Source organism: Tardiphaga sp. 42S5 (genome assembly GCF_034044155.1).
GTDB lineage: Bacteria > Pseudomonadota > Alphaproteobacteria > Rhizobiales > Xanthobacteraceae > Tardiphaga > Tardiphaga robiniae.
In genome coordinates this window covers 5,928,378-6,043,720 of the sequence record NZ_CP139027.1, presented here as the reverse complement: position 1 = coordinate 6,043,720, position 115,343 = coordinate 5,928,378, and the positions used below count along the sequence as shown (strand labels likewise).

107 protein-coding genes and 1 pseudogene (2 of these 108 cut by a window edge) are annotated in these 115,343 nt (G+C 61.1%); 62 read left to right on the top strand and 46 right to left on the bottom strand.

What is annotated here, in order from left to right:
* The 6 genes in view from SFY93_RS28200 to SFY93_RS28175 are tightly spaced (at most 28 nt apart) and all read left to right on the top strand, a layout consistent with a single transcriptional unit that may run on beyond the window.
* Positions 1-570 carry the 3' portion of an ABC transporter permease gene (locus tag SFY93_RS28200; protein ID WP_089265970.1) on the top strand. It extends 384 nt beyond the left edge of the window, so only the last 570 of its 954 coding nucleotides appear in the window; the start codon falls outside the window, past its left edge; it ends in the stop codon at positions 568-570.
* A gap of 28 nt (positions 571-598) precedes the next feature.
* Entirely contained in the window at positions 599-1,477 is an 879-nt protein-coding gene (locus SFY93_RS28195; RefSeq protein ID WP_170849596.1) for an ABC transporter permease, read from the top strand.
* A 4-nt stretch (positions 1,478-1,481) separates the two neighbouring features.
* Positions 1,482-2,543 carry an ABC transporter ATP-binding protein gene (locus SFY93_RS28190; RefSeq protein ID WP_320445422.1) on the top strand — a complete coding sequence of 354 codons (1,062 nt, stop codon included), beginning with the start codon at positions 1,482-1,484 and terminating at the stop codon, positions 2,541-2,543.
* A 1-nt stretch (position 2,544) separates the two neighbouring features.
* On the top strand, positions 2,545-2,742 hold the full coding sequence (locus SFY93_RS28185; protein ID WP_320445421.1) for a hypothetical protein: 198 nt from the start codon (positions 2,545-2,547) through the stop codon (positions 2,740-2,742).
* Positions 2,739-4,154, top strand: coding sequence for an amidase (locus SFY93_RS28180; protein ID WP_320445420.1), 1,416 nt, complete (start codon positions 2,739-2,741; stop codon positions 4,152-4,154). The genes SFY93_RS28185 and SFY93_RS28180 overlap by 4 nt, the downstream gene beginning before the upstream one ends.
* Positions 4,151-5,134, top strand: a complete 984-nt coding sequence (locus tag SFY93_RS28175; protein WP_320445419.1) for an ABC transporter ATP-binding protein — start codon at positions 4,151-4,153, stop codon at positions 5,132-5,134. The genes SFY93_RS28180 and SFY93_RS28175 overlap by 4 nt, the downstream gene beginning before the upstream one ends.
* Positions 5,135-5,141: 7 nt before the next feature.
* Here the strand turns inward: SFY93_RS28175 and SFY93_RS28170 are convergent, their stop codons facing one another.
* The 3 genes from SFY93_RS28170 to SFY93_RS28160 form a co-directional block, all read right to left on the bottom strand.
* Entirely contained in the window at positions 5,142-5,624 is a 483-nt protein-coding gene (locus tag SFY93_RS28170) for a CinA family protein (RefSeq protein WP_320445418.1), read from the bottom strand.
* On the bottom strand, positions 5,621-6,592 hold the full coding sequence (locus SFY93_RS28165) for an MBL fold metallo-hydrolase (RefSeq protein ID WP_320445417.1): 972 nt from the start codon (positions 6,590-6,592) through the stop codon (positions 5,621-5,623). Before SFY93_RS28165 ends, SFY93_RS28170 begins: the two co-directional genes overlap by 4 nt.
* A gap of 86 nt (positions 6,593-6,678) precedes the next feature.
* Entirely contained in the window at positions 6,679-7,593 is a 915-nt protein-coding gene (locus tag SFY93_RS28160; protein WP_320445416.1) for a transcriptional regulator GcvA, read from the bottom strand.
* 133 nt (positions 7,594-7,726) lie between these two features.
* Here SFY93_RS28160 and SFY93_RS28155 point away from each other — a divergent pair, with 133 nt between their 5' ends.
* A complete protein-coding gene (locus SFY93_RS28155) occupies positions 7,727-7,930 on the top strand; it encodes a DUF1127 domain-containing protein (RefSeq protein ID WP_320445415.1) in 204 nt (67 codons plus the stop codon).
* 30 nt (positions 7,931-7,960) lie between these two features.
* The gene (locus tag SFY93_RS28150; protein ID WP_320445414.1) at positions 7,961-8,572 is read left to right on the top strand and encodes a GNAT family N-acetyltransferase; all 612 of its coding nucleotides are present in this window, start codon (positions 7,961-7,963) and stop codon (positions 8,570-8,572) included.
* A 108-nt stretch (positions 8,573-8,680) separates the two neighbouring features.
* On the opposite strand, the gene SFY93_RS28145 is transcribed toward SFY93_RS28150, so the two are convergent.
* Positions 8,681-9,520 carry an oxidoreductase gene (locus tag SFY93_RS28145; protein ID WP_320445413.1) on the bottom strand — a complete coding sequence of 280 codons (840 nt, stop codon included), beginning with the start codon at positions 9,518-9,520 and terminating at the stop codon, positions 8,681-8,683.
* 118 nt (positions 9,521-9,638) lie between these two features.
* Here SFY93_RS28145 and SFY93_RS28140 point away from each other — a divergent pair, with 118 nt between their 5' ends.
* Entirely contained in the window at positions 9,639-10,529 is an 891-nt protein-coding gene (locus SFY93_RS28140) for a LysR family transcriptional regulator (RefSeq protein ID WP_320445412.1), read from the top strand.
* 130 nt (positions 10,530-10,659) lie between these two features.
* On the opposite strand, the gene SFY93_RS28135 is transcribed toward SFY93_RS28140, so the two are convergent.
* Together SFY93_RS28135 and SFY93_RS28130 are read right to left on the bottom strand one after the other, a co-directional pair.
* The gene (locus SFY93_RS28135; protein WP_320445411.1) at positions 10,660-11,493 is read right to left on the bottom strand and encodes an enoyl-CoA hydratase-related protein; all 834 of its coding nucleotides are present in this window, start codon (positions 11,491-11,493) and stop codon (positions 10,660-10,662) included.
* 21 nt (positions 11,494-11,514) lie between these two features.
* Positions 11,515-12,216 carry an SDR family NAD(P)-dependent oxidoreductase gene (locus tag SFY93_RS28130; protein WP_320445410.1) on the bottom strand — a complete coding sequence of 234 codons (702 nt, stop codon included), beginning with the start codon at positions 12,214-12,216 and terminating at the stop codon, positions 11,515-11,517.
* A gap of 91 nt (positions 12,217-12,307) precedes the next feature.
* Here SFY93_RS28130 and SFY93_RS28125 point away from each other — a divergent pair, with 91 nt between their 5' ends.
* Positions 12,308-14,065, top strand: a complete 1,758-nt coding sequence (locus SFY93_RS28125; RefSeq protein WP_320445409.1) for an acyl-CoA dehydrogenase family protein — start codon at positions 12,308-12,310, stop codon at positions 14,063-14,065.
* 14 nt (positions 14,066-14,079) lie between these two features.
* Here SFY93_RS28125 and SFY93_RS28120 read toward each other — a convergent pair whose 3' ends face one another.
* The 8 genes from SFY93_RS28120 to SFY93_RS28085 all read right to left on the bottom strand — a co-directional run bounded on the left by SFY93_RS28120 (position 14,080) and on the right by SFY93_RS28085 (position 22,925).
* On the bottom strand, positions 14,080-15,225 hold the full coding sequence (locus tag SFY93_RS28120) for an alpha/beta hydrolase (protein WP_320447873.1): 1,146 nt from the start codon (positions 15,223-15,225) through the stop codon (positions 14,080-14,082).
* Positions 15,226-15,301: 76 nt separating this feature from the next.
* Positions 15,302-16,540: a class I SAM-dependent RNA methyltransferase gene (locus SFY93_RS28115; RefSeq protein WP_320445408.1), complete on the bottom strand. Its 1,239-nt coding sequence runs from the start codon at positions 16,538-16,540 to the stop codon at positions 15,302-15,304.
* Complete coding sequence (locus tag SFY93_RS28110; RefSeq protein ID WP_093757044.1) at positions 16,533-17,288, bottom strand: TlyA family RNA methyltransferase; 756 nt, start codon at positions 17,286-17,288, stop codon at positions 16,533-16,535. Before SFY93_RS28110 ends, SFY93_RS28115 begins: the two co-directional genes overlap by 8 nt.
* Positions 17,289-17,290: 2 nt before the next feature.
* Positions 17,291-17,833 (bottom strand): nucleoside 2-deoxyribosyltransferase, encoded by a 543-nt coding sequence (locus tag SFY93_RS28105; protein WP_320445407.1) that lies wholly within the window; start codon positions 17,831-17,833, stop codon positions 17,291-17,293.
* Positions 17,834-17,967: 134 nt separating this feature from the next.
* Positions 17,968-19,893 carry a 1-deoxy-D-xylulose-5-phosphate synthase gene (gene dxs / locus SFY93_RS28100; protein ID WP_089265987.1) on the bottom strand — a complete coding sequence of 642 codons (1,926 nt, stop codon included), beginning with the start codon at positions 19,891-19,893 and terminating at the stop codon, positions 17,968-17,970.
* A 343-nt stretch (positions 19,894-20,236) separates the two neighbouring features.
* Positions 20,237-21,544, bottom strand: a complete 1,308-nt coding sequence (locus SFY93_RS28095; protein WP_320445406.1) for an alpha/beta hydrolase — start codon at positions 21,542-21,544, stop codon at positions 20,237-20,239.
* A gap of 101 nt (positions 21,545-21,645) precedes the next feature.
* Entirely contained in the window at positions 21,646-21,897 is a 252-nt protein-coding gene (locus SFY93_RS28090) for an exodeoxyribonuclease VII small subunit (RefSeq protein WP_320445405.1), read from the bottom strand.
* 92 nt (positions 21,898-21,989) lie between these two features.
* Positions 21,990-22,925, bottom strand: coding sequence for a histone deacetylase family protein (locus SFY93_RS28085; protein ID WP_089265990.1), 936 nt, complete (start codon positions 22,923-22,925; stop codon positions 21,990-21,992).
* Between the two features lie 309 nt (positions 22,926-23,234).
* On the opposite strand from SFY93_RS28085, the gene SFY93_RS28080 reads away from it, so the two are divergent.
* On the top strand, positions 23,235-25,310 hold the full coding sequence (locus SFY93_RS28080) for a putative bifunctional diguanylate cyclase/phosphodiesterase (RefSeq protein WP_320445404.1): 2,076 nt from the start codon (positions 23,235-23,237) through the stop codon (positions 25,308-25,310).
* A 1,120-nt stretch (positions 25,311-26,430) separates the two neighbouring features.
* On the opposite strand, the gene SFY93_RS28075 is transcribed toward SFY93_RS28080, so the two are convergent.
* The 4 genes from SFY93_RS28075 to SFY93_RS28060 form a co-directional block, all read right to left on the bottom strand.
* A complete protein-coding gene (locus SFY93_RS28075; protein WP_320445403.1) occupies positions 26,431-28,059 on the bottom strand; it encodes a bifunctional metallophosphatase/5'-nucleotidase in 1,629 nt (542 codons plus the stop codon).
* 338 nt (positions 28,060-28,397) lie between these two features.
* Positions 28,398-29,336: an IS110 family RNA-guided transposase gene (locus SFY93_RS28070; RefSeq protein ID WP_320445402.1), complete on the bottom strand. Its 939-nt coding sequence runs from the start codon at positions 29,334-29,336 to the stop codon at positions 28,398-28,400.
* Between the two features lie 185 nt (positions 29,337-29,521).
* A complete protein-coding gene (locus SFY93_RS28065; RefSeq protein ID WP_089265991.1) occupies positions 29,522-30,283 on the bottom strand; it encodes a crotonase/enoyl-CoA hydratase family protein in 762 nt (253 codons plus the stop codon).
* 107 nt (positions 30,284-30,390) lie between these two features.
* A complete protein-coding gene (locus SFY93_RS28060; protein ID WP_320445401.1) occupies positions 30,391-32,166 on the bottom strand; it encodes an acyl-CoA dehydrogenase family protein in 1,776 nt (591 codons plus the stop codon).
* A gap of 217 nt (positions 32,167-32,383) precedes the next feature.
* On the opposite strand from SFY93_RS28060, the gene SFY93_RS28055 reads away from it, so the two are divergent.
* Entirely contained in the window at positions 32,384-32,767 is a 384-nt protein-coding gene (locus tag SFY93_RS28055; protein WP_089265993.1) for a YkvA family protein, read from the top strand.
* A 13-nt stretch (positions 32,768-32,780) separates the two neighbouring features.
* Here the strand turns inward: SFY93_RS28055 and SFY93_RS28050 are convergent, their stop codons facing one another.
* Positions 32,781-35,198 carry a TonB-dependent receptor gene (locus SFY93_RS28050; RefSeq protein ID WP_320445400.1) on the bottom strand — a complete coding sequence of 806 codons (2,418 nt, stop codon included), beginning with the start codon at positions 35,196-35,198 and terminating at the stop codon, positions 32,781-32,783.
* A 106-nt stretch (positions 35,199-35,304) separates the two neighbouring features.
* Positions 35,305-36,726, bottom strand: a complete 1,422-nt coding sequence (locus SFY93_RS28045; RefSeq protein ID WP_320445399.1) for an ATP-binding protein — start codon at positions 36,724-36,726, stop codon at positions 35,305-35,307.
* 206 nt (positions 36,727-36,932) lie between these two features.
* Between SFY93_RS28045 and SFY93_RS28040 the strand changes: the two genes are divergently transcribed.
* On the top strand, positions 36,933-37,553 hold the full coding sequence (locus SFY93_RS28040; protein WP_068734560.1) for a response regulator transcription factor: 621 nt from the start codon (positions 36,933-36,935) through the stop codon (positions 37,551-37,553).
* Between the two features lie 71 nt (positions 37,554-37,624).
* Positions 37,625-38,470 carry an S-formylglutathione hydrolase gene (gene fghA, locus SFY93_RS28035; RefSeq protein WP_320445398.1) on the top strand — a complete coding sequence of 282 codons (846 nt, stop codon included), beginning with the start codon at positions 37,625-37,627 and terminating at the stop codon, positions 38,468-38,470.
* Positions 38,471-38,483: 13 nt separating this feature from the next.
* Here the strand turns inward: fghA and SFY93_RS28030 are convergent, their stop codons facing one another.
* Positions 38,484-38,996 (bottom strand): DUF3280 domain-containing protein, encoded by a 513-nt coding sequence (locus SFY93_RS28030; protein WP_410001845.1) that lies wholly within the window; start codon positions 38,994-38,996, stop codon positions 38,484-38,486.
* 130 nt (positions 38,997-39,126) lie between these two features.
* On the opposite strand from SFY93_RS28030, the gene SFY93_RS28025 reads away from it, so the two are divergent.
* The 5 genes from SFY93_RS28025 to SFY93_RS28005 are packed head-to-tail and all read left to right on the top strand — an operon-like array spanning position 39,127 to position 43,565.
* Positions 39,127-40,308 (top strand): lanthanide ABC transporter ABC transporter substrate-binding protein PedA1, encoded by a 1,182-nt coding sequence (locus tag SFY93_RS28025; protein ID WP_320445397.1) that lies wholly within the window; start codon positions 39,127-39,129, stop codon positions 40,306-40,308.
* Positions 40,305-41,297 carry a YVTN family beta-propeller repeat protein gene (locus SFY93_RS28020; RefSeq protein ID WP_320445396.1) on the top strand — a complete coding sequence of 331 codons (993 nt, stop codon included), beginning with the start codon at positions 40,305-40,307 and terminating at the stop codon, positions 41,295-41,297. The genes SFY93_RS28025 and SFY93_RS28020 overlap by 4 nt, the downstream gene beginning before the upstream one ends.
* On the top strand, positions 41,294-42,115 hold the full coding sequence (locus SFY93_RS28015) for a lanthanide ABC transporter ATP-binding protein PedB/LutE (protein WP_320445395.1): 822 nt from the start codon (positions 41,294-41,296) through the stop codon (positions 42,113-42,115). The genes SFY93_RS28020 and SFY93_RS28015 overlap by 4 nt, the downstream gene beginning before the upstream one ends.
* Positions 42,112-42,960 (top strand): lanthanide ABC transporter permease protein PedC, encoded by an 849-nt coding sequence (locus SFY93_RS28010; RefSeq protein ID WP_320445394.1) that lies wholly within the window; start codon positions 42,112-42,114, stop codon positions 42,958-42,960. Before SFY93_RS28015 ends, SFY93_RS28010 begins: the two co-directional genes overlap by 4 nt.
* On the top strand, positions 42,957-43,565 hold the full coding sequence (locus SFY93_RS28005) for a hypothetical protein (protein WP_320445393.1): 609 nt from the start codon (positions 42,957-42,959) through the stop codon (positions 43,563-43,565). Before SFY93_RS28010 ends, SFY93_RS28005 begins: the two co-directional genes overlap by 4 nt.
* Positions 43,566-43,574: 9 nt before the next feature.
* Here the strand turns inward: SFY93_RS28005 and SFY93_RS28000 are convergent, their stop codons facing one another.
* Entirely contained in the window at positions 43,575-44,129 is a 555-nt protein-coding gene (locus SFY93_RS28000; RefSeq protein WP_320447872.1) for a PQQ-dependent catabolism-associated CXXCW motif protein, read from the bottom strand.
* A 2-nt stretch (positions 44,130-44,131) separates the two neighbouring features.
* Positions 44,132-45,028, bottom strand: coding sequence for a substrate-binding domain-containing protein (locus SFY93_RS27995; protein WP_320445392.1), 897 nt, complete (start codon positions 45,026-45,028; stop codon positions 44,132-44,134).
* 155 nt (positions 45,029-45,183) lie between these two features.
* On the opposite strand from SFY93_RS27995, the gene SFY93_RS27990 reads away from it, so the two are divergent.
* Positions 45,184-46,110, top strand: a complete 927-nt coding sequence (locus tag SFY93_RS27990; RefSeq protein ID WP_320445391.1) for a quinoprotein relay system zinc metallohydrolase 2 — start codon at positions 45,184-45,186, stop codon at positions 46,108-46,110.
* Positions 46,111-46,165: 55 nt separating this feature from the next.
* Entirely contained in the window at positions 46,166-46,996 is an 831-nt protein-coding gene (locus tag SFY93_RS27985; RefSeq protein WP_320445390.1) for a quinoprotein dehydrogenase-associated SoxYZ-like carrier, read from the top strand.
* 26 nt (positions 46,997-47,022) lie between these two features.
* Here the strand turns inward: SFY93_RS27985 and SFY93_RS27980 are convergent, their stop codons facing one another.
* Entirely contained in the window at positions 47,023-47,364 is a 342-nt protein-coding gene (locus tag SFY93_RS27980) for a hypothetical protein (RefSeq protein WP_320445389.1), read from the bottom strand.
* Between the two features lie 103 nt (positions 47,365-47,467).
* Here SFY93_RS27980 and SFY93_RS27975 point away from each other — a divergent pair, with 103 nt between their 5' ends.
* A complete protein-coding gene (locus SFY93_RS27975) occupies positions 47,468-47,824 on the top strand; it encodes a hypothetical protein (RefSeq protein ID WP_320445388.1) in 357 nt (118 codons plus the stop codon).
* Between the two features lie 3 nt (positions 47,825-47,827).
* On the opposite strand, the gene SFY93_RS27970 is transcribed toward SFY93_RS27975, so the two are convergent.
* Positions 47,828-48,037, bottom strand: coding sequence for a hypothetical protein (locus SFY93_RS27970; protein WP_068734580.1), 210 nt, complete (start codon positions 48,035-48,037; stop codon positions 47,828-47,830).
* A 79-nt stretch (positions 48,038-48,116) separates the two neighbouring features.
* On the bottom strand, positions 48,117-48,989 hold the full coding sequence (locus SFY93_RS27965; protein WP_320445387.1) for a DUF6662 family protein: 873 nt from the start codon (positions 48,987-48,989) through the stop codon (positions 48,117-48,119).
* Positions 48,990-49,164: 175 nt separating this feature from the next.
* Here SFY93_RS27965 and SFY93_RS27960 point away from each other — a divergent pair, with 175 nt between their 5' ends.
* Positions 49,165-49,473 carry an EthD family reductase gene (locus SFY93_RS27960; protein ID WP_175366351.1) on the top strand — a complete coding sequence of 103 codons (309 nt, stop codon included), beginning with the start codon at positions 49,165-49,167 and terminating at the stop codon, positions 49,471-49,473.
* 87 nt (positions 49,474-49,560) lie between these two features.
* On the opposite strand, the gene pqqA is transcribed toward SFY93_RS27960, so the two are convergent.
* Entirely contained in the window at positions 49,561-49,641 is an 81-nt protein-coding gene (gene pqqA / locus SFY93_RS27955) for a pyrroloquinoline quinone precursor peptide PqqA (protein WP_081421972.1), read from the bottom strand.
* Between the two features lie 118 nt (positions 49,642-49,759).
* Complete coding sequence (locus SFY93_RS27950) at positions 49,760-50,737, bottom strand: helix-turn-helix domain-containing protein (protein WP_320445386.1); 978 nt, start codon at positions 50,735-50,737, stop codon at positions 49,760-49,762.
* 447 nt (positions 50,738-51,184) lie between these two features.
* Between SFY93_RS27950 and xoxF5 the strand changes: the two genes are divergently transcribed.
* The 4 genes from xoxF5 to gfa all read left to right on the top strand — a co-directional run bounded on the left by xoxF5 (position 51,185) and on the right by gfa (position 55,436).
* Positions 51,185-52,990 (top strand): lanthanide-dependent methanol dehydrogenase XoxF5, encoded by a 1,806-nt coding sequence (gene xoxF5 / locus SFY93_RS27945; protein ID WP_320445385.1) that lies wholly within the window; start codon positions 51,185-51,187, stop codon positions 52,988-52,990.
* Between the two features lie 107 nt (positions 52,991-53,097).
* Positions 53,098-53,589 (top strand): c-type cytochrome, methanol metabolism-related, encoded by a 492-nt coding sequence (locus SFY93_RS27940; protein WP_320447871.1) that lies wholly within the window; start codon positions 53,098-53,100, stop codon positions 53,587-53,589.
* A gap of 97 nt (positions 53,590-53,686) precedes the next feature.
* A complete protein-coding gene (locus SFY93_RS27935) occupies positions 53,687-54,796 on the top strand; it encodes an S-(hydroxymethyl)glutathione dehydrogenase/class III alcohol dehydrogenase (RefSeq protein WP_089266009.1) in 1,110 nt (369 codons plus the stop codon).
* Positions 54,797-54,872: 76 nt separating this feature from the next.
* Positions 54,873-55,436 (top strand): S-(hydroxymethyl)glutathione synthase, encoded by a 564-nt coding sequence (gene gfa / locus SFY93_RS27930; RefSeq protein WP_315843722.1) that lies wholly within the window; start codon positions 54,873-54,875, stop codon positions 55,434-55,436.
* Between the two features lie 308 nt (positions 55,437-55,744).
* Here gfa and SFY93_RS27925 read toward each other — a convergent pair whose 3' ends face one another.
* Positions 55,745-56,074, bottom strand: coding sequence for a hypothetical protein (locus tag SFY93_RS27925; protein WP_320445384.1), 330 nt, complete (start codon positions 56,072-56,074; stop codon positions 55,745-55,747).
* A 356-nt stretch (positions 56,075-56,430) separates the two neighbouring features.
* Between SFY93_RS27925 and SFY93_RS27920 the strand changes: the two genes are divergently transcribed.
* Positions 56,431-56,916, top strand: a complete 486-nt coding sequence (locus SFY93_RS27920) for a DUF2934 domain-containing protein (protein WP_320445383.1) — start codon at positions 56,431-56,433, stop codon at positions 56,914-56,916.
* 226 nt (positions 56,917-57,142) lie between these two features.
* Here the strand turns inward: SFY93_RS27920 and SFY93_RS27915 are convergent, their stop codons facing one another.
* Positions 57,143-59,050, bottom strand: a complete 1,908-nt coding sequence (locus SFY93_RS27915) for a hybrid sensor histidine kinase/response regulator (protein ID WP_320445382.1) — start codon at positions 59,048-59,050, stop codon at positions 57,143-57,145.
* A 1,010-nt stretch (positions 59,051-60,060) separates the two neighbouring features.
* Here SFY93_RS27915 and SFY93_RS27910 point away from each other — a divergent pair.
* The 7 genes from SFY93_RS27910 to SFY93_RS27880 all read left to right on the top strand — a co-directional run bounded on the left by SFY93_RS27910 (position 60,061) and on the right by SFY93_RS27880 (position 69,065).
* Positions 60,061-61,143, top strand: a complete 1,083-nt coding sequence (locus tag SFY93_RS27910; protein WP_320445381.1) for an ABC transporter ATP-binding protein — start codon at positions 60,061-60,063, stop codon at positions 61,141-61,143.
* A 54-nt stretch (positions 61,144-61,197) separates the two neighbouring features.
* Entirely contained in the window at positions 61,198-62,262 is a 1,065-nt protein-coding gene (locus tag SFY93_RS27905) for an ABC transporter substrate-binding protein (protein WP_320445380.1), read from the top strand.
* 56 nt (positions 62,263-62,318) lie between these two features.
* The gene (locus tag SFY93_RS27900) at positions 62,319-63,653 is read left to right on the top strand and encodes an LLM class flavin-dependent oxidoreductase (RefSeq protein ID WP_320445379.1); all 1,335 of its coding nucleotides are present in this window, start codon (positions 62,319-62,321) and stop codon (positions 63,651-63,653) included.
* Between the two features lie 247 nt (positions 63,654-63,900).
* Complete coding sequence (locus SFY93_RS27895) at positions 63,901-65,445, top strand: ABC transporter permease subunit (RefSeq protein ID WP_320447870.1); 1,545 nt, start codon at positions 63,901-63,903, stop codon at positions 65,443-65,445.
* A gap of 136 nt (positions 65,446-65,581) precedes the next feature.
* Complete coding sequence (locus tag SFY93_RS27890; RefSeq protein ID WP_320445378.1) at positions 65,582-66,535, top strand: LysR substrate-binding domain-containing protein; 954 nt, start codon at positions 65,582-65,584, stop codon at positions 66,533-66,535.
* Positions 66,536-66,875: 340 nt separating this feature from the next.
* Positions 66,876-67,622: a class II aldolase and adducin N-terminal domain-containing protein gene (locus SFY93_RS27885; protein ID WP_068734603.1), complete on the top strand. Its 747-nt coding sequence runs from the start codon at positions 66,876-66,878 to the stop codon at positions 67,620-67,622.
* Between the two features lie 165 nt (positions 67,623-67,787).
* Positions 67,788-69,065, top strand: a complete 1,278-nt coding sequence (locus SFY93_RS27880) for a flavin-containing monooxygenase (protein WP_320445377.1) — start codon at positions 67,788-67,790, stop codon at positions 69,063-69,065.
* A gap of 216 nt (positions 69,066-69,281) precedes the next feature.
* Here the strand turns inward: SFY93_RS27880 and SFY93_RS27875 are convergent, their stop codons facing one another.
* A complete protein-coding gene (locus tag SFY93_RS27875) occupies positions 69,282-69,815 on the bottom strand; it encodes a flavin reductase family protein (protein WP_320445376.1) in 534 nt (177 codons plus the stop codon).
* Positions 69,816-70,424: 609 nt separating this feature from the next.
* On the opposite strand from SFY93_RS27875, the gene SFY93_RS27870 reads away from it, so the two are divergent.
* From SFY93_RS27870 to SFY93_RS27850, 5 genes are all read left to right on the top strand, one after another.
* The gene (locus tag SFY93_RS27870) at positions 70,425-71,291 is read left to right on the top strand and encodes an ABC transporter substrate-binding protein (protein WP_244527955.1); all 867 of its coding nucleotides are present in this window, start codon (positions 70,425-70,427) and stop codon (positions 71,289-71,291) included.
* 49 nt (positions 71,292-71,340) lie between these two features.
* Positions 71,341-72,951, top strand: a complete 1,611-nt coding sequence (locus SFY93_RS27865; protein ID WP_320445375.1) for an amino acid ABC transporter permease/ATP-binding protein — start codon at positions 71,341-71,343, stop codon at positions 72,949-72,951.
* 46 nt (positions 72,952-72,997) lie between these two features.
* Positions 72,998-74,239, top strand: a complete 1,242-nt coding sequence (locus SFY93_RS27860) for an acetamidase/formamidase family protein (protein ID WP_320445374.1) — start codon at positions 72,998-73,000, stop codon at positions 74,237-74,239.
* 128 nt (positions 74,240-74,367) lie between these two features.
* Entirely contained in the window at positions 74,368-76,728 is a 2,361-nt protein-coding gene (locus tag SFY93_RS27855; protein WP_320445373.1) for an acetamidase/formamidase family protein, read from the top strand.
* Between the two features lie 18 nt (positions 76,729-76,746).
* On the top strand, positions 76,747-77,133 hold the full coding sequence (locus SFY93_RS27850) for a RidA family protein (RefSeq protein WP_320445372.1): 387 nt from the start codon (positions 76,747-76,749) through the stop codon (positions 77,131-77,133).
* Between the two features lie 25 nt (positions 77,134-77,158).
* Here the strand turns inward: SFY93_RS27850 and SFY93_RS27845 are convergent, their stop codons facing one another.
* Positions 77,159-77,596 carry a MarR family winged helix-turn-helix transcriptional regulator gene (locus tag SFY93_RS27845; protein ID WP_068735340.1) on the bottom strand — a complete coding sequence of 146 codons (438 nt, stop codon included), beginning with the start codon at positions 77,594-77,596 and terminating at the stop codon, positions 77,159-77,161.
* Positions 77,597-77,769: 173 nt separating this feature from the next.
* On the opposite strand from SFY93_RS27845, the gene SFY93_RS27840 reads away from it, so the two are divergent.
* The 8 genes from SFY93_RS27840 to SFY93_RS27805 all read left to right on the top strand — a co-directional run bounded on the left by SFY93_RS27840 (position 77,770) and on the right by SFY93_RS27805 (position 86,576).
* Positions 77,770-78,951 (top strand): substrate-binding domain-containing protein, encoded by a 1,182-nt coding sequence (locus SFY93_RS27840; RefSeq protein WP_320445371.1) that lies wholly within the window; start codon positions 77,770-77,772, stop codon positions 78,949-78,951.
* A 166-nt stretch (positions 78,952-79,117) separates the two neighbouring features.
* The gene (locus tag SFY93_RS27835) at positions 79,118-80,632 is read left to right on the top strand and encodes an amidase (RefSeq protein WP_320445370.1); all 1,515 of its coding nucleotides are present in this window, start codon (positions 79,118-79,120) and stop codon (positions 80,630-80,632) included.
* 35 nt (positions 80,633-80,667) lie between these two features.
* Positions 80,668-81,525, top strand: coding sequence for a branched-chain amino acid ABC transporter permease (locus SFY93_RS27830; RefSeq protein ID WP_320445369.1), 858 nt, complete (start codon positions 80,668-80,670; stop codon positions 81,523-81,525).
* A gap of 4 nt (positions 81,526-81,529) precedes the next feature.
* Positions 81,530-82,750 (top strand): substrate-binding protein, encoded by a 1,221-nt coding sequence (locus SFY93_RS27825; RefSeq protein ID WP_320445368.1) that lies wholly within the window; start codon positions 81,530-81,532, stop codon positions 82,748-82,750.
* A gap of 80 nt (positions 82,751-82,830) precedes the next feature.
* Positions 82,831-83,853, top strand: coding sequence for a branched-chain amino acid ABC transporter permease (locus SFY93_RS27820; protein WP_320447869.1), 1,023 nt, complete (start codon positions 82,831-82,833; stop codon positions 83,851-83,853).
* 2 nt (positions 83,854-83,855) lie between these two features.
* The gene (locus SFY93_RS27815) at positions 83,856-84,590 is read left to right on the top strand and encodes an ABC transporter ATP-binding protein (protein WP_320445367.1); all 735 of its coding nucleotides are present in this window, start codon (positions 83,856-83,858) and stop codon (positions 84,588-84,590) included.
* Positions 84,583-85,284: an ABC transporter ATP-binding protein gene (locus tag SFY93_RS27810; RefSeq protein WP_320445366.1), complete on the top strand. Its 702-nt coding sequence runs from the start codon at positions 84,583-84,585 to the stop codon at positions 85,282-85,284. The genes SFY93_RS27815 and SFY93_RS27810 overlap by 8 nt, the downstream gene beginning before the upstream one ends.
* 131 nt (positions 85,285-85,415) lie before the next feature.
* Complete coding sequence (locus SFY93_RS27805) at positions 85,416-86,576, top strand: IS30 family transposase (protein ID WP_320445365.1); 1,161 nt, start codon at positions 85,416-85,418, stop codon at positions 86,574-86,576.
* Positions 86,577-86,643: 67 nt separating this feature from the next.
* On the opposite strand, the gene SFY93_RS27800 is transcribed toward SFY93_RS27805, so the two are convergent.
* The 5 genes from SFY93_RS27800 to SFY93_RS27780 form a co-directional block, all read right to left on the bottom strand.
* On the bottom strand, positions 86,644-87,186 hold the full coding sequence (locus SFY93_RS27800) for a GNAT family N-acetyltransferase (RefSeq protein WP_414716996.1): 543 nt from the start codon (positions 87,184-87,186) through the stop codon (positions 86,644-86,646).
* Positions 87,187-87,211: 25 nt separating this feature from the next.
* Positions 87,212-87,436 (bottom strand): hypothetical protein, encoded by a 225-nt coding sequence (locus SFY93_RS27795; protein ID WP_320447883.1) that lies wholly within the window; start codon positions 87,434-87,436, stop codon positions 87,212-87,214.
* A 79-nt stretch (positions 87,437-87,515) separates the two neighbouring features.
* A complete protein-coding gene (locus SFY93_RS27790) occupies positions 87,516-88,715 on the bottom strand; it encodes an acetate/propionate family kinase (protein ID WP_320445364.1) in 1,200 nt (399 codons plus the stop codon).
* Positions 88,716-88,724: 9 nt separating this feature from the next.
* Positions 88,725-91,127: a phosphoketolase family protein gene (locus tag SFY93_RS27785; RefSeq protein ID WP_320445363.1), complete on the bottom strand. Its 2,403-nt coding sequence runs from the start codon at positions 91,125-91,127 to the stop codon at positions 88,725-88,727.
* Positions 91,128-91,203: 76 nt separating this feature from the next.
* Positions 91,204-91,602 carry a translational machinery protein gene (locus SFY93_RS27780; protein WP_320445362.1) on the bottom strand — a complete coding sequence of 133 codons (399 nt, stop codon included), beginning with the start codon at positions 91,600-91,602 and terminating at the stop codon, positions 91,204-91,206.
* A gap of 437 nt (positions 91,603-92,039) precedes the next feature.
* On the opposite strand from SFY93_RS27780, the gene SFY93_RS27775 reads away from it, so the two are divergent.
* From SFY93_RS27775 to SFY93_RS27725, 11 genes are all read left to right on the top strand, one after another.
* Positions 92,040-93,176, top strand: coding sequence for an ABC transporter permease (locus SFY93_RS27775; RefSeq protein ID WP_320445361.1), 1,137 nt, complete (start codon positions 92,040-92,042; stop codon positions 93,174-93,176).
* A 2-nt stretch (positions 93,177-93,178) separates the two neighbouring features.
* Positions 93,179-93,958, top strand: a complete 780-nt coding sequence (locus tag SFY93_RS27770) for an ABC transporter ATP-binding protein (protein WP_320445360.1) — start codon at positions 93,179-93,181, stop codon at positions 93,956-93,958.
* 1 nt (position 93,959) lies between these two features.
* Positions 93,960-95,066 (top strand): ABC-type transport auxiliary lipoprotein family protein, encoded by a 1,107-nt coding sequence (locus SFY93_RS27765; protein WP_320445359.1) that lies wholly within the window; start codon positions 93,960-93,962, stop codon positions 95,064-95,066.
* A gap of 206 nt (positions 95,067-95,272) precedes the next feature.
* Complete coding sequence (locus SFY93_RS27760; protein WP_414716995.1) at positions 95,273-96,778, top strand: MocR-like pyridoxine biosynthesis transcription factor PdxR; 1,506 nt, start codon at positions 95,273-95,275, stop codon at positions 96,776-96,778.
* A 341-nt stretch (positions 96,779-97,119) separates the two neighbouring features.
* The gene (locus SFY93_RS27755; protein ID WP_320445357.1) at positions 97,120-98,730 is read left to right on the top strand and encodes an ABC transporter substrate-binding protein; all 1,611 of its coding nucleotides are present in this window, start codon (positions 97,120-97,122) and stop codon (positions 98,728-98,730) included.
* A 74-nt stretch (positions 98,731-98,804) separates the two neighbouring features.
* Complete coding sequence (locus tag SFY93_RS27750) at positions 98,805-100,805, top strand: hydantoinase/oxoprolinase family protein (protein WP_320445356.1); 2,001 nt, start codon at positions 98,805-98,807, stop codon at positions 100,803-100,805.
* A complete protein-coding gene (locus SFY93_RS27745; protein ID WP_320445355.1) occupies positions 100,802-102,373 on the top strand; it encodes a hydantoinase B/oxoprolinase family protein in 1,572 nt (523 codons plus the stop codon). The genes SFY93_RS27750 and SFY93_RS27745 overlap by 4 nt, the downstream gene beginning before the upstream one ends.
* A gap of 31 nt (positions 102,374-102,404) precedes the next feature.
* Complete coding sequence (locus SFY93_RS27740; protein ID WP_320445354.1) at positions 102,405-103,718, top strand: aminotransferase class III-fold pyridoxal phosphate-dependent enzyme; 1,314 nt, start codon at positions 102,405-102,407, stop codon at positions 103,716-103,718.
* A gap of 116 nt (positions 103,719-103,834) precedes the next feature.
* Positions 103,835-105,487: a long-chain-fatty-acid--CoA ligase gene (locus SFY93_RS27735; RefSeq protein ID WP_320445353.1), complete on the top strand. Its 1,653-nt coding sequence runs from the start codon at positions 103,835-103,837 to the stop codon at positions 105,485-105,487.
* Complete coding sequence (locus SFY93_RS27730; protein WP_320445352.1) at positions 105,484-105,906, top strand: Zn-ribbon domain-containing OB-fold protein; 423 nt, start codon at positions 105,484-105,486, stop codon at positions 105,904-105,906. Before SFY93_RS27735 ends, SFY93_RS27730 begins: the two co-directional genes overlap by 4 nt.
* Positions 105,903-107,051, top strand: coding sequence for an acetyl-CoA acetyltransferase (locus SFY93_RS27725; protein WP_320445351.1), 1,149 nt, complete (start codon positions 105,903-105,905; stop codon positions 107,049-107,051). The genes SFY93_RS27730 and SFY93_RS27725 overlap by 4 nt, the downstream gene beginning before the upstream one ends.
* A 217-nt stretch (positions 107,052-107,268) precedes the next feature.
* Here the strand turns inward: SFY93_RS27725 and SFY93_RS27720 are convergent, their stop codons facing one another.
* Complete coding sequence (locus tag SFY93_RS27720; RefSeq protein WP_320445350.1) at positions 107,269-107,517, bottom strand: hypothetical protein; 249 nt, start codon at positions 107,515-107,517, stop codon at positions 107,269-107,271.
* 58 nt (positions 107,518-107,575) lie between these two features.
* Positions 107,576-107,707, bottom strand: coding sequence for a hypothetical protein (locus tag SFY93_RS27715; protein ID WP_256461247.1), 132 nt, complete (start codon positions 107,705-107,707; stop codon positions 107,576-107,578).
* A gap of 231 nt (positions 107,708-107,938) precedes the next feature.
* Here SFY93_RS27715 and SFY93_RS27710 point away from each other — a divergent pair, with 231 nt between their 5' ends.
* Entirely contained in the window at positions 107,939-108,142 is a 204-nt protein-coding gene (locus SFY93_RS27710) for a cold-shock protein (protein ID WP_068734860.1), read from the top strand.
* Between the two features lie 182 nt (positions 108,143-108,324).
* Here SFY93_RS27710 and SFY93_RS27705 read toward each other — a convergent pair whose 3' ends face one another.
* Positions 108,325-108,501: a hypothetical protein gene (locus SFY93_RS27705; protein WP_320445349.1), complete on the bottom strand. Its 177-nt coding sequence runs from the start codon at positions 108,499-108,501 to the stop codon at positions 108,325-108,327.
* A gap of 112 nt (positions 108,502-108,613) precedes the next feature.
* Positions 108,614-108,934 (bottom strand): annotated as a pseudogene (locus tag SFY93_RS27700) (glycosidase); the annotation flags it as partial.
* A 315-nt stretch (positions 108,935-109,249) separates the two neighbouring features.
* Between SFY93_RS27700 and SFY93_RS27695 the strand changes: the two are divergent.
* Positions 109,250-109,549, top strand: coding sequence for a DUF3551 domain-containing protein (locus SFY93_RS27695; protein WP_309944913.1), 300 nt, complete (start codon positions 109,250-109,252; stop codon positions 109,547-109,549).
* A gap of 138 nt (positions 109,550-109,687) precedes the next feature.
* Here the strand turns inward: SFY93_RS27695 and SFY93_RS27690 are convergent, their stop codons facing one another.
* The 5 genes from SFY93_RS27690 to SFY93_RS27670 all read right to left on the bottom strand — a co-directional run bounded on the left by SFY93_RS27690 (position 109,688) and on the right by SFY93_RS27670 (position 114,532).
* Positions 109,688-111,226 carry a DHA2 family efflux MFS transporter permease subunit gene (locus SFY93_RS27690; RefSeq protein ID WP_320445348.1) on the bottom strand — a complete coding sequence of 513 codons (1,539 nt, stop codon included), beginning with the start codon at positions 111,224-111,226 and terminating at the stop codon, positions 109,688-109,690.
* Positions 111,223-112,371 (bottom strand): NAD(P)/FAD-dependent oxidoreductase, encoded by a 1,149-nt coding sequence (locus SFY93_RS27685; RefSeq protein ID WP_320445347.1) that lies wholly within the window; start codon positions 112,369-112,371, stop codon positions 111,223-111,225. The genes SFY93_RS27690 and SFY93_RS27685 overlap by 4 nt, the downstream gene beginning before the upstream one ends.
* Positions 112,368-113,105 carry a methyltransferase domain-containing protein gene (locus SFY93_RS27680; protein ID WP_320445346.1) on the bottom strand — a complete coding sequence of 246 codons (738 nt, stop codon included), beginning with the start codon at positions 113,103-113,105 and terminating at the stop codon, positions 112,368-112,370. Before SFY93_RS27680 ends, SFY93_RS27685 begins: the two co-directional genes overlap by 4 nt.
* A gap of 4 nt (positions 113,106-113,109) precedes the next feature.
* Positions 113,110-114,186 carry a type III polyketide synthase gene (locus SFY93_RS27675; RefSeq protein ID WP_320445345.1) on the bottom strand — a complete coding sequence of 359 codons (1,077 nt, stop codon included), beginning with the start codon at positions 114,184-114,186 and terminating at the stop codon, positions 113,110-113,112.
* A 91-nt stretch (positions 114,187-114,277) separates the two neighbouring features.
* Positions 114,278-114,532 carry a hypothetical protein gene (locus SFY93_RS27670; RefSeq protein ID WP_141137186.1) on the bottom strand — a complete coding sequence of 85 codons (255 nt, stop codon included), beginning with the start codon at positions 114,530-114,532 and terminating at the stop codon, positions 114,278-114,280.
* Positions 114,533-115,062: 530 nt separating this feature from the next.
* Here SFY93_RS27670 and SFY93_RS27665 point away from each other — a divergent pair.
* Positions 115,063-115,343, top strand: partial view of a response regulator transcription factor gene (locus SFY93_RS27665; protein ID WP_089267551.1) — the 5' end (the start) only. 397 nt of this gene lie beyond the right edge of the window; 281 of the gene's 678 nt are visible here — the first part of the coding sequence; its start codon is at positions 115,063-115,065; its stop codon lies off the right edge, out of view.

Below are 115,343 nucleotides of genomic sequence, written 5' to 3'. Positions count from 1 at the left end.
GACAAGGTCGCGACCTCGATTGCCATCGCCGGCGTCTCCGTGCCGCATTACTGGCTCGGCATGGTGCTGGTCATCATCTTCTCGGTGCAGCTCAACTGGCTGCCTGCGGTCGGCGCCGGGCCGGGCGGTTCGGGCTCATGGGCCTGGGACTGGGAGCACATCAAATATCTCGTGCTGCCGGCGATCACGACATCGGTCATTCCGATGGGCATCGTGACGCGCACAGTGCGCGCGCTCACCGGCGATATCCTGTCGCAGGATTTCGTCGAAGCGCTGCGCGCCAAGGGCCTGCAGGAAACCAAGGTGTTTCGTCACGTCATCAAGAACGCTGCGCCGACGGCGCTGGCCGTGATGGGCCTGCAGCTTGGCTACATGCTCGGCGGCTCTATCTTGATCGAAACCGTGTTCTCATGGCCTGGTTCGGGGCTTCTTTTGAACTCCGCGATCTTCCAGCGTGATCTGCCGCTGCTGCAGGGCACGATCCTCGTGCTGGCGCTGTTCTTCGTGTTCCTCAATCTTCTGGTCGATATCGCGCAGGCGTCGATCGATCCGCGCATCAAGCGGAGCTGACCATGCTGGATATCCTCTCATGACCGCGATGACCGACACCGCATTGCAGGCGGCGCCTGCGACCAAGGCCCGCGGCTATTGGGCCACCGTGGGCCGCCGCATCGTGCGCGACAAGGTCAGCATGGCCTGCGCGTTCATTCTGCTGCTGATCTTCCTGGCGGCGATCTTTGCGCCCTATCTGCATCTCGCAGATCCCTATCAGGGCTCGATGATCCGCCGTTTGCGTTTCATCGGCACACCCAACTATCCGCTCGGCACCGACGAACTCGGTCGTGATATGCTGGCGCGCCTGATCTATGGTGGGCGACTGTCGCTGCTGATCGGCATCCTGCCGGTGATCCTTGCCTTCTTCATCGGGACGGGGCTTGGCGTTGTGGCCGGCTATGTCGGCGGAAAGCTCAATACCGCAATCATGCGTACCGTCGACGTGTTCTACGCGTTCCCCTCGGTGCTGCTGGCCATTGCGATTTCCGGCGCTCTGGGCGCCGGCATCGTCAATTCGATCGTGTCGCTGACCATCGTCTTCGTGCCGCAGATCACGCGTGTCGCTGAAAGCGTCACGACGGGCGTGCGCAACATGGATTATGTGGAAGCCGCGCGTGCCTCCGGCGCGAATGCCTTCACCATCATGCGGGTGCACATGCTCGGTAACGTGCTGGGGAGCATCTTCGTTTACGCCACCGGCCTGATCTCGGTGTCGATGATCCTTGCCGCTGGCCTGTCGTTCCTCGGTCTCGGCACCAAGCCGCCGGAGCCGGAATGGGGCCTGATGCTGAACACGCTGCGCACGGCGATCTATGTCAATCCATGGGTGGCAGCACTCCCAGGCGCGATGATCTTCGCCGTGTCGATCTGTTTCAATCTGCTGAGCGACGGCATGCGCAGTGCTATGGACATCCGGAACTGATGGCATGAGTGATATTGTAGAAGAAATCGACAAGCTGGAGCCGCTGGAAGATATCGGCGGTGTTGCACAGCCGCTGTTACAGGTGGTCAGTCTGACCAAGCACTTCCCCGTGCGCGGCGGATTGTTCGCGCCGAGCAAGACCGTGCGCGCGGTGGACGATGTGTCCTTCGCCATCTCAAAGGGTGAGACCGTCGGCATCGTCGGCGAGTCCGGTTGCGGCAAGTCGACGACGGCGCGGCTGCTGATGCATCTGATGCCGCGCAATTCCGGCGATATCATCTATGACGGCCGCACCGTCGGGCGCGAACTCTCACTGCGCGAGCTGCGCCGCGGCATGCAGATGGTGTTTCAGGACAGCTATGCGTCGCTCAACCCGCGCCTGACCATCGAGGAATCGATCGCGTTCGGACCGAAGGTCCATGGCATGGCTGACAAGGCCGCGCGGCTGCTGGCGCGGGAGCTGCTCGGGAAGGTCGGCCTGCGGCCGGAGACCTTCGCTAATCGCTATCCGCATGAAATCTCGGGCGGCCAGCGGCAGCGCGTCAACATCGCGCGTGCGCTGGCGCTTTCGCCGCGTCTCGTCATTCTCGATGAAGCAGTCTCGGCGCTCGATAAATCGGTCGAGGCGCAGGTGCTCAACCTGCTGGTCGATCTCAAGCGCGAATTCGGCCTGACCTATCTGTTCATCAGCCACGATCTCAACGTGGTGCGTTACATCTCCGACCGCGTGCTGGTGATGTATCTCGGCGAAGTCGTCGAACTCGGCCCGGTGGACGAAGTCTGGGATGGGCCGGCACATCCCTATACGCGCGCGCTGCTCGCCGCGATGCCGTCGTCCGATCCCGACAAGCGCACGGAAACGCCGCCGATCACAGGCGATCCGCCGAACCCGATTGATCCACCGTCCGGTTGTCGTTTCCACACACGCTGCCCCTTTGCCGAAGCGATGTGCGGGGAGGCGACGCCGAAACTGACTGAAATCACTGTGACCGGCCATCAGGCTGCCTGCTACATGGCGATCCCGGGTTCGGGCCACAGCAAAGCACCTGCCGCAGGAGCGCACTGACATGACCAAACCGACTGCCAAGCAGATCAAGGCGCTGACCGAAGTCACCGGGCTTCCCGCGTCCGACGAGGTTGCGGAGCGCATCGCCAATTCGATCGGGCCGGCATTTGAGGGCTTCGCGGCCGTGGCCGGGACGCTGCCGTTTGATCTCGAGCCCGCGACCTTCCTCGCCGTTCAGAATACGAAGGCTGCCAAATGAGTGTCACCGAACCCGCATTGCTGTCGCTGACGGAAGTCGCCGACGCTATCGCCACGAAGAAGATTTCGTCGCGCGAAGCCACGCAGTCCTGCCTCGATCGCGCCGTGAAGTCTCAGCCGAGCCTCAACGCCTATATGTCGATCGAGGCCGATGCAGCACTGGCGGCAGCCGATGCGGCGGATGACGCGCTCGCTAGGGGGCAAAGCCGCGGCGTGCTCCACGGCGTGCCGCTGGCACATAAGGACATGTATTACGACGAGGGACACGTCGTGACCTGCGGCTCGCACATCCGCCGCGACTGGGTGGCGACCACGACAGCGACATCGCTGCAACGCCTGAAAGATGCCGGCACGGTGCGGCTTGGTTCACTCCAGATGGTCGAGTTCGCCTACGGCCCGCTTGGCCATAACGTGCATTACGGCGCCGTGCATAATCCCTGGCATGTCGATCACGTCACCGGCGGTTCATCGTCGGGTTCGGGCTCCGCTGTGGCGGCGCGTTTGACTTTTGCAGCGCTGGGCTCGGACACCGGCGGATCGATCCGCCTGCCGGCGCATTTCTGCGGCGTCTCCGGTTTGAAGACGACCGTCGGTCTGGTCAGCCGCGCCGGCGCAATGCCGCTGTCGCAATCGCTCGATACGGTCGGTCCGCTGGCGCGCACCGTCGAGGATTGCGCGCTGCTGACCTGCCTGATGGCCGGTGCTGATCCGCTCGATCCAACCACCAGCACGCGCCCTGTGCCGGACTACATGGCGGCGACGCGTGCGTCCGCCAAAGGCATGACTGTCGGCATTCCCAAGGCGTTCTATGTCGACGATCTCGACGCCGACACGGCTGCCATTCTGCAGAACACCATCGCGACGCTAAAGGATGAAGGCGTCAAGATCGTCGAAGTCGATCTGCCCAATCAGGGTCAACTCACGGCGGCCTGCCAGTTCGTGCTCGCGACGGAAGCTGCGGCGATGCACAAGCGCTGGATGATCGAGCGCCCGCAGGATTACGGCGCGCAGGTCCTGATGCGGTTGCAGAACGGTCTCGCCATCACCGGCGTATCCTATATCGAGGCGCTGCGCTGGCGCGGTCCTGCACTTGCAGCCTATCTAGCGGCAGTCACCGGCACTGATGCGGTGCTGGCACCCGTCTCGCCCGGGGCGGCGCCCACTATTGCCGAGACCGATGTCGGCAACAGCTCTGGCGCCGAAGCGATGATCCAGCGGCTGACGCGCTTTACGCGTCCGATCAACTATCTCGGTCTGCCCGGTCTCTCGATTCCGGCGGGTTTCACCAAGTCGAAACTTCCGGTGGGCATGCAGCTGATCGGCCGCCCGTTCGATGAATCGACGCTGCTGACTATCGGTGCCGCATTCCAGCGCGCCACCGACTTCCACAAACAGTGCCCGGAGCTCGCATGAGCAATCTTGTCGAGGTTCGCAATCTCAACGTCCGGTTCGGCGGCGAACGCACCGTCTATGCAGTCAACGATCTCAACCTGACGCTCGGCGAAGGCGAGGTGCTCGGGCTGCTCGGCGAGTCCGGTTCAGGCAAGAGCGTCACCTTGCGCGCGCTGATGCGGCTGCTGCCGAAGAAGCGCACGCAGATCAACGGCACGGTCAATGTGCTCGGCAAGGACGTGCTGGCACTCGACGATGACGAACTCTCGGCGTTTCGCGGCCAGACGGTGTCGATGATCTTCCAGGAGCCCGCGCTGGCGCTGGATCCGGTCTATACGATCGGCCAGCAGATCGCCGAAAGCGTGATGCGGCACGAGGGCAAGAGCCAGGCCGAGGGCGTGAAGCGCGCGCTCGAAATGCTCGAAGTCGTGCGTATCCCCTCCGCCAAGCGTCGCCTCGATGCCTATCCGCATGAAATGTCCGGCGGTATGCGGCAGCGCGCGATGATCGCGCTCGCATTGGCCTGCAAGCCGAAGATCCTGCTCGCGGACGAGCCGACCACTGCGCTCGATGCCACCGTGCAGATCCAGATCCTGCTCTTGCTGCGCGAGCTGCAGCGCGAATTCGGCATGTCGATCATCTTCGTCACGCACGATATCGGCGTGGCCATCGAAATCTGCGACCGCGTCGCGGTAATGTATGCCGGCCAGATCGTCGAACAGGGCACGCTCAGCCAGATCGTACGCTCGGCCGTGCATCCCTATCCGCAGGGGCTGCTGGCCTCTACCGTGCACGGCGCCAAGCGCGGGGCGCGTCTGGAGACTATTCCCGGTACGCCGCCGTCGCTGGACAAGCCGCCAGTGAATTGCTCCTTCGCGCCGCGCTGCAAATTCGCCCAGCCGCGTTGCGTCGAGGCGGCGCCGCCGAATGTCGAACTCGCCGACAATCGTGTGGTGCGGTGTATTCTGGCGGAGCAGGCGGCAGCGGCAGTGCCGGCCTGACGCCTTCCTACCCCGCCAAATTCTTCAGCAGGAACGTCAGCGCCGTCTGCGCGAAACTGTGCATGTTGCCGGACCGATTGTTGCTGCCGGTCTCCAGTGTCATGACCTCGTTTCGCGGACCGGCGACAGCCATGCAGCTATGGCCAGCCGCGTCGCCATAACGATTGCCGGAGGGGCCGGTGGCGCCGGTTTCCGACAGGCCCCAGTCACAGCCGAGGCGGGTGCGAATCTGCTGCGCCAGCATCTGTGCATAAGGCTCGGATGCCGAGCGCACACTTTTCATGGCGTCGTTCGGAATATCCATCAACACGCGCCTTGCATCGCGCGTATAGATCACGCCGCCGCCGATGAAATAGGCGGAGGCGCCGGGCACTGCGAGCAGTGCGGCGGAAATCAAACCGCCGGTCGAGGATTCTGCAATGCCGATGGTCTGCTTGCGCGCGATCAGCTCAATGGCAATCTTCTCGGCGAGGGGAATGAGATCTCTCATGACTTCTTCCCCCAAGGTTTGGACCAGGGCCTGATCCACGGCTTCTTCGCCAGTGATCCATAGACAGCGCGAACGAAATTCTTGCTGGCGGTTTCGTTCGGCGCCCATTTGGCGTCAAGATCGGCGAATGGCTTGGCCGCCAGAACCTCGTCTTCGGTCTTGCCCTCCTTGATCAGCTTGGCCATGCGATCGCGCGCCATCACCAGCATGGTGTGATAGTCAACCAGCGCAGCCTTGTTGGCGAGCGGACCGTGGCCGGGAACGATCTTGGTGTTGTCGTTCGCCAGTTTCAGATAGGCGTCGGTCGCTGCGATCATGCCCTTGATATTGCCGCCGTTGAGAACGTCGATATTGGGATAGCGGCCATTGGTGAATGTATCACCGGTCGCAATGACATTGGCGCTCTTGAAGTAGACATAGGTGTCGCCGTCGGTATGCGCGTTGTCGGGATGGCGCAGTTCAGCGATGCGGCCGCGCAGGCTGAGCTTGAGCTGATGCGTGTAGGTGTTGGTCGGCAGCGCAGCCTTCGGCGCGGGCGGATTCTGTGCGCCGGTCAGGAAATTCGTGGTGCCTTTTTTCAGGCGGGTTCTGACCTTGACGTTGGCGACGATGGTCGCGCCTTCATTGGCAAAGGCCTCGTTGCCGCCGGTGTGGTCACCGTGAAAATGCGTGTTGACGAGATACTTGACCGGCTGCGGTGTCACCGCGGCGATGGCCGCCTTGATCTTGTCATGCAGTGGCGCAAACTGGCTGTCGACGAGGATAGCGCCTGACTTTGCCGTGGCCAGCGTCATGTTGCCGCCCTGGCCTTCGAGCATGTAGACACCGTCACCGAGATCCGTGGTCTTGATCTCGACCTTTGAGAAGTCGGGCGGCGGCGGCGGTGCCGGCGGTGTGGACGCCTGCTGTGCGAGCGCAGGCGCCAGCGCCAGAAGGGTGAAAACCGCGGCCAGTGTCGTCCGATTCATCGCAAGCTCCATTCCGAAACAGGCCAGACTTCTAGCATGTTTCGGATGGCGATCTGCTCGCGAACACGTGATGTCGACAATGCCGATCAGCGGCCAGAACGGTCACGTTCCGGCGGGACCTGGGAGAGCAGCCAGTCGCGAAAGGCCTTCAGCTTCCGCGAGTCGGAAGAGGCTTCGGGGGACACCAGATAGAAGCCGGCGTCGGCGGGCATGCGCATGTCGAAGGGCACCACCAGCCGGCCCTTGGCGAGATCGCCCTCCACATAGGTGGTGCGGCCGATGGCGACGCCGAGGCCGTCGATCGCTGCCTGCAGGGTCATGAAAATCATGTCGAAGGTCAGGCCGGGCTGTTTCGAAATATCGGCTGACAATCCGGCCGCGGTGAGCCAGAGCCGCCAGTCATCGTCGTAGCCGCCGCTCGAATGCAGCAGCGTATAGTCCGCGAGATCCTGCGGCTTTAGCAGCGCCTTCTTTCCGGAGCGAAGCGCCGGGCTGCAGACCGGAAACAGATCATCCGCCGTCAGCCAGTCGGCGCGGAGGCCAGGCCATTGGCCGCGACCGTAACGGATCGCGGCATCGACATCGCCGCTCTTGAAATCGACCATGCTTGTCGACGTGGTGATGCGCACATCGATATCGGGATGGGCTCTCTGGAACGCTGAGATGCGCGGCAGGAGCCATTTCGATGCCATCGATGCGAGCGTGCTCACCGTCAGCACGTGGTCGTTATCGCGGCGCTTGAGCCGGTCTGTGGCAAGACGCAGATCGTTGAAAGCCGCGCGTACGCCGGGCAGATAGTCGTGTCCCTGCGGGGTGAGTGCGAGCGCGCGGTTCTGCCGAATGAACAGCTTGAGACCAAGCTCTTCTTCCAGCCGCTTGATCTGATGGCTGATCGCCGTCTGCGTGACGTTCAGCTCGCTTGCCGCATTGGTGAAGCTCAGATGGCGTGCGGCGGCTTCGAAGGCGCGCAGCCCGTTGAGTGACGGCAACCGGGTGCTCATCCGCGCTCTCTCCTTGGCGCTTCATCACTTGTGTCCATGAATTTATGTCATGTGACGCAGTGCACAATGTCGTTTGTGCAATGTGAGAATGAAGCCGATATTTCCTAAGTAAATTTAGCTTCAGGAGAGCAAAATGTCTACTTGCACCCATGGATCGATGACAAATCATCATGCTCCGCTCAGCGTGGCGGCTATCGCCGAGACGTTCCACGTCTGGCGGGAGCGTGCCCATCAACGCCGCGAACTGGCCCATTGGAGCGAGCGTGACATCCACGACGCCGGCCTTTCGGTGGGCGACGTGATGGCCGAGGCCAGCAAGCCGTTCTGGCGCGCGTAAGGACGGTCCGATCGTCCGGGAGCAACTGTCATGCAACATCTCAACCTCGATGACCTCGGTCAGTATTCCGATGTGGTGATGTCACGCAGCGGTGCTGCGGTGACGGTTCGATTTGTCGAGCTTCACGATGCGGACGCGTTGCAGGCCTATTTCCGCGGCCTGTCGGTGCGGTCGCGCTACAATCGCCTGATGGGCGCCGCCAGCGAATTGCCGGCGGGGCAGCTCGACAAATTCATCCATGTCGGTGAGGCCGACAGTTTCTCGGTCGTCGCGACGGTCTCGCGCGATGGCTCGGAGACCATCGTCGGCGAGGCCCGCTACGCGTTCGATGAAGCGACGTCCCGTTTCGAACTGGGCTTGTCCGTAGCCGATTCCATGCAAGGGCAGGGCATCGGCCTGGCACTCATGTCCAATTTGGAATGCCGTGCTGCTGCGCTCGGAGCCGACCAGCTCTTCGGAGATACATTGCGCTCAAACGAGGCAATGCTGGCACTGGCCCGCAAGGCCGGCTTCACATTCGCGCCGACGCCGGGCGACTGGAAGCAGGTGCGCTTCGTAAAGCAGATCGATGCGGTGCCAACCGCAAACCCATGTGCGGTCTGGCGCCTCGCAGCGCAATCCCTGCAGCCGATACTTGCCTAAGCGCGGCAACACTCGCCACGTTCAGGCAAGGTATGATGCGACGAAGCAATTCAATCCCTCTCTAGCTCAGGATTGCTTCGTCGCATCTGCGTGTCCTGAAGACGGCGCCTATGCCGTCCCTTTCGCGAAGTCTGTCGATGTGGCCACGTCGCGCCACGCAGCCAGTTCCTTTTCGACAAAAGCATGCTTGCTCTCAATCCGCGCAACCGTGTCGCTGCCGAGCGGCAGACGGGTCGGAGGAGTCTTGGCAGCCGCAAGCTGCATGAAGGCCTTCGCCAGCTTGCTGGGATCGCCGGGCTGCGCGTGATTGACGTCGGCGGCGTGGTTGCGGGTCTTGCCGACGGTGGCGTGATAGTCGCCGATCTCCAGTGCGGTACGCACCAGCGAGTTATCGTCCAGAAAGTCGGTGCGGAAGAAGCCGGGTTCGACCACGGTGACATGGATGCCGAGCGGCGCGACTTCGGCGGCCAGTGCTTCACTGATGCCTTCGACCGCGAACTTGGTCGAGCCATAGACGCCCCAGCCCGGGAAGCCGGCATATCCGCCGACGGATGAAATGTTCATAATGTGACCCGAGCCCTGCCGGCGCATATGCGGCAGCACGGCACGGGTGACGCCGAGCAGGCCGAACACGTTGGTGGCATAGAGGCGTTCGACTTCCTTGGCACTGGCTTCCTCGATCGCGCCGAGCAGGCCATAACCGGCATTGTTGACCAGCACATCGATGCGGCCGAATTTCTTCACGGCCTGACCTGCGGCCTCATGGGCCTCGGTCTCGCTGGTGACATCGAGCCGCGTCGCCAGCAGGCGCTCATGGGTGCCGAGACGTGCAGTGACAGCATTGGGATCGCGGGCCGTTGCCACGACGGCATCGCCCTGGGCCAAGGCTTCTGCCGCGATGAGGGCGCCGAAACCGCGGGATGCTCCTGTGATGAACCAGACACGCATGGTGGTCTCTCCTGTGTTGGCCCCGCGTTAGTGCAGGGCTGATGGGCAACACTTAGCGGCTCGCCAGAACTGAAATAATCCTCTATTTATTCCATGTGTTCATGAGCTGGATTCAATAATGAGCTTGATCGGCCCGGCTGACCTCGCGACCTTTCTGGCGATTGCCCGGCATCGCAGCTTTCGCAATGCCGCCGTTGAACTTGGCGTGTCCGCCTCCGCGCTGAGCCACGCCTTGCGCGGCATCGAGGAGCGTCTTGATGTCCGGCTGGTCAATCGCACCACCCGCAGTGTCGCGCTGACGGAGGCGGGTGAGCGGTTGTTCGCGCGGGTCAGTCCGGCATTCCGGGACATCAATGATGCGCTGGAGGACCTCAATCATTTTCGCGGCAAGCCGGCGGGGACGTTGCGCTTCAATGCCGCCCGGCAATCCGCACAACTCGTGCTGCTGCCGATCGTCACGCGATTCCTGAAAGCCTATCCGGAGATCAATGTCGAGATTGCCGTGAATGACGGTCTTGTCGACATGGTCTCTGCCGGTTTCGATGCGGGCATCCGCTTCGGCGAAACCGTTGCGGCGGACATGATCGCGGTGCCGATCGGCCCGCGGCAGCGATCGGCCGTCGTTGCGTCACCCGGCTTCTTCAAGCAGCACAAGCCACCGCAGACGCCGCACGAGCTAAAAGATCTGCCGTGTATCCGCTATCGATTCTGGGGCGGCGCGCTGTATCGCTGGGAATTCGAGCGCGGCGGCCTCGAGGTCGAGATCGACGTCGCGGGTGCGCTCACTTTGAACGATCAGGACCTGATGGTGGACGCTGCGCTGGACGGAGCCGGACTGGCTTACGTGTTCGAAGGCCAGGTCGAGGAGCTGATCGCCAAGCGCAAGCTTGTGCGAGTCCTCGCTGACTGGTGCCCGGCCTATCCCGGCTTCTTCATGTATTATCCAAGCCGCCGACAATTGCCGGCGGCATTGCGGGCGTTTGTCGATTTCGCCAAAATGGTGGGTTGAAGTTTCATGCGCTTTGCTCTCAGTCGTCATACGCGGGCTTGACCCGCGTATCCATCTTGACCGCATGCGCACCGTTCCGACAGGTGGATTGCCGGGTCAAGCCCGGCAACGACGTGGGAGAGCTATTCCCCTAGTTGCCCTTGAAGTTTGGCTTGCGCTTCTCGATGAAGGCTTGCACCGCCTCGCGGTGATCTGCCGTCATGGTCGTGCGGATCAGCCTCTCCGCTTCATGATCCCTCGCGGTGGTGAAATCGAATGCGAGCGCTTCGTCGAGATTGTCCTTCATGTAGCGCAGCGCCAGCGTCGGTCCCTGGGCCATGCCACGGGCCATGGCGAAGGCTTCGTCCTGCAGCCTGTCATCCGGCACCACGCGGTTGAACAGCCCGATGGCTTCGGCACGGCTTGCCTCGACTTTGTCGGCCGTGAACATCAGCTCGCGCGCGCGGGCCGTGCCGACGAGGCGCGTCAGCAGCCAGGCGATTCCGTAATCGCCGCTGAGACCAACGCGCAGATAGCCTGTCGAGACGAAAGCCGATTGCGCGGCGATGCGGATATCGCAGGCCATGGCGATGGCAAGACCGGCGCCGGCCGCGGGGCCGGGCAGGGCGGCAATGGTGGGCTTGCGTACGGCAATAAGGGCGCCGGTCAGCAGACGCTGACGCTCCTGCAGATCGGCGATACGCTCGTCGAACGACATCTCCAGCACGGTCTGCTTGCGATGGGCGCCCATGCCCTTCACGTCGCCGCCGGAGCAGAAGGCGGTGCCGGCGCCGGTAATCAGTAGCGCGCCGACATCGGGGTTTTCGCCGCAGGTGCGGATCATTGTGCGCAATGCGGGCGTGAGATGGTCCGACAGCGAGTTGCGCGCTTCCGGCCGGTTCAGGGTGATGACGGCAACGCGCTCGCGGATCTCACACAGCAGTTCACTGGTGCCGGTGTCGATGACCTTTACGGCTTCACTCATGTATCTCGCCCCGTTCTCGCGTCAGAATTTTTCGACCCATGGACGGATTTCGAGCTCCGAACTCCAGGCACTGCGCGGCTGCTGTAGCACGTTCCAGTAATTCATGGCGATGGCATCGGGGTCGAGCATCGAGTCCGGCCTGTCCGCTGGCTCAACGCGGACTGAACTGCGAATACCGCCATCGATGACAAAGTGGGCGATGTGAATGCCCTGCGGCGCGAATTCCCGTGCCAGGGATTGCGCCATGCCGCGCAAAGCGAACTTGCCCATGGCGAAGGGGGCCGATTGTGCGAAGCCTTTGATACTCGCGGAGGCACCGGTGAACAGGATGGCGCCGTGCTTGTTGGGCAACATGCGCTGCAATGCCTGTTGTGCGACCAGAAATCCGCCGAAGGCGCTAACGGCGATGGATTGTGCAACATCGGGAGGTGCGAGCTCGATGAAAGGTCCGCGGGCGCGCTGGCTGGCATTGTAAACGACGATATCGGGCGCGCCGATCTGGCGTTCGACATCTGCAAACAATTTGGCGACATCCGCGGCCTGGGTTGCGTCGCAGGCAAAGGCCTTGGCGCCGGTCTCCTGGCACAGCGCATCCAGCTTGCCGGGATTGCGGGCGGCGAGTGCGACGCGGATGCCCTGTTTGGACAGCAGCCTCGCCAGCGATGCGCTGATGCCCTCACCGACGCCGACGATCAAAGCGGTTTCGTAATGCGGAATTTCCATGGATCAAATCTCCGGCTGGGGCACTTTATTCGCTGGCGCGGCAGGCGCATGATGAAGATGGAAACGCAACTGCCAAACACAAGAGGCCGTCATGAACGCCCACGCCCAGATCGCCGCCAATCTGATCGCACCCGACACGTCCGGCATGAATTTCTACCGGGCCGATCCGGCACTGACCGATCTGCTGCGTATTCATCTGCCGGAGGATCTGTTCAACCATATCGAGCCGCATCTCGATCGGCTGGGCGGTCTTGTCGGTGGGCGGCTCGATGAAGCCGGGCGGATGGCCGACAAGCATGGACCAGTGCTGCATCAGCGCGACAAGTTCGGCCAGGACGTCCAGTGGGTAGAATATCACCCGGCCTATCGCGAACTTGAGAACGCAGCCTTCGGCGAGTTCGGGATCCATGCGCTGTCGCACCGCAAGGGCATCATGGGCTGGCCCTCGACCTATCCGGTGACAGCCAAGCACGCCTTTACGTTCCTGTTCAATCAGGCCGAGTTCGGCATGGGGTGTCCAATCAATGTCACCGATGGTGCTGCGAAGCTGCTGTCGAATTACGGCGATGATGCGCTCAAGGCGAAATATCTCGATGGGCTGACGCAGACTGACATGAGCAAGCTGACCCAGGGCGGCCAGTTCATGACCGAGAAGGAGGGCGGTTCCGATGTCGGCAAGCTGACGACATCAGCTGTGCAGGAGGGCGATCACTGGCGGTTGTATGGTGAGAAGTGGTTCTGCTCCAATGCCGATGCGAAAGTCGTGATGCTGCTGGCGCGACCGGAAGGCGCGGTCGGGGGCACCAAGGGTGTCGGCCTGTTCCTGATGCCGCGGACGCTCGATGACGGCACGCCCAATCACTACCGGATCGTGCGCCTGAAGGACAAGCTCGGCACGCGGTCGATGGCATCAGGTGAGATCAAGCTTGAGGGCGCTATCGCTTATGCCGTCGGCAAGCTCGATCGCGGCTTCGTGCAGATGGCCGAGATGGTGAATTCGTCGCGCCTGTCGAATGGCGTGAAGTCGACCTCGCTGATGCGCCGCGCCTGGCACGATGCGATGGCAGTCGCGCGCGGCCGTGTCGTGTTCGGCCAGCGCATCATCGACATGCCGCTGGCGCGGCGGCAGTTGATGAAGATCATGGTGGCGACCGAGCAGGCGTTGTCGATGAGCTTTCTCACCGCGGATGCGCTGGACCGTGCCGAAGCCGGCAGTCAGGATGCTGCAGCACTGCTACGGATCCTGACGCCGACGCTGAAATTCCGTGCGACGCGTGACGCGCGCAAGGTCTGCGGCGACGCGATGGAGATACGTGGCGGTGTCGGCTATATCGAGGAATTCGCCACCGCGCGGCTGCTGCGCGATGCGCATCTCGGCTCGATCTGGGAAGGCACCGGCAATATCGTTTCGCTCGATGCGCTGACGCGTGCGGTGGGTCGGCACGGTGCCGAGGCTGCGCTTGCTGCCGACTTGCATGCGCGGCTGGATGATTCCCCGAGCGTGCCGCAGGCATGGCGGGATCGTTTGCGCGGTCTGGCCGGCAAAGCCATCGGGTTTGCCCGTGAGGTGGCCGCGCGTTCGGACAATGAAGGTGATGCCCGCCGCGCAACGAGTTCACTGTATCATGTGGCCAGTGCCGTGGCACTCACCTGGGAGGCGCACCGCATCCACGCCCGGCGCGGCGACGCCCGGCGCCTGCTGCTGTCGCGCCTCGTCATCGATCATCGCCTGATGACGCCCGATCCGTTTGCTGTGATCGAAAGCGAAACGCAGAAACAGATCGTCGCGCATCTGCTCGGTGAGCGCGATGTCAGCATGGAGGAGGCCAGTCGGCTGATGCTGGCCTGACCTGATCGCAGGGACTATGAGCGTGGACCGTTATCTTTCAGGAACTCGAGCAGCAAGCGGCTGACCTCTTGTGGTTGTTCCTGCTGCACCCAATGGCCTGCGCCGTCGATCAGGTGCACCGCGCGCATATTCGTGCAGGCGCTGTTTTGCATCGTCTCGATGGCGCCGGGACGCTGATAGATGCCCCAGTCCTGCTTGCCGGAGATGAAAGCTGAAGGGACGTCGATAGTGCGACCGGCAAACGTCTCGTAGTCGGCATTGAACGCGCCCGTCGTATTGCAGCGATACCACTGCAATCCGCCCTGGAATCCGGTGCGGGCATACTCACCGGCATAGAAGGCCAGTTCATTGTCCGGCAACCATTTGCATGATGCGATCTGTTCAGGCGTTGGCATCTCTGCAGCGACGGTCTCGGCCATTGTCTGATCGCGGTCCATCACATAATAGGTCGGCAGTTTCGCAAGTTCATTCGCCGTCCAGCCCTGCAATGGAGTGGGTGTATTGCCCGGCCAGTCCGCGCTCTTGTGATGATAATAGGCGCGCAGGAAATCATGCATGCCTTGCGGTGCGTGTTGCATATGAGCGTTGGCATCACGTGTGGCGTAGTACCACTGATAATGGATACGCGGCCGCGGCAGTGCGGCGAGGTCGCGATGCACGGGATCTTCCGCCTTTGGCGAGGCCGGCTGATCGGCGGTGCCGAATGGCAGCGGCGGAGGCCCGGCGAAAGGGGCGCTCATCAGCACGACGGATCTGAAGACATCCGGCCGCACCAGCGCGCACCAGGCTGCGACCGAGCTGCCATAGTCATGTCCGACCACCGCATCGACATGGCGATAGCCGAAGGCTGCGACCAGCCCGACCGCATCGCGCACGAGGTTGAGCAGATTGAAGGGACGCAGATCGCCATCATAGTCTGCGCTCCAACCAGTGGTGCGGCCATAGCCGCGCTGGTCGGGCGCAATCACGTGATAGCCGGCAGCGGCAAGCTGCGGCATTACTTTGCGCCAGCTGATGGCCAGTTCGGGAAAGCCGTGCACCAGCAGGATGCAGGGCCGGCCCGAGGTTTCGAAGCCGGCCTCCAGCACATGGACGCGCAAACCGTTGATGTCCTCGACAAAGCGCGAGCGAATTCCAGCCGGCAGAATGTTGGGATCGATGGGTGTCACGTCGCCTCCATGCTGCACTTGTGCGGCAGCGTGAGTGCACTCCAGCGCAAGCACCGTGAAAAGACAACTAGCGTTTGAAGCGGGCCACCAATTCGATATGGGGCGTATGCCGGAACTGGTCCACGGGTGTGACGCGGTCGAGCTCGTAGCCGCCATCGATCAGGATCTTTGCATCGCGTGCGAAGGTCTGGACGTTGCACGACACGGCGACGACGACGGGGATCTTGCTTGCCGCGAGCCGTTCGACTTGTGCCTGCGCGCCCTGGCGCGGCGGATCGAACACGACAGCGTCGAAGTCGCGCAATTCCTGCGGCACCAGTGGACGGCGAAACAGGTCGCGCATCTCTGCCTTGATGGGCTTCAGGCCCTTGGTGTCCTTAATGGCCTGTTGCAGCGATGTAATCGCGCCACCATCGCTGTCGAGGGCGGTGACCTTGGATTTGGCTGCAAGCCGGAGCGCAAAGGGACCGATACCGCAGAACAGATCGGCGATGTTTTTCGCGCCTTTGCAGAGCTGGAGCACAAGCGCCGCCAATGTCTCTTCACCGGCCGCCGTGGCCTGCAGGAACGAGCCGGGTGGTAATGTGACCTGTGCGCTGCCCATCGTGACGACCGGCGGCACGCGCATCAGCACGAGTTCGCCATGCCGTGTGAGGCGCGCGAGTTTGTGCGCTTCAGCGATGCGCGACAGCGCTGTGATGATCGCGGTCGGCAATGGCCCGGTGCCGCGGACGTCGATATCGAGTCCGTTGCTGGCCGCTGTCACCTGAATGTCCAGCGGCTTGCTGACCGGCTTCAACACCTCGGCCAGCGCGCGCGCGGCATCGAGCGCACCATCCAGCGCTGGATCCAGGATCGGGCACGCGTCGATGGCGATAATGGCGTGGCTCGCCGATGCCGCGAAGCCGACACGCAGTCCGCCATCGCTGCCACGCCGGGCATGCAACGTCACGCGGCGGCGGCCGGCGCCATGGGCATCGACGATCGGATCGACCGGGCAAGTGATCTTCGCCTGCGCCAGCGTGTCGATCACGATCTGGCGCTTCCAGGCCTGATAGGGATCGGGTTGCCAATGCTGGATGGCGCAGCCGCCGCAGCGCGTGAAGTAGGTGCAGAACGGATCGATTCGTTCCGGGCTGGCGGTGTCGATCTGCAGCAATCGTCGACGCTCCGGATGTTCGTCGTCGCGTTCCGTCTCGACGATCTCATGCGCCAGCGTGTAGGGCACGAACAGCGACGCGCCACTGGTGAGGCTGACGCCGTCGCCGCGCTGGCCGACATGATCGATGGTCAGGTGTTCAGCCACGCCGGGCACCCATGAAGAACTCGATATTGCCATCGCCGCCTGTGATCGACGACGGGAAGACCTCGATATCGGTGCAGCCGAGTGTCCTGGCAAAATCCGTGATGTCGTCGCAGATGGCCTGATGCACGGCAGCGTTCTTGATGATGCCGCGCTTGGATTGCTTCCGGTCGGCCTCGAATTGCGGCTTGATCAGCGCCAGCAGGCTCATCGGCGCCGCCGCGAGTGACAGCGCGACAGGCAGCACCGCCTTGAGCGAAATGAAGCTGACATCGATTACCACGACGTCTGGACGCGCCGGCAGGCGCTTGTTTTCATAGCTGCGGATATCCGTTTCTTCCATCGAGATGATTTTCGGATGGCCGTGCAGCGATGGATGAAGCTGGCTGTGCCCGACATCGATGGAGAACACCATGCTGGCGCCGTTGGCGAGCAGCACTTCTGTAAAACCGCCGGTGGAGGCGCCGACGTCGAGGCAGACGTGGTCCTCGATCTCGATCGGATATAGCTCGAGCGCGCCGGCCAGCTTGACGCCGCCGCGCGAGACCCAGGGATGCGCCGGTTCAGCCTCGATCGCGGCGTCGAGCAGCAGCGGTTCTGACGCTTTAGCGACCGCTTTGCCGTTGGCCTTCACAAGCCCCGCTTCGATGGCGGCTTGCGCACGCGCGCGGCTTTCGAAAATTCCGCGGTCGACGAGAAGTGTATCGGCGCGTTTGCGCGGCGCGGCAGCAGTGTTCTGAGATTTCGTCATGGTCAGTACGATGCAGCAAGTTTCAAACAGGCTTCGAAGCTCGTCAGATCCTGCCAGAGATCATTGGATGCTTCGCGGGGGACGATCATGGGCGCGCCATAGAGATCGAGCGCGTGGATCATCATCAGATTGTCGGCGAGGCCGAAATTTTCGACGGTGAGCCCATCCGCATCCACCAGATGTCCGTCCCGATCGGTGACCTCGGTCATGCGGCGTACGCGGTCGAGATAGAGCGTCGGGTCGTTGCAATAGCCGAAGCAGAGCTTGCCGTGACCCGCCATATAGCCAAGCTCGAACACGGTGCCGGCATCGGCGCTGGGGCCGCGAAACGGCGTGAGATTGGCGATGATAATGTCGCAGTGGTTCATCATCGCTTCGTTGCCGTGGAAGATCTGGCGCGAGGCGTCGCCGGCATTGATGTCGATGGCGTTATCGAGCGGGAAGAACCCGTGCGCGCCGTAGCGCTTGCAGAGCGCGACCTTCTGCCGGCCGATCTCGGCGGCATTGGGCAGGAACACGTCGGGGCCTGCGAGATAGATATTCATGAAGTCCCCGTCTCATGGTGAGCCGCGCCGACATTGACGAGCCAATTCAGACGAGAACGAGGCAATCCGGCGGTTCCTGCCGAATTGCCTCGTTGTATTCTCTTCGCAATTGCAAACGCGATGTCGCGTTCAGATCAAGCGAGCTTGACGGTCTCGGCCTTGAAATCCTTGCCGAGGGTCTCGAACACCTTCTTGACGATCCCCTTGGAGTCCAGACCCGCCTGGGCATACATCGCTGCCGGCGTGTCGTGATCCTGGAACATGTCGGGCAGCACCAGCGAACGCATGCGCAGACCGCCGTCGAGCATGCCGTTGTCGGCGAGCAGCTGCATCACATGCGAGCCGAATCCACCAATCGAACCTTCTTCGACGGTCAGAAGGATCTCGTGATCGCGGGCGAGCTTGAGGATCATGTCAGTGTCGAGCGGCTTCATGAAGCGCGCGTCGGCAATCGTGGTCGACAGGCCGTGGGCGGCGAGTTCGTCGGCGGCCTTCTCACATTCGGCGAGGCGCGTGCCGAACGACAGAAGAGCAACCTTGCTGCCTTCGCGGACGATGCGGCCCTTGCCGATTTCCAGGGGGATGCCGACTTCAGGCATCTCGACGCCGCGGCCTTCGCCGCGCGGGTAGCGCAGGGCGCTCGGTGAATCGTTGATGGCGACCTGGGTCGCGACCATGTGCACCAGTTCGGCTTCGTCGGAGGCGGCCATGATGACCATGTTCGGCAGACAGCCGAGATAGGCATTGTCGAATGAGCCCGCATGGGTCGCACCATCCGCACCGACCAGTCCGGCGCGATCGATGGCGAAGCGCACGGGCAGATTCTGGATCGCCACGTCGTGGACGATCTGGTCGTAGCCGCGCTGCAGGAAGGTCGAGTAGATGGCGCAGAACGGCTTGTAGCCTTCGGTCGCAAGACCCGCGGCAAAGGTCACCGCATGCTGCTCGGCGATGCCGACGTCGAAGGTGCGGTTCGGGAACGCCTTGTTGAAGATATCGACGCCTGTACCCGACGGCATGGCCGCGGTGATGGCGACGATCTTGTCGTCCTTCTCGGCTTCCTTGACGAGGCTCTGGCCGAACACGTTCTGATAGGCCGGGGCGTTGGGCTTGGACTTCGACTGCGTGCCGGTCGCGACGTCGAATTTGACGACCGCATGATATTTGTCAGCGGCGGCTTCGGCCGGACCGTAGCCCTTGCCCTTCTGGGTCACGACGTGAAGCAGGATCGGGCCGGTCTCCATGTCGCGGACGTTCTGCAGTACGGGCAGCAGGTGATCGAGGTTGTGACCGTCAATCGGGCCGACATAGTAGAAGCCGAGCTCTTCAAACAGCGTGCCGCCATTGACCATGAAACCGCGCGAATATTCTTCGACGCGCTCGGCACGATCGGCGATCAGCTTCGGCAGATGTTTGCCGAGCTGCTTGGCGGCATCGCGCAGCGAGCGATAGGTCTTGCCCGAATACATGCGCGACAGATAGGCCGACATGGCGCCGACGGGCGGCGCGATCGACATGTCGTTGTCGTTGAGGATGACGATGAGGCGGGAATTCATCGCGCCTGCGTTGTTCATGGCTTCATAAGCCATGCCTGCCGACATCGAACCGTCACCGATCACGGCGATAACGTTGTTCTTGCCGCCGGACAGGTCGCGAGCGACCGCCATGCCGAGGCCAGCGGAGATCGAGGTCGAGGAATGCGCGGCGCCGAACGGATCGTATTCGCTCTCGCTGCGCTTGGTAAAGCCGGACAGACCACCGGCGGTGCGGAGCGTACGGATACGGTCGCGGCGGCCGGTGAGGATCTTGTGCGGATAGGCCTGATGGCCGACGTCCCAGATGATGCGGTCGCGCGGCGTATCGAAGACGTAGTGGAGGGCGGTGGTCAGTTCGACAACGCCGAGACCGGCGCCGAAGTGGCCGCCGGTGACGGACACCGCATCGATGGTTTCCTGACGAAGCTCGTCGGCAACCTGACGAACCCGCTCGATCTTCAGCTTCCGGAGATCTTCCGGAGTCTTGATGGTATCGAGCAACGGTGTCTTACTAAAATCGGTCACGGCACTATTCCAATTTTACATGTCCGGGACTGCGTCTGGCTTCGGGGCCGTCGCGTTTCCGCGCGCCCACCGGACAACCGCAGCCTCCAGAACCGGGAAGCCTGTTTCGAGGCCTTATAATGGGCTTCGATTTTTCAGTGTGATATCTAACATGCTTGGCGGCGACTTCATCTGATCATTTTTGCCAGATGAATGAAGCGCTTATCTACGTTAACGGCCGGCGTTTCAGCCTGCTCGTCAGCGCATAGTCCTAGTCCCTTTACACCAAAGCGATGGCCAAAGCCAACCGCTGTGCCTGCGGGGGTGGCAGCACAAAGGCGCTATGGACATTCGCGCGGTGTGCCTAGCCGATGCGCCGGGCGACCGGTTCCGTCTCATGGGAACCCGTGTGGGTAGGGCTCTTCGCGCCCAAATCGAGCTTTTTCCATGCGTTTTCGCGGGTAGTGGGGGTGCCGTCCACCAACGCCAAAGTTGTGGCCGGCTGACTGACACGCCCCCTGAGAGGCACAGGCCCGCAAACGATCATGAAGAAATCGTAGGCATGCGGCCGCTCATTGGCCATGACGAACTGGAAGTGCACCCGGAAGAACTTCCAGCGGAACCGGTTGTAATGTTCCGGGCGGATGATTTCGCGGAACCGGACGGGGACGATGGTTGGATTCCGCCGGGCCGGGCCAGCGTCGATCCCGTGACCGGCGATGGGATCGAACGGAAAGAAGTTCATCACGTCCTTGCGGGACTGGCAGTCGATCCAGTCGATGGAAGGCTCCACGGCCAGCAGCCGCAAATTGTCGCGAAAGCCTTGCGCGACTCTATGGAAGCCGACGATCGGCATATTGCCGCCGAGCGTCAGCAGCACGACGCGAGGGCCGTAGCTACCGAGTTCCGGATCGAGTTTCAGCGCGCGGGCGAGGATTTCGGAGCCAAGGAACGAGCCGGAGCTGTGACCGACCAGCACGATTTCCTGCGCCTTGGTAGACTTGGCGACCTGGACCAGATGCTGCGCGAAGCGGTCGATCCGGGCATCCCAGTCCGGCCGGTTGCCGTGGGAAAACTGCCAGGTGAAGATCGTGTCGGCCATCAGATAGAGCAGATAGGTGTGCTTTTCGGTGTATTTCAGCAGCGAGCCGATGACGGCCACAAACACCGCCGCAGCGCCGCAGGCCACCAGAAATCCGTGTATTCCAAGCGCCTGCAGCCCTAGCGCGAACAGCCAGGCGATGCCCGCCGACCAGATCGCTCCGTTGAGCAGCAGGACGTGAGGCCAACTGATGAAGGTGGCGAAGCGCCAATGCGCCTTCCAGAACCGGCCCATCGTGCCGGAGAAGACGAGGCCCCAATAGATGGCGATGGCGTGGATCAGCGTGCGCCAGATCGGCACGGCCAGATCGCGCTGGATCATGTCTTCCCAGCGCAGGAAATCGTAATCGGTCGTGGTCTGCCAGCCGTCGCCGGAGGTTTCGATGCGCCAGGAGGCGGATTCATGCGCGAATTCGCCGTCCGTATGACCTTTCGGCCGGCTGACGGAGGTGGTCAGGCCATAAAGGCGGCCGAACTTGCGCAGTTCGGTCCGAAACATGCGGTAATACTGCGAGAGTCCCCGCGGATCGTATCCCTGCACATAGATGACATGACGGTGCTGGACGCGCACGCTGGTTCCCCGGACTGACGGCGGACTATAAACAGGCCGCGCCATGCGCCAAGCGCTAATTCGGCCGCGGGGTGGTGCGAGGTCTCAGCCCGCGCGATTTCCTACTGGACGTCCAGCGGTTCGGTGCCGATCGCTTTGCCGGTGGAATCCGTGGTGATCTTGTCCACGCGGGCTTCGGCCTGACGCAGCAACTCGTCGCAACGCCGCTTCAGCGCCTCGCCGCGCTCATAGATGGCGACCGACTCTTCCAGCGGCACCTTGCCGTCTTCGAGGCGCTTCACGATCGATTCCAGTTCTTCGATCGCGGTCTCAAAGGTCAGTTTCTTGACGTCAGCGTGAGTGTTCTCGGCCATTCGGTTTCCCGTGCGCGCGTTTTGGAAGGACGGAGTCAAAGATATGTTTGAGGGCGTATTGTGGCGGGTAGGTTTTGCGACCTGCGCCCCTTTCAGCGCGATGCTCCCATCAGCGCAGAAACATGGGCCGCAGCCGATTCTTTCAAGCCCTGCAGATCATAACCACCCTCGAGTACCGAGACAATGCGGCCACCGGCGGTGCTGTCGGCGAGATCCATCAGCTTGCGCGTCACCCAGCCGAAATCCTCGGCGTCGAGATTGAGCGATGCGAGCGGATCGCGGCGATGCGCATCGAAGCCGGCGGAGATGATCAGCAGTTCCGGTGCGAATTTCTGCAATTGCGGCAGGATGAGATTGTCGAAAGCAGAGCGGAATTTTGCACTGCCGTCGCCGTCATGCAGCGGTGCATTGACGACCGTGTCGTGCTCGCCGCGCTCCTGGGATGCACCGGTACCGGGAAACAGCGGCATCTGATGTGTCGAGCAATACATCACGGTGGGGTCGGCCCAGAAAATGTCCTGCGTGCCATTGCCATGGTGGACATCGAAATCCACGACAGCCGCGCGGGTAATGCCGTAGGTGCGCTGCGCATACCGCGCTGCAATCGCGGCCTGATCGAAGAAGCAGAAGCCCATCGGCTTGTTGTGTTCGGCATGATGGCCGGGCGGGCGGGTCGCGACGAACGCATTGCTGTGCTCGCCTTTCATCACGGCGTCGGTCGCCGCGATTGCGCCGCCGACGCCGCGCATCACCGCTTCCCAGGTGCCGGGGGACATCGACGTGTCGCCGTCGAGATAGACGAGGCCGCTGCTCGGCGCGACATGGCGCAATTCATCGATGTAATGATTGTCATGACAGAGGCTGACGACGTCGAGATTGCCCTCCGGCGCTTCGCCCCGCACCAGCGCGTTGAAGCGGTCTTCGCTGAGTGCCTGCGCCACCGCGCGCATACGGTCGGGGCGTTCAGGATGGCCGGGCGGGGTGAGGTGATCGAGCGAGGCCGGATGGCTCAGAAGAAGTGTCGTCATGCAAATGGTCCGCAAGCGCAGGGTGCGCTGGTATGATGAGACGATAACCTAGCCGGTCAGGTCAGGTTCCGATAGGGGGGCATCGCTGGTGCGGTCGTCCCCTAACAAAGCTACCGATCAGAATTATGGATCGCTTTCTTCACATTCGATTCATGTCGTTTCATCGACACCGCCTGACGCCGCGGAATTGAAATGCGCGTTAAGTCGCGGCTGCTATCGGTGGAGGCCGCGGCATTCTGCGGAGAAGGTGCGCATATTCCATCGTCGGACTCCGCAGTTGCGCTCGCGTCTGGGGTGGGTTCGTACGCGATGAGTGAATCGAAATATCCAAGGCGCGTACCCCATCTCTTGCGTTCGGTGTGGCCGTTCGTTGCCATCGTCTTGCTGCAGGCATTTCTCGCCGGCACCAGCATCCACATCCTGTCGTCGGTCCGCGCCTATGTCACCGGCGAAAGCCGATGGTCGAAGGGGCAGATGGAGGCGGTGCATTCGCTCAGCCTCTATGCCGAGACCGGCGACGACAAATATTATCGTCGCTATCAGGCGAGCATCGCCGTGCCGCTCGGCGATCTCATCGCGCGTCGCGCGCTCGAACAGCCGGTGTCGGATCTGCGGGCTGCCTATGACGGATTCCTGCAGGGCGGCAACGATGCCGCGGACATCCCCGGCATGATCTCGCTGTTTCGCAATTTCAGCAAGGTCGTCTATCTCGCCCGAGCCATCGAGACCTGGCACGCCACCGATCCCGTGATCCAGAATTTGGTCGATACGGCCGACGCCATTCACGCTAGCGTCACCGATGGCAAGGTGGGATCGATGCGCCTTGCAGCCCTGAAGGCGCAAATCGACCAGATCAATGAACAGACCTCGCCGCTGGCAGTGGAGTTCTCCCGACGCCTCGGCATCGGCTCCCGCGCCATTCAAGGCATTCTGCTGGTCGCCAATGTGTTCACCGCGGCGCTGTTGATCCTGCTCGGCATCTGGCGGACACGTAATCTGCTGATCCAGCGTCAGCGCTTCGAGACGGCGCTGAAGATCGAGAAGGAGCGTGAGCAGAAATACATCTCACGTCTCGCGTTCCAGGCCTCGCATGATGCACTGACGGGGCTGGCGAACCGCCGCGAATTCGAGCGTCGGGTCCAATACGCATTGCCGCGGATCGACGCCGATGCGCGGCCGCATGCACTGATGTTCCTCGATCTCGATCAATTCAAGATCGTCAACGACACCTGTGGCCATGCTGCCGGCGATCATCTGCTGCGGCAGGTCTCGGGCATACTGAAAAAACATCTGCGCCCGGACAATCTGTTGGCCCGCCTCGGCGGCGATGAATTCGCTGTGCTGCTGGAACGCTGCGAGCCGGATCGTGCGGCGGCGACCGCCGAGCGATTGCGGCGGACGGTCGAAGAGCTGAACTTCGTCTGGAACGGACGTTCGTTCAACGTCACCGTCAGTATCGGCCTCGTCTGTATCGCGCAGCCCGAGGTGACGCTGGAAGAGGCGCTACGCGCGGCCGATGCAGCTTGTTACATGGCCAAGGAGAAAGGCCGCAATCGCGTTACACTGCATCAGCCCAGCGATTCCGAATTGCTGCAGCGGTTCGGCGAAATGAACTGGGTACAGCGCATTCACGATGCGCTGGAACAGGATCGCTTCTGTCTCTATGCCCAGAAGATCATTCCGCTCAGCGAGCGCGAGGATGGCACTCTGCATGTCGAACTGTTGTTGCGGCTGCGCGACGAGGCGGGGCAACTGGTTGCGCCCGGCCATTTCATTCCTGCGGCAGAACGTTATGGTTTGATGACGCTGACCGATCGCTGGGTGGTCAGGAATGCGTTCATCATTCTCGCCGCGCGATTGGTCGAAGGTGCGACGCCGGTCTCGACCTGCGCCATCAATCTGTCCGGAGCGACATTCAAGGATGAAAGCTTTCTGGACTATGTCCGCGAGCAGTTCCGCATCTATCGGATGCCGCCGACCATCATCTGCTTCGAGATCACCGAGACAAGCGCCATCGCCAATCTCGCCGACGCCAATAAATTCATCCAGGCGCTGCAGCAGATCGGTTGCCGCTTCTCGCTGGACGATTTTGGCAGCGGCATGTCGTCCTTCGCCTATCTCAAGCACCTGCCCGTGGACTATCTCAAGATCGATGGCTCCTTCGTCAAGGATATGCTCACCGATCCGATCGACCGCGCCATGGTCGAGATGATCAGCCATATCGGCAAGATCATGGGCAAGCGGACGGTGGCCGAATTCGTCGAGAGCGCCGAGATCATCACGGCGCTCACGGAGATCGGCGTGGACTTTGCGCAGGGCTATGCGGTGGGCCGGCCAGAGCCGTTCGATGTCCATAGCGAGATCGACCGGAGAAACGTGGCGTAGAAGGTGGAGCCGTTGAATTTCATGACGGTCATGGCCGGATCGGAAAGTGCGTGTTGAATATGACGGGGCGCTCTTTCTTCTCCCTCCCTCAAGCGGCGTAGCCGCGCTGTGGGGAGGGTGGATCGACCGCGGAGCGGTCGAGACGGGTGGGGTGGTGCCACGAAGGCTGTCCTCGCATGGGGAGGGACCCCACCCCGGCCTATCGGCCGACCCTCCCCACTGCGCATTGCTACGCAATGCTTGAGGGAGGGAGACTTCTGGCACCCGTGCGTCGTTGCTGATGTGAATGTCAAACAGCCACTGCGCTTCAGACATGCGTCATCGCCCCCATTGTTTGCGGCGCGGGGGCGCCGTCGTCGCTTGCATTCCCGCCCCCTTGTGAGAGGGCGTGCGGAACGCCAGGTGCCCGTTGCACCCTTGGGCCTGATGCGAATGCGGTCTTCCGCAGGTTAGTGTGCATCAGGACTCTCGGAGGCGCCGAGCGATTGCCCGGCGTTCCGCATGCGGTGTTTTTTCGGTTGCTTGCACATCTGCCATGGCGAACGGTCCCATCACCAAAATTAATGTCCCAGGGCGGAGGGACAGGGTAGCCGCAAAGCACTTGGCCGAACGCGTTTCGATTTGGTCGTCCGTCACACTGTCCAGGGATCTTTCCATCCGAAGGTCGGCCGTCTCCTTGCCAGTGGCAGTGCTGGCGCAGATCCGTCCTGCCCGAAGACAGACGTTACCCCATGAACCGCGTGACGCCGCATCTCCGGCGTCCACCGCATCCCACCCCGCGAACGTGACGATCGCGATCGCCCCTCTCGGTGGGGCAGGACGGAGGGGAATATAAACCTGATGGGGATGCTGTCAATGGGGATAGGAAAAAATGTTTGATGGCGCTTCCCCCTCCACTCGTCATTCCCCGGCAAACCAATTGGTTTGCTTGAGGGCGCGGCCGGCACTTGCCGGACGCGAACCCGGAATCTCAGCATGGGAGTCTCTAGTCAGCGCAAAACACTCCGGGATTCCGGGTTCGCGCTCTGCCGGCTTCGCCGGCGACGCACGCCCCGGAATGACGAGTGTGGATCGAGATTCCGTGCCTCGGAATGTCGGCGTAGGCCACGCCGGCATGTCCCTAATCCACCCGCGCAATCCGCCCCAGCGGCATCGGCGACACCGGGCTGTTGGCCTTCATGTAGGCGTTCAGCGCATCGACGTCATAGACGCCGACCAGCGGCTCCTTGCCCTCTTTCAATACCGTGAAGCCATCGCCGCCGACGGCGAGAAAGCCGTTCACGGTGACGCGATAATTTGCTGCGGGATCGATCACCTTGCCATCCAGCATCATGCGCTCGGGTGGAACGCGCTGGCCGGCGGCTGCACTGTTATTCCAGGCGTAACTGAAGCCTTTCGACACCTGCAGGATGCGCGGTCGGCTCGGGGTGTTCCATTGCTGCTCGAGCATCGCCTTGATCTGCGCGCCTGTGAGCGTCAGCGTCACCAGTTGATTACGGAACGGCTGTGCCGCGAAGACGTCGCCATAGGTCACGCTGCCGTCGGCCGATTTGGTGATGTCGGCGCGGATGCCGCCGGGATTGGTAAAGGCGATCACGGCAGCGCCGAGATTGCCGGCCGATGTCGCGGCGAGATGTGCGTCAGCGATGATATCGCCAAGCGGGCTTTCGCCGGTCGTCATGTCGGGCATGCGCGACAGCGTTGCGGTGATCGATCCCGCAGGACGGCTGGCGATTGGCGCGGCAACCTTGTCATAGGCGGCGAGCAAGGCGGTCTGCGCGGGATCGGCGGGATAGGTCGCCGTGCGCACGATGACATTGTCGGCCTTGGCGCTGATGACATCGCGCGTCGTACGGTCGAGCTTGAGGTCGATGGTGGTGACCAGCGTGCCGTATTTGTCGCCTGACGTGACGAGGCGTCCGTCGATCTGGCAGGTGTAGGCGCGGTGCGTGTGACCACTGACCACGACATCGACCGCCTTGTCGAACTTCTTCACAATATCGACGATTGGTCCGGAAATACCCGGGCATTCATTGTAGTCGCCGGTGGGGAAGCCGCCCTCATGGATCAGCACCACGATGGCCTCGACGCCTTTGGCCTTCAGTTCGGGCACCAGCGCATTGACCGTGTCGGCTTCGTCCCTGAATTCGAGACCGGCAATGCCGGGCGGCGCCACGAGGCCGGGCGTGCCTTTCAGCGTCAGGCCGATGAAGGCGACGGGAATGCCGTCGAATGTCTTGATCTGATAGGACGGCAGCAGCGACTGGCCGGTCTTGGTATCGATGGTCGAGGCGGCGAGATAGTTGAACGTCGCGCCGGCAAACGGATGCGGGCCTTGGCAGCCATCGACGGGATGGCAGCCACCGTTCTGCATGCGCAGCAGCTCCTCGCGGCCTTCGTCGAATTCGTGATTGCCGACCGAGGCGATCTCAAGGCCCATCATCGATAGTGCCTCGATGGTCGGTTCATCATGAAACAGCGCGGAGAGAAACGGGCTGGCGCCGATCAGGTCGCCGGCAGCCACGAATACGCTGTTCGGCTTGCCGGCGCGGAGCTGCTTCACCAGCGTCGCCATATGCTCGGCACCGCCGGCGGGGATCGTGATCTTCTTCGTCCTGTCGGCGGGATCGTCGATGGCGATGCCGCCGGGGGCAGGGCGCAGATTGCCGTGGAAGTCGTTGATGGCCAGGACGGTGACGTCGACGGGGGTGGGGGATGTCTGGGCGAGGGCGGTCGATGCTACACACAATAGTGCGCCAGCTAGAACAGTGCACGCAGCGAGCGTTGCATTCTTAGCCTCTCCCCGTGCCCATGCGAAGCGCAGCTTCGCTAGGCGGGGAGAGGTCGACCGGCGAAGCGCAGCGAAGCCGGTCGGGTGAGGGGCAGGGCACGATGTCAGCAAAGCGGAAGGTCTCTCAGGTCGGATATTCGCAGCTTTGGTTGCGGTGGATAGCTATTAGTGACGCCGTCGTTTGACGCGAAAGCGACACGAGGCGTCACGATCGCGTTGACGGCCCCTCACCCGCCGCTCGCGTAGCGAGCGGCGACCTCTCCCCGTAAGCACGGGGAGAGCGACTGTCTTTTTGGTCAAGCGTTTTGATGCTGCCATGGGGTCTTGTCTCGCAGGATTGCGTTGAGGATGGTGAGCAGCTTGCGGGCGACGGCGATGATAGCGACGAGCTTGGGCTTGCCGGCGGCGACGAGCTTGTCGCGGAACAGTTTGAGCTGCGGATTGAAGCGGGCGGCCACCATCGCTCCCATGAACAACACGCGGCGTACATTGACCCGGCCGCCGCCGATGAAGCTCTTGCCACGCCACTGGCCGGATTGCCGGGTCCATGGCGCCAAACCGGCGAGAGCCGCAATCTGACGACGATCGAGCGTGCCGAGCTCCGGCAGTTCGGCAATCAGGCTGCGCGCGATGGTCGGCCCGATGCCGGGCACCGACGCCAGCAAGTCTTCTTTCTCGGCCCAGGCCGGCGATCCCCGCACGTGATCGCCGATGTCGTCGTCCAGTTCGGACAACTCCTTCTCCAGTGCCTTGTGGAGCCGGGCGATGCTCTTCTTCAGGCGCGGATTGCTGACGCGCCGCGCACGCTGGCCTTCCGCGGCCATCATCTCAACGATCTGGCGCCGACGCGCCACCAGATCGGCTAGCAGCCGCGTCGTGGCATCGGGAAGCGGCCGCAGTTGCGGTTTGGTCGCCTCGGTAAAATGCGCGATCACCATGGCATCGATCGGATCGGTCTTGGCGCGCTTGCCGAGGGCGTTGGCAAAGGCGCGCACCTGTGCCGGATTGACCACCACCACAGGCAGATCGGCGCCGGCCAATCCTGCGGCGACCACCGTCTCGAAGCCGCCGGTCGCCTCGATCGCCACCACCAGTGGCGGTCGCGCTTTCAGCCGCGCGATCAGATCATCGATCCCCGCACCATTGCGGGCAACCGCAAAACTCTCACCGCCCGGACGCATCGCCACGTCCAACCGATCCTTCGACACATCGATGCCAACATAAATCGCGTCCATCTGATCCCATCCTTGCGCAACCGGGCTTGCTGAGCGGCCCAAGCGACTGTTCGGGTTCGATAGAACGGCAAGCAAGGACCCGCGCTCTCCCACGGGCTTGGTGTCCCTCAGGTTACTCGGTCTCCCGCCTGCCACCGCTCCGCATAGCTTAGCAGAAACGGCGGGAGGCAAGTTACAAGGTTAGATCACCCCTTCTTGCGCGCGAAGAACGCCTTGAACGCCGCGCTCGCTTCCTGCGACTTCATGCGCTCGCCGAACAGATGGCTCTCCTGATCGATGCGCCGCGTGAGATCCTCGGGCGGGAGCTTCAGCAGCCGGCGCGAGATTGCCACGGCTTCCACCGGCAGTGCGCAGATTTCGCGGGCGACCTTGCGCGCTTCGACTTCGGTGTGACCGGGCGGCACGATTTCGTTGATGAAACCGGCGGCCTGGCCATCTTCCGCCGTCATCGTGCGGCCCATCACCAGCGCGGCGAAGGCCCGCTGATGACCCATGGTGCGCGGGAACAGCAGGCTGGAGGCGGCTTCCGGCACCAGGCCGAGATGAATGAACGGCGTTGAGAAGGTTGCGGTGGTCGAGGCCAGCACATAGTCGCAGTGGAACAGCATGGTCGTGCCGATGCCGATGGCAATGCCATCCACCGCGGCGATGATCGGCTTGGTGTTCTGCGCCAGCGAATACAGAAACTTCACGGCGTTCGACGCGCGTGGGGACTCGGCCTTTTCGGCGCTGTCCTTCAGAAAATCCTGCAGGTCGTTGCCCGCGGTGAAGGCGCCGGAGCCGCCGGTGATGATCATGCAGCGGATATCGGGATTGTTCTGCGCGGTGTCGATCGCGTCCGACATGGCGTGATACATGTCCTGCGTCAGCGCGTTCTTCTTTTCCGGCCGGCGCAGCGTGATCACGCGCGTGGCCTCGTCGTCGGTCACGATCAGATGTTCGGTCATGTCAATTCCTTGCAGCTCCTTGCAGCGCCCCGCAAAAAGCGCGGCTGGCACGTTTCCTCTGCCGGATATTACATCAATCCGCTGCGGCCGATATGGTGGGCGATGGTTTATGCCAGCAAAACGGCGTCGGCCGACATCACGGATTCACTGGAGTCCATCACGGTGCGTTCAAGCGAACCAGCCTGCACCGCAACATTCTCGGCGAAGAACCGCGCAACTGTCACATAGCGTGCAGCGTCGCTGTCGCCATCGCGTGCGGCAAGGGCTTCGTTGGCCAGCATGCATCCGCCGAGCGCGGAGCCGAACAGCCGCAGATAGGGCGTGGCGCCGGACAGTGCGTCGTTTGGCGCCGAGGCCAGCTTGTCCAGCAGCCACTTGCTCGAACGCTCCAGCGAGCCGAGCGCGTCGCGGAGTTTTGCGCCGGTGGTGCCGAAGGCGGGATCGTTGGAGGCCTCCACGCGCGACACGATGCCGTTGAGTTCGTCAAGCAGTGCCCATACGGATTCGCCGCCTGACGCTGCGAGTTTGCGCGTGACGAGATCGATCGACTGGATACCGTTGGTGCCTTCATAGATCGCGGTGATGCGCGCATCGCGGTAGTGCTGCGCGGCGCCGGTTTCCTCGATGAAGCCCATACCGCCATGGATCTGTACGCCCAGTGACGTCACTTCATTGCCGATATCCGTGGAGAAGGCCTTGGCGATCGGTGTCAGCAATGCGCCGCGCGCGGCCGCTTCGGTGCGCACCTTGGCGTCGGGCGAACGTGCGGCGATGTCGAGCGCCACGGCGGTGGCGTAGCAGATGGTCCGCGCGGCGGCGGTGAGCGAGCGCATCTGCATCAACATGCGCTTGACGTCGGGATGCACGATGATCGGGTCCATGCCCGCAGTCTTGCTGCCGATGCCGCGGCCTTGTTTACGCTCCTGCGCGAAGGCCAGTGCCTGCTGATAGGCGCGGTCGGCAATGCCGACGCCTTCAAGGCCGACGCCGAGCCGGGCCTGGTTCATCATCGTGAACATGCAGAGCATGCCGCGATTTTCCTCGCCGATGAGGTAGCCAACCGCTCCGCCCTTGTCGCCCATGGTCATGGTGCAGGTGGGGGAGGCGTGCATGCCGAGCTTGTGCTCGACGCCGGAGGCATGGATGTCGTTGCGTTCACCGAGCGAGCCGTCGGTATTGACGAGAAATTTCGGAATCAGGAACAGCGAGATGCCCTTGGTACCGGCGGGGGCATCGGGCAATCGCGCAAGCACGAAATGCACGATGTTATCGGTCATGTCGTGATCGCCATAGGTGATGAAGATCTTGGTGCCGGAGATGCGATAGCTGCCGTCCGGCGCACGCTCGGCGCGCGAGCGCAGCGCGCCGACATCGGAGCCGGCCTGCGGCTCGGTGAGCTGCATGGTGCCGGTCCATTCGCCGGTGACGAGCTTTTCCAGATAGATCTTCTTGAGCTCATCGCTGCCATGGGCGTCGAGCGCTTCGATGGCGGACAGTGTCAGCAGCGGGCAGAGGCCGAAAGCGATATTCGACGCGCTCCAGATTTCGGTGCAGGCGGCGTTGATCGCCAGCGGCAGGCCCTGGCCGCCGAAGGCTTCGGGGCCGGAGACACCGTTCCAGCCGGCGGCAGTCCAGCGCGCATAGGCATCCGGCCAGCCGGGGGCGGTGGTGACTTTATTATCCGTGAGCTTGATGCCGTTCTTGTCGCCCACGGTATTGAGCGGCGCCAGAACGTCACTGGCAAAGCGGCCGGCTTCTTCGAGCACGGCAGCGGTCATATCGGCGTCGAAATCGCCGTAATGGCCGGCTTTCAGGGCCGCCTGCAGGCCGGCACCATGATTCAGGGCCAGCAGCATGTCGTTGATCGGTGCTCGGTAGGTCATGGCATCTCGCTCCCAGAAATTCTTTGGGTACACTTTTTCAGCTTTCCGCCGTCTTCCCACGAAACGGGCGGCTCCTCAACACGCCAAAGGGCGCATCCGGGGCCCGCTGTGGCTGGGCGGCAAGATCCGAGCCTCCGTATGGGGAAACGAAATCCGCCGACTTCTGCTGCAATATCAATGGCTATCTTGAAGCTGACTTGTGCGATACGACGCGTCCATGTTGATGCGGATCAAAAGCTGGGCCCGGAACATCAAGACGGACACGCATGCCGTCTATCTCGCCGCGCGCGATCCGCGGGTGCCATGGTTTGCGAAAGTTCTCGCGATCGCTGTCGCCGCCTATGCGCTGTCGCCGATCGATCTCATTCCGGATTTCGTGCCGGTCCTTGGCTATCTCGACGACCTGATCATCGTGCCGCTGGGTATCTGGCTCGTGGTGGCGCTGGTCCCGGGCGAGGTGATGGCCGAGTACCGGATCAAGGCGCGCGAAGCTGCAGAACGCCCGACCAGCAGATCGGGCATGATCGCCATCATCGTGTTGTGGCTCGCCAGCGCACTCCTGCTCGGGTGGCTCGGCTATCGCTACTGGACGCGGACCTGATCGCCCACGCCCGTCAGAACCTGACCTTCACACCGGCATAGAAGGCACGCGGCCGCGCCGGGCTGACCGAACGTGCGTCCGTGAACTGGGCGCCGCCATTGGCAAAATTCGGCACCGAGTCGGTCTCGAAGAAAGTCCCGTATGTCGAATAGCGTCGGTCGAGGATGTTGTCGACGCGGGCGAAGACCTGCACGGATTTGTCGATCTGGTACGACGCGTGGGCATTGAACACGGTATAGGCTTCAAGTTTCGGTGCCTGGTTGGAATCGTCACCGACGAAATACTGGCTGCTGACGAACAGCGCATCAGCCCCGACCTTGAAAGCGTCGGTCAGTGCATAGTCGAACCCGGCCTTGACGCGGTGACGCGGGATCGCCGGGATCTGGTTGCCGGGCAGGATCTGGACGTTGCCGTCCTCATCCTTGAACGGGCTGTTCGAGCCGATCGCGAGCGGATCAAGGAAGCGCGCATCGACGAAGGCATAGCTGGCATAGAGCTGCAGGGTCGGTGCACGCAGCGTGACCTCCGCCTCGATACCCTGCCGGCGCGTCGAGCCGACATTCTGGAAATAGCCATAGCCTTGCAGCACCGGGCTCGGGATTGCGAGAATGTCATCGGTGTTGGTGGCGCGGAAGGCGCCGAGCTTCCAGCCCAGCGTGCCCGCATTCAGCTCCTTCGTGCCACGCAGACCAGCTTCTATCGTATGCGAAACCACCTGCTTGAGCGGCGGATCGGAGATCAGGAAGGCACCGACGATGCAGGGATTGGCGGGGTCGGCGCAGCCGAGTTCCAGCGGGGTCGGCGCGCGGTTGGCTTCCGAATAGCCGGCATAGGCGGTCAGCTCAGGCGTGATCTTGTAGGTACCGCCGATGATCGGATTGAAACGGTTGAAAGTGTGGTCACCGTTGAGCGCGGTGCCGATCTGATCCTCGAGCACGATCTGCGCCGTGTTGAAGCGACCACCGCCGGTGATCGAAAACGCATTGGTCACATCGAAGGTGTCGAGCGCGTAAATGCCGCCATAGCGATTGGTGGTTCGCAGCGACACCGGGCCGATCGCGATCGGATCGCCGGACTGACCGAGGGCAATCCCGCTGCCGGTGACGACGTAATCCGGGCCGATGGTGCCGAGTTCGGCGCTGGCCGTGAAGTGACTGGCGCTGGACGAATAGCTGGCGCCGACGACGAAGCGGTTGTCATGGCCGAACAGCTGATCGGTATTGGTCGCCTGCAGGGAGCCGCCCACCGTGGTCGAGCGCGTCGAGGTCCGATCATTCTCGCCAAGAACCGCGCCGGGCGCGAAGGGATTGGCAATTTGCGCGCCGTTCAGGCCGTTGGCCGGCGTGTCGTCATCGCCGAAGCACAGGAGGGTCGGATCTTCGCAGGGCTGGGTGCCGGTCGGATTGCCATCCTGGGTCTTGTTCCGGAAGAAGCGAAGATGCGCCGCCGCCTCCACCGTCCAGGTCGGCGTCGCCTCGACCTTTCCAGTGAAATTGAGATAGCCGACGCGGTTATTCGAGGTCTGCGGCGTTGTATAGGTGGCGCCATAATTCTGCTGCAGCAGCTCGACCGGAACGGTCGCCGATGCCCCAAACTTGTTGTTGGCGACGCCCATATTGAGATGAAGCTCGCTGCTGTCGCTGCGATAGCCGACATCGCCATAAAAGCGTCGGACGTCCGATGTCGCAAAGTTGCGGAAGCCCTTGTCATGCAGGCCTTCGAGCGCGCCATAGACGGCGAAGCCCTCGACCTGTTTGCCCCATTGCGCCGAGCCCTGGATGCGGCCGAACGAGCCGCCCATCGTGCTGAGCTCGGCTCCCTGATAGTTGAAGCCGTCCTTCATCTGGATGTTGACCGCGCCGCCCAGCGCGTTGAGGCCGAAGGCGGGATTATTGGTGACCACGCTGACCGAGCGGATCGCCGCGGTCGGGATCAGGTCCCAATTGACGGTGTCGCCGAAGGCTTCGTTGATACGCACGCCATTCTGATAAACCGCGAGCCCCTGCGGCGTACCAGCCACCGGCGACGCCACGAAGCCGCGAAATTGCAGATCGGGCTGGAAGGGATTGCCCGCGACTTCGTTGATCAGAATGCCGGGCACTTGCTGCTGCAGGGCATCCGTAACGTTCAGGGAATTGGCACGTTCGATCGCGCGCGCATCGACATAATTGATACTCGCCGTGACCTTGTCGATGTCGATGCCGGAACGCGACGTTGGCGTGGTCGGATAGACGTAGACCGTCCGCGGCCGCTCGGTGACCCGCTGGGTGGTCTGACGCCGCGGCCCACGTTTGCTGGCGGTGGCAGGGGCGGATACCACCACGGGAGGCAGCACCTGCGGCTCTCCAGGCGGACTTTGCGCAAAAGCCGTTTCGGAAACCGGTAGAAGACCCGTCGACAGCGAAGCCACGACCAGCACTCTTACGCGCATCTGTTTCACCCCATTCCGCGTCGGCGCTCTGATGGCACCGTTCGGTAGCGTGATACTAGCGAGTGTGAGAGGCTGCGCTATCTGCAAATGTCGAAATCCGTCTCAGTTATTTTCCCGATAAAGTCGGGACAAATTCCCGATCGCGCGTTACAGGCGCATTTGGCAGCGGCTCCGTCACGGGAATGATAGCCTCGACAGTCACACCGTCCACATCAGATCTGACCGTGAGCGTCCCGCCCAAGGCCCAGACCCGCTCTCTCATGCCGACCAGACCAAAGCCGCCATTGCGATCAGGATCGAGGCCGCGGCCATTGTCACGCACGCGGACCAGTACATTGTCATATTCAGGCTTCGTCGCCGTTCCCATCACCGGTTCGATGATCACGCTCACGGCAGAGGCTTGCGCGTGGCGGAACACATTGGTGAGTGCCTCCTGAACGACACGATAGGCGGTCAGTTCGGCGACCTCACCAAGGGGAGCAAGCGTCGGCGATATCAGGCTCTCGATCATGACCTCCGGATGGGATTCGCGCCAGAGACGCAGCAAGACCGTGATGGCACCGGACAAACCGAGATCCGTCAGCCCGACCGGTCGCAATCGCTCGAGAATGCGGCGATTGAACTGCTGCAAGACATCGACCTGCGCCAGAATGGCAGTGCCGTGCCTCGACAAGGCACCTGTGCCCGACGGATCGTGATCGGCGAGACGCATCACTGCGCCCGCATGGGCGCGCAGGGCGAACAGATACGGCCCGAACTCATCATGCAGTTCGCGTGCGATATCCCTGCGCTCGATATCCTGCAGCGAGACGGCCCGTTGGGCCAGACGCCGCCGGTCCTCGAGCACATCGCCCAATGTGGCAGCGAGATGATTGAGCCGGATGCAGAGTGCGGCGAGTTCCGGTGCGCCAGCGGGGGCGACGCGCGCCTGATAGTTCCCGGCTTCGATATCGACCATGGCCTGCGACAATGCATCGAGCGGCGCCAGCGCCCGCCGGACGACCAGACTCGTGACGACGAACAACACCATTGCAACGATCAGACTGAGCGCCAGCTGGGTGACGATGCCGTCCCATATTTCCCGCATCTCGTCATCGGGATGCGAGGTGATCAGCAGCGTCTGCTGTTTCCCGCCAATCGTCACCGACACCGACTCCGATATCCGCTCCGGGTGAATCAAGGATACGAACCACGATGGCGGAGAACCTGCACCGTCGCTCCGATCCTGACCGTCACTCTTCGGGGACGGCATGTTCCCATCGCCTTGCCTGATAATACTGACATGTCGCAATCGATTGAGATCGGCGACAATTTTATCGAGCCGCGCATTCGGATCCTGCGCTTCGCTCAGGCCAGTTCCGATGCTTTCGATGACTTCGCGTGTCAGCCGGATCACGCTCTGGTCCTCGGCCTGGACGCGCGGGCCAGCTTCCAGTGCGAGCCGCACGACATTGGCGATCAAGCCAAGCGCGAGCACCAGCGCGACCAGGAGATTGATCCGCGCGCGCAGCGAAAGATTCTGCCACATGACCATGCTTTCACTCGCATCTCGCCTGCATGCCGCGACTATGAACTTGACAGCGAAATTCGACGGCGATCATATCGGATCGAGGCGACCTTCGATTGTCAATCATGTCACTCCAAAGGCGCGCGGCTGATGCAGCGCAGCAATCGAGGAGCAGGTCGAGACTTGCTGACAGAGTTTCTGGCCGACAGAGTTTACGGGGTTAACCCATGCGCGTTCTGATCGTCGATGATCACCCCATCGTCACATCGGGCTGCCGCGCGGTGTTCGCGGACGATCCGGAGATCGAACTGCTGGAAGCGTCCGATGCCGCCAGTGGGGAGCAGGTTTTCCTGACTGGCGACCCCGATATCTGCATCATCGACATCAATCTGCCGACAGTTTCCGGATATGAACTGGCGCGGCGCATCCTGCTGCGCGACGACACGATGCGCATCATCATGTTCAGCATGAATGACGACCCGATCTTCGCCGCCCGCGCGATCGAGAGCGGCGCCAAGGGCTATGTCTCCAAGACCGGCGACCCACACGATCTGCTGGAGGCCGTCTATGAGGTTGCGCGCGGCGGCGTGTATCTCCCGCCGGCGATGGCGCGGAGCCTTGCTTTTGCCGGACCTGCACTGACGCAAAGCCCGCTGTCGAAGCTGAATTCGCGCGAGATGGAGATCCTGCGACTGCTCGGTGCCGGCAAGAGCCTTGCCGAGATTGCATGGATGGTTCACGCTTCCTACAAGACGGTCGCCAATACATCGTCACTCATGCGGCAGAAGCTCGGCGTCCGCAGCTCGGTCGAACTGGTGCGCTTCGCCATCGAGCGTGGCATCGCCTGACCGGACGTCCCTGACCAGACATCACCTGTTTCGGCGATGTCGCATCGCTGCCGCACCCAACCTGTAAAGTCATGACCATGCAGACAGTTTCGCTCAATCGATCATATGGCGGCACACAGGGTGTCTACAAACACGCCAGTCGCGCGACCGGAACTGACATGACATTTTCGGTCTATGTGCCGCCGCATCAGGATGGCGCCAGGCTGCCTGTGGTCTGGTATCTCTCGGGTCTCACCTGCACCCACGCCAATGTCACCGAAAAAGGCGACTTTCGCGCCGCATGCGCCGAACTGGGGCTGATCTTCATTGCGCCGGACACCAGCCCGCGCGGTGCCGATGTGCCCGGAGACCCCGACAATGCCTATGACTTCGGGCTGGGCGCCGGCTTTTATGTCGATGCCACCCAGGCGCCTTATGCGGGCAACTATCGCATGTGGAGTTACGTGACCGAGGAGCTGCCGCAGCTCGTGGCCGATCGATTCCCCATCGATAGCAGTCGTCAGTCGATTCTCGGCCATTCCATGGGCGGACATGGCGCGCTGACCATTGCGCTGTGTCATCCCGATCGCTACCGCGCGGCCAGCGCTTTCGCTCCGATCGTGGCGCCGTCGCAGGTGCCGTGGGGGATCAAGGCGCTGGGCGGCTATCTCGGCGACGACAAAGCGGCGTGGCGAAAGCACGATGCGGTTGCCCTGATCGAGGACGGCGCGAGATTCCCCGAATTGCTGGTCGATCAGGGCGACGCCGACAATTTTCTGGCCGAACAATTGCGGCCTGAACTGCTGCAGAGCGCCTGCGACAAGGCAGGCATTGCGCTGACGCTGCGCCATCAGCCCGGCTACGATCACAGCTACTATTTCATCTCGACCTTCATGGCCGATCATCTGCGCTGGCACGCGGCGCGGCTCAAAGGGTGAGTTGCGGCTCGCGTTACTGCGGCTGCGGGGCGCCATAATTCGGTGCGAGCAGGCGGTTGCGCACCAGATAGCTCGTCGCCCGCGACCAGCTTTCATCGGTGTTGCCGCGCAGGTCGGCGCTCATTGTGGCGACCAGCCGCCCGGTGTGAACATTCCGCAGGGTGATGTTCATATTGAGGATCAGGTTCGAGACCTTCTGTACGAGCCCCGTAATGACGAGGTCGGCACCGATCTGCTGCGCGAGTTGTACGTCACAGCCGCCGCATGCCTGCAAGTTCCGGCCTTGCGCCGCAACATTGAGGGATGACATGTCCAGCAGCTCGAAACGGCCGGATTGCTTCATCTCCTCGCGAAGCTGGTCGGCGGCATGGAGCAGTCTTGCCTGCTCGTCGCTGCGGCGTCCCTTCACCTCGCCTTCGAGGCTCGTATCCAGCCATTCGAAATTGAACACCGCCACTTTAGGCGCTGCGGCGTGAGCCGTCGCTGTCATCATCAGTAACAGCACGGTGATCGATAGGGCTCTCATCGCGGACCTCGCATCATTAAAATGCAACGCGTCGGCAGAATCCGAGGTTGCAAGCTACGATAATTGGTTCATGTTTCAAGCACGAGACCCTTCACCGGCGCCAAGCCGGGAAGGAGTAGCCGGAGGGAACATGATACGGTGGTTGATCGGCGCGATCAGTCTCTGCGCCGTGACGTCGTCTGCGTTGGCGGCCGAACCGCTGACGATCAGCATCGGTTATCTCGGTCAGGCCGGTATCAAGGCAACTCTTTCGCTGGTCGAATTACCGTCCGAGAACGATGGCATCGCCGGCGCGCGGCTCGCCATCGAGGACAACAACACCACGGGCAAGTTCCTGAAGCAGCAGTTCGGGCTGGAAGAGGTCCGTGTGAAGGAGGGCGACGATGTCGCCGGAGCCGCACGCGATCTCGCTGGCCGCAATACCTTCATCATTGCCGACCTGCCGCCCGATGCATTGCTGCAGGCGGCCGACGCGGTGCGTGACCGCGGCGGCATCCTGTTCAATGTGGGTGCCGTCGACGATCGGCTGCGCGAGGCGGACTGCCGTGCCAATGTGATCCATATCGCGCCGACGCGATCGATGCTGGCGGATGCGCTGGCGCAGTATCTGGTGTGGAAGCAGTGGAAACGCTGGCTGCTCGTGGTCGGTTCGCATGACGACGATCGGCTTGAAGCCGACGCCTATCGCCGTGCCGCCGCGCGGTTCGGCGCAAAGATCGTGCAGGAACGTGTGTTCGAGGACACCGGCGGCGCGCGGCGCACCGATAGCGGTGTCACATTGATCCAGCGCCAGATCCCGGTCTTCACACAACAGGCACCGGCCTATGACGTCATGATCGCCGCCGACGAGAGCGAAGTCTTCGCCTCCTATTTGCCGTATCGCACCTGGGATCCGCGGCCGGTCGCGGGGTCGGCGGGTCTGGTGCCGACCAGTTGGCATGCTTCACAGGATCAATGGGGCGCCGTGCAGATCCAGAACCGCTTCACCAAACTGAATGCGCGCCGCATGACAGCGCGCGACATGCAGGCCTGGCTTGCGACCCGCATGATCGGCGAAGCCGCTTCCCGCACGAATTCGGGCGACGGCAAAGCCATTCTGGCGTTTCTGAAGTCGCCCGATTTCTCCATCGCCGGCTTCAAGGGGCAGCGGCTCACGATCCGCGACTGGAACCTGCAGCTACGCCAGCCGATCCTGCTGGTCGACGGCCGCATGGTGATCTCGGTATCGCCGCAGGACGGCTTCCTGCATCAGGTTTCGGAGCTCGACACGCTCGGTATAGATCGTCCGGAAAGCAAATGCAGGCTGCAATGATGATGAACAGATCGAAGATGCTGCGCCGTGTCTGGCTGTGTGGAGCGGCGGCATGGCTTGCAACGGCAGCGCCTGCATCGGCCTTTCTCGCTTATGTGTCGAACGAGAAGAGCAACACCGTATCGGTGATCGACACCGACAGCTGGACCGTCACCGCGACCATCAAGGTCGGTCAGCGTCCGCGCGGTATCGAACTGACGCGCGATGGCAAATCGGTCCTGGTCGCGGTCGGCGACGATGACACCATCCAGATCATCGACGTCGCCAGCCAGAAGGTGGTCGACTCGCTGCCATCCGGCCCGGATCCCGAGCTCTTTACCCAGGATGCCGCGGGCAAGATTCTCTATGTCGCCAACGAGAACGACAACACGGTGACGGTGATCGATCTCGAAAAACGCGTGCGCATGGGCGACGTGCAGGTCGGTGTCGAGCCCGAAGGCATGGCGATCAGCCCCGATGGCAAGATCCTGATCAACACGTCCGAAACCACCAATATGGCGCATTTCATCGACACCGCGACGCGCGAGATCGTGGCCAATGTCCTGGTCGACGCGCGCCCGCGCTTTGCTGAATTCAAGCGCGACGGCTCGGAACTCTGGGTGTCGTCCGAGATCGGCGGCACGGTGTCCGTGATCGATCCGGCCAAGCGGGTCGTGACCGACAAGATCGAGTTCAACATTCCCGGTCTGCGGCGCGAAGCCATTCAGCCGGTCGGTATCGGCATGACCCGGGATGCCAAAATCGCGTTTATCGCGCTTGGCCCTGCCAACCGGATCGCCATCGTCGATGCGGCGACCCACAAGGTGATCAAGTATCTACTGGTGGGCCAGCGGGTCTGGCACATGGCGTTTACTCCCGATGAGAAATATCTGCTGGTCACCAATGGCGTCTCCAACGATGTCTCGGTCATCGACGTCGCGGCGCAGAAAGTCATCAAGACCATTCAGGTCGGCGAATTGCCCTGGGGCGTCGCCATGGCACGGCCATGACCACCATCGACACATCACGCCCTGAACAGATCGCGCACGACGCGCCGGAGCCGATTGACGCGCCGGCGTTGACACCCGCTCTGTCGGTCACAGGCATCAGCCATTGCTACGGTCGTCGGCAGGCGCTGTCGGATGTCTCCTTCAATGTCGCACCGGCGAGTTTCACGGCTCTGCTCGGCCTCAATGGTGCTGGCAAGAGTACGCTGATTGCGCTGATCACCCGGCTGTTCGGCATTCAAACTGGACGGATCAGCGTATTCGGCCACGACATCAGCGATACGCCGAGCGATGCCTTGCGGCTGCTTGGCGTGGTGTTTCAGCCGCGTACGCTCGATCTCGATCTGTCTGTCATGCAGAACCTGCTCTATCATGCGGCACTGCAGGGCATCGCGCGGCGCGAGGCCCGGCTGCGCGGCGACGAGGTGATTGCACGCATCGGCCTTGCCGACCGGGTGAACAGCCGGGTGCGCGATCTCTCCGGCGGACAGATGCGACGTCTCGAGATCGCCCGCGCACTGCTGCACCGGCCGCGGCTGCTGTTGCTGGACGAAGCGACCGTCGGTCTCGACGTGCAGGCGCGCGCCGATATTCTTGTGCATGTCCGGATGCTGGTCGCAGAACAAGGCATCGGCGTGCTGTGGGCCACACATCTGTTTGACGAGATTGCCACCAGCGACGATCTCGTCGTGCTGCATCACGGCCATGTGCTTGCACGCGGTTCCGTAACGCAGATCCTGAGCGAAACCGGCGCGCCCAATTTCGACATGGCTTTCCGGAGCATGACCGAGGCGGCCGACCGGCGCGGGAGGTCATCGTGAGTACGACATTTGTCGCGCATGAGCGTCGCAAGCTGGGTTTTGGCAACTATGTCACCTGCCTCAACGGCATCCTTTGGCGGGAGGCGTTGCGCTTCCTGCATCAGCGCGAACGTTTCGTTTCGGCGCTGGTGCGTCCGCTGGTCTGGCTGTTCATTTTCGCCGCCGGCTTTCGGCAGGTGCTTGGTATCTCGATCATCCCGCCTTATGAGACCTATATTCTCTATGAGGTCTATATTGCGCCCGGTCTGATCGCGATGATCCAACTGTTCAATGGCATGCAGTCCTCGCTGTCGATGGTCTATGACCGCGAGATGGGGAATATGCGGACGCTTCTGGTCAGCCCGCTGCCGCGCTGGTTCCTGTTGATATGCAAATTGCTGGCCGGGACAGTCGTCTCCCTGCTGCAGGTCTATGCGTTTCTTCTGATCGCGTGGTTCTGGGACATCGCTCCGCCGCTCATTGGCTATCTCACTGTTCTATCGGCACTGATCCTGTCCGGATTGATGCTGGGATCGCTGGGCATGCTGATCTCGTCGCGCATCAAGCAATTGGAGAATTTTGCGGGGGTCATGAACTTCGTGATCTTCCCGATGTTCTTTGCGTCGTCCGCGCTCTATCCTTTGTGGCGCGTGCAGGAGGGCAGCCCGATGCTCTATTATCTCTGCCTGTTCAATCCCTTCACCCATGCGGTCGAACTGATCCGCTTCGCGCTCTATGACAAGGTCAATTGGGTCTCCCTTGCCGTTGTCGCAGGCTGTACCGCCGTCTTCATGATCGGTGCAATCATTGCTTACGATCCCGGCCGCGGCCTTGCCCGCCGGGCACCAGCCGGGGGCGAGACATGAACAGACCGATCGGCGTCATCACAGCACTCTTGTTGATCTGGTCAGGTACTGCGCAGGCCGCCGATCCGCGTTATCCCGACTGGCCGTGCGTTCAGGCCAAAGTGCCGGAAATCTCGCTGGCTGCCGTCTGGGCCGGACCGTCGATCGACGATGTCGCCAGCGCCTGGAAGGACGACGTGGAGGTCAGCGCGCTTGTCGAACGTCTGGCGACACGGCGCGTACCCGTTGAGGAAGCCCAGAAGGCGGTCACGGACTTTCTGTCGCGATCGCCAGACAAGGCCAGGTCAGGCAAACTGATCTTCGCCGGGCTGTTCGACAACTTGAACGCGCAGCGCGCGACGGTGCTGGCCGGTCTCGAACGCGTCACGCGCAAACAGCGCGAAGCCGCCGATCGGGTCCGCGCCGACACGGCCATGCTGCAGTCGCTGCAGAGCGCATCACCACCCGATCAGGCGAAGATCGACGAACTCAACAACAAGCTGCTATGGGAAGCCCGCATCTTCGACGACCGGCGCCGCGTCGTCACCTTCGTCTGCGAGGTGCCGACGCTGATCGACCAGAGGCTGTTCGCGCTTAGCCGCACCATCCAGCAGGAGATGGAATAATATCGCTTGCTAATTCGCCGGCGGCCGCGGTTCAGGCTGCGCATCCGCCAGCGGTAGATCCTCCAGCTCCCAACCGTCGGTGCCCTCCGGATACCAGACGACATTGCTGTAGCCGTAGGACAGCGCGCGCTTTGCGGCATTCCAGGACATCCAGCAATCGGCCTGACAGTAGATCACCAGAAGCGCAGCACGGTTGCCGGCCGATGCGCGCGCGAGACCATCCCGCAGATAGGCCTCGGTCTCGGTGGCCAGCCTGCCGTAGCCGGTGTCGGGCAGCCACAGGCTGCCCGGAATGTTGTGCCGCGGCTTGTCGCGCCAGACTGTTTCCGGCGGCAAATTGGCCGGCTTCGGCGGACGCGGCATGACATCAATGAAAGCGCCACGTTTGTCGCGCCAGATCGCCTCGGCGTCTTTCGTCGTGATGACGCGTCCGCCTTTCAGCGTCGCCGGCACCAACGTGCGATAGTTATCGGTGCGATAGTCATCGGGCTCGGGGACGATATCCTGAGCCCGGGCCGACGTGACCATCACCAGTGCCATCGCGAGAAGGATGGCGTAACGCATGGTCACGGCGACTTGGCTGCCGCCTCCGGCCCGATCGGACGATTGTTCTCATCGAGAATGGGAACGCCGAAATCGAGCAGGACCTTGTTGATGGCCGGCTGGTTTTCCTGAATCAGCCGGTTGAGCTGCCGCTTCCAATTCTGATCCGCGGAGCGCACGCCCATGCCGATGCGATAGACGAGGCGGGGGCCAGTGGTTTCCTTGACCAGCGGCGTGACATGAAGCGGAGGATTCGCGTTCTTGGCGTAGAAGCCCGCCATAGGCCCCCACAGGATCGCTGCGTCGATATCGCCAGATGTGAGATCCTTGATCATGGCCAGTGCTGATGAATCAATGCGGGTATCGATCACCAACGGGTAGGGCTTCGCATTCACCATCAGGCCGTTGACCGCCATATTGGTGGCCGGCGGCGTCCCCGCCACGATGCCGATATGCTTGCTCTTCAACCTGGCGTCATCCAGTGTCGTGACATCATCGAGACCGGCGCCGGTCTTCGACACCAGCGCATAGGCCGTCCGGTAATAGGGATTGGTCCCCTGGACGAGGTCGTCGCCCTGCGGGAAGCCCATGATGACATCGCAACGATGCGCGCCGAGAGTCATGCGAACGAAGCCCGTCGCCTGCGGGAAATAAACATAATCGAGCTTCTTCTGCAGTTTGGCTGCGAACAGCTCGGCGAGCTTGTTCTCCAACCCCTCGCCCTTCTCATTCGAGAACGGCATGTTACGCGGGTCGGCGCAAACACGCAGCGACTGCGGATCGACCAGCTCGATCGAGAGATCGTCGGTCGCAGCAGTCTGGCCAAGCGCGGTGCATATGCCCTCAAGCAACAGCGCACTCGCAAAGAGCGACGTGAGTAGCGCGCGACGTTTTCCGGATCGTTCCGCTCTGTGGTGCATGCGCTACCTGCCGTTCACATTTGATGGGTGACACGACAAAAACCTAGGCCTCTCGTTTTAAGCGTGCAAGATGCAATGGGGCGCTTCCGATGTTGCGCCGCACTTTCCGGATGATTGCAGGATCGCTGCTTCCCCGGAGTGATATGGAGATGCAAATGACATCTCGCTTTGCGATGCATGCAGCGCTCATCATGCTGGCAATGCTCGCATCTGCTCGCGCGCAACAACAGACTTTGGCGATCAGTGAAATCGCGCCGGGCGTCTTCATGCATCAGGGGCGTATCGCCTTGATGTCGTCAGATAATGACGGCGCCATCGCCAATATCGGCGTCGTGATCGGCGATCGGGCGGTTGCCGTGATCGACACTGGCGGCAGCGTGCGGGAAGGGCGGCAACTGCTGGCTTCCATCCGCGCGCACACAGACAAGCCCATTCGTTACGTCATTAATACCCATGGCCATCCCGACCATATGTTCGGCAACGCCGCTTTCGTCGCTGACGGAACCGAGTTCGTCGGCCATATGAGGCTGCCGCAGGCACTGGCTGTACGCGGGCAGTATTATCTCGACGCATTCAGGCGCAGCATGGGCGACGCACTGATCGATGACGTCCGTATCGTACCGCCAACCCGGCTTGTCGATGGAGAGCTCGTCCTCGATCTCGGCGGGCGCACACTTATCGTGAAAGCTTGGCCCACCGCCCATAGCGATAGCGACGTCACTGTATTCGATACGGCGACGAAGACGTTGTTCGCTGGAGATCTGGTTTTTCTCCGCCATATTCCCGTGCTCGATGGCAGCATCCAGGCGTGGCTCAAGCTGCTGGACGATCTCGCGGCGCTGCCGGCCGAACGCGTCGTTCCCGGCCATGGTCCAGTGAGCGATTGGCCGCAAGCCCTCGCCGCTGAACGCCGGTATCTCGAAACACTCGCGTCCGGTATCCGGAAGGACGTCATCGATGGCAAACCGATCGCGGAAGCTACGAAACACGCGGCAGAAGCGGAACGCGGCAAATGGGAGCTTTTTGATGACTACAACGTCCGCAACGCAACTGCAGCATACTCACAATTTGAATGGGAATGACTGCCGGTTGGGGTAGTATCAAGCGCGTCGCTTCTTCCCTTGCGAGGGCCTTACCATGCCGGAATTTGCAATCCGCAGCGTCTGTGCCGCCATCCTGCTGAGCGCCTTACTCAGTCCGCATTCTGTGTCCGCGGCCGGTCCGGAGCCTTACGATCCATGGCCGGGGCTGGTGCAGGATATTTTCGACAGCCGACCGATGGACGACGGCAGCAACCTGATTGCACTCGAGATGCCGACGCGCGCGGAGGATGCCGCCATCGTGCCGGTGACGTTGCGCCTTAAGCCGACATCGGACGCGCGCTCGCGGGTGGTGACGATCACGCTGGTGATCGACCAGAATCCGGCGCCCATGGCCGCGAAATTCAAGCTCGGGGCCGACGCAAATGTCTCGGAGATTTCAACGCGTGTCCGGATCAACAATTACACCAACGTCCATGCCGTCGCGGAAACCAGTGACGGCAAGCTCCATGTGGTGCAAACCTATGTGAAGGCATCCGGTGGCTGCTCTGCACCAGCGGCGAAGAATGCCGAAGAGGCCAAGGGCCGGTTGGGCCAGATGCGCTACAGGGAGTTTGCTGGAGCGCAAAACGAGGAAAAAAGCGGTGCGCGCGAGGCGCAGGTCATGATCGGCCACCCCAATAATTCCGGCCTGCAGATGGATCAGGTCTCGCAACTCTATATTCCGGCCCTCTATGTCGACCGGCTCCAGCTTTGGCAGGACAACAGCCCGGTCCTGTCGATGGAGGGCGGCATCTCGATCTCCGAAGACCCGAATATTCGATTCACTTACGTCTCAAATGGCGCAAAGACGTTCCGCGCCGAAGCCAAGGACACTGACGGGCATCAGTTCAGGCATGAGTGGAAGATCAATGGCTCCGGCATGTAACGCAGCGCATCATGCCGGCGATAACGCTAGAAGCAGCGCACTTCAGCCTCGGCCTGGGCGCGCCTGACGTCATTGATGGCGCTGGTGGCCTGCTCCGAGGTCCGGAACTGGGCGCTCAGATTGCCGCGCACCTGCGACATGCTCAGCGCCGTTTCCGCCGTGATATAGCGGGTATAGGGCACCAACGACGCCACGACATCGATCGAGCACGAGCATTGCTCGATCGATTGCCGGGTCTCGCCATTCGCTTTCATGCAGCCGAAGACATATTCGGCGCGCGCGGAGGTCGGATAGTCATTGACCTCCGCGGCTCTTGCCGACCCCGACAAAACGGCAACGGCCGCAAACGCGACGAGATATCCTGTCATTCGATCGGGTCCCACGAGAGCCTCGCAAAGCTGGCGAAGACGACTGGCAAACTATACTAAGAAAACGAAACGGCTCAATAAGCCGAACAGATATGGAGGGGACATGTCACGCGCATCTCTATCGATGGCTGTCATATTGTTGCTCATGGCAAGCCAAGCTCATGCTCAGGGCAAAGCCGGAAAGGGCATTCGGCTCTGGAACCTGACGACATCAACCATTACCGGGTTCCAGCTATCCCCGGCTGGAAAGCAGCAATGGAGCGCCAATCTGACATTGGCGGACAAGGATAAGGAAGTCGATCACGACGAGCGGCTGCGCATCACGGGGATAGAGCCCGGCAGTTACGACGCCAAGGTCAGCTATTCCGAGGCGCGCCAGTGCGTGGTCAGGAATATCGAGATCAAGGCCGATGCGGTATTCTCGATTGCGGACAAGGACCTGCAGGACTGCAACAAGTAACGATCATGCCTTGTCATGGCTATGCGGATATTCGCAGCGCCACTTCACCGCGGTCCATTTCGGGTGTTCGCCGATCCACTGGGCGATGTAGGGCGGCGCTGCCATGGCGCATTGATGCAGCGAGAAGTCTGCCGTGAACGACAGGTTCCGCTCTTCGCAGGTGTTCGGCGACATTACCGCGCAGACTGTCAGGACCAGATTGATCATATTCATGTCGGCATCCCAGATCGTTCACCGGACGATAACATCTGAAATACGCGTCCGTCAGCGCGAAGTTTCGGCGATCTCCAGGCTAAAAATTGATCCCATAAACCAGACGGGCCTGGTGACGTTCGAAATTGACCAGATCCAGCGTCGATCCTGGTACCTCCGAGCGGCCCCATAATTGGGTGCTCCAGCTGGCGGTCAGCCGTGATCGGTCCGAAAGCTGGACATAAGCGGTTGGCCCGACGAACAGCGCCTGACCAGCCAGTTCGCCAAGGCCGATCCCTTCATATCGGCGCATATAGCGCGCTTCGCCGCCGAGAAGGATGCCGGGGCGCACCTGCATCATGACGCCGAGCGCAGCTCCGATGCTTGCCTCGCGTTCCCGCGTTCCGGTATCGACATAGCGCGTCCATTCCGGCTGATAGATCAGATTGAGCGCCGCAACAGCGACGTCGGGGACGATCTCGCGATCGAAGGCCAGCGTCAGCCCTGTGCCGTAGCTCCTGACCCGTGCTGCGCTCGTTTCGTCGATCCCGTTGAACTGCGTGTCGATCGCGAGCGTCATGCCGACGGGGGCCGTCTCGCGATCAAGAAATCTGTAGCGGAAATCCAGCGATGCCCCCTGCCAGGCGAGCGTGCGCTGATCGGCGAACCCGGGAACACCAGTGATCCGATGGGCGGAGAAACTGCTGCCGATCTCGATGCGAATGTCCTTGGCGGGAACGAACTCCAGTTCGAATTCCTGCTCGCCCGCGCGATAGCGACCGCCGGATTTGCCGAATCGCCCGGTCGTCTCGCTCTGGAATTCCCGCTCGCCCACCCGGCCGATGTCACTGCCGATCATGAAGCCGAAAATATGCTCGGTATCGATGTCACCGGCCTGCACGCGTGGCACGGCCAGCGTGCTGAATGCAAGAATCGCCGCGTAGACTGTCCTGACGCCGCGCTGCACCTGCATCCAATCCTGTCATCGAAGAGAGACGTATATATAAAGATAACGCACCGTGCGAGCCTAGTCGAAATTGGCCCAGCCGCGAAGACGTCCTGCGATTGACTTGAACATTGCACCAGGATCGGTTGCTATACGCACGCGGGGCGCGCCTTAGTGCCAATAGTCAGGGAAGGATATGCCCATGGCGAGACTCCTGGTCCTCTACAAAACACCGAAGAAGCCCGCAGCCTTCGACAAATACTATCAATCGGTACATATCCCGCTGGCGAAGAAGATTCCGGGGCTGAGACACTATGGTGTCAGCACAGGGGGCGTCACAACGCCGACGGGTGACAGCGATATTCATCTGGTCGCCGCGCTGGATTTCGAAACGGTTGCAGCGCTCAAGCTGGGCCTCGCCTCGCCGGAAGGGCAGGCTGCAGCAGGCGACCTCGCGAATTTTGCGGATGGCGGCGTAGATCTTCTGATCTTCGACACGAAGGACGTCTGACAGCCGCAACGCGCGTTCAGCGGCCTCTGCCCGGCTCACAAACCGTAGTCTGCGAGCCGGGAGAGATCGATCAAAATGATCAATCTGTCACTTACGGGCCGCGCAGGCGTACATGTTGATCTCCATGCCGACCTGCACTTCCACGATCTTCGGAGTCTTCCAGCTCATCTTGGTCTCCTCAGAGTTTGCGCGATGATTGCGCCGCCGCACGATAGGCAGTGAGGCGACGTCTTTCAACTTAACTCCTCAGGTTGCGGCGCAAAAAGTTCAGGCAACCAAAGTGTAACTACACTTCCTCGGCGAGGGCGGGGCGCTGATGGCCGTGATGCGCCTTGTGTATCGCGGATGGAGCCACGCCAAAATATTTCCGGAACACGCGACTGAAGTGCGAGGAACTTGAGAAGCCCCAGGAAAATGCGACGTCCGTGATCGTCTTTCCGTTCTGCGCTTCCAGTTCCTGCCGACAATTCTGCAGCCGCGCCTGCCAGATATAGTCGCTGACAGTTATCCCGCGGTCGCTGAACAGCATATGCAGATAACGTTTGGTGCAGTGCAGTGCAGACGAAATCTGATCGATGCTGAGCTCGGGGTCGCGCAAATGTTCCCGAATAAAACCCTGTGCGCGGACATACATGGCTTCCGGCCCGACACGATCAAGCGTCATGTCGACTTCGCGCAGCGGCAACAGCAACAGATCAATCAGTGAATCGGCAACACCGATGGCACTGTTTGGCGATAGTCTGGTCGCTTCGTGGAAAGCGGCCTGTACGAATTCGTGCGCGATGCGCCCGGTGCCGGCGCGCGCCGACAGTTTGCAGGCGGCCAGATTTCCCGCACCGAGGCCGCGCTCATGCAGCAACTCCTTGGGCACGATCACGACGTCATGGCGTGTAAAGGCCGGGCTGACGATGGTATGCGGGCACGACACGTCATAGACGAGGCAATCGCCGGGCCCGATATCGATCCGGCGACTGTCCTGTTCGAAATGCGAGACGCCATAAGTTTGGAACACAATCTTCACGTAGGGATGATCGCTTTGCCGAATTCGCGGGGCTGCGTGGCCGATTCGATGCTGGCTCGCCTCGATGTGGCACAATTTCAGCCGCGAAACCGATGTGCAGCTGATCAGCGCATCGAATGTGGATGCTTCCAGCGGATCGATGTCAAATCGCCCGCACAGATCGGTCAGGGCATCTGACCAAACCTGGATCTGCCTTGTCGGCGTCAATCCGGATGTGCTGAGAGAACTAAGCGTATCGGACATGAACAATTCACCGATGAAAGGTCATCACGTAACAATTCGTCACGAGACGGAACTATACTTACAGAACGAAGCACATATCGAATGAAGCACATATGGAAAAATGTGCGAAACAATATGTAACGGCACAGCCCGCAGCTCGTGAATTGTGGTCAGAGTAACTCACTTCTCCTTGTCGATCCTCTGACTCGATACCAGCCCCGTCAAGTGAAACATCACCCTTAGGTCGCAGTGCGGCGATCCGTGTGCAGTGCGAAAGGCGTGGGCTTTCCGGATACCGTTCAGGTTTTTCGTCAATGTACGAGAAAATTATCTTGCACGGGTTCTCTGTCGAGCAAGCCTGCTTCGCTCTTGGGCAAGTACGCAGCAGCGGATCTTGCTACTCATAGATACCAAAATGAAGCTGGGCCGCTTGACGAGACCCGGCATTATGTCTGGGAGGACATCACGATGCGAAAGGTGCTGCTTGCGACCTGTCTTGGCACAATGGCGGCCTCTGCCGCAGGCGTTGCCATCGCCAATGATGAACTGACAAAGATGGCGCAGAACCCGAAAGACTGGGTAATGCCAGCGGGCGACTACGCCAATACGCGCTATTCGAAGCTGAACCAGATCACGGCGGCTAATGTCGGCAAGCTGCAGGTGGCTTGGACCTTCTCTACCGGTGTTCTGCGCGGCCACGAAGGCGGTCCGCTGATCATCGGCAACATGATGTATGTGCATACGCCGTTCCCGAACAAGGTCTACGCAATGGACCTGTCGCAGGACAACAAGATCGTCTGGAAATATGAACCGAAGCAGGATCCGAACGTCATTCCGGTGATGTGCTGCGACACCGTCAATCGCGGCGTTGCCTATGCGGACGGCAAGATCTTCCTGCACCAGGCCGATACCACGCTGGTCGCACTCGACGCCAAGACCGGCAAGGAAGTTTGGACCGTCAAGAACGGCGACCCTGGCAAGGGTGCAACGGGCACGTCGTCCCCGCTCGTGGTCAAGGATAAGGTCCTGATCGGCATCTCGGGCGGCGAATTCGGCGTTCAGTGCCACATGACCGCCTATGACCTGAAGACCGGCAAGCTCGCTTGGCGCGCCTTCTCGGAAGGACCGGACGACCAGATCATGGTCGATCCGGAGAAGACCATGGCGCTGGGCAAACCGGTCGGTAAGGATTCCAGCATCAAGACCTGGCAAGGCGACCAATGGAAGATCGGCGGCGGCTGCACCTGGGGCTGGACCTCCTACGATCCGGAATTGAATCTCGTCTATTACGGCTCGGGCAATCCTTCGACCTGGAATCCGAAGCAGCGGCCGGGCGACAACAAGTGGTCGATGACCATCTTCGCGCGCGATGCCGACACGGGCATGGCCAAGTGGGTCTATCAGATGACGCCGCATGACGAGTGGGACTATGACGGCGTCAACGAAATGATCCTTAGCGATCAGCAGATGAACGGCCAGAACCGCAAACTGCTGACGCATTTCGATCGCAACGGCCTCGCTTACACCATGGATCGCGTCAGCGGCGAACTGCTGGTGGCGGAGAAATACGATCCGAAGGTGAACTGGACCACCGGTGTCGACATGAACAAGTCGTCGCCGACCTATGGCCGCCCGAAGGTGGTCGATCAGTACTCCACCGAGAAGCAGGGCGAAGACGTCAACACCAAGGGCGTCTGCCCGGCGGCACTCGGCACCAAGGACCAGCAGCCGGCGGCCTATTCGCCGGATACCCAGCTGTTCTATGTGCCGACCAACCATGTCTGCATGGACTATGAGCCGTTCAAGGTGAACTACACCGCCGGCCAGCCTTATGTTGGTGCAACGCTGTCGATGTATCCGCCTCCGGGCGAAACCCATATGGGCAACTTCATTGCCTGGGATAACAAGACCGGCAAGATCGTCTGGTCCAACAAGGAACAGTTCTCGGTCTGGTCGGGAGCGCTCGCCACTGCCGGCGGCGTGGTGTTCTACGGGACGCTGGAAGGCTACCTGAAGGCGGTCGATGCCAAGACGGGTAAGGAACTCTACAAGTTCAAGACTCCGTCCGGCATCATCGGCAACGTCACCACCTACGAAAACAATGGCCGGCAGTATATCGCCGTCCTGTCAGGCGTCGGCGGCTGGGCCGGCATTGGTCTCGCAGCGGGTCTGACGGATCCGACTGCCGGTCTCGGTGCCGTCGGTGGTTATGCAGCCCTGACCAACTATACCGCACTCGGCGGCGCGCTGACGGTCTTTGCACTCCCACAGTGAACTGACGCATCAGTCACCGGCGCATGGCTTCGTCCATGCGCCGGTCTTTTCTGAAATCGCATGTCGAGGACAAGCTATTGCGTCACATCTGGTCTGTCATTGCCACGATTGTTGTCGTGGCCTCTGGGAATACGAGCTTCGCCGAGAACGCCGGCGATCCGAAAGCCGTTAAATCCGAAGACGGCAAGTATCTGGACAAGGAGGGCAATCCGACCTTCAACGTTGCCGCCGATGGCACCATCGACTGGTACACATATTCGGGTTACCGGCGCTATCACTCGGAATGCCACGTTTGTCATGGCCCCGATGGGATGGGATCGACCTACGCACCGGCACTGAAGGACTCGCTGAAAACGATGAGCTATGGCGACTTCCTTGGCATTGTCGCCAGCGGCCGCAAGAATGTCAGCACGTCGCAGGAAAGCGTCATGCCGGCCTTTGGCGATAACACCAATGTCGCCTGCTATATGGACGATCTCTACGTCTATCTGCGTGCGCGTGCCAATGATGCAGTCGGCCGTGTCCGCCCGGGCAAGCGCGAGGAAAAGCCCGCAGCCTATACGGAGGCCGAGAGCGCCTGCATGGGGAAACCGCACTAATGCGGATCGCAAGCCGCTGACCTGCAATCCCTGATGACGCGAGCTCGGACGGCACAGGACCGGATGACGCAAGATCAAATGACCGAGGGAGTTGAGAATGAAGACCCGCGCCGCAGTCGCCTTCGAAGCAAAGAAACCGCTTGAGATCGTCGATATCGATCTCGAAGGGCCGAAGGCAGGCGAAGTTCTGGTCGAGATCAAAGCGACCGGCATTTGCCACACCGATGCCTATACGCTCGATGGTTTCGACAGCGAAGGCATCTTTCCTTCCATTCTTGGCCATGAGGGCGCAGGTATCGTGCGTGAAGTCGGTCCCGGCGTCACCTCGGTTAAGCCCGGCGATCACGTCATCCCGCTCTACACGCCGGAATGTCGGCAATGCAAAAGCTGCCTGAGCCAGAAGACCAATCTCTGCACCGCGATCCGCGCCACCCAGGGCAAGGGCGTGATGCCGGACGGGACCTCGCGCTTCAGCTATCAGGGCAAGCCGATCTACCACTACATGGGCTGCTCGACCTTTTCGAACTTCACGGTGCTGCCGGAAATCGCGGTGGCGAAGATCCGCGACGACGCGCCGTTCGACAAGAGCTGCTATATCGGCTGCGGCGTCACCACTGGCGTCGGCGCCGTGGTCAATACGGCGAAGGTCACGCCGGGCTCCAATGTCGTCGTATTCGGCCTCGGCGGCATCGGCCTCAACGTCATTCAGGGCGCACGGATGGTCGGAGCCGACAAGATCGTCGGCGTCGACATCAATGACGACAAGGAAGAATGGGGCCGCCGCTTCGGCATGACCCATTTCGTCAATCCGAAGAAGGTCGATGGCGACATTGTTCAGCATCTGGTGGGGCTGACCGATGGCGGCGCCGATTACACCTTCGACTGCACCGGCAATACCACGGTCATGCGCCAGGCGCTTGAAGCCTGCCACCGCGGCTGGGGTGTCTCCGTTGTCATTGGCGTCGCGGAGTCCGGAAAAGAGATCGCGACCCGGCCATTTCAGCTCGTCACAGGTCGCGTCTGGAAAGGCACAGCCTTCGGCGGTGCGCGCGGTCGTACCGACGTCCCCAAGATCGTCGACTGGTACATGAACGGAAAGATCGAGATCGATCCGATGATTACGCATGTGCTCAAGCTGGAAGAGATCAACAGGGGATTCGATCTGATGCACGAAGGAAAATCGATCCGATCGGTGGTCGTGTTCTGAATGCAAGCTGCAACACCAGGGTGCCAATACAACAATGCTTCACACAAGTGACGCATCATACCAGGAGGATAGACTGATGACTGTTCATATCCACCCGTCCGTTGACGGCGGTGTCAAACAAGGTTCAGGCCATTTTGCCGGCGGAACGCTGGTCTGCAAATGCAGCGACAAGCCGGTCAAGGTTGGCGTCAAAGGCGACGTCGCTCATAACCACGCCTGCGGCTGCACCAAATGCTGGAAGCCAGATGGGGCAACCTTTGCTGTGATCGCAGTGGTTCCGCGCGAGAACGTCACCGTACTGCAAAACGGCGACAAGCTGCGTATCGTCGATCAGGCCGCAACCATCCAGCGCCATGCCTGCACCGGATGCGGCACCCACATGTTCGGCCGCATCGAGAACAAGGGACATGCGTTCTATGGCCTCGACTTCATTCATCCTGAATTGTTCGAAGAATCCGGTTCGGCCGCACCGGGCTTCGCCGCCTTCGTCTCGTCGGTGATTGAATCCGGCGTGAAGCCGAGCGACATGACCGCCATACGGTCGCGCCTCAAGGAACTGGGACTCGAGCCTTATGATTGCCTTTCGCCTGCGCTGATGGATGTCCTCGCCAATCACGTGGCAACGGCCAAAGCGGCCTGAGGTAACACAGCATATGAGCATCCGCCGGTGGCGACATGTCGCCACCGGCGTTGCTATTGGTAGATTTGCTCCGGCAAGGGGCTTCGACTTGGTGGGTCACTCGAATAATCGCGCTTCGGCCTCGCTGCGATCGGCCCGCTGCTTTGTAGCGTCAATACTCACAGCATTGACTGCACGAAGAGGGGTGGCTCGCAAACCGCTCGCCATGCCCTTTCGCTTTCGCGGGGCACAGCGTGCGGACATTCATACGGTCTGACCGCGTGGATGTCGAATATCACGTTCAAGCCCAGATTACGCCTTAGCGAAAGTCAGCAGTCGTTGTCGGCGGTTTTGCCCGGTGCAGCCGTTGCTCCCTCGGCCTGCTGTGCTGCAGTGGGCCGTCCTTGCATCTGCTTCTGAGCATCCTCGGACGACGCTGGAGTATTGCCGGCCTGCTGGTTCATGGCGCTTGTCGGTGGGTGCTGACCAGTGTTGGAATTTGCACTGCCGACCGTCGTTCCGGTGTTTCCCGGCGTCGGGCCAGAGCCCGCGTCACGCATTTCTGTCGATTTGTCGGTGGTGCATGGCCCCGCGTACGCTGCGGCACCACTAAGCCCCAGTGCGATGGCGCACGCGAGAATCAGTCGAGTCATTTTCATCTGTCTCTCCCTTGGGTAACGCAAGCAAGCTACGCCTCTGCGTGCATGCAGCATTTCCAACAAATCGTCGGGAGACGCTTAGGTTCCGTGCGTCGGTGGTAAAGCAGGCCCTGAATGCGCGATCCGTGGCTCCACGTATTCTGCGTTGCCGACGCAGGAACACTCTGAAGTAAAATAATTACCGGGTCTGGGCGGCCACCGGTCCGTATCATTATCACAACCGGGAAGGCGAGGCCGAGGACCATTCCCGGCCAACGCCCTTTCATCCCGAAACCCTACCTTGCCGGGGCCTTGGTATCCGCAATCTGGACATTCGAGAACATGCGTTAAGCGGCTTCCGGCTGATTACACTCGACGTGGTGCTCGGCAATCAGATCCATGGCCTTGTGTCGCCACATCTCGGCGTCGGCGAGATGCTTCCAGGTCTCTTCGGGGAAGTGCGCGGCTCGCTGACGGCAAAGGCTTTCCATCGCGCGATAGGTCCGAAGCTCTTTCATACCGACCTCCCGTTTTGTTTATCCTATCTCCGGTTTGATGGCGGGCTCAAGAAGATTCAAAGCAGACCTTTTGCTAGGATGTTCCGACGCGATCCTTGTCTGCCGGCCGCATCTTTTCACGGTCGCCTTCTTTTCAGAGGAACTCTTTCAACAACCGCAGGTTTCTCAATTCATCATCAGGAGAGATCGGTGCCCGAATACTCAGAAGAGCAGATCCGGAAATATGCCCATCAACTCTGGGAGAGGGATGGTAAGCCCGAAGGCAAGGCAGACGACTTCTGGCACCGAGCCAAGAGTGAATTGGAGACACCAAATCCTGACGATCCGAAACCGATGCCCGAGTAACGCATGAGAAGCGCGGGTAGCGCGTCAGAACGTGCAGCCACAGGTCAGGGTCTGTGTAAGGTAAAGTATTTGGGCGCGCATGGTTGAGCACAACGCGCCCGCTGCAATCAATGTAAGCACGTCGACCAACCGACGCCTGTGGCACGGGCGTTTTGGAGGAGGCCGAGTGTAAATTGACGCAGGGCCGGTGCAGCGGGGACTACTTCGAGAATAGTTCAAAGGGCTGTCAAACGGCGCCGTTCCGAGCTGTCTCTAGTGCATTGCTCAGCTCGTGAAGCTCATAGGGTTTGCGCAACAGCGGAAATTCCGAACCGGACTTCCGCGAGGCATCACTATAGCCCGATGCGAGAACCACCGGTATGTGTGGGTGACTTTGTTTGAGATGGCGAGCGAGGCCAAGACCATCCATTTTTCCCGGCATCACAACATCACTGAACACAATGTCGATGCCGTTGCGCTCCACTTCGCGCAAGGCGGAATCTGCGTCGGCTACCCATTTTACGCGGTATCCTAGCTCCTCCAAAAGGAGGGCGCTGGAGGTTGCAACATCGGGATTGTCTTCAACAAGAAGAACGGTGCCGGCTCCTTCGGCCAGAACCTCTGCTTCGTGCGCGCCAGCATGGCCCTCTCCGCGCGGAAGGCGAATGACGATTTCGGTGCCGGCGCCAAGGCGGCTTTTGATCCCGACATTGCCGCCGGCCTGATTAACAAAGCCATGAACTTGCGAGAGTCCCAATCCCGTTCCCTTGCCGACAGGTTTGGTCGTGAAAAACGGATCGAACACCCTCGCAATGACATCGTCGGGAATACCAGTGCCAGTATCGATCACCTTGATGTTCACGTACTCGCCTCTATCATCTCCGTCAGCGACACAGTAATTCTCGGCCTCAATCGTCAAGGTGCCTCCGTCGGGCATGGCATCACGAGCGTTTATGCCCAGATTGATAATTGCGGTCTCGAGCTCGGTTTGATCTGCAAATACCGGCCAGATTCCGGCGGGAACAGAGATCCCGAGCTGTATCGCGCTACCCAAAACCGCTGTCAAAACCTCGCGCACAGCCTGCACAGTCTCTCCAACGTCAAGTAATACCGGATCGACCTGTTGGCGACGCGCAAACGTCAGCAGCTGGCGCGTAAGTGCTGCACCGCGACGAACGCTGGCCTCGATAGCTTCTGCTGCCTTGACCACGCGAGGATCGGTGGCGTGGCGCTTGATAAGCCGAGAGTTACCGGTAACCGCCATAAGCAAGTTGTTAAAGTCATGGGCAACACCACCCGTCAGCTGTCCGAGGGCGTCCATTTTCTGCGATTCCGCTAGCTGCTTTTGCATACGTTCGAGCTGCTGTGCCGCTTGACGTCGTTCTGTGATATCGCGCGTGATCTTGGCAAAGCCAATCAGTTCGCCTGCGTTGTTGCGAACGGGATCAATGACCACACTCGCCCAAAAAAACGAGCCATCTTTACGAACGCGTAAGCCTTCTTCCTCGTAGCGGCCCTTCTCACGCGCAATTGCTAGCGCACGCGCCGGTTTCCCCGCGTCACAGTCACCGGGGGTGTAAAAGCGCGAAAAGTGCTGGCCGATAATTTCATCGGGAAGATAGCCTTTGATCCGCTGGCCGCCCAAGTTCCAACTCGTGACCCGTCCTTCTGGATCAAGCATGTACAGAGCGTAGTCTGTGACATTCTCCACCAGCAGCCGAAAATGACTTTCGCTTTCGTTCAATGCAGAGCGTGCCTGTATCCGCTCAGTAATGTCGCGCGTGATTTTCGCGAAGCCGACAAGAACACCATTTTCATAGATGGCATCAATGACGACGGAAGCGAAAAATCGCGAACCGTCTTTGCGCATCCGCCAGCCTTCCGCTTCGAAGCGCTTATTCCGACGCGCGGCCTCTAATGCGGCGGCCGGAAGCCCGGCTTCGCGGTCTTCCGGGGGATAGAAAATAGAAAAGTGCTGGCCCACGATCTCATCCGCGCCATATCCTTTAATCGTCTCGGCACCCGCATTCCAATTCGATACGATGCCGTTCAGGTCCAGCAGATAGATTGCGTAATCCGTAACGCCCTGTACGAGGAGCCGAAATGCACGCTCGCTTTCGAAGAGGCTACGCTCGGAGTTATTATTCTCAGTCATTAGTCACTTCCCTCGAAGCTAAATTAACGCGCGCCTGGGTTCTTGGCTAGTTATCGCCGGCTAGGACTAAACCTTTACAGCTGTTGCCGACGAAACGCTCTACTCGACGGTCAGGTCTTCAAGTTCTTCAGTAACGCTTAAACAGTTCACACACTCGAACGTTCGCAGTGGGTTGCCCGCGAGAAGATATTCGCATTCGCGTCAATGGTCCGAAGAGAAGGCAGCCCGGGGATCAAGCGCACGGATGGCCGCTTTCATCTCCCGTGTGCCGGCCAGCGAAATGCCGCGCCTGGCCATTCTAGCTACCGATGTGGTTCGGCAGGGCGGCGGCAGCCCGAACAGTCGACGCGCCCTCAAGGGAGAGCTGTCTTAGCCGAGCAATGTCGTTCTCTGTCCAGCTTCGACTGGTGGGATGGGGCATGCACTTACCTTTCAGGAGGCCGTAGGCCAGGAGAATTGGCCCAAATGTGAAGGTTGGCGCGCGCCTCGGTTTCGCAGGCTTGCTTGAGTAGCCGATCCCGCTCCACGTCGGCGGGTATTCGCGCTGCCCGGGCGCGCAACGCCTTCGCCTGATCAACCCGGATCTGCTGGGGATCGTTGTCTCTGAAGAAGTGACGCGGTTTCATGCACGCCTCCCTTCCATTGGAGGGGCGGGAGCGCGAATGGCGTTCTCATCACCGATAAAAGCCGCGAGCCACGCGGTGACGACGACCAATGATCTGGGCTCGCATTGGTTCCGCCCGAGGGAACGCGGCGTGGTGTGATCCCCCTGACTTGAGATTAAATTGACGCCACGATTATCCAGGAAGATCGCTGGTAAATGAGCGTCGGGCTCAAAGAGTGAGCATTTGTCGAGTCCTTCGGCTTCCTAATTGAGCAAAAAAACGCGTTTCGGCAAATCCAAAGAACAGCGGCGGTTTTTCCTAATTTACCCGAAGATGAGGCACGGCTAGCTTTCGTTCAGAGCGGCAGAGAAGAGGTTTGACTTAGTGCATGGAAGCCTGGTCCCGATGGCATCGACATCATCCTCTGCGAGCAATGCAGTAAAGCTGCATGCTCAGGGTATCTGCAAATTCTACGATGCCACAGCAGCGCTGAATCCGATCGAACTCAAAATCTTCACCGGCGAACTGCTCACACTTCTCGGACCGTCGGGCTCCGGCAAGACGACGCTGCTGCAGCTCATCTCGGGCCTTGTGAAGCCGAGCAGCGGTCGGCTGATCATCGACGGCCGCGATCAGACCGATCTGGAGCCCTACAAGCGCGATATCGGCGTCGTGTTTCAGAACTACTCGCTCTTCCCGCATCTGACGGTGCAGGAGAACATCGCATTTCCGCTGCAGATGCGCGGGCAGTCGGACCGGGTGTCCGCAACGCAGGTTGCCGGTGCGCTCGACATGGTCGGGCTTGAAAAGTTCGGCAAGCGCTTTCCGCACGAATTGTCGGGCGGACAGCAGCAACGCGTCGCGCTGGCTCGATGCCTTGTCTATAAGCCGTCGCTGATCTTGATGGATGAATCGCTCTCGGCGCTCGACCGGAAGCTCCGCGAGGCCATGCAAGTCGAGATCAAGCGGATCCACCGGGAGACCGGCTCGACGATCGTTTTCGTGACTCACGATCAGGAGGAAGCGCTCGCGCTGTCCGATCGCATCTGTCTGATGAATGATGGCGCGATCGAGCAGCTCGGAACGCCGCTCGAACTGTATGACAAGCCGAAGAGTATTTTCGCGGCGACATTCATCGGGACGTCGAATGTCATCAGCGGCGAAATGGTAAACGCGACGCAGATCCGGTCGTACATCAGCGACCGGCTGATCGATATCGGAGGCGCGCCCAAGAATGCGACTCCCGGTCGAGTCTGCAGTGTTGCGATCCGGCCCGAATATGTCCGCATCGGCGACAGCGGGGCAGGCCTCCTGGACGGCACGATCATCGAGCAGATCTATGCCGGCTCCGAGACGCGCATGATGGTCGAGTTGCCGCATGGCTCGGTCTTCACGGTCCGCGTTCCCGGCGGCGCGCAGCGTGGTCGGCTGGGCGAGCGCGTCTCGTTAGTGTGGGATTCCCAGCATATTCGCATCCTCGAGAGCTAGCCTACCAGGACGTCGCCCATCTTTTCATCCGAGTTGATCATCAAGGAACACCTCATGAAGCGCACCACGTTGAACCGACGCACGCTCATCAAGGCCACCGTCCTCGGAGGTAGTGCGCTGGCGATGCCATCGATCCTGACGAAGTCAGGGTTTGCGGCCGAGTCTCTCACTGTCGCGGATGTTGGAGGCGCGGCCGGCGACGCGATTCGCGTGGCCTTCTGTGAGCCGTTCAAGAAGGAAACCGGCGTTCAGGTCGTCAATGTCGCGCATGATCCGGATCCCGTCACGCAGTTCAAGCTGATGGTCGATACGAAGACCTATCTCTGGGACGCCTGCATGATGATCCCGGATTACATCTTCCGCCTTCAGGAGGGAAAGAACTATATCGCGCCGCTCGATCTGAAGGACGAGACCGGAGATATGGTCCCAGGCATGTTGACCGAGAACTGGCTCGGCTTCTCCGTGTTCGGCATTCTCATGGCCTACAATACCGAGAAGTTTGGCGACAACGGTCCGAAGAGCTGGCCCGATTTCTTCAACACCGAAAAATTTGTCGGCCGGCGTGGCCTCTATCGCGCGGGCTGGGGCTCGCTGGAAATGGCGTTGCTGGCAGACGGCGTCGCGCCTGACAAGCTCTACCCGATCGACGTCGATCGCGCGTTTAGGTCGCTCGAGAAGATCAAGAAGAACGTGTCGGTCTGGTGGACCAGTGGCGCGCATAACACCCAGATACTGCAGAGCGGCGAGGTCGACATGGCCGATACCTGGTCGGCGCGTGTGTATAGCGCGATCCAGGGCGGCGCGAAGCTCACGCCCGTTTGGCAGGGGCTGTATTCGGTGGATGGCTGGGCCATGCCGATCAATGGCCCCAAACAGTCGCTGGCCAAGGAATTCATCCGCTTCTGCATGCGTCCGGACCGGCAGGCCGCCTATTCGAATCTGGTGGCGAATGGCCCGACCAACAAGAAGGCGTTCGATTCGATCGCGCCAGAGCGCGCGAAGATTCTTGCGACCAATCCGGCGAACTTCGCCGGTCTCGTGCCCCTGGATCCGCGCTGGTGGTCGCAATCCAATAGACAGATGGTCAAGAAACGCATGGACGAATGGTTGCTCACCTGAGCCGAGTTCGCCGCAACGCCCAACCTCGCTAGTGTGAATTCGAACTGGTACTGACGATGACATCCAAAAAGCAGATCGTTCTATCGGCGCTTGTCCATCCGCATGGGATCTACAAGGGCGCCTGGCGGCATCCAGACGCCGAGGCCGATCGCGTCAATGATGTCGAATACTACAAGGAGGTCGCACAGCTCTGCGAGCGTGGTTTGCTCGACCTCTTTTTTATCGCCGATACGCCTGCGGCGCGTACCGACAATCTCGACATCTGGACACGATCGCCGCTGTTCCAGAACGTGATGGAGCCAGTGACGCTGCTTGCCGCGCTGGCCGGCGCGACGTCGCGGATCGGCCTCGGGGCGACGGTCTCGACCAGCTTCTTCGAACCCTACAATATCGCGCGGCAGTTCGCGTCGCTCGATCACATCACAGGCGGACGCGCCGCCTGGAACGTGGTGACGTCGGCCAATGACTATGCGGCCCGCAATTTCGGTCTCGACCGGCTGCCGCCGCATGGCGAGCGCTACGCCAAGGCGCGCGAATGCCTCGAACTCGTGAAATCCTATTGGGACACCTGGGATCAGGATGCGTTTGTCTTCGACAAGGAGAAGGTCATCTATTTCGATCCCAAGAAGTTTCACACCGTCGATCACAAGGGCGCATATTTCACGGTGCACGGCGGCCTCAATATCGCGCGACCGCCGCAGGGGCATCCCGTTATCATTCAGGCTGGCGCATCTGAGAGCGGCAAGGAACTGGCCGCGCAGACCGCCGAAATCGTGTTCGGGACAGGCGCCGAGCCCGAGGCCGCCAAGGCGTTCTACAGCGATCTCAAGGGCCGGATGCCGAAGTTCGGCCGGGATGAATCGCAGCTCTTCATTCTGTCTGGATTGAGCACGGTGATTGGCCGGACTCGCGAGGAAGCGAAGGAAAAATTTGAATATCTGCAGTCGCTGGTTCCGGTCGAAGTGAAGGTCATGGCGCTTAGCAATGATCTGGAGGCCAATCTGCTCGATCTGCCGCTGGACGAGCCGGTGCCGGTCGATCGCATTCCGGCCTCGTCCAATCTGCACCAGGCCTATTTCAATCAGATCGCGGACATGATCCGCGGCCAGAAGCTGACGCTGCGCGAGATGGCCAATAAATATACCAGGGGATCGAAGGCCATGTGCGCCACGGCCAACGAAGTAGCTGACTTCATGGAGAGCTGGATCGAGCAGCGCTGCTGCGATGGCTTCATGCTGTCGCCTGCAGTTGTTCCGGGTTCGCTGAAGGAGTTCATTGATGAGGTCGTGCCGGTCCTTCAGGAGCGCGGCATCTACAAGACGGCTTACAAGGGGAAGACTCTGAGAGAGAATCTCGGGCTCTATCCCGTCGCCAACAAGAACTCGTTGTAGCAGACAGCGATCGGGGGGGGGGGGCGTGACGTCGTTAGACCTATCTTCAGAGATCCTCCCGGTGACGGAGAAGCCGAGCTTTCGTTTCGGACCTATTTGGCTTGCCCTGCCAGGTGTGGCATTCCTTCTGATCTTCTTCCTGTGGCCAACGCTGCACATACTCGTGTCGGCCATATGGGGAGGCGACAGCGGCTTCTCTTTGAAGGCCCTGCTGGTGGTCTTCACATCGCCGTCCTACAGCCGCGTCATGACGACCACGTTCACCGTCGCCATCCAGGTGACGGCGCTTTGCGTGCTGATCAGCTATCCGTTGGCCTACTGGCTAAGCCGGCATTCGGCGAGGCGCCAGCGATTGATGATGATGCTGATCCTGCTGCCATTCTGGACCAGCGCTCTGGTCAAGAACTTTGCATGGCTCGTCCTGTTGGGCCGGAACAGCAGTTTTGCGCAGCTCATCATGTCGATGGGCGGAGCCGGCGATCGGCTGCTGTTCAACAAGACGGTCGTGCTGTTCGGCATCGTACACACGCTGGTTCCGCTTTGCGTTATCGCAATGATGCCGACACTGAACCAGGTCAACAAATCGCTGCTCTCGGCTGCGACGACGCTGGGCGCGAGTCCGACGCAGGCATTCTGGCGGATATTTCTTCCGCTTTCGATGCGCGGCGTAGCGACCGCCGGCCTGATGATTTTCATCACGTCGCTCGGCTTCTTCATCACCCCGTCGCTGCTCGGTAGCCCGCGCGAGACGATGGTGGGGCAGTTGATCATCGAGCAGATTAACGAATTGCAGAATCTTCAGCAGGGGAGCGCGTTCGGCGTGATCCTGCTCGCCGGGGCGATCATCGCAGTGGTGCTGTTCGACCGCGTATTCGGTCTTTCGGGCATGGGGGGCGGCAGTGGGCAATCGCAGCCGGACAGCCGTGTCCGTCGCTTTGGCCTCCGGCTGGCCGGCCGCATCGGCAACATCTTCGACCCGGTGGCGCGCAGTTATCGTAATACGTTTCGTGGATTGCCGGGATCCCGCCTGCTGGGATTGTACAGTGTGCTCGTGATCGCCATCCTGCTCGTCCCCGTGATTGCGATCATCCCGATGGCGTTTACGAGCGGGAGCTTTCTTGCCTTTCCGCCGCCTGGCTTCAGTCTTCGCTGGTTCGACACTTATTTCGCGTCGCCAATCTGGATGGCTGCCACCGTCCGGTCGTTCGGAATCGGCGTGGCTTGCGCGGCGCTGACGATCGTGGTGGCGGGGACCGTTGCCTTTGCGGTCGTCCGTTCGGGAAGCAGACTGGCGGGCGCCATCTTCATCTTCTTCATGTCGCCGATGATCGTGCCGCATCTCGTCATCTCGATAGGCCTGTTCTACCTGTTCGCGCAGATGTCGCTGATCGCGACAGACGTCGGCCTCGTGCTCGGCCACAGTGTGATCGCAACGCCCGTCGTCTTTATCATCGTCCTGTCGACCCTGCGTGGGCATGACTGGCGGCTGGATGACGCGGCGCTCACGCTCGGAGCCTCACCTCGCAAAGCATTTTTCAGGATCACGCTGCCATTGATCAGCGGTGGCATCGTTGCGGGGCTGATCACGGCCTTCCTCATCTCCTTCGAAGAGCTGACGATCGCGCTCTTCATTGGCGGTGGTCTGATCACGACGCTCCCCAAACAGCTTTGGAGCGACATCTTCCTCCAGATCAACCCGACCCTGGCGGCTGCGTCCGTTGTCGTGCTGGGCGTTGTGACGGTGCTGTTCCTGCTGATGGAGGTCATCAGCTATTGGCGAAAGCCGGCTTGACCGCGCCCATCGGGACAGGTGTATAAAAAGCGAGCATCGGATCGCGGAAGCCTGGATGCGAGCGTCCGGGTCTGCTTGGAAACACTCGCATCGACATGGCGGCCCGTAACGCCGATGGCAAGATCGCGGGTTCGCAATGCGTTTTACGTTAAGACAGCTGGAGTATTTCGTGGCTGCCGGGGAGACGGGCAGCATTACGCTCGCGTCCGAACGCATCAACATATCGCAGCCGTCGATCTCGACGGCCATCTCACACCTTGAGAAAGAGCTGGGCGTCCAACTGTTCGTCCGGCATCACGCGCTCGGTCTGTCGCTGACGCCGGCCGGGCGAAGTCTGCTCCGGGAAGCGAAGAACGTACTCAATCAGGCCGAGCAACTCTATTCGGTCGCCTCCGATGTCGACGGGCAGGTTCGTGGCCAGATTACGGTTGGCTGTCTGGTGACATTGGCGCCGATGGTCATGCCGGAACTGGCGCATTCGTTCACCACCGCATTTCCGGATACCCAGATCAGGCATATCGAGCTCAACCAGGAGCAGCTTCTCGAAGGGCTGCGCTGTGCCGAGATCGATGTCGTCATCACTTACGACCTGCAGTTGCCGTCGGGGATCGCATTCACGCCGCTGGCCCAGCTGCCCGTGCATGTCGTGGTCAGCGAAAACCACAGATTTGCATCCAGATCGGCCGTATCGCTTACCGAGCTCATCGACGAGCCGTTGCTGCTGCTGGATCTCCCGCTAAGCCGCGAATACTTCCTCGCTTTATTCATGGGCGAGGGATTCGAGCCGCGCATCGGCGGACGTTCAGCATATCAGGATGTCATTCGCACGATGGTTGCGAATGGCTATGGCTATACGCTGGCCAATGTGAGGCCGAGATCCGATACGGCGCTCGACGGCAGGAAGGTCGTCCGGGTGAAGCTCGTCGGTGAATACCGCCCGATGGTGATCGGCGTCGCGACACTGGCGCAACTGACCAAGTCACGCTTGATCGAAACGTTTCAGGCGCATTGCCAGGCGCTGATTTCCGAAGACTACATACCCGGCATGGTGGCCCCCGGCGTCGATCATCCGGTATCCGGAAAGAAGTGAGCAGGGCACGACGGTTTGCGCCGATCCTGCCTGGTTCAGGATCAATGCTGCTGACTATGCAGGCATGCCTCGGAAAACCGGAAGGTGCCCTTCGCGAAAGCGAATTAGGCCGAAACCGGCAGGTTCAGTAAGCTCAATCACAAGTCCAGCGCATCCGCCGAGCAGCGTTCGAACCGCATCATCCAGATGTGATGACAAACGTCCGGTTTTCGGTACGCGCCGTTGGGTCGCGTCTTCACAGCGTCGATCAACGTTGGTGCGTCGAAGCCGAAGCCTCGACAGACGATCGTCGCAGCCCGCGGCGGTGCGCAGCATATGTTTCGCAAATCGGAGACAGTCATTGACCACCGAACCGAATGATTCCAACGAACGCCAGCTGAGAATTGACCTCGCGGCTGCCTTCCGCCTGTTTGCAAGGCTGGGCATGCACGAGGCTGTCGCCAATCATTTCAGCGCGGCAGTGTCGAGCGATGGTCGCAAATTCCTGATGAATCCGAAGTGGAGACACTTCTCGCGGATCAAGGCCAGCGATCTCGTGTTGTTCGATCTCGATGCAGATGGCTCGTTCGGAGGTCAGGCATCGGTAGATCCAACCGCGTGGTCGATCCACAGCCAGATGCACAGCCTGCTTCCGCAGGCGCGCGTCGTGTTGCATCTGCATCCACCCTTCGTCACGACCATCGCCACGCTGGCCAATCCTGACATCAAACCGATCGACCAGAATACGGCGCGCTATTTCAATCGTGTCGCTTTGGATGCCGCATATTCCGGAATGGCCGACAGCGAGCAGGAGGGCGCACGTCTGGCAAAGCTGCTAGGCAACCGCTCGCGCCTGATGATGGGAAATCATGGCGTGATGATTGCTGCGAGGACGGTCGGCGAGGCGTTTGACGACATGTACACCATCGAGCGTGCGTGCCAGACCCTGGTGCAGGCCTATGCCACCGGCCAGCCACTGAACGTGCTGCCTGACGATATTGCCGAACGCACCGCACACGACTGGGAAGGTCTCACCGATTTTTCCGAAGCGCACTTCGCCGAAATGAAAAAGCTGCTCGATGCGGAAGACCCGTCCTACGCGCATTGAGCGTTCGTCGTCGTGCGTCGATCGGTGCGCGGAGCCTTCACATCGGTCGAGCCTAAGCACTGGGAAGCCAAATGATAGCGTTCGCGTGCTGGTGTGTTGCTTCAACATCGATGCGTGGATGATCCGGCCGTGGAGCGTTTCGGGCGGTCAGAAGTGGATACAGGGATGTCGATCGAGCGAGTAGACACGATTGTGGTGGGTGGAGGCCAGGCTGGTCTCGCCATGAGCGAACATCTGGGCATGGCGGGCGTGCCGCATTTGGCGCTCGAACGGTATCGGATTGCCGACCGCTGGCGGACCGCCAGATGGGATTCGCTGGTCGCCAACGGCCCCGCATGGCACGATCGCTTTCCGGGGATGGAATTTCCCGGTGCGCATCCCGACTCGTTTCCCGGCAAGGAAAGCGTCGCGGATTATTTCGTGTCCTATGCGGAAATGATCGCTGCGCCGGTGCGCTGCGGCGTCGATGTGACATCGGTCGAACGGATGGCCGGACAGCCGGGGTTCATGGTCAGGACCTCCGCGGGCAATTTCGAAGCGATGAACGTGGTCGCGGCGACCGGGCCGTTTCAGGTGCCCGTCATTCCGCAGATCGTTCCGCAACGCGCAGACATCATCCAGCTGCATTCCAACGACTATCGCAATCCCGGTCAGTTGCCGGAAGGCGCCGTCCTGGTCGTTGGCGCAGGCTCGTCCGGCGGCCAGATTGCCGACGAATTGCTGCGTGCGGGCAAGCGCGTCCACCTGTCGGTCGGGCCGCACGAACGTCCGCCGCGGGCCTATCGCGGCCGTGACTTCTGCTGGTGGCTCGGCGTGCTCGGAAAATGGGACCTGGAAACGAAGCAGCCGGGCACCGAGCACGTCACGATTGCGGTGAGCGGCGCGCGTGGCGGCCAAACCGTCGATTTCCGGCGACTGGCGGCCGAAGGCATGCATCTCGTCGGTTCGACAGCGTCGTATGATCAGGGCAAGGTGCTGTTCGCGAACGACCTCGCCGACAATATAGCCTTGGGCGATGCGTCCTACAGAAGCTTGCTGGACGAGGCCGATGCCTATATCGCGCGGTTCGGGCTGGACTTGCCGCCTGAACCGGACGCGCGCATCGTCAGGCCCGATCCCGACTGCATAACCGATCCGGTGCGCGAACTGGATCTCGCAGCAGCCGGCATCACATCGATTGTCTGGGCCACGGGTTTTGCCACCGACTATAGCTGGCTGAAAGTCGATGCATTCGACGCGGTGGGCAAGCCGAAGCACCAGCGTGGCGTGTCTTCCGAACCCGGGATCTATTTTCTGGGACTTCCCTGGCAGTCGCGCCGTGGGTCTGCATTCATCTGGGGCGTCTGGCATGATGCGAAGCATCTGGCGGACCGCATCTCAACGCAGCGGCGCTACACCGATTACGATAGCTCGGCGCGACGCGCGGTCGGGCATGCAAGCTAGTCCGTACTGGCAGGTTCCGGAGCAGGTTCGTCCGTGCCGACAGGGCTCGTAGTTCAGGCCCTGGCGGGGGCCAGGATGGATTGTGAGATCGACGGTAGGGCAGTTATTCCGGAACAGGCGGGCGGAGGGCTCCGTCCGCGCGCGCTTCTCGACATGATCGATGAGCGAGCAGTCCGGTCACGGCACGCATGTATCTTACGCGCTGATGACCAATCGTCAGCTAGCGTTGCAACCGGATGCTGGGGCCGATCGCGGGGCGATGGGCACGGCAGACCGATAGGCGCGGTTCGCGTAGATCAGAGGCGATCCTTCTGTGGCGAGCGCAACGTCCTGGACTTCGCCGAAGAAAACGTAGTGAGTGCCGATCTTCTTCCACGAGGACAGGGTGCAACTGAAGGCGACCAGTCCGTCGACGACACGGGGAGAGCCGTTGACGTCGGGAGCCCAGGTCGCGCACGAGAATTTGTCGCCGTCTCCGGTGGTCCATCGCTTCGCAAAACAGTCCGAAATGCCGGATTGATCGTCCCGCAGCAGGTTGACGCAGAACACGCCATTCACCTTGATCGCCTGGGCGGTCGCACTGGTCTCGTTGATGCAGACGAGCAAGGTCGGCTGCGGCGTGTCGGCCGAGACGGATGACATTGCCGACACCGTCGCGCCCTGGCGGCCAGCTGTGCCATCCGTCGTTACGATACTCACGGTGCAGGCCGCATTGCTCATGCCGGCCAAGAACTGATCGCGCAGTACCATGGTTATGGACCTCTAAGGAGCTGACCGCTCGGAGCGAGCGATATCCTTTCACGAGTACCCTTGAGCGGGCTCGCCGCCGACCCGCGGATGCGCATCTTGCTCTCCAGCTTTGCCCAACTCATGACTGCGATAAATTATCGGTTTTGAGAGCGATGCTTCTGATTTTCAAAAGTGCCAAGTTGCGGTAGCCAACCGGGCGTGTGGCCGGTGCATCTCTCATCGTGAATTGCAGAAGCTGATGCAACCACACCAGGGTCGCTGGTCGTCCTTGTGCGCGCGAGCGCCGCCGATCATCTTTCTATCTAACCGATCGATGTAAACTGCGGAGCCGATGGCTCGACGCCGCTTCTGGCGCGCAGCAGTCATTTGGTGAATACGATCTGCTTAGTAAGAGCCCCATCGCCCATTAATGTGGCAGCTCTGCCCAAATCATGGGAGCGGACGATCCAAATTATTGTACGTCCCGGGACAAGCTTTCTGCGGACATGCGCCCGTAGGCTTCTTCGAGGTTAGGGAACATGGTTCAGGCCATGACAACGTCGAAGGAGCGATCGAATGGTCAAGTTGCATTTTGCTGACATCCGCAGGCTTTGGCCTGAAACGGGCGCGATGATCGGATGGCGTGCGGCGGCAGTGGGCGCGCTATTAGCGGTCGGCACCTTTGTTCCGATGTCCGCGCAGGCGGCTGTGCCGGCGGCTTGCGCCGAGTTGCAGGCGAAATATCCGGACTGGAAAGGCAAGACACTCGTCAACGCCATTAATCCGCATACACCGGGCTATGAATCGATCGATCCCAAGGATCCCAACAAATATATCGGTTTCGATATAGATCTCGGTGAGCAGATCGGCGAATGCCTTGGCTTCAAGCTGACCTACAAAGCTGTGACCTTCGCAGCCTTGCTGACCACGCTGGCATCGGGCCAGGCGGACATCGTGATTTCCGACATCTATGCCACCGAGGAGCGCGCCAAGGCCGCCGACTTCATCACCTACTCCAAGGTGTTCGACGGCGTGCTCGTCGCCAAGGGTAATCCGAAGAAGATCACCGGTATCAACACCTCGCTGTGCGGCACGGCTGCGGCGGAAAACACCGGCTATGTCGAAGTGCCGCTGATCCAGGCGCTGGGGCCGGAATGCAAGAAGGAAGGCAAGGCGGAGCCGACTATCCAGCTCTATGACAACAATGCCAACTGCATTCAGGCGATCCTTGCCGGCCGCGCTGACACCTATATCAACGACGTCAACACCGTCGACAACGCAGTTAAAGCCTATCCGGACAAGCTCGAGAAAGCGGTCGCGGTGACGATCCCCTATCAGGTCGGCATTGCCGTGCCGAAGGACAAGCCCAAGTTCCGCGATGCGGTGAAGGCCGCACTCACCGAGATCTACAAGTCCGGTGATCAGCTCGCACTGCTGAAGAAGTGGAAACTCGATCCGGAAAACCTGATGGAGCCCGGCCTGCTGACGGTGAAGTAACGCCCGCCCGCAAGCAAGGATCACTCTCACGTAAGGGCTTTCTGCCTCCATGGAGCTGTTCCTCCACTATCTCAGCATGCCGTATATGATCGAGGGCATCCAGGCGACCTTGCAGGTCACCGCCCTCGGTCTGTGCGGCGGGCTGATCCTCGGTGTGATCCTGGCATGGATGCAGCTCAGCAGGTTCAAGCCGCTGGCATCCTTCGCCCGGGTCTATGCCGTGATCTTTCGCGGCACGCCGCTGATCCTGCAGATGGTGTTTGCCTATAACGCCCTGCCGCAGATCGGCATCAAGCTTCCCGCCATTCTCGCTGCCGGCCTGGCACTGGCCTGCAACGAAGCGCCGTTCATCGCCGAGATGCTGCGCTCCGGCGTGCTCGGCGTCGACCGCGGCCAGGTGGTGGCCGGCCAGGCGCTCGGCATGACCCCGGGCGTCCTGATGCGCCGGATCATCGCGCCGCAGGCGATCCGGTCGATGATCCCCGCTTTCGGTAACGAAGCGGTCAGCGCGCTGAAGAATTCGTCGCTGGCCTCCGTCATCGCCGTGCAGGAGCTGACGCTGCGCTCGACGCAACTGGCGTCCTCGACCTTCGATTTCTTTTCGATCTTCTTCGCGTCGGGTCTGATCTATCTGCTGCTCACAGCGGCGATCGCCGGCATCCAACTGCTTCTGGAATGGAAGTTCGACCTCGATCGCACGACCAGGCAGAACCAGTTCATGCGCTTCATGCCGTGGTATCGCGCGCCTGGCAGCGACGATCCGCTGGCGCCGCAGGCCCACATGTCGCCGGAAATCCTGCCCGACGGCGGTGTCGCCGAACTGCCGCCGCCGCGGATGCGGCCGGAACGCGCCGATCGCACCAAACGCGCGGAGATGCTAGCGCGCAACAATGTCGCCGTCGAGGTCTCCGATCTCCGCAAGAGCTACGACAGGAATGTAGTGCTCGACGGCGTCGACATCACGGTCAGGATCGGTGAAGTGATCGCGCTGCTCGGACCAAGTGGCTCCGGCAAGAGCACGCTGCTCCGCTGTATCAACAATCTCGAACTGTGGAACGGCGGCGCCATCAAGGTCGCCGGCCGCCAGCTCGGCTTCAACGAGCACGGTAAGCCGTTGTCGCCGCGTTTGCTGGCGAATGCCCGCGCCGAAGTCGGCGTCGGCATGGTGTTCCAGCAGTTCAATCTGTTCGGGCATCTCACAGCCAAGGAAAACATCGCCGGCCCGCTGCGCTGGGTACACGGCGTAGCGCGTGCCGATGCCGATCGTCGGGCCGATGAACTCCTGGCGCGCGTCGGTCTCAGCCACCGCGCCGATGCGCTGCCACGGCATCTGTCCGGCGGCCAGCAACAGCGCGTCGCCATCGCCCGCGCGATCGCACCCAATCCGAGCGTGCTGTTGCTGGACGAGCCGACGTCGGCGCTTGATCCCGAACTGGTTAATGAAGTGCTCGAAGTGATCCGCAGGCTCGCCGTCGAGGACGGTCTGACCATGATCATCTCGACGCATCAGCTGCGCTTTGCCAGCGAAGTGGCCGACCGTGTGGTGCTGCTCGCCGGAGGCGCGATCATCGAGGAAGGTCCAGCGAGTGAAGTCCTGACCAATCCGCGCAATCCCGTCGCGCAGCGTTTCCTCAATGCGATGGAGGCGGAAGTCTCGTGATAGTCGCGCTTGTGAAGTTCGTCCATTTGCTACCGAGGGCCTCAGCATGAAACATCATCTTCTTCCGGTGTCGCCGAAGACCGTTCACTGGGGCTATTTCAGCAAGGTGGTCACGCCCGCGCTGACGCTGAAGTCGGGCGACCGCGCCACCATCGAAACGCTGACGCATCATGCCAATGACGATTACGAGCGCATGATCGAAGGCGATCCCGGCGCCGAGAGCGTGTTCAAATGGACCCGCGAGCACAAGGCGGTGGTGCGGCGTGGGTCGGGCCCGACGGAAGGCCCGTTCATCCGCGGCTCAGGCGAAGGCGTCGGCGTGCATCTGCTCACCGGGCCGGTGGCGATCGAAGGCGCAGAGCCGGGCGACGTGCTGGAAGTGCGTATTCTCGACGTGCGCCCGCGGCCGGCCTGCAAGGCCTGTTACGCCGGCAAGTGTTTCGGCTCCAACGTCGCCGCGAATTGGGGCTTCCACTATCACGACCTGATCGAGGAACCGAAGCCGCGCGAGGTCGTGACGATCTTCGAGCTCGATACGTCGGGCGAGCCGTTTGCCAAGGCGGTCTATAATTATGTCTGGACGCCGCAGACCGACCCCGATGGCATCCTGCATCCAACCATCGATTATCCCGGCGTGCGCGTCGATCACGCGACCATCAGGAAACGCGATAACATCCTGCCCAATGTCAGGGTGCCGGCACGGCTGCATTTCGGCACCATGGGCCTCGCGCCATCCGAGGAGGATTTCGTGTCGTCGATCCCGCCGAGTTATACAGGCGGCAATATCGATGACTGGCGCGTCGGCAAGGGCGCCAAGATGTTCTATCCCGTGGCGGTGCCCGGCGCGTTCTTCTCGGTCGGCGATCCCCATGCCGCGCAGGGCGACAGCGAGCTCGGCGGCACGGCCATCGAGACCTCACTGACCGGCGATTTCGAGTTCATCCTGCACAAGCATCGTGACCTCGGCGGTACGCCCCTCGAAGGCCTGACGCATCCGATGCTGGAAACGCCCGATGCCTGGTCGGTCTACGGCTTCACCTTCCCGAACTATCTCGCCGAACTCGGCGCCAATGCACAGCTCCACGTCGCCAATCATTCCAGCCTCGATCGGGCGATGCGCGATGCGTTCCGCAAGCTCAGGCGTTTCCTGATGACGGTGCACAAGATGAGTGAAGACGAGGCGATCTCGCTGATGTCGGTCGGTGCGGATTTCGGGGTGACGCAGGTGGTCGATGCCAATTGGGGCGTCCATGGCACAATCCGCAAGAACGTCTTCCGCTGCGACTAAGCGGATGAAATTGCACTGAATTCGGTTATGAGGATGATGGCGCGGTGATCGGGGAAGTTGCAGGGCAGGGCGCTGCGTCCTTCGGGATGGCACGGAGGTTGCTTCGCTTCGGCTATGAAGGTCGATGCATGAGCCTCCGTCCGTTCACCAGTGAATCCTACTCTGAAGACGACCGCCCCGAAGCATGGCGCGACGTCCTGAGTTCGATTGGCCTGCAGCCGACAGCTGCGACGACCACGCATCACGGGCATGCCACCGCAGTTCGTCGCACCTTCGAAGGTATTGCTCTGGCCAAACTGTCTGCCGGCGCACAGGCAATCTCGCCGCTGTCGGATCTGGCCAGCGACCATCCGCTGGTGCTGCTGCCGCTTGAGGATGGCGTCGCGCTGAAGACCACCGCGGGGCATCAGATCGTCGCCGTCGGGCATCTGCTGTTGCTGCCCCGCGAAGGGGACTGGAGCGTCGCATTCCAGCGCGACATGCGCGCGGTGGTGCTCTCGGTGACATCCGACCCGCTGCACAGCCGCCGCGCCAGTGCACCCGCCATCGCCGATGTCCAGATCGTAGGCCCCGGCGGCTTCGGCGACGTGTTCGCGCGTATGATGGAACAGGCGGCCCGCAACCTTGAAACATTGTCCGATGCCGAATGGTTGGCGATCGCACAAAGTCTTGCCGATCTGTTGCCGACCTTTACACGTCAACTGGCCGAGCCGACGGCCGATCTCAACAGCGGCACGGCGACCAAGGCTGCGACCTTGCATCGGCTGTGCCAGACCATCGAGCGACGCCTCGACGATGCGGATCTGACGCCGGCCAAGGTGGCGCAGGCCGAGGGCATCTCCGAACGTTATCTGCAGAAACTATTCGAAGGCACCGGCAGCAGCTTTACGCATTACCTGCGCGAACGCCGGCTGCAGCGCACCTGGGCCGATCTGTCGAATCCGTCCGAGGCGCATCACTCGATTTCCGAGATTGCCTTTCGTGCCGGCTTCAATGACTCCGCGCATTTCAGCCGCACGTTCCGTCACCGCTTCGGCCTGTCGCCGCGCGAATTCCGCCAGAATGAAGCCGAGCGCTTGACGGCGTCGGCGACGGCGGCGGGACAACGCGGCTGGCCGCAGGAAGCGCTGGCGCAGTTGCGCAGCAAGCACGCGCCGTCGACCGCGGGGAAGATTGCGCAGCCGGAGCCGGCCGCGATGATCACGCACGGCATCGCGGATGCTTCGAAGAATCAGCGGCATCATCATCTCGCTGCGGATGCATCCCGCGTGCACTGGGGCTATTTCAGCCGCTCGTTGCCGCCGCAGATCGAGATCAATTCCGGCGACACGATCACCATCGAAACACTGACGCAGCACGCATCCGACGATCCCGAGCGGATGATCAAGGGCGATATCGGCGCTGAGAGCGTGTTCCGCTGGACGCGCGATCAGAAGAATGTCGATCGCCGCGGTGCCGGTCCGATGGACGCCTCGATCTATGGCCGCGGCGCCGGTGAGGGCTTTGGCGTCCACATTTGCACCGGGCCGGTGGCGATCAAGGACGCGCAGCCCGGCGACGTGCTGGAAATCCGCATCCTCGACATCGTGCCGCGCGCCAGTCGAAATCCGGATTTCGACGGTCAGGTTTTTGGCAGCAGCGTCGCGGCGTGGTGGGGCTATCACTACAAGGAATTTCTCGCCGAGCAGAATGCGCGCGAGGCGGTGACGATCTACGAAATTCTCGATCACGACGACGTGCCATATGCGCGCGCGCTCTATTCGTATCGCTGGGAGCCGCAGACCGATCCGTTCGGCACCGTGCACAACACCTACGACTATCCGGGCATTCCGATTACGCCGGCCTCTGTACGGCGTCGGCATGACGTGCTCGACGGCATTCGCATTCCTTTGCGCCCGCATTTCGGTGTCATTGCCGTGGCGCCGCGCGAGGCTGATCTCGTCGATTCAGTCCCGCCAGCCTATTTTGGCGGTAATCTCGACAATTGGCGGCTCGGCAAGGGATCGACGGTCTATCTGCCGGTGTCGGTGCCCGGCGCATTGCTGTCGGTCGGCGATCCCCATGCCGCGCAGGGCGACGGCGAACTCGGCGGCACGGCGATCGAATGTTCGATGACCGGAACCTTCCAGGTGGTCCTGCACAAGAAGGGCAATCTCGCCGGCCAGGCGTTTGCCGATCTCACTTATCCGCTGATCGAGACCGAGAGTGACTGGGTGCTGATGGGCTTCAGCCATCCGAACTATCTCGCCGAATTTGGCGCAAAGGGGCAAAGCGAGGTCTATGCGACCTCGTCGCTCGATCTTGCGATGAAGGACGCCTTTCGCAAGATGCGGCGCTTCCTGATGAACATCAAAGGTCTCACCGAGGATGAGGCGATCGCGTTGATGTCGGTCGCGGTCGACTTTGGCGTGACGCAGGTCGTCGATGGCAATTGGGGCGTCCATGCCATTCTGAGCAAGCGGGTGTTCGATCACACGTCAAAATCATAGGGTCCAGGAGACGCGCTGTTGCAATTTCACATGATCTCCGGCGGCCCGAAGCCGGTCGCGCCGTTCAGCCATGCTGTGGAGACCGACGGCTTCGTGTTCGTCACCGGGCAGATGCCGGACACTCCGGCAATGCCGGGCGTGCTGCCCGATGGCATCGTGGCACAGACCGAAGCGGTGATGGAAAATCTGCGCGTGGTGCTCGCGGGGCTCGATCTCGGCTTCGAGCACATCACCATGACGCGGATCTATCTCACCGAATTCAAGCGCGACTACGTGGCGATGAACGAGACCTATCGCAGCTATTTTCCGCCGGATCGTTTGCCGGCGCGGACCTGTGTCGGCGTCACGGGCCTCGCTTATGACGCTCTGATCGAAATCGACTTGGTTTGTCGACGGCCCAGATAATGGTCGGTGCGAAGAGATGGAAAACCTAGTTCGCCTTTTCGATCAGGCTTTCCAGCAGGCGCTTCAGGTCGGCCGTTGCCTTGTTGCCGTAGTTCTCGGCGATATGGGCTTCCTGGCTCAGCGCCAGCGAGTTCAGCCGCTGGGTCAGTGTCTTGCCGCGGTCGGAGATGAACATCACCACCTTGCGGCGGTCGTCGGGGTCCTGCACCCGGTAGACCAGCGCATCAGACACCATGCGATCGACCATCTTGGTCAGGGTCGGATGATTCAGCAGAACCGCATCGGCGAGGTCGCCCATGGAGTGGCCCTTGCCGTCGGACAGCACTTTCAGAATGCGCCACTGTTCGACCGGCACGCCTTCCTTCTTGAAGCGCGCATCGAGCTGGCGATTAATTTCCCGGTTCGCCTGCGCCAGCAGATAAGCGAGGTGTTCGGTGATGGGCGTGCTCGGCGTTCTGGCCACGGTTGGGAAACTTTGCTGGAAGGGGTGATGAATATTAAGCGACTTTGCCTGAACCATATGCACGGGAATCGTTGAATATTCAATATTTTCCTCTACGATATTTTCTTTCGCACGATTTTACTGCCGATCAATTGATGCCGCACCGCCGCTGACAACGTCGAAAGGAGAGCGACATGCTCTCATCACTGCAGATTGCAACGACCGGTGCGCTGCCGATGCCGGCGCCATGGTTGCTGAAGGGCTTTCAGGACAGCGCGGGAGGTCGTGACGCGATTGCACGTCCCGATTTGTTTCCGCGGCGTCGCAATCGCGAAAAGCTGCGCGTCGTCAATTTTATCGGCCTGTCCGGCCCGGCCGGGATCTGGGGCCTGGCGGGCACCAATAGCATGATGCTCGCGGCTTCGGAGATCAATCGGCGCGGCGGCATTCTCGGGCGCGAGATCGAGCCGGTGTTTCATGACGCCGGCGGCGATATCGATGGCGTTGTCCGCACGGCAACCGACATGATTGCGGCTGGCGATGCCGATGTCATCATGGGCTCGCATATCAGCGCGGTCCGCGTCGCGCTGCGCAAGGTGATCGCCGGGCGCGTGCCCTATATCTACACGCCTGTCTATGAAGGCGGCGAACGCACGCCCGGCGTGATGGCGATCGGCGAGACGCCGCGCGATCAGTCGCGCCCGGCCATCGAATGGCTGGCGAATGAAAAGAAGGCGAAGCGCTGGTATCTGATCGGCAGCGATTACGTCTGGCCGTGGCTGGCCCACAAGGCCACCAAGACATACATCGCCGGCGCCGGAGGGCGCGTGGTCGGTGAGGAATTCGTTGCGCTTGGCGAGCAGAATCACGATGCCCAGATCGCCCGTATCCGGGCGGCCAAGCCGGATGTCGTGGTCATCTCGCTGATCGGCACCGACAGCATCGTGTTTAACCGCGCCTTCGCCGAACATGGTCTCTCGTCGAAGGTCCTCCGACTGGCGGGAGCCATGGATGAAACGCTGCTGCTCGGCATGGGCGCGGATAGTTCCGAGGGGCTCTATTGTGCATCGGGCTATTTCGTCGACCGTGCGTCGGCGGCGAATGATGCATTCCGTGCGCAATATGAAGCATCGTTCGGACGCTGTGCGCCTGTGCCGGGATCGGTCGCGCAGTCGAATTACGAGGGGCTTCGGTTTCTCGAATCCGTGGCGACCAAGGCGGGCTCATTCGACGTCCGGCCGATGCTGAACGCGGCGTCCAGCGTGGCCTATCACGGCGCCCGCGGTGAGGTCAGCATGCGCGGCGGGCGGGCGAAAATGCCGATCTATCTTGCCGAAGCAGACGGTCTGGATTTCAGGCTCATCCGGACATTCTAGGTCAGTCGCAGACCCGATCAGGACGACCTTGAAAAATAATACTTGAAAAGGAAAATATTTCTCTTTCTAATGATGCGCGAAAGGCGACACCGTCGTCGCCTTGACGGCGTGGGCATCCCGAAGAAATGCCGTGCCGGTTGCATCGTGGATATCAGGAGAAATCATCGTGGCCGTTTCACTTCCCACTCCCGATCAACTCCTCGCCGTCGCCGATCAGTGCGGCCTCGCGCTGTCCGATGAGGACGTCACCTCGTTCCGCGCGCTGATGCAGGGATCCGTCGATGCCTACAACGTCGTGGCGGCGATGCCCGACGAAGTGCCCGAAGTGAAATATCCGCGTACGCCTGGCTATCGGCCCGCGCCGGAAGAGAACACGCGCAACGCCTGGTATCGCAAGTCGGTGGTGAAGGGCGCGCCCGGCGGCAAGCTCAAAGGCAAGACCGTCGCGCTGAAGGACAACATCATGCTGGCCGGCGTGCCGATGATGAACGGCTCATCCACGCTGGAAGGCTATGTGCCGGATTTCGACGCTACCATCGTCACGCGCATGCTGGACGCAGGCGCCGAGATCATGGGCAAGGTGCATTGCGAATCCTTCTGCATGTCCGGCGGCAGCCACACCAATTCGACGGGCAACGTGCATAACCCGCACAAGATGGGCTATTCCGCCGGCGGGTCGTCGTCCGGCAGTGCGGTCGTTGTCGCGCTCGGCGAAGTCGACATGGCAATCGGCGGCGATCAGGGCGGCTCCATCCGCATGCCGTCGTCCTTCTCCGGCACCTATGGCATGAAGCCGACCTGGGGTCTGGTGCCTTATACAGGCATCATGCCGATCGAGATTTTTGTCGATCATACCGGCCCGATGACATCCAACGTCGCCGACAATGCGCTATTGCTGGAAGTGCTTGCCGGCGATGACGGCTATGATCCGCGGATCAAGTCGCCGGAAGTGCCGGAATACACCAAGGCGCTCGGCGCCGGTGTCAAGGGCATGAAGATCGCCATCGTCAAGGAAGGTTTCGAGCAACTCGGCGCCGAAGACGCGGTCAATCGCAGCGTTCGCGAAGCCGCCAAGCGCTTCGCCGATCTCGGCGCGACAGTGGAGACGATCTCGATCCCGATGCATCTCACCGCGGCGGCGGTCTGGACGCCGATCGGCACCGAAGGTATGACCCAGACCATGATGGTGGGCGATGGCTATGGCCTTAGTCGGTCGGATCTCTATTCGACCTCGCTGATGGACGCCCATCGCGGCTGGCGCGGGCAGGCGGACTCGCTGTCCGAAACAACCAAGCTGCTGCTGCTGTTCGGCACCTATATCAATAACAATTTCGGCCCTCGTTTTTACGGCAAAGCACTGAACATCTCGCGTCGCGTCACGGCTGCTTATGACAAAGCGCTGGCGAGCTATGATCTGTTGCTGATGCCGACCACACCGATGAAGGCGACACCGCTGCCGGCGCCCGGCGCGCCGCGTGAAGAAGTCGTCGGCCGCGCCTTCGAGATGATCTCCAACACCTCGCCGTTCGATATCTCGCATCATCCGGCGATGTCGATCCCGTGCGGCATGGTCGATGGCCTGCCGGTCGGGTTGATGCTGGTCGGCAAGCATTTCGACGAGATGACCATCTATCGCGCCGCGCACGCTTTCGAGCAGTCCGCTGATTGGAAGACGATGTGAGGCATCCATGCAGAAGCGGGGATCGGTGATCGCGCATGGATAATCTGATCATGGCGATCTTCGAGATCGCCAGTTTCGGGGCGATCGTCGTGCTGGTCGTGCTGGGGCTGGGGATCATCGCCAGCATGATGGGCATCTTCAATTTCGCGCAGGGAGAGTTCGTTCTGCTCGGGGCCTATGTCACCTATATCGTCCATTCCGCCGGCGCGCCGGTGTGGCTGGGCATGATCGCTGCACCCTTCGTGGTCGGTGCTTTAGGCTTCGTGCTGGAGCGGCTGATTGTCCGGCGCTTCTATGCCGCGCCGATCGTGGCAATGCTCGGCACCTATGCGCTCGGACTGATCATTCGCGAGATCGTGCGCGGCCTGATCGGCGGACTGTATCTGTCGGTGCCGGAGCCCATCGGCGGTTCGGTGACCATCGGCGGCATGCATTTCTCAACCTGGCGTCTGGTGATCATCGTGATCACCGCGCTGGTGATGGCAGGGAGCTATCTGCTTCTGGCGCGCACCGCGTTCGGCCTGCGTATCCGCGCTTCGCTGGAGAATCCGGCGCTGGCGCGGGCCTCCGGCATTTCGACCAACGCAATCTATGGCGCAACCTTCGCCTTCGGCGCGGCATTGGCGGGACTGGCCGGTGCGCTGATCGTGCCGGTGTTCACGCTGTTCGCCGATCTCGGCATCCGCTTTCTGATTCAGGGTTTCGTCGCCGTCATGGTCGGCGGCATCGGCTCCTTTGCCGGACCGGTGGCTGGCGCAGGCCTGATCGGCACGCTCAGTGCAGCGCTGCCGTGGGTGATTTCGCCCGTTATCGCCGATGTCGCGGTATTCGTGCTCGCCATCATCTTCATCAAATTCCGGCCGCAGGGCCTCGTTGCAGGAAAAGGGGTTTAGTCCAATGTCTCATGATGCCAACACTCTCAGCCGCCGCCGCTTTCTCGGCAATGCGGCCCTGTTCGGGACGGCCATCGCCACCGGTGTAGGCAGTTGGGTGATCCGGCCGGACTGGGCCAATGCGGCGGCCGGACCGATCAAGGTCGGCGTCGGCACGGATCTCACCGGGCCGATGGGCTATGCCGGCAATGCTGACGCCAATGTGGCCAGGATGGTGATCAAGGACATCAACGATGCCGGCGGTTTGCTTGGCCGACCGCTGGAACTGTATATCGAGGACACCGCGTCCAATGAATCCGTCGCGGTCGGCAATGTCCGTAAGCTGATCCAGCGCGAAAAGGTCGATCTGGTCATAGGCGGCATCACCTCGTCGATGCGCAACGCCATCAAGGACGTCATCGTCTCCCGCGGCAAGACGCTCTACATCTATCCGCAGCTCTATGAAGGCAAGGAATGCACGCCCTATCTGTTCTGCACCGGGCCGACGCCGGCGCAGCAATGCGATGAATTCATCCCCTGGCTGATCAAGAATGGCGGCAAGAAGTTTGCGCTGCCCAGTGCAAATTATGTCTGGCCGCATACGCTGAACGTCTATGCCCGCAAAGTGATCGAGGCCAATGGCGGCGAGGTCGTGTTCGAGGAGTATTACCCGCTCGACCAGATCGATTTTTCGTCGACCGTGAACCGCATCATTTCGAACAAGGTCGATGTCGTCTTCAACACCGTCATTCCGCCAGGCGTCGGGCCGTTTTTCAAGCAGCTCTCCGAAGCAGGCTTCCTCAAGAATGGCGGGCGGCTCGCCTGCGTCTACTATGATGAAAACACGCTCAGCATCAATCAGCCGGCCGAAATCGAGGGCCTCGCAAGCTGCCTCGATTACTTCAAAGCGCTGACGCCGGAAGATCCGTTCAGCGCCAAGCTGCAAGCCGCCTATGAGAAGCAGTTTCCCGGCAACTTCCTGTTTGCGGCTGGCAGCGCCGCTACCGGCACCTATCGCGGCCTGAAACTGTGGGAAGCCGCCGTCAAGGAAGCCGGCAGTGTCGATCGTGATGCAGTTGCCAAGGCGCTCGACCATGCCAAGATCGCCGAAGGCCCGGGCGGGCCGGCCGAGATGGTCCCCGGTCAGCGGCACTGCAAGATGAAGATGTATACGGCGGTGGCCAAGGGCGGCAAATATGAGGTCGTCGCGCGCAGCGCCGGTCTCGTCGATCCCAAGGAATGCTGAACCGATAATCCGAACCTCGCGGGAGTGACCGATATCACTCCCGCTTCTCTTTCTCTCATGCCGGCGACCTGATGACCGAGATGACGCCACTCTCTGCCGTATCTCTGACGCGAGGCATCAGCGCATCGCGCCAATGGCGCGTGCTGCCAATGATCGAGATCACGGTGCTGGTCATTGGCCTGCTGCTGCCGCTGGTGCTGCAGGATTATCTCACCGTCTATGCCACACGCGTGCTGATCCTCTGCCTGTTCGCGCTGTCATTCGACCTGGTCTGGGGCTATGCCGGCATCATGAGCTTCGGCCAGGCCGTGTTTTTCGGCTCGGCCGGGTATGGCGTGGCGCTGCTGGCGCGCGATCTTGGCATTACGTCCATCCTGCTCGTGCTGCCCGCCGGCCTTCTGATCGGCTTTGCCTTTGCGCTGCTGCTCGGCGGCTTTCTGCTGCTTGGTCGCCATCCCGCCAGCGTCATCTTCGTAGCACTGGGCACGTTGACGGGCTCCTATGCCTGCGATCGTCTGGCGCGGGGGTGGTATTATCTTGGCGGCCAGAACGGCATTCCCTCGATCCCGCCGATGACAATCGGCAGCTATGAGCTCACAGAGGGACCTGCCTATTACTACATGGCCATCGGCTTCCTGACCGTGGTCTATCTGCTCTGTCGTTTCCTGATGCACTCGCAATTCGGCCTCGCGCTGGCCGGCCTGCGCGAGAACGAACAGCGCATCGCCTTCTTCGGCTACAAGGTGCAGCACCTCAAGGCGATCATCTTCTCGCTGAGTGGCGCTATCGCCGGGCTCGCCGGCAGTCTCTATGCGTTTCACGAAGGCTTCGTCTGGCCCAACATGCTGGGCGTCGTGATTTCCACCCAGGTAGTGCTCTATGTGTTGTTCGGCGGTTCCGGCACACTGATCGGCGCCGTGATCGGTACGGTCGTCATTGAGGCTGTCAGCTTCTGGCTGTCGAACAGCTATCAGGACATCTGGCCGATCATTCTTGGCGTATTGCTGCTGCTGGTCATCTTGTTCCGGCCCGCAGGACTGGTCAGCCTGTTGTTGTCAGAGCGCGAGCGCGTCGGCAGCTTCGGCCGTCCGGGGAAGCGATAGTCATGGCGCTTCTGGAAGCAAAAGGCCTCATCAAGATATTCGGCAAGCTCACGGCGCTGAACGGCGCTGATCTCACCATCGCTGCCAATGAATTCCACGGCCTGATCGGACCCAATGGTTCCGGCAAGAGCACGCTGATGAAATGCATCGCCGGCGCCGAGACACCGACGCAAGGCATCGTCACTTTCGGCGGCCACGATATCACGCAGGCCTCGCCGGCGGAGCGCGCCCGTGCCGGCATGAGCCTGAAATTCCAGATTACCAGCGTGCTGCCGGCCCTAACGCTGTATGACAACATCCTGCTGGCGCTGCAGGCGCAGACATCGCTGCTCAATCTGGCGCTGTCGCGCACCCGCGGCGTGCTGCATGACAAAGTCATGGCGATGCTTGAACAGTTTCGTCTCGTCGATCGCGCCCACGAGCCGGCCTCCGCGCTATCGCACGGGCAGCAGCAATGGCTCGAGATCGCCATGGCGCTGGCGCCCGAGCCGAAGCTCCTGCTGCTCGATGAGCCGACCGGCGGTATGAGCCTGGAAGAGCGCCGCGTCACCGGCGAATTGCTGCAGCCGATCAAGGCGCGCTGTTCGCTCGTCATCGTCGAGCACGATCTCGATTTCATCCGCGATATCTGCGACCGCCTGACCGTGCTGGATCAGGGCCAGATCCTGCAGACCGGCACGGTGCAGCATGTGCAGTCGTGCCCCAAAGTTCAGGAGGTCTATCTCCGCCGTGCCTGACGATAAATTCCTCGATATCCAGTCGCTCGATGCCGGTTACGGCCGCAGCCAGGTGCTGTTCGGCGTTACGCTCAGCGTGCCGTGGCGCGGCGGCGTCGCCATTCTCGGTCGCAACGGTGCCGGCAAAACCACGCTGATGAAGGCTATTGTCGGTGAGTTGCCGGTGCTCGGCGGTGCGGTGAGCCTCGATGGCCGCGATGTCGGCAAACTGCCGACCGAGCAGCGCATCCGCCGCGGCGTCGGCTATGTCCCGCAGGAACATTCGGTGTTCGCGAAACTCTCGGTGCGGGACAATCTCGCCGTCGGCGCGCTGACCAATCGCGACAGCGGGGCAGTTAACCGCGTGCTAGAGATCTTCCCGAAGCTCGGCCAGCGGCTCGATCAGTTTGCCGGCACATTGTCCGGCGGTGAGCGCAAGATGCTGGCGATCGGGCGCGCCATGCTGTCCGATCCCAAAATCTTGCTGCTGGATGAGCCGACTGAGGGCGTTTGGATCGGTGTCATCGAGGAAATTACCGAGCGCCTGATCCTGCTGGCGAAGGACATCGCCGTCGTCATCGTCGAGCAGCATCTCGATCTCGCGCTTCGGGTCGCGAGCCGCGCTTACATGCTGGATCGCGGCCGGGTTGCGCTGACAGGTTCGGCGCAGGAAATCCGCAACGATCCACGATTGGTGCAGTATTTGGCGCCTTAGAACCAAGCGAGATCGTTGGCACCTACTTCTTTTTGCAACCTTCGTTGCAGGGTGAATAATGTCCGCGTTTGGCGGTGGGCTCAATTGGTCGGTGCAACACTCTAATCTTTTAGCAAAGATGGAGTGCGGACATGAAGCGGCGACAACGCATTAACTATTCGGCGGCGCAACGATCCGAGATCTGGGATCGTAGGCAAGCAGGCGAACCGATGAGTTCGATCGGACACCGGTTTGACCGCGATTCCTCATTGGTATTCTCGATCATATCGCCGACTGGCGGTATCCGACCGCCTGATCGGTGCCGTGCCAAGCGAGCGCTTAGTCTGTCTGAACGGGAGGAGATTTCTCGTTGGCTCAGCATGCGTCGTTCATTGCGGTCGATCGCGCGTCATTTGGGACGATCTGCTTCAACCATCAGCCGTGAAGTCCAACGCAATGGTGGGGCGGATCGCTATCGGGCAGCCCGGTCCGATCAGGCCGCCTGGGATAGATCGCGACGACCCAAGCTCTGCAAGCTGGCTTGTCGTCCGTTCTTAAGGCGGACAGTATCGACCTTATTGCAGAGACAATGGTCACCGGAACAGATTGCCGGCTGGCTGAAGCGCACGCACACGGCGGAGCCCGAAAAGCAGGTGTCACACGAGACGATCTATCGCAGCCTGTTCATCCAGGCGCGCGGCGTCCTGAAAAAGGAGCTTCTTGAGCACCTGAGAGCAAAGCGTACGGTTCGTCGCTCCAGGCATGCGAGCATGGAACGGAACGGACTCGGCCAGATCAAGAACGCCGTATCCATCAGTGAACGACCGCCTTCCGTCGATGATCGTGCGGTCCCTGGCCATTGGGAAGGCGATCTGATCGGCGGATCGAGGAATAGCTATATCGCAACGCTCGTTGAACGGCATTCGCGTTATGTGATGCTGATCAAGGTCGCGAACAAGGACACCGAAAGCGTTGTCTCGGCGCTGATCAAGCAATCGCGGCGGTTGCCCAGCGAACTTTACAGGTCCCTGACTTGGGACAGAGGCAAGGAGCTCGCCGACCATCAGCGACTGGCATTGGCCACCGACGTCGCCATCTATTTTTGTGACCCCCGCTCTCCGTGGCAACGCGGATCAAACGAGAACACCAACAGATTACTGCGCCAATATCTGCCGCGTGGTACGGATCTGTCCTTGCACAGCCAGGCCAAGCTCAGCGCCATTGCAAGGCAGCTCAATGAGCGACCACGGAAAACATTGCTTTATCAGACGCCGGCTGAGAGGTTTGCCGAATGTGTTGCAGCGATCGGTTGAACTCACCGCACAAAGCGGACATCATCATGAAATGCTTCTGATGCCGGGTTGCAGCCGCTCCGTTTACTCAGAGGTCTAAAGTGACATCATAAATTCCATGATCTTCTGCGTCCGCCATGACTTCGAAACCCAGCTCCCTACACATTTGAAGCATGATCGTGTTTTCGCGCATGATTTGGCCAACGATCTGTTTAAGCCCTTCGGAGCGGGAATACTCAATAATCAACAGCATCAAAGCCCAACCGAGCCCTCTGCCTTTGAGGTCCGATTGAAGGAGGATGGCATATTCACCGGAAACGCCGTCATCTTTACGATGCATCCTGACGACGCCAAGCGGCTCCTGGCTCGCCTCATCGAACGCGATGAATGCCATGGCCTTGGCATAATCAATCTGCGTCAAGCTTACGAGAAACGGGTGGGAAAATTCTTTGATGGCACCAAAGAATCGAAGCCTGAGATCGCCCTTATTAACGCGGGAGAGAAGCGTCAGAACCAGAGGTTCATCCGCCGCCGTGATCGGCCGCGTAAAAATTCTCCAGTCAGAATTGAGAACGAGATGTCGCTCCCATTCGACCGGGTAAGGACGAGTTGATCCACCGACCGCGTTCATGTGTGGCTCGTGGCCTGATCCTGCATCAAAAAACGCCCTGCAGCTTGGCAGAGAGCACCTTCAGAATACCTTCGTAAGTGGTGATCATCTTCTTGTGCCGATCGACTGTCTCGGCCGTTATGTCCTGCCAGTCGCCACCGGTGGCGCGCTTGCCGATCTGCAGTTCGCCAGCTTCCATAGGCGACATGTGCTCGTGGCATTCGTCCAGAGCTTCCCTGATGCCATGCGCGTATGTTTCAAGATTTATCATGGGGGCCTCGTTGGTTATATGGTGCAGACGGGTAGCCCGTCGAATGTCTCTCGGTAGTTTGAAGCAGACGGTGGATCTCCTAGGCTGGATCAGAGATGCTATCAGCTAGGTTCCTTACGCAATAACGCGCGATGACCAACTCCTCGTTCGTCGGAATGATCCGGATTTCAACACTGCTATCCCGAGTGCTGATGCACGCGGATCCTGCATCGTTTGCGTCTGCATCGATGGCTAAGCCCAACCAGCTCATCCGCTCGCAAACGCGCCGTCGAATTTCCTGTGCGTGCTCTCCAATCCCGCCGGTGAAGATCAGGCACTCCATGCCACCAAGGCTATTGACCATCATCGCTGTTTCTCTGGCGATGGACGTCACGAACAGATCGATGGCGTCGGAGGCATGCGGGTCTTTACTGGCGAGCAGTACTCGCATGTCGCCTGATAGTCCCGACACACCAAGCAGCCCCGATTCCCGATAGAGCAGATTTTCGAGGTCAGTTGCCGACATTCCGCGCTCTTGCTGCAGATAGAGGAGCACGCCGGGATCAATGGCGCCGCAGCGGGTAGCCATCACCAGGCCGTCGAGCGGTGTGAAGCCCATCGTGGTGTCGATACTGGCGCCCCCACGCATGGCGCATAGGCTGGCGCCGCTACCCAGATGCGCGACAACGCATCGTTTCTCGGTGCAAGATGGTGAGAGTTCCTGGAGTCGTCCGGCAATGAACTCGAACGACAGTCCATGAAATCCATAACGACGGATGCCGGCGTCATGGAGCTGGCGTGGAATGGCAAAGCGGGTGGCGGAGGCGGGAAGTGAGTGGTGGAACGCCGTGTCGAAGCAGGCAACCTGGGGCAGTTCCGGCCGGTCGGTCATGATCGCACGTATCGGCGATAGACAGCGTGGCTGATGCAGTGGCGCCATCGGTGTCAGCTTTTCAAGCTCTTTGACTATCGATCCCGTCAATCGGACCGGCGCTGCGAAGGCCAATCCGCCATGGACCACGCGATGACCAACTGCAACCAGATCGTCACTGGCAAGGTAGCCATCGATCCAATTCAACGCATCAAGCAGCAGTTCTTCTCCGTGGCCGTCCGCGACCTTGCGATGCTGATCATAGAGAATGGCCCCGTCGGTCTCCTTGATCGTCAGGCGCGGCTCGGCGTCGTGCTCGTCCAGACTCCCCCGGCAGAGCAATCTCGGCTCTCCATCTGATACGATATCGAATAGCGCAAGCTTAATGCCTGAGGAGCCGGAATTCACGACAAGGACGGCATCAGGCATCGCTTGTCCTCAGTCGGTGGTGTGCTTGGTGAAATGGTCAGGCCAGCTCCAATCGCGAATCTGCGGCATATCTTCGCCATGGGCGCGCACATAAGTTGTGTGCTCAAGCAGCTTGTCGCGAAGCTGCTGCTTGGTCGCCGCTGCTGTGATGCTGAGGCTAGGAACGCGTTCGATGACATCGATGGCGAGGTGGAAGCGATCTAGCCGGTTCAGCACCACCATGTCGAACGGCGTGGTCGTCGTCCCTTCTTCCTCGAAGCCGTGCACATGCATGCCGGTATGGTTGGCGCGGCTGTAGGTCAGTCGGTGGATGAGGTTTGGATAACCGTGAAAGGCGAAGATCACCGGCTTGTCCCGGGTGAACATGCCATCAAAGTCGCGGTCATCCAGTCCGTGCGGGTGCTGCGTCTTGGGTTGCAGCGTCATCAAATCGACGATGTTGACGACGCGGATCTTCAGGTCGGGTAGGGCTTGCCGAAGAAGGTCGACCGCAGCCATGGTTTCCAGGGTAGGCACGTCGCCACAACAGGCCATCACGACATCCGGTTCGCTGCCTGTGTCTTCGGTGCCAGCCCAAGGCCAGATACCGATCCCAGCGTCGCAATGGGTCGCAGCTTCCTCAATGCCGAGCCATTGCGGCGAGGGTTGCTTGCCGGCAACGATGACGTTGATCCGGTCATACGTCCGAAGCACGTGATCGGTGATCCAGAGCAGTGTGTTGGCGTCCGGCGGGAAGTAGATCCGGACGATGTCGGCCTTCTTGTTGGCGACCAGGTCGACAAAGCCCGGATCCTGATGACTGAAGCCGTTGTGGTCCTGGCGCCAGACATGGGATGTCAAAAGATAATTGAGAGAGGCAACGGGGCGTCGCCAGGGTAACGCCCGGGACACTTTCAGCCATTTGGCGTGCTGATTGAACATTGAATCGACGATGTGGATGAAGGCCTCATAGCAAGACATCAGCCCGTGGCGTCCGGTCAGCAGATAGCCTTCCAGCCAGCCCTGACATAGATGCTCGCTGAGCACTTCCATCACCCGGCCGTCCTGGGCGAGATGGACATCATACGGCTCGATGCCCTCCATCCAGACGCGCTCGGTCACGTCGAATACGGCGTCTAGCCGGTTCGACGCTGTTTCATCTGGACCCATGATGCGGAAGTTGCGCGCATCGGCGTTCAGCTTGATGACGTCGCGCAGAAATTGCCCCATCACGCGCGTTGCTTCGCCTTCGGTTCCCCCGGGATGGGGAACATTGATGGCGTAGGCGCGGAAGTCAGGTAGCTTCAGCTCGCGCTTTAGCAAACCGCCGTTGGCATGGGGATTGGCTCCCATGCGCCGGCGCCCCTGCGGCGCCAGAGCCTGCAACTCAGGTAGCAGCCGACCGGCTTTGTCGAACAGATCATCGATCCGGTAGCTGCGCATCCATTCTTCGAGCAGCCTGAGGTGTTCGGGATTGCCGCGCGGGTTGGCAATCGGCACCTGGTGGGCGCGCCAGAAACCTTCGACCTTCAAGCCGTCGACTTCCTTGGGGCCGGTCCAGCCCTTTGGACTGCGCATGACGATCATGGGCCATTTCGGCCGATCCACCGTTACGCGACCGTCACGGGCCGAAGCCTGGATCGCACGAATCCTGCCAATCGCGCGCTCGAGCGTATGCGCCATCAACGGGTGCATAAGAGCAGGATCGCTGCCCTCGACGAACATCGGCTCATGACCGTAGCCATGAAACAGATGGCGCATTTCGTCGTCGCTCATCCGCCCCATCACAGTGGGATTGGCAATTTTGTAACCGTTGAGATGAAGAATGGGCAGTACCGCGCCGTCATGCTTCGGGCTCAAGAACTTGTTGGAGTGCCATGACGCGGCGAGGGGGCCTGTCTCCGCTTCTCCGTCTCCGACGACACAGGTGACGATCAGGTCGGGATTGTCGAAGGCCGCGCCGTAGGCGTGCACCAGCGCATAGCCGAGCTCGCCGCCTTCATGGATGGAACCGGGAGTTTCCGGAGCCGCATGACTGGGAATGCCGCCCGGAAACGAGAACTGTCGAAATAGTTTCTGCAGTCCGTCTTCGTCCTGGGTGATGTCCGGATAGACCTCGCTATAGGTGCCTTCCAGATATGTATTTGCGACCATCCCCGGGCCGCCATGGCCGGGGCCGCAGATATAGATCATGTCGAGGTCGTGGGCGCGAATAACGCGATTCAGGTGCGCGTAGATGAAGTTTAGCCCAGGCGTGGTGCCCCAATGGCCGAGCAGACGGGGCTTGATGTGGTCCTTGCGCAACGGCTCGCGCAGTAGCGCGTTGTCCAGTAGATATATCTGACCCACCGACAGGTAATTTGCGGCGCGCCAGTAGCGATCAATTAGCTGAGCCTCGTCGGTGCTGAGGAAAGCTTCTCCATAACGTGGCATATGCTGTACCTTGATCCAGTCGCCGCACGGCGGCAAATATCTGCCGCCAATACTCGCAATCGCTTTATCGTAAAATTCAGCGGCTTGCGGGCACGTCGCCGCGCAATGTACCGATCTTGAAGTGCTTCTTGGCGTAAGCGACGATTTGGCCATCGGTGGGATGATCAGCGGCCTCGACGCCGACAATGCGACCACCGATATGCGTATGCTCTCGGAGATAGGTCGCCAGTTCGGTTTTCGCCTGCGCCGGACCAATGATCAGAATCTCACCGGCATCACTCACCGCGCCCGCCACGTCTTTCATCAGCCCCTTGTCTTCGTGGACATGACCGCTTCCGATTTCGTTGGCCTTGTGATGAATGTGGCGTGTCTCGAATGTCGGATGAAGATCGAGTTGATCTGTCCCGGTGAGGCCGACATGGAATATCTTCGCTTCGCGATGGTCGATCCAAACGACCGCATGATAATGATGCATCCTGTTTCCTTTTTTGCGATTTGCTTTCGCGTCTAACTTGCTCTTGCAGCCGTGTTATCCTCTGCAGAAGCGAGGTGCATGCTTGCTGTTGCAGAATATCGTCGCAGAACAGTACGGCAAACGGCGAGCGGCCGTTTGACATACGTCAAACAGCCGTCACGTCAGAAACGATCTAATTGAAAAAGACCAGAACGCGCGATGATCCTCATTCACTTCATCCAAACCGCCAGAGCGGCGGAAGTTCCGAAGATAAGTTACAGGCCGACGATAAACGGAGTTTCGTTCCGGTGATCAGGCAGAAGGAACTTCGTTATATGATTTGAGAGCGATCCGTGTCACCCAACATGTGGCCTCCACTTCAACCCGCGTGTCGTCCTGCTGACGACGCTCGATGGCGCCTCCACGGGCCTATTTTGGCATAAGCGCAGGAGATCGTCGTGATGAGTGCACCTTTGCTGATAGCCAGCGCCAGTGGCGATGAGCTCGAATTACGCCCAACAGGAAGTTGGACCGTCGTCAATGCGGCAACTCTGGAGCAACTATCTGCCAGCATAGCGCCGCAGCTCGCGCGGGCACGGTCGGTAACCGTGAACATGTCCGGCGTCCGGGAGCTCGACACATTGGGCGCTTGGCTGATCGAGCGATTATCGCGACATTTGGCCAGCGGCGGCCAACGCGCGCACATTGTGGGAGCTGCAGAAGACTATATCGATCTGATCGAGGAATTAAGACAGGTCAATCGACGACGCAATCCGGGTCCCACGGAGCGTAACTCCATCGTCGACAGATTCGAAATGCTAGGTCGGGCGGCGCTGGCGGCAGTTCTGGATCTGTCGGCTTTCCTTCAAATGCTCGGCGCAATTTGCCTGGCCGCTGTCGGTGTGCTTCGCCGCCCGAGATCGTTTCGGCTGACATCACTGGTTTACCAGATCTATCGGGTCGGCTGGCAGGCGCTTCCGATAGTGGTCCTGATTACATTTCTGATCGGCGCCATTATCGCGCAGCAGGGTATCTTCCACTTCCGCAAGTTCGGCGCGGAGGCCTATGTGGTCGATATGGTCGGGATCCTGGTGTTGCGTGAACTGGGGGTTCTGATCGTTGCAATCATGGTCGCCGGAAGATCCGGGAGCGCCTACACCGCTGAACTGGGCTCCATGAAGATGCGCGAGGAGATTGATGCTCTATCGACGATGGGTCTTGATCCGGTCGATGTGCTAATCCTGCCTCGCATCGTCGCGTTGATCGTCGCGTTGCCGATCCTGGCCTTCGTAGGGGCGGTCGCGGCGCTTTACGGGGGAGGCCTCGTTGCATGGTTTTATGGGGGAATGTCGCCGGTAACATTCATAGCCCGGTTACATGAAGCGATTTCGGTGACGCATTTCGAAGTGGGTATCATCAAAGCGCCATTCATGGCGCTGGTGATCGGGATCGTCGCGTGTAGCGAGGGGCTTCGCGTGAAAGGTAGCGCTGAATCCCTAGGCAAACAAACAACGACATCTGTCGTGAAATCGATCTTTCTCGTCATCGTTCTCGACGGACTATTCGCGGTGTTCTTCGCATCGATAGGAATGTAGCGATGCAGGAGACAGACACGCATGTTGCCATCCATGTTGAGGACCTAGTTGTCGGTTTCGGCCGCCATATCGTCATCGATCGTCTTTCACTTGATGTTCGGCGCGGCGAAATCCTGGGGCTGGTCGGTGCCTCCGGTGGCGGGAAATCGGTGCTGATGCGGACCGTGATTGGTTTGATTGAGCGGAATAGCGGAAAGATCGAGGTCATGGGGAGCGATATCGGTCTGACGCCCGGGCGCCGGACAAGGGATGTCGCTGCAAAATGGGGAGTGTTGTTTCAGCAGGGAGCACTGTTCTCGTCTCTTACGGCATTGCAGAACGTCGAGTTTCTGCTTCGCGAGAATGCAACGCTCTCGGACGAGCTCATGACCGAGATTGCGAGTGCCAAGCTGGAAATGGTGGGTCTCGCGCCGGAAGACGGTGCCAAGTTTCCGTCGGAACTCTCCGGCGGCATGACAAAGCGAGTCGCGCTTGCACGCGCATTGGCGCTGGATCCGGCCATCGTCTTTCTCGATGAACCGACTTCCGGCCTCGATCCTATCGCAGCTGGCGATTTCGATACGCTGATCAAGACGTTGCAGAAGACCCTTGGACTGACGGTCTTCATGGTCACGCACGATCTCGCCAGTCTGAACACCGTTTGTGATCGCGTTGCCGCCCTGGCTGATGGAAAAATCGTCACGATCGGACCGATGAGCGAGCTGCTTCGATCCGAGCATCCATGGGTTAAGGCTTATTTTCATGGCAAGCGCTCCCTCATGCTCCAACCAAAGGCGATTTGATATGGAAACGCGCGCTCCTTTCGTCATCGTCGGCGCATTCGTTCTCGCAGCTATCGCTGCGGTGTTCGGCTTTATATTCTGGCTGCATAGCACCGGAAATTCAGGTCCGCGGACTGCCTATCAGATTCAGTTCGACGGCTCTGTGCCGGGTCTGCTGGTGGGCGCCGCGGTGCTCTTTAACGGCATTCGCGTAGGGGAGGTGACGCGTCTCGATTTGGCGGCCGATAGCCCCAGTCGCGTCAATGCAAGCATCTCGGTTGTGAACACCACTCCCGTTCGCAGTGACACAAAGGTGGGATTGGACTTCCAGGGACTGACGGGGGTGCCGGTAATCGCATTGGAGGGAGGTAAATTGTTGGCGAATTCCGCTCCCGTGACGATGCTGGTAGCCGAACCCGGCGCTGGCCGCAGTATGACACAAGCGGCACGCGATGCCCTTGGGCGGGTCGACGGCGTTCTGGCGGACAATGCCGCGCCGCTCAAAAGCACGATCGCCAATCTTCAAGTGTTCTCAGAAGGACTCGCTCGCAACACTGGAAAGCTCGACGGAATTGTCAGCGGTCTGGAGCGAATGACGGGCGGCGGCGCTTCTCCGGTATCTAAGGTGACCTATAATCTTCGCGCTGCTGTTGATTTCCCGGCACCAACCAAAATACTTAAGGGGCAGTTCGCGATACCCGAGCCAACAGCTGTCGTCCTTTTGCAGACGCAACGATTCTTGTTTTCGCAACCCAAGGACACGGCGGCCTTCCCCGATGCGCAGTGGGCAGACAGCATCCCCAAGCTCATCCAGGCGAAGATCTTGGAGAGTTTCGAAAACTACGACGTAACGCATGCACCCACGCGGCCGCTGGACGGCGTTCAGCCCGATTATCAGCTTTTGATCGATGTCAGACGATTTGACGTTGGGCCCGATGAAACCCCCGTGGCAGAAATTGAGTTGTCTACAAAGATTTTGGATAAGGATGGAAAGGTCATGGCTTCACGGATATTTCGCCAGAGCCAGAGGATCGAAAAGCTGGATGCACCAGGAACCGTTCGGGCTTTCGACTCCGCTTTCTCAAGCCTTGCCAAAGAGCTCGTCTCTTGGACTACCCAGAGTTTCTGACTTCGGAATCAGCAATGGTTGGCTTGTCCGCTTTGCGATCGAGATTCTAGCGGCTGGAAGCGTCTTGGCTCCGATCTCAACCCGTGTGCAGGGCGCCTGGCGAGCTCGGCCATCGGGGTTGTACGGGCGATGTGGACGTCCAGCCTTCCGTGCTGCTACTTGTTCGGCCGCATTCATCTTGATCGTTTGTCCGGGCCCCGTTTCGCATGCAGAATTCCACTGGCCAGAGGAGGCGGATGTCGCTGGCGGGCATCCGTCTTGACCGGGCTTCGTCTGTGGCATTGCCCCAGCAAATCGCGGCGCAGATGCGCGAGGGGATTCTGCACGGGACGTTGCCGGCGGGCACCCAGTTTCTCGGTTCGCGGGAGATTGCGCGCGAACTCGGTTGCTCGCGCATGGTGGTGCTGAGTGCCTGGGACATCCTCTACGCCGAAGGCTATCTGGAATCGATGCCGCGCGGCGGTGTCTCGGTCGCCGCATTCAGCCGCAACGCAGCATCGCCGGCGGGCGCGTCTGCGGATACCTCTCGTATCGCCGGCCCCATCTCTCAGCGCTGGCAGTCGCTGATTGGCTTTACCTACGAGACCAATTGGGCGTCCGATTTCAGCCCCGGTGCACCCGATATTTCGACCTTTCCGTTCGGCGACTGGGCTCGGTTGCTGCGCCAGACGTCGCAGCACCCCGACAAGGAGGAATGCCTCGATTTGTCCCCCGCCGGGCTTCCCGAGCTTCGGCGCGAGATCGCGGATTTCCTCGGCGCGGTACGTGGTCTCGTCTGCACGCCTGAGCAGATCGTCGTGACCTCGGGCACTTCCAGCGCGCTCGATCTGTGCAGCCGCATGATCCTCGATCATGGCGACGAAGTCTGGGTGGAGGAACCGGGCTTCGTAGAGGCGCAGTGGTCGCTGACAGCGGCGGGCGGTAAATTGGTGCCGATACCGGTGGATGACAAGGGGCTATGCGTCACCGAGGGCATTCGCCGCGCGCCGAATGCGAAGCTGATCGTGGTGACGCCGTCGCATCAATATCCGCTCGGCGTCAGCATGGGGTTGGAGCGGCGGCTGGAATTGCTTGACTGGGCCAATCGCAACGACGTCTGGATTGTCGAGGACGACTACAATTCCGAGTTCCGGCATCAGGACAGTATGATCGCGTCGCTGAAGTCGCTCGACCGCGAGCAGCGCGTGATCTATCTCGGCACCTTCTCCAAGATCATGATGCCGAGCTTGCGCTTGGGCTACATCGTCGCGCCGGAGCGCTTCGTCGAGATCTTCACGAAGGGCCGCGCGCGTATCGACGTGCACAGTTCCGGCATCGGCCAGCGTGCGCTCGCCGAATTCATGCGCGAGGGCCATCTGCTGCGCCATCTCCGCCGCATGCGAAAAGTCTATGCGGAGCGGCAGAAGGCCCTGATGGATGCGATCCGTCAGTATTTACCTGATGATCTCACCGTCGCTCCCTGCGCAACCGGTCTTCATCTCGTCGCTCTGTTCACCGAGCGCCTGAAGGCGCGGATGAGCGATGTGGAGGCCGCGCGGCTGTTGAAGCAAGCGGGTCTCCACGTGCAGCCGCTATCGCAGAATCATCTGGAGGCGCCGATCTATGCCGGCCTCGTATTGGGCTATGGCCGCCTCAAGCCCGCCGATGCGACGCGCCTGATCGCGAAAATGGCGCAGATTCTCGATGTGGAGCCATCTGCAGCAAAAAAATAATCCGATCCGCCAAATGCATTCCCGGCAATGGCCGCGCGCCTGCGAATTGATCAATCGTCGGCGGGGAGCTCCCGGCCGCCGCCAAGGCGCGATCTCGTCGAACCATCGACGGCGCGACCACTCCCGCACATCCTGCATTTGAGCGGATAGGCGCATCGATGAGATCGTTGCTGCATTTGCATGCAGCGCTTGCACTGTAACAAAGCACCTTGGCGTCTCGCTCGCGCGTTACCCTGCGTTCGGCAATCTGGCCTAGTCGTTTCCAGCGAGTCTGGCTCTATCCGGATGCGCGCGATGCGCCAAGATTTTGCAGAACGAGGTTCGACAGGGGACGGTGGCAGATGATGGCTGATCGCGGGCGTTTGTTGAGATTGATGGGCAGCGTGCTGCTGATGGCGCTCACACCAGTGGCGGCACAGGCGCAGACGCGGGCCGAGACGCTGCGTCAGGTGACCGGTAACAACATCCCCACGCTGGACCCGACCACCCCGGGCGCGACGCGTGAGGCCTTCGGTGTCTCGACCAGCATCTATGACCGCCTTGTGGCCTTCGACCGCAAGCGCGACGAAAACGGCGTCTGGGTATTCGACCGCAGCAGGATCCGCGGCGAATTGGCCGAGAGTTATGAGGTCAGCCCGGACGGGCTGAAGATCACCTTCAAGCTGCGCGATACCAAGTGGCACGATGGCACGCCTGTCACTGCAGCAGACGTGAAATGGTCGCTCGATCGTGCCGTCACCGCGAAATCAATTGCCGCGGGACAGATGGGCACTGGCTCCCTGACGAAGGCGGAACAGTTCGCCATCGTCGATGAGCGCACCATCACGGTGACGCTGCCAAAGGCGGATCGTCTGGCGCTGGCCAATCTCGCTACGCCGCTGGCGCCGATCTTCAACAGCAAGCTCGCGAAGCAGCATGCGACCGCCGAGGATCCCTGGGCTCAGGAATGGCTGAAGACCAGCACCGCCGGCTCGGGCGCCTACACGGTCGAGATGTTCAAGCCGGGTGAACAGTTGATCCTGAAGCGCAACGACAACTGGAAGAGCGGTCGTGACGGCAAGCTTCCTTACTTCAAGCGCGTCATCGAACAGACCATCGGCGATCCCGCCACGCGGGCCAATCTGATCGAGAAGGGCGATGCCGACATCGCCATCGATCTGCAGGCCAGCGACGTACCGTCGCTGCAGCAGCGCGGCAAGGTCAAGGTGGAGTCGTCGCCGCAGACCAACGGCTTCACCATGATTGCCTTCAACACGCAGATGGCGCCGTTCGACAATCTCAAGGTCCGTCAGGCCATCGCCATGGCGCTGCCCTATAACGACATGTTCAGCGCAGCGATCTTCAAACGCGGCTTCCCGTTGTTCGGTGCGTCGTGGACGTCGCCACCAAATGGTGATTTCCCGCAGCCGATGCCGGCGAAGACCGATATGGCCAAGGCCAAACAGCTCCTGGCTGAAGCCGGTTTCGAGAAGGGCTTCAAGACCACTTTCAGCATCAATGTCGGCTCCGCCGCTGTCACCGAGCCGATGGCGGCGCTGCTGAAGGAGGCGCTGGCGAAGCTCAGCATTGAGGTCGACGTGCAGAAGCTGCCGGACTCGCAGATGTCGACGCAGATCACCGACAAGAAGCTGCCGTTCTTCACCGAAGGTTCCAACGCCTGGCTGCCGACCACCGATTACTTCTTCCGCAATTTCTTCACCGGTAACCAGCGCTGGAATTACAGCTCCTGGAATGACGAGCTGGTGGTGAAGCTGGCCAATCAGGCTCGGTTCGAGCAGGATCAGGCCAAGTATGACGAGATGGGCAAGCAGATGATCGCGGAATACGTCAAGGAAGTTCCGCTCGTGCTGTTGTGGCAGGCGAACCAGGACGCCGTGATGATCCCGCAGCTCGATGGCTACACCTACTGGTTTCACCGCCAGGTCGATTTCCGCGACCTCGCCCGCAAGTAAGCGAAGACGAACGACCCGACGATGTAGCCCTTGTACTGCATCGCCGGCCCTGAACGAAAGCGGGACCAACGCGCGTGACGAATATCTGGGAAATCGGAACCGACATCGGCGGCACCTTCACCGATATCATCGCCATCCGGCGCGACACGTCAGAGACGCGGATCGCCAAGGTGCCGTCGCGCCCCCACGCGCCGGTACAGGCGATGCTCGAAGCCATCGAGGCTGTTGGTCTGCGCAAGAGCGACGTGAAGCGCTTCATTCACGGCACCACCCGGATCACCAATGCGATTGTCGAGGAGCGCCTGCCCAGGATCGCTCTGATCGCCACGAAGGGTTTCGAGGACGTTCTAGAGATCGCGCGCTATCGCCGCCGCGATCTCTATCGCCTGGATATCGCGCCAAAGGCCAAGGCGTTGGTGCCGCGTGAATTGTGTTTCGCGCTCGATGAGCGCCTCGATCACGAGGGCCAGGTGCTGGGGCCACTGGCCGAAGCCGAAATCGAGCGCCTGATCGCCTGGCTGAAGGAGACTGGCGTGGAAAGCGTCGCCGTCTCGCTGCTGCATGCCTATGCCAATCCCGTCCATGAGCAGATGCTGGCCGAACGGTTGAAGGCCATCGTGCCGCATGTCTCGCTGTCGCACGAGATCAATCCCGAAGCGCGCGAATATGAGCGCACGTCGTCTACGGCGTTCAATGCGGCGGCGATGCCGATTGCGGTGGAATATCTGAGCGAGCTTGAAGAACGTCTGCCCATCGGTGCGGGCCTGCAGGTGTTTCACTCCGCCGGCGCCATGATCCCGATCTCGGCCGTCAAGCGCCGTCCGCTGGTGATGGCGATGTCCGGCCCGGCAGCCGGCGTCGCGGCCTCGGTCAGCATCGCGCGCCAGCTCAAGAAATCCCGCGTGCTCACTTTCGATATGGGCGGCACGACGACCGACGTCTGTCTGATCGTCGATGGCCAGGCGGAGATGGCCGACGGCAAGATGCTTGGCGATCGCCCGCTGCGTCAGCCGATGCTTGCGGTACATTCCATCGGCGCCGGCGGTGGCTCCATCGTTCGCGCCGGCGCAGGCGGTCTGACCGTCGGGCCGGAAAGTGCCGGCTCCGAGCCGGGCCCAGCCTGCTATGGCCGTGGCGGCACCAAGCCGACCATCACCGATGCCAATGCGCTGCTCGGCTATCTCAACCCCGAAACCAAGCTAGGCGACCGCATCGGCATCGATGTAGATGCCGCGGCCCGCGTGATCGAGCCGATCGCGCAAGGACTTGAACTGAGCCTTACCGAAACCGCACTTGGTATCATCCGCGTCGCCAATGCCACCATGGCGCGAGCGTTGCGCCGCGTGACGGTGGAGCGCGGCATCGATGGTCGCGACTGCACGCTGCTGGCGTTTGGTGGTGGCGGCCCGATGCATGCGGCGGGTCTCGCGGAACTCTACGGGATCACCGAGATCGTGGTGCCCGCTGCGTCCAGCGCCTTCTCCGCGCTGGGATGTCTGACTGCGGATTTCAGCTTCCTGCAGCAGCAGACGTTACGCATCGCGCTGGACGGCATCGATCTGGCCAAGGTCACGCAACGTATCGAAGCGCTGGTCGAGCAGACCCTCGTGCCTCTGCTCGCCAATGCGATCCCGCGCGACTCCATCCAGATCGAACTGGTCGCGCTGATGCGCTATGTCGCGCAGGCCGATGCGATCCCCGTGCCGTTCACGATGCCGCTCGATGTCGATAGACTTCGGCAGGACTTTCTCGTCAAGCATCGCGAGTTGTTCGGCTACGCGACCAACGAAAGCTGCGTGATCGAATCCGTGCGTGCGCAGGCGCGGCAGCCCTCGACCACTGAAGTCAGTCGCCCGACGACAGTTTTACGCGCCGAAGCTGCTCCGAAGCGCCGTTGCTCGTTCGATGGCGCGCTGGACGTGATGACCGATGTGATCGATCGCAGCGCAATGATCGATGTCGTCACCGGTCCGGCGATCATCGAAGACGCTTGGTCCACCGTAGTCCTCCCGCCGCAATGGCAAGCGACGCCGGACAGCAACGGCAATCTCTATCTCGCGAAGGTGGCATCATGAAGCTCGACCCGTTTGCCGTCGAAGTGATCCGCCATGGCCTGTCGGCCGCAGCGGAAGAGATGAGCCTGGTGATGACACGCTCGGCGCGCTCGCCGCTGCTGCGCGAAGCCGGCGATCTGTCCTCGGCGATCACCGACGCGCAGGGCGAACTGGTCGGGCAGGGCCGTGACATCCCGGTTCATCTCGGCGCCATGGCCTATACGATCCGCGAATTGCTGAAAGTCGTGCCGGCTGCGACCATGAGCGAAGGCGATGTGCTGATCTATAATCTCGGCGCGCTCGGCGGCAATCACCTGAACGACGTCAAGGTCGTTCGCCCGGTATTCTTCGAGGGTGATATCGTTGCCTTCGCCGTCAGCCTCGCGCATTGGCCCGATATCGGCGGCACCTGGCCGGGCAGCTATCTCGCCAAGGCCATCGACACCTTCCAGGAAGCGCTGCGGATTCCGCCGATCAAGATCGCCACCGCGGCGGGTGTCAGCGATGCCATCGTCCAGTTCCTCAAGGTCAATGTCCGCGATCCCGAATCCTGCGAGGGCGATCTGCTCGGCCAGATCGCCTGCACACTGGCCGGCGAAAAGCGCATCGTCGAATTGTGCAAGCAGCACGGCAAGGCAATGTTCGTCGCGGCGCTGTCGCGGCTGCACGATCTCTCCGAAGCCGAGATGCGCGAGGCCATTCTCGGGCTACCTGACGGCGTCTATGAAGGCGAGGATTTCCTTGATGACGGTGGCCCTGGCGATGAACCAGCCCGTATCCATGTGAAGATCACGATCAAGGGCGACCAAGCGACCTTCGATCTGTCCGGCAGTTGCGACCGGGTCTCCAATTTCTGCAATACGACGTCCTTCATCGCGAAATCCGCGGTGGCCTATAGCGCGCGCATCATGAGCGGGCGCGATATGCAGCAGAATGGTGGCGCGTTGCGTCCGCTCACCATCATCACCCGGCCGGGTTCGATCTTCGAACCCGGTCTCACCGCACCGGTGGCGGCAGGCAATCACGAGACCTCGCTGCGCATCGTCGATGCGATCTTCCTGGCCATGCAGGACGTGATTCCGGAGCGGCTGTCGTCGGGCGGCGCCACCACGTCCGGCATGCTCTCTTTCGCCGAGCCGCGGCAGGATGGCTCATGGAAGATGCTGTACGAGGTCCATGCCGGCGGCGAGGGTGCGCGGCATAACCGCGCCGGCTGCGCCGCGACCCGCGTGCACCTGACCAACACCTCCAACACACCGGCCGAGGCCATCGAGGCCAACTACAATATCCGGGTCGAGCAGCAGTCGATCCGCTGGGGCTCCGGCGGGGCAGGCGCCTATCCGGGCGGCGACGGTGTCGTGCGCAGCTACCGCATCCTTGCCCCCAGCATGCATCTGACCAGTTGTGTCGAGCGCAAGCTTATTCCTCCGTTCGGGCTGAAGGGCGGCGCACCCGGCAAGACCGCACGCCTCACGCTCACGCGCGGCGGCGACGTGATTGACGTCGAGGGCAAGTCGAATCTCGTGTTGCAACGGGACGATGTCATCACCATCGAGATGTGCGGCGGCGGCGGCTATGGCCGCGCGTGATGCACCTCCGCAAGGACAAAAGGGATAATCGATGAGCAGACTTTTGCGGACGGGCCTCAATGCCGGCGACAGCGCGCCCCTGACCGTGGTTGGCGGCGAAGGCGTGTATTTCCATCTGCAGGATGGGCGTCGCCTGATCGACGGCAGCAACACCGGTGGCGGGCTCGGTCATCGCCACCCGAAAATGGTGGAAGCCATTCGTGCAGCCGCGGATACGCCGGTCGTCAACGAAGGCTGGACCTGGATCGATCGCGAGAAAGCTGCCGATGATCTGATCAGCACTGCCTTTGCGGGCGAAGAGAATTGGGTCGGCGGCGTGCGCTTCTGCATCAGTGGCAGCGAGGCCAACGACATGGCGCTATCGTTGTGCCAGGCCCTGTCGCAGAAGACGGCACTGGCGACGCGCGAGCGCGCCTATCACGGCCTCGTCGGTCTATCGCGCAGCATGACCGTGCAGCCGCACTGGCATGGTGGGCTCGCCGTGCAGGCCGGCGGTTCGCGTCTGCCGGCCCCGATGGCGCCGGTGAAGATCCTGCCTGCACCTGACGGGGCGATCTATGGCGCGCCGCTCAGCAACCAGCCGGTCAAAGACGTGCTCGCCGGTGCCGGCGCCGTTCTGGCGGATACGGCGGCGACCATCATCGACTACACGCAGGGTGGTAACTATTACGACGGCGACTATCAGGACGAAGTCGCCGATCACGCCGCGAAAGCAAATTCGATCTGGATTGCCGACGAAGTCGTCACCGGCGCCGGCCGCTCCGGCCGCTGGTTCGCGTTCCAGGGCGCGCAGAGCCGTCCCGACATCGTGACCATGGGCAAGTCGCTCGGCGGCGGTGCTGCGGCGGTCGCGGCCGTGATCGTGTCCAAGAAGATTGTCGAGCAGCTCAAGGGATCGAGCTGGCAGAACTACGGTACGCTGCGCGGCCATCCGATCAGCATGGCCGCCGTCAGTGCCTATCTCAATGTGGTGACGGAAGAGGACATTCTGGCACGCGTACGCGCCATGGAAGTGTTCTTCACGAAGCGCCTGCTCGAAATCGCGCGCAGTCATCCGAGCGTCAGCCGCGTTGCCGGCCAGGGCCTGCACTGGACCGTCGAACTGCACGGGCCCGACTGGCGTTCATGGGCTGCCGACACCAAGGAAAATCCGATCGCCTCACGTGTCGCCGCGCGGGCCATGGAAGCCGGCGCCGTGATCGGCACCAGCGGCGAGCAGACCTCGCTGTTCCTGGCGCCGCCGCTGATCATCAGCGAGCAGGATGCCGAGCGCCTGCTCGGAGCGCTCGACCACGGACTCGAACTTGCCGACCAGGAACATGCGCGTTCCGGCGACCTCAACTGACACACGACAACAGAGAATTACTGATGCAAGACGAACAGGACATCCGTGCCGTCATCGCCAAGGTCTGGCACTTTTTCGCTTGAAAACCGCATGATGACTGCGTTCGGAGGCTCAAAGTGAGTGACATCTCTCCGTTCTGGCCACCCGGCGAGCCGCACACGCTGCCGTTGCCCGAGGGCGTCCTCTACGATGCGCTGGTGCGGGCGGCGACGGCGCGGCCGGATCATCCGGCCACGCTGTTTTATGGCGGTGTTCTCACTTATGCGGAATTGCTGCGGCAGGTCGATGCGCTTGCCGGCTATCTGCAGAACATCTGCGGCGTGAAGCGCGGCGACCGCGTCATGGTCGCGCTGCAGAATTCGCCGCAATATGTGATCGCGTATTACGCCGTCATGCGGGCCGATGCGGTGGTCGTGCCGATCAACCCGATGAACAAGACGGCCGAGCTCGACTACATGGCATCTGACAGCGGCGCCACGATGGCGATCATCGGCAGCGATCTCGTCGATGTTTTTGCACCGCTGCTTGGCAACGCCATCAACAGCATCATCGTCGCGCACTATCGCGATTATGTACCCGAGACATCGCCTTACACGCTGCCAGGCTGCGTGACGCAGAACGGATCGTGCCCCACGGCGCCGGGTTGGCGCGCCTGGGACTATGTGATCGCTCGCAACGAGGCGCCGTTGCCGATGACCGCGACGCCAGCCGATCTCTGCCTGTTCCCTTACACCTCCGGTACCACGGGCAAGCCGAAGGCCTGCATGCATCTGCACGCGAGCGTGCTGTTCACGGCGGTGTTGCAGGCGCGCTGGTACCGGCTCGGCGGGGATGACGTGCTGACTGGCGTGCAGCCGTTCTTTCATGTCGCGGGCATGCAGGGCTCGATGAATGCGGCGATCTCGGTCGGCGCGACGCTGATGTTGATGGCGCGTTGGGATAAGGACCTGATCCCTGATCTGTTCGAGGCCCATGGCGTGACCTTCTGGAACGCGGCGCCGACGATGATCGTCGACGTGCTGTCGAGCCCGACATTCCGCGAAGAATGTTTTGCAAAGCTCAAGGTCATCACCGGAGGTGGCGCAGCGATGCCGGTAGCGGTGGCCGAGCGGCTGAAGACCCGCTTCAACCTCGAATTCGTCGAGGGCTATGGCATGACCGAGACCATGTCGCCGACCCACATCAATCCGATGCAAGCGCCCAAGCGCCAGTGCCTCGGCATTGCCGTGCACCAGACCGACGCGCGGATCATCGATCCCGACACGCTGACCGAGCTCGGCAGTGACGCAATCGGCGAGATCGTGGTCAACGGCCCGCAGGTGCTGCAGAACTACTGGAACAAGCCCGAAGCGAACGAGACCTCATTCGTCACGCTGGGCGGTAAGCGCTTTCTACGCACCGGCGATCTCGGATATCGCGACCGCGACGGCTATTTCTTTGCTGTCGATCGGCTGAAGCGGATGATCAATGTGTCAGGCTTCAAGGTGTGGCCGGCGGAGGTCGAGTCCATCATGTATGGCCATCCCGCCATAAAAGAGTGCTGCATCATCTCGACGCCGGACAGCTATCGCGGCGAGTCGGTGAAGGCGCTGGTGGTCCTGCATGATGCGGCCAAAGCGTCGACAACGGCAGACGACATCATTGGCTGGGCGCGCGGCGCCATGGCCAATTACAAGACGCCACGCTCGGTGGTGCTGGTCGATAGCCTGCCGCGCTCGGAAAGCAACAAGATCAGCTGGCGGTCGCTGCAGGAAGCGGAGTGGACATGACGATGCCAACATCGCCAACGACAGAGTTGGGCCCGGAAGGGCAGTTCTGGGCGCATCTTCGCGCCGGCAGGCTGATGATTCAGCGCTCGCGCTCCACCGGTGAATATGTGTTCTATCCGCGCCTGATTGCGCCGCGCAGCGGCGCCGACGATCTCGCATTCGTCGAAGTCAGTGGCTTCGGCACGATTTACTCGACGACGGTCATGCGCCGATCCGCGAAACACGGCGGCGATTACAATGCCTGCGTGGTCGAGCTCGACGAGGGCGTCCGCATGCTCAGCCGCGTCATCGCGTGCGCTCCGGATGAGGTTCATATCGGCATGCGCGTGCAGGCGGTGATCGCACCGGTCGACTTTGGCACCTATGCCAATAGCGAACAGCCCATCGTGCTGTTTCGTCCCGTGGGAGCCACGCCATGACCGCATCCTCGTTGCGTGGCAAGAGCGCCATCGTCGGCCTTGGCACTTACGGCCTCGGCCGCACGCCCGGTCTGTCCTCGATGGACCTGATGGCCGGCGCCACTGCGCGCGCGGTCGCCGATGCGGGCCTGCAGTTGAAGGACATCGACGGCATTTGCGGCGGCACGCTGTATCACATGTTCCCGACGCTCTCGATGGGTGAGTATCTCGGCATCCGTCCGAAATGGGCGTGTTCGGACATGACCGGCGGCTCGTCCTTCCTGTCGCATCTCCTGCAGGCGACAATGGCCATCGAGGCTGGGCTCTGCACCACGGTGCTGATCGCCTATGGCTCCAACCTCAAACAGGCCGGCACCTTCGGCATCCACGAACTGCCGACCTTCGAGAAAGTCTACGGTCTGGCGTCGCCGCTGCCCGGCTACGCGATGTGCGCCGCGCGGCACATGTATGAATATGGCACCACGCGCGCGCAGATGGCGGAAGTTGCCGTCGCCGCGCGGCAATGGGCACAGCTGCATCCCGATGCGACGATGAAGGCGCCGCTGACCATCGACGAGGTGCTGGCATCGCCGCTGGTGGCCGATCCGCTCTCGCGGCTGGATTGCTGTCTGATGAGTGATGGTGGTGCAGCCGTCATCATCACCAGTCCCGATCGTGCGAAGGCGCTGAAGCACAAGCCCGTCTATTTCCTCGGCGGCGCCGGGGCGAGCTGGAGCCGCGAGGTCTCGCAGATCCCGGATTTCTGTACGACGCCGACGGCCGAATGCGCGCCGCGCGCGTTCGAGATGGCGGGCATCACCACGGCTGATGTAGATGTATTGCAGCTCTACGACGCCTTCACCATCAATGTCATCATGTTCCTGGAAGACATGAGGTTCTGCAAGAAGGGCGAGGGCGGCGCATTTGTCTCCGGTGGTCGGATCGCGCCGGGTGGTGCTCTGCCGGTCAATACAAATGGTGGTGGATTGTCGTTTGCGCATCCAGGCATGTATGGACTGTTCACGCTGATCGAAGCGACGGAGCAATTGCGCGGCAATGCCGGCGCACGGCAGATCGCGGATGCCGAGATCGCGATCGCTCATGGCAATGGCTGCACTTTCTCACATGAATTCACGGCCGTGCTTGGCGGCGCCAACACGCTGTAATGACAGATCTTTTAATGTCCACACCTTGTGGATAATAGACGATCATGTGTAACCACACGTGGTGTCACCGATGCTGCCCTAGTTCTTCCTATCGATCGTGAAGTTGAAATTATGGCCTTCATCGGCTTGCCTCGCTGTCTGTTGAAACAGGTACACATTGCCGAAGCCCGGCGATGAATGGGGCCTGTATGTATCGCCCCAATACGGTGAAATGTTCCTAGCTTTGCCGGCAGAAGTTGCTTACGCGGCCCGGCAGACGCGTTACTTTCTGGCCAAAGGTTAGTTCGCCTGTGCTGCTGCGGTCGCCCATGCCTTTCACATCGCCACCGGCGCAGAATGCCTCGCCGGCGCCGGTGATCAGCACTGCGCGATGCGCATCGGACCGCCCCGGAAGGGGGATATTTAATTGAACATAACGGCTCTCAATCGCCGCGAACGCGGCAGCGCGATCGAGCGCATGGATCATGCGCCGGGTGCCCGTGACCTCAGATGCCGCAGCTATGCTGACGATGCGCTCTGTTCCGCTATTTCTTTCGGGGCTTTTCCGCTTCGGGATGCATCAGGCCCTTCATGGTCGGAGCTGCCGCGATCGTCTTGGCCTTGTCCTTCTTGGGCTTCTTTACTTCGCGATTGTTCCGTTGTTCGCCTTTGGCCATGGTTTGGTCCTCCGCCCGCACTGGGCTTCAGTGACATTAGCACGTCGGTTAGGATTCCCGGAGATTATGTTGCCTAAAGTCGCTGTCGCATCGCGGCAGCGCGGGAGGACTACCGCCACCCGTCGTCCTGGCAGCCGACAGCCGCATCAATTCAGGAGATGGAAGTTTGCTTGATTGACTCCTCCCTGAATTCAGCGTTGCTATCGTTCAGAGACAACCGGGAGAACTGAAGTGACCACTGGCGTAGTAAAATGGTTCAATGCGACGAAGGGCTTCGGCTTTATCCAGCCGGACGATGGCAGCAAGGACGTCTTTGTTCACATCTCGGCCGTCGAGAAGGCGGGGCTGAGCACTTTGAATGAAGGGGCCAAGGTCAGTTTCGAGGAAGTGGCCAACCGTGGCAAGACGTCGGCAGAGAACCTGCGGGTTGGCTGATCGGCCTCTTTTTGCCTGGCGCCGCAAGTCTGGTGGCGCCCGGCTGTCGCCCAAATGACCACATAACTGGCAGCCCGTCGGACTTGTCCCGGCGGGCGTTTCGCGATGATTCCAGCGGCTGGTTGGTGTCGCGTCGGCTTTCGCGAATGATCGTCAGGAATGCTCGTTTGGGCCAAGTAAATTCAAGCTGCCGTGCAGCTATCCATATCGTTGTGCATGATTGTCTGGCTGGCGCGGTTATCCCATTTGACCGTGACGCTGCTCCAGTCCTTGGCGATGACGGTGCCAAAGTCATTTTTATCGTTCTTCCAAAAGACTGTCGTTCCGAGAACGAGCGCCCTTGATTTTTCGCCGGTCATTATGCGTCTCCCAAAAGTTCTACTTGCCGTCTGGTGAGGTACCGACCACGGACGAGCTGGGCGTGCCGAGAAGCCACGTCCGATTGCATCTACGGTAAAGCTAAGTCAGCTCTTATTTTTCCATCGCTGCAAGCAGGCTTCTTATATCGATCGTCGCGATGTTCGAGTAACTGTCCGAAATCGCATACGGGAAGATAATTTGATCGCCATGCCGCATTGCGCCGCATGTATAGACGACGTTCGGCATATATCCTTCGCGCTCGGACGGCGCAGGTCGAAGGAGCGGTTCGTCCAGGCGCCCCAGCACCTTCGTCGGGTCGTTTTTGTCGAGCAGTGCTGCTCCTATCGGATATTTGCGGACCGGGCCGACACCGTGTGTCAGCAATAGCCAGCCCTCATCTAATTCGATAGGTGAGCCGCGGTTGCCAATTTGCGGCGGCCGGCTACGGAAAATTCGAGAGGCCGATTTTCCGCCGTCAGTCAGGCCTTCATTCGGAACGTCGATCGGGGTCGCTCCGAGCGCTTTCGAAAGTTAAACACGTATTTATTCGGGAAATTCATAGGATTTCCTATCTCTTTGGTATGGGACCTGTGCGAAGAAAATCTTGAATTTCCAGCGCACGATGATCTCGGAAACGTAGCCCTTGGCTGCCCATCTGGCAGGCTTTGCAATCGCGATCTCCCGATCGATGCGACTGCGGGACCGCGAGCGGCACGCTTTGAGGTTCACAGCAGATGGAGATGGATGATGATTTTCGATCGACAACCCAGGTATCTCACCGCGGCCTTTGCCGTTGCCGTCGTGCTCTCGTTCGCAGCGCTGAGCTCGCAACCCGCCGAAGCTACGCCACTGCACCGTGACGCGTCGCCGTTCTGTCTGTTGCCAGGCTCATCCAATGGTCCGGGGGGGGCACCGCAGATCTGCGGCTACTATGATTATCAGGAATGTCTGCAGGCCGCGGCCGACATGCACGCCAACTGCGTGGAGAACATCGATTTCCGCGGTAGTTATGAGCGAACGCCCGACGGGTGGCGTGCCCGGTACTGAGCGCCTTCGCGAGCGGCACAGCCCGGTCGATAATAATCTCTTGTGCGGAAAACGAGATCATCTTGAAAAGGGGGCGCCGTGAAGCGCGTCTATCGCTTCTCGAGATGGTGGCAGCAGCGCCGCTCGCCCCGGGCCGAACTACCGTTCGCGCCCGCCCCACGCGAATGGCACCAGCAGCACGGCAAGCAGCGCCGTTGCTGCCAGCATTGCCCAAGCATCGTTCACACTCCAGATAAAGGCCGTCTTTTCGATCATGGGCCGGACCAGGGCTTCCATGGCAGGAGTGGGTGGGCCGGAGAGAGCGCTTGTCAGCGATGCGGGATCGAGGCCAATGGCCGTTGCCGCCGTGGGGTCTCCCGATAACAACCGCATATGCAACGCAGCGGCGTAGATGTGGGCGCGGCTGTATAGGATGGTGTCAATCAGCGCGATGCCGATCGCGCCGCCCAGGTTGCGCATCAGGTTGAACAGGCCGCTCGCTGCCGGCACCTGCGCTTCCGGCAGCGAACCCAACGCCAGGCGGGTCGGTGGCAACAGGCAGAACATGATAGCGATGCCGCGAACGATCTGTGGCCAGAACATCTGGTTGAAATCGGTGTCGCGAGTCTGAAACATGCTGAGGGCGAGTCCGATACCAAACACCGCAAAACCCGCGGCGGTCAGCCAGCGCGCATTGAGTCGCCGTTCCAGCGCGACGGCGATGGGCGACATCACCAGTTGCGCGCCGCCGGTCACCAGCATCGTCGAACCAATCTGCAGGGCGTCGTGACCCCTGACGTAAGCCAGAAAAACCGGGATGAGATAGACCGAGCCGTACAGGCCCACGCCCAGGCAAAAGCTCAACGCGCATCCGATCGCGAATGAGCGATTTCGGAACGGGCCAAGCTGCACGACCGGATGGGCAGCGCGCAATGTGCGTCGGACGAACAGGCGGCCGCAAAGCGCGCTGATTGTGAACAGGCCCGTGCAGGTGACCGACACCCAGCCATCATGGGGTGACTGCTTCAGTCCGATCTCCAGAGTGGCCAGCGACATCGCCATCAGAACCAGCGACCGCCAATCGATTTCCGCAACGTCGCCAAAGTTCAGCTGCTGCCGGGGCAGCAGAGGAGGCGCCACAACGCAAGCGATCAGCCCGGGAACGACATTGATCAGGAACAGCCAGTGCCAGGACCAGGTCTGCGTGATCCAGCCGCCGACCACAGGTCCGACCGTCGGCGCCAGGACCGCCACGATGCCGGCGACCGTCGTAGCGATGCCTTGGCTGCGCGGCGGGAACAGCAGGAAGACTGCGGCGAACACCGCCGGGATGAGCGTGCCGCCCGCGAATCCCTGCAGCACACGAAACGACACGAGGGCGGCGAAGGTGCCGCTCGCGGCGCAGCCGATCGACGCCAGCGTGAACAGCGCTAGGGCGGAGGCAAAGAGCCAGCGCATCGAGAGCACATGCGTCAGCCAGCCCGTCAGGGGAATGGCTATGATCTCGGCGATCAAATAGGTGGTCTGGACCCAGCTCATCGTCTCCGGGGAGATGGCGAGGGCATTCTGAATGGTCGGCAGCGATGTTGCGACCACCTGAATGTCGAGGATCGCCATGAACATCCCGAGACACATCAGGACAAAGCCGAGCCATGTCCGGGTGTCCGCGAGGGGCAGCTCGGTGCGCAGGGTCGTCATGGGCTTACGAGCGGCGGGGCAGGCAGCACGGCAGGGTCAAGGCCATCCATCGCGCGGGTCAACCGGGTGCGGCGGACGATCGAGCCGATCAGGCCCGGGCCGCGCGTGGCCGCGGCGAACATCAGGTTTCGGCTGATGCGATGCCCGGCAAGGCAGGAGACGATGCTCGCCAGCCGGATCGGACCGGCCGTGAGTTTTCGCGCGGCCGCCAGATACACATCAGGTGAAAGGCCCTCCCGGATATGCGCGACTGCCAGCGCGGCCGATCCAAGGGCGATGGCAAGGCCGTCGCCGGTGAAGGGCGGGATGTGGGCGAGACGGTCGCCGACCCGATAGGCTGCAGTGTTTCGCTCGCGATGAAGATGTCCGCCGCTGGGACAGGCCACGGCCTTCGGCTTGTCCCACAGTGGTTCGGCGTCTGCCAGCCGCTCCGCCAGTGCGGGAAGTGCCGCCGCCACATGGTTGCGCAGCGCGGGCCAGCCGGATCCGAACTGGCTCATGACTTTACCCGGCAGCACCATGCAGAGGTTGGCGATACCGTCTTCGACCAGTTCGAGGCCGATATAGCTGGCCTCCAGAAAGTAAAGCTCGACCCGGCCCTCGAGCGCTCGGCGAATGTCGGGGGTAGGCCGCAGGTGCATTTTCAACCCGACCTGCGAGCCGTCGCGTGTGTCGTCGATGCCGCGCAGACCCAGCTTGCCGGTGGCCAGTACGAGGTTCCGGCAACTCACCGTATGGCCGTTGTCGCACACGACCAGCCAGCCGGATCCATCGGGTCTCGCCGTTTTCACCGTCACGTCGCGATGCAGGCGTGCGCCGCTGAAATGCGCGTGTCGCAGCAGCGCGGCGTCGAGTCGATAGCGCGACAGCGACAGCCCGTGAAACGGTAGTGCCGAGGTCACGCTGCGGCGCGAGGAATAGAGCGCCACCTCATCGACCGGCACCGCGCCGAGCGCCAGCGGATCGACGCCCAACCGCCTTAACAGCAGCTGTGTCTCGACGCTCAGGAATTCGCCACACACTTTATGCTGGGAGGTCGCTGTGCGCTCGATCAGCATGACGTCGTGGCCATACCTGGCCAGACCGCAGGCCACCGCGCTGCCGGCCGGCCCGCCGCCGATGACGATCGTCTCGACCTGAATCATCGCACACGTCCGATCACGAAGCGGAACAAGAACCATCGCAGGCGCACCACGCGCGGCGCGATCCCGGCATCGCGTAACCGCGCCGTCCATTCCGCGCGGGTGAGGGCTCTCGCAACCGAGATCCGGCCGTCGTGAATGACGATGGGATGCAGCCGCGTCAGCCAGCCCATCAGGCCGATGAAATGGAACGGCACCCGGTGGCGCTGCAGGTCGTAGATCATCCAGCCGCGTCGCGCGATCCTCTCCATCCAGCGCAGGAACGTCACGATCATCTCGTCGGACATATGATGCGTAAGCAGGCTACTGACGACGAAGTCAATGGGGGAGGGCGGGATGAAATTGAAGATGTCCATCACCTGATATTCGATATTGAGATCGTTTCCTGTCGCCGACTGCGCGATGCGGACCGTCTCGCGATTGAGATCGAGCCCGATCAGCTTGATCTGCCGGCCGCGCCCGGCGGCCCAGCTGCGGATCGCCCGCAGCAGGTCGCCATAGCCGCAACCGACATCGACGAGTGTGAGCTCGGTGCCTTCAGGTATCCGCTGGATGGCGGCGTCCAGCCAGGCGATCACCGCCCGGTGCCCGAGCATCGCGCCGTTGAAGCGGGCGAGGTCGCGCAGCACAAGTTCGAGCTCTTCCGAACTTGCGCCGGCGCTGTCCAGCCATTCGGCTTCGGTACTTCGCTGCGACAGGTCCGTCGCTGCAGCGCGGGTGGTGCTGAATGTGCTCATGGGCTCAGGCCGCGGTTCGAAAAAGCATGGTTTCTGCGATCAGTCCGGGCCCGAACGACATTGCGCACCCGCTGCGGCCGCGTGCGCCCGAACGCATCAGTCGCTCGATCACGAACATGACCGTCGCCGACGACATGTTTCCATAACGGCGCAGCACGTCGCGCGACGCCGCCAGTGCGGTCGGCGCCAGCGCGAAGGCTCGCTCCACCGCGTCGAGAACGGTCCGGCCGCCGGGATGCACCGCCCACAGGTCGACCGCCGCCGCGGGCGCTCCAGCCAGGATTTCATCGGCGCTCCGCCGTAGGCCGTCCTGGATAACGGCCGGAACGCGTCCCGACAAAACCATGTCGAAGCCGGCATCGCGGATGTTCCATGTGATCAGATCGCGGGTATCGGGGACCAGCATGGCGCGGAAACTGTTGAGCGCGATGCCGGACGGCTCGGCGCTCACAAGGCTTGCCGCACAACCGTCGGCGAACAGCAGGAACGAGAGCATCTGCTCGAGATCGGCGTTTTCCTTGAGATGCAGCGTACAGAGTTCGAGGTTCACGACCAGTACGCGCGCCGACGCCTCGGAGCGGACGATGTGATAGGCCAGCTTCAGGGCGTTGATGGCGGCGTAGCAGCCCATGAAGCCGATAACGGTACGTTCGACCGTCGTTTGAAGCTCGCAACGCGCGATGAGATCGAGGTCGAGGCCGGGCGCGGAGAAACCTGTGCAACTGGTGATGATCAAGTGCGTGATGCGGTCACGATCTGCTCCGAGATGCAGGCGATCGACGGCGGCTTGCGCCAGTTCGGGCGCGTGCCGCTCATACTGCTCCATCCGCGTCGCCGTATCGGGAAAACCACTACGGGCATAGAAGCCGCCGGCATCGAAATGGTCGCCTTCCGGTCGATTGCTCGGCGTAAGGCACGAGAAGCGGTGCTCGATACCGGACTTGTCGGCCATGCGTTCGAACAGCCGCGCCTGACGCGGGTTGGCCAGATGGAGCGTAGACTGTGCGAAGCGGCGAAAAGTGTCATGAACGTCGTAAGGCGGCACAGCCGTTGCGACACGATTGATATAAACTGCTGGCAAGGGAATCCCTCCGTATGCCTCCGCCGAAATGAGCGCCGGCCGATGAAGGTCGAGATAGCGAAGAAAGTCCGCGGAGCGATTAAATTGCGATTTAAGAACGGACCGACGCTCTGCTTCGGTTGCTGCCGGGGATGTCGATGGCAGGTGTCTGGCCGGCAATCGTTGCGCACGGGGCGTCGCTGCGTTGCAGGTTAAATTCGTATTTAATTGAAGAACAGAAGCCTTCCGAAGATGTTGTGGCCATTGGTTCGCCGTCCGGCTCGGCGCGTTCCGATGGCTGCTGCATCAGTAAGCGCCGTTCGCAGGTGGGTGGATGCTCGGAATTTTGACGTCGTTCGTTCGACAAGGTGCGATCTCGTTAGGGGTATCGCTGTTGCTTGCCGCAACCGCATTTGCGGTGGCGCGCCCGCCGCACAAGTCGCCGCCGTTTCAACCGGCAGCGATTGAGCGTCGCCCAGCCACTGCAGCCGCGTTCATTGGAGCGAGTCCGCTCGCTCTCAACAGCTGTTCTGCGTCCGACAAGATGGTCGCTGATATCAATCTTCGGCCGATGGCGGGTAGGGATCAGGATGTGATTGCGGGATTGGTATCGCGAGGGCCGGACGCAATCGACCTGGCGCAGGCCGTGCTCTGCTACGGACACGAGGAAAAGCTCCGCGGACTGGCCCGGCAGATCATGGTGACACGGCATACCGATGCCGGAGCAACGCTGTACGCGATCCCGGGATCCTTGGTCCCTGTCGCAGCGGTGAGGCTTGTACCGACCGGATGGACGAAATGACCGAGTTTCGACAAAATGACGACGTTTTCCGCTATGCTACGGCGCGGTCGCACCTTGTCGTGTCTTCACATCAAACGGTGCCCGAGATACTCCAGATGACCAAGATTCTGCTGATCGAGGACGACAATGAGACCGCCGAGGAACTCGCGGCCGAACTGACGCAGCGCGGCTTCGAGGTCGAACATGCCGCGAACGGCATCGAAGGACTCGACAAGGCTCGCTCCATCAAGCCGGACTTGATGGTCGTCGATCGCATGTTACCGGGAATGGACGGACTCACCATCGTCGAGGCGCTGCGGCATGACCAAATTCGCACGCCCGTACTGATCCTGAGCGCGCTCGGAGCGGTCGATGATCGCGTCCGCGGATTACGTAT

Excerpts from the sequence above, each read along its gene's own strand:
- SFY93_RS27905 (WP_320445380.1), top strand. The coding sequence starts at position 61,198 with ATGAAGCGCACCACGTTGAACCGACGCACGCTCATCAAGGCCACCGTC.
- SFY93_RS27730 (WP_320445352.1), top strand. The coding sequence starts at position 105,484 with ATGACGATGCCAACATCGCCAACGACAGAGTTGGGCCCGGAAGGGCAG.
- SFY93_RS27865 (WP_320445375.1), top strand. The coding sequence starts at position 71,341 with ATGGAGCTGTTCCTCCACTATCTCAGCATGCCGTATATGATCGAGGGC.
- SFY93_RS27740 (WP_320445354.1), top strand. The coding sequence starts at position 102,405 with ATGAGCAGACTTTTGCGGACGGGCCTCAATGCCGGCGACAGCGCGCCC.
- SFY93_RS27825 (WP_320445368.1), top strand. The coding sequence starts at position 81,530 with ATGTCTCATGATGCCAACACTCTCAGCCGCCGCCGCTTTCTCGGCAAT.
- SFY93_RS27795 (WP_320447883.1), bottom strand. The coding sequence starts at position 87,436 with ATGATAAATCTTGAAACATACGCGCATGGCATCAGGGAAGCTCTGGAC.
- SFY93_RS27880 (WP_320445377.1), top strand. The coding sequence starts at position 67,788 with ATGTCGATCGAGCGAGTAGACACGATTGTGGTGGGTGGAGGCCAGGCT.
- SFY93_RS28080 (WP_320445404.1), top strand. The coding sequence starts at position 23,235 with ATGAGTGAATCGAAATATCCAAGGCGCGTACCCCATCTCTTGCGTTCG.
- SFY93_RS27765 (WP_320445359.1), top strand. The coding sequence starts at position 93,960 with ATGGAAACGCGCGCTCCTTTCGTCATCGTCGGCGCATTCGTTCTCGCA.
- SFY93_RS28060 (WP_320445401.1), bottom strand. The coding sequence starts at position 32,166 with ATGACCTACCGAGCACCGATCAACGACATGCTGCTGGCCCTGAATCAT.
- SFY93_RS28170 (WP_320445418.1), bottom strand. The coding sequence starts at position 5,624 with ATGAGAGATCTCATTCCCCTCGCCGAGAAGATTGCCATTGAGCTGATC.
- SFY93_RS27725 (WP_320445351.1), top strand. The coding sequence starts at position 105,903 with ATGACCGCATCCTCGTTGCGTGGCAAGAGCGCCATCGTCGGCCTTGGC.
- xoxF5 (WP_320445385.1), top strand. The coding sequence starts at position 51,185 with ATGCGAAAGGTGCTGCTTGCGACCTGTCTTGGCACAATGGCGGCCTCT.
- SFY93_RS28050 (WP_320445400.1), bottom strand. The coding sequence starts at position 35,198 with ATGCGCGTAAGAGTGCTGGTCGTGGCTTCGCTGTCGACGGGTCTTCTA.
- SFY93_RS28005 (WP_320445393.1), top strand. The coding sequence starts at position 42,957 with ATGAACAGACCGATCGGCGTCATCACAGCACTCTTGTTGATCTGGTCA.
- SFY93_RS27815 (WP_320445367.1), top strand. The coding sequence starts at position 83,856 with ATGGCGCTTCTGGAAGCAAAAGGCCTCATCAAGATATTCGGCAAGCTC.
- SFY93_RS28040 (WP_068734560.1), top strand. The coding sequence starts at position 36,933 with ATGCGCGTTCTGATCGTCGATGATCACCCCATCGTCACATCGGGCTGC.
- SFY93_RS28110 (WP_093757044.1), bottom strand. The coding sequence starts at position 17,288 with ATGACGAAATCTCAGAACACTGCTGCCGCGCCGCGCAAACGCGCCGAT.
- SFY93_RS27830 (WP_320445369.1), top strand. The coding sequence starts at position 80,668 with ATGGATAATCTGATCATGGCGATCTTCGAGATCGCCAGTTTCGGGGCG.
- SFY93_RS28125 (WP_320445409.1), top strand. The coding sequence starts at position 12,308 with ATGAACGCCCACGCCCAGATCGCCGCCAATCTGATCGCACCCGACACG.
- SFY93_RS27695 (WP_309944913.1), top strand. The coding sequence starts at position 109,250 with ATGATTTTCGATCGACAACCCAGGTATCTCACCGCGGCCTTTGCCGTT.
- SFY93_RS27855 (WP_320445373.1), top strand. The coding sequence starts at position 74,368 with ATGAGCCTCCGTCCGTTCACCAGTGAATCCTACTCTGAAGACGACCGC.
- SFY93_RS28105 (WP_320445407.1), bottom strand. The coding sequence starts at position 17,833 with ATGAATATCTATCTCGCAGGCCCCGACGTGTTCCTGCCCAATGCCGCC.
- SFY93_RS27910 (WP_320445381.1), top strand. The coding sequence starts at position 60,061 with ATGGCATCGACATCATCCTCTGCGAGCAATGCAGTAAAGCTGCATGCT.
- pqqA (WP_081421972.1), bottom strand. The coding sequence starts at position 49,641 with ATGAGCTGGAAGACTCCGAAGATCGTGGAAGTGCAGGTCGGCATGGAG.
- SFY93_RS27785 (WP_320445363.1), bottom strand. The coding sequence starts at position 91,127 with ATGCCACGTTATGGAGAAGCTTTCCTCAGCACCGACGAGGCTCAGCTA.
- SFY93_RS27770 (WP_320445360.1), top strand. The coding sequence starts at position 93,179 with ATGCAGGAGACAGACACGCATGTTGCCATCCATGTTGAGGACCTAGTT.
- SFY93_RS28130 (WP_320445410.1), bottom strand. The coding sequence starts at position 12,216 with ATGGAAATTCCGCATTACGAAACCGCTTTGATCGTCGGCGTCGGTGAG.
- SFY93_RS28000 (WP_320447872.1), bottom strand. The coding sequence starts at position 44,129 with ATGCGTTACGCCATCCTTCTCGCGATGGCACTGGTGATGGTCACGTCG.
- SFY93_RS27890 (WP_320445378.1), top strand. The coding sequence starts at position 65,582 with ATGCGTTTTACGTTAAGACAGCTGGAGTATTTCGTGGCTGCCGGGGAG.
- SFY93_RS27970 (WP_068734580.1), bottom strand. The coding sequence starts at position 48,037 with ATGAATATGATCAATCTGGTCCTGACAGTCTGCGCGGTAATGTCGCCG.
- SFY93_RS28135 (WP_320445411.1), bottom strand. The coding sequence starts at position 11,493 with ATGAGTGAAGCCGTAAAGGTCATCGACACCGGCACCAGTGAACTGCTG.
- SFY93_RS27900 (WP_320445379.1), top strand. The coding sequence starts at position 62,319 with ATGACATCCAAAAAGCAGATCGTTCTATCGGCGCTTGTCCATCCGCAT.
- SFY93_RS27935 (WP_089266009.1), top strand. The coding sequence starts at position 53,687 with ATGAAGACCCGCGCCGCAGTCGCCTTCGAAGCAAAGAAACCGCTTGAG.
- SFY93_RS28055 (WP_089265993.1), top strand. The coding sequence starts at position 32,384 with ATGTTGATGCGGATCAAAAGCTGGGCCCGGAACATCAAGACGGACACG.
- SFY93_RS28150 (WP_320445414.1), top strand. The coding sequence starts at position 7,961 with ATGCAACATCTCAACCTCGATGACCTCGGTCAGTATTCCGATGTGGTG.
- SFY93_RS28145 (WP_320445413.1), bottom strand. The coding sequence starts at position 9,520 with ATGCGTGTCTGGTTCATCACAGGAGCATCCCGCGGTTTCGGCGCCCTC.
- SFY93_RS28030 (WP_410001845.1), bottom strand. The coding sequence starts at position 38,996 with ATGAGAGCCCTATCGATCACCGTGCTGTTACTGATGATGACAGCGACG.
- SFY93_RS27870 (WP_244527955.1), top strand. The coding sequence starts at position 70,425 with ATGATCGGATGGCGTGCGGCGGCAGTGGGCGCGCTATTAGCGGTCGGC.
- SFY93_RS27820 (WP_320447869.1), top strand. The coding sequence starts at position 82,831 with ATGACGCCACTCTCTGCCGTATCTCTGACGCGAGGCATCAGCGCATCG.
- SFY93_RS27680 (WP_320445346.1), bottom strand. The coding sequence starts at position 113,105 with ATGAGCACATTCAGCACCACCCGCGCTGCAGCGACGGACCTGTCGCAG.
- SFY93_RS27975 (WP_320445388.1), top strand. The coding sequence starts at position 47,468 with ATGTCACGCGCATCTCTATCGATGGCTGTCATATTGTTGCTCATGGCA.
- SFY93_RS28195 (WP_170849596.1), top strand. The coding sequence starts at position 599 with ATGACCGACACCGCATTGCAGGCGGCGCCTGCGACCAAGGCCCGCGGC.
- SFY93_RS28190 (WP_320445422.1), top strand. The coding sequence starts at position 1,482 with ATGAGTGATATTGTAGAAGAAATCGACAAGCTGGAGCCGCTGGAAGAT.
- gfa (WP_315843722.1), top strand. The coding sequence starts at position 54,873 with ATGACTGTTCATATCCACCCGTCCGTTGACGGCGGTGTCAAACAAGGT.
- SFY93_RS27995 (WP_320445392.1), bottom strand. The coding sequence starts at position 45,028 with ATGCACCACAGAGCGGAACGATCCGGAAAACGTCGCGCGCTACTCACG.
- SFY93_RS28070 (WP_320445402.1), bottom strand. The coding sequence starts at position 29,336 with ATGGACGCGATTTATGTTGGCATCGATGTGTCGAAGGATCGGTTGGAC.
- SFY93_RS27950 (WP_320445386.1), bottom strand. The coding sequence starts at position 50,737 with ATGTCCGATACGCTTAGTTCTCTCAGCACATCCGGATTGACGCCGACA.
- SFY93_RS28160 (WP_320445416.1), bottom strand. The coding sequence starts at position 7,593 with ATGAGCACCCGGTTGCCGTCACTCAACGGGCTGCGCGCCTTCGAAGCC.
- SFY93_RS27685 (WP_320445347.1), bottom strand. The coding sequence starts at position 112,371 with ATGATTCAGGTCGAGACGATCGTCATCGGCGGCGGGCCGGCCGGCAGC.
- SFY93_RS27985 (WP_320445390.1), top strand. The coding sequence starts at position 46,166 with ATGCCGGAATTTGCAATCCGCAGCGTCTGTGCCGCCATCCTGCTGAGC.
- SFY93_RS27915 (WP_320445382.1), bottom strand. The coding sequence starts at position 59,050 with ATGACTGAGAATAATAACTCCGAGCGTAGCCTCTTCGAAAGCGAGCGT.
- fghA (WP_320445398.1), top strand. The coding sequence starts at position 37,625 with ATGACCATGCAGACAGTTTCGCTCAATCGATCATATGGCGGCACACAG.
- SFY93_RS28085 (WP_089265990.1), bottom strand. The coding sequence starts at position 22,925 with ATGACGACACTTCTTCTGAGCCATCCGGCCTCGCTCGATCACCTCACC.
- SFY93_RS27960 (WP_175366351.1), top strand. The coding sequence starts at position 49,165 with ATGGCGAGACTCCTGGTCCTCTACAAAACACCGAAGAAGCCCGCAGCC.
- SFY93_RS28045 (WP_320445399.1), bottom strand. The coding sequence starts at position 36,726 with ATGTGGCAGAATCTTTCGCTGCGCGCGCGGATCAATCTCCTGGTCGCG.
- SFY93_RS27800 (WP_414716996.1), bottom strand. The coding sequence starts at position 87,186 with ATGAACGCGGTCGGTGGATCAACTCGTCCTTACCCGGTCGAATGGGAG.
- SFY93_RS27895 (WP_320447870.1), top strand. The coding sequence starts at position 63,901 with ATGACGACCACGTTCACCGTCGCCATCCAGGTGACGGCGCTTTGCGTG.
- SFY93_RS27990 (WP_320445391.1), top strand. The coding sequence starts at position 45,184 with ATGACATCTCGCTTTGCGATGCATGCAGCGCTCATCATGCTGGCAATG.
- SFY93_RS27860 (WP_320445374.1), top strand. The coding sequence starts at position 72,998 with ATGAAACATCATCTTCTTCCGGTGTCGCCGAAGACCGTTCACTGGGGC.
- SFY93_RS27840 (WP_320445371.1), top strand. The coding sequence starts at position 77,770 with ATGCTCTCATCACTGCAGATTGCAACGACCGGTGCGCTGCCGATGCCG.
- SFY93_RS28025 (WP_320445397.1), top strand. The coding sequence starts at position 39,127 with ATGATACGGTGGTTGATCGGCGCGATCAGTCTCTGCGCCGTGACGTCG.
- SFY93_RS28065 (WP_089265991.1), bottom strand. The coding sequence starts at position 30,283 with ATGACCGAACATCTGATCGTGACCGACGACGAGGCCACGCGCGTGATC.
- SFY93_RS28165 (WP_320445417.1), bottom strand. The coding sequence starts at position 6,592 with ATGAATCGGACGACACTGGCCGCGGTTTTCACCCTTCTGGCGCTGGCG.
- SFY93_RS27790 (WP_320445364.1), bottom strand. The coding sequence starts at position 88,715 with ATGCCTGATGCCGTCCTTGTCGTGAATTCCGGCTCCTCAGGCATTAAG.
- SFY93_RS28140 (WP_320445412.1), top strand. The coding sequence starts at position 9,639 with ATGAGCTTGATCGGCCCGGCTGACCTCGCGACCTTTCTGGCGATTGCC.
- SFY93_RS27690 (WP_320445348.1), bottom strand. The coding sequence starts at position 111,226 with ATGACGACCCTGCGCACCGAGCTGCCCCTCGCGGACACCCGGACATGG.
- SFY93_RS27805 (WP_320445365.1), top strand. The coding sequence starts at position 85,416 with ATGAAGCGGCGACAACGCATTAACTATTCGGCGGCGCAACGATCCGAG.
- SFY93_RS28015 (WP_320445395.1), top strand. The coding sequence starts at position 41,294 with ATGACCACCATCGACACATCACGCCCTGAACAGATCGCGCACGACGCG.
- SFY93_RS28185 (WP_320445421.1), top strand. The coding sequence starts at position 2,545 with ATGACCAAACCGACTGCCAAGCAGATCAAGGCGCTGACCGAAGTCACC.
- SFY93_RS27925 (WP_320445384.1), bottom strand. The coding sequence starts at position 56,074 with ATGAAAATGACTCGACTGATTCTCGCGTGCGCCATCGCACTGGGGCTT.
- SFY93_RS28155 (WP_320445415.1), top strand. The coding sequence starts at position 7,727 with ATGTCTACTTGCACCCATGGATCGATGACAAATCATCATGCTCCGCTC.
- SFY93_RS27715 (WP_256461247.1), bottom strand. The coding sequence starts at position 107,707 with ATGGCCAAAGGCGAACAACGGAACAATCGCGAAGTAAAGAAGCCCAAG.
- SFY93_RS28020 (WP_320445396.1), top strand. The coding sequence starts at position 40,305 with ATGATGATGAACAGATCGAAGATGCTGCGCCGTGTCTGGCTGTGTGGA.
- SFY93_RS27875 (WP_320445376.1), bottom strand. The coding sequence starts at position 69,815 with ATGGTACTGCGCGATCAGTTCTTGGCCGGCATGAGCAATGCGGCCTGC.
- SFY93_RS27745 (WP_320445355.1), top strand. The coding sequence starts at position 100,802 with ATGAAGCTCGACCCGTTTGCCGTCGAAGTGATCCGCCATGGCCTGTCG.
- SFY93_RS27780 (WP_320445362.1), bottom strand. The coding sequence starts at position 91,602 with ATGCATCATTATCATGCGGTCGTTTGGATCGACCATCGCGAAGCGAAG.
- SFY93_RS27720 (WP_320445350.1), bottom strand. The coding sequence starts at position 107,517 with ATGATCCATGCGCTCGATCGCGCTGCCGCGTTCGCGGCGATTGAGAGC.
- SFY93_RS27760 (WP_414716995.1), top strand. The coding sequence starts at position 95,273 with ATGCAGAATTCCACTGGCCAGAGGAGGCGGATGTCGCTGGCGGGCATC.
- SFY93_RS27705 (WP_320445349.1), bottom strand. The coding sequence starts at position 108,501 with ATGACCGGCGAAAAATCAAGGGCGCTCGTTCTCGGAACGACAGTCTTT.
- SFY93_RS27755 (WP_320445357.1), top strand. The coding sequence starts at position 97,120 with ATGATGGCTGATCGCGGGCGTTTGTTGAGATTGATGGGCAGCGTGCTG.
- SFY93_RS27965 (WP_320445387.1), bottom strand. The coding sequence starts at position 48,989 with ATGCAGGTGCAGCGCGGCGTCAGGACAGTCTACGCGGCGATTCTTGCA.
- SFY93_RS27980 (WP_320445389.1), bottom strand. The coding sequence starts at position 47,364 with ATGACAGGATATCTCGTCGCGTTTGCGGCCGTTGCCGTTTTGTCGGGG.
- SFY93_RS28180 (WP_320445420.1), top strand. The coding sequence starts at position 2,739 with ATGAGTGTCACCGAACCCGCATTGCTGTCGCTGACGGAAGTCGCCGAC.
- SFY93_RS28090 (WP_320445405.1), bottom strand. The coding sequence starts at position 21,897 with ATGGCCGAGAACACTCACGCTGACGTCAAGAAACTGACCTTTGAGACC.
- SFY93_RS28175 (WP_320445419.1), top strand. The coding sequence starts at position 4,151 with ATGAGCAATCTTGTCGAGGTTCGCAATCTCAACGTCCGGTTCGGCGGC.